The following is a 112,152-nucleotide window of genomic DNA, read 5'->3' on the forward strand; positions in this document are numbered from 1 at the left end:
AGCGCCGGAGAGCGTGAAGGCGTCGGTGTGGCACACGCTGGTCGCGGCGATACGCACCAGCACCTCACCCGCCTTGGGATCCTGTACGTCGATTTCGGTGAGCTCGAGGGGCTTGCCCGCTTCCAGCGCAACGGCGGCACGCGACTTCATACCTTTCTCCTGATGGTTTGGCGATCCAGTGTGTAACGATTCCTATCAGTCTAGGTGCGCTAGGCGCTATGATGATACTGAAACAGCGACACAACATTATTCCTGCTGTGCAATAATCACGGTGCGCTCATGGCTCATTGGGACGGTATCGAAGCCTTCGTGGAAGTGGTCAAGCTGGGCACTTTTGCCGCCGCAGCACGCCAGCTTCATGTCTCGAACTCGCATATCAGCCGCCAGGTGGCCCAGCTCGAACAGGAGCTGGGGCTGCCGCTGCTCTATCGCACCACGCGGCAGATCCACCTCACCGATGCCGGGGAGCGCTATTACGCCCGCTGCCGTGAACTCCTGGACGGCTTCCGTGAAGCCGAAGCCGCCCTGCAGAGCTTGCAGGAAAAGCCTCATGGCATCCTTCAGCTCAGCTGTGCCACCGCGTTCGGCGAGCGCTTCATCGCCCCTCTGGTCAATGACTTCCTCAAGCTGCATCCACAGCTGGAGATGCGCCTGCACCTCACCAACCGTCAGGTGGACGTCATCGACGAAGGTTACGACGTGGTCATTCGCATGGGCACCCTGCAGGACTCCACGCTAGTGGCCCGCCGGCTTTGCGAGCGGCGCGAATATGTCGTCGCCTCGCCCGACTACTTCCAGCGCGTGTCGCAGCCTCATTCGATAGCGGAACTGATACATCATCGCTGTCTGATCGGCACCCGGGACCAGTGGCGCTTCGATGTCGACGGCCTGCATCGTGAGGTGCGCGTGAGCGGCCCCTGGCAGGCCAATTCGGGACCGGCGCTGCTCGATGCTGCCCTCAAGGGACTGGGGTTGGCGCAACTGCCCGATTACTACGTCATGCCCTATCTCGCCAGCGGTGAGCTGGTCGAAGTGCTGTCACGCTTTCAATGCCGCGACGCCGGGGTATGGGCGGTCATGCCGCGCCATCGCCAGCACGCCGCCAAGGTACGCCAGTTCATCGACTTCCTGGTCGAGCACCTGCCTCAACGGCTGGAGCAGGCCTGCGCCACGGAAGCGCAATAAAAAGGCGCCCTTATAGGGCGCCAGGAAGAGGTCCTGCCAACGGCTTTCACTTGAAGTTTTTGCGGTACATCTTCATCGCCTCACCGACGATACCACTGCGGAAGCTGAGCACACAGATCACGAAAATGACGCCGAGAATCGGGCCGACCCAGTTGCCCAGCGGCGACTGTGCCAGCATGTGCTGCAGGCTCACCACTAGCCCCGCGCCCACCACCGGGCCGAACAGGGTGCCGACGCCTCCCAGCAGGGTCATCAGGATCACCTCGCCGGACATGTGCCAATGGGCGTCGGTCAGCGACGCCAACTGGAACACCACGGTCTTGGTGGAGCCGGCCAGGCCGGCCAGACCTGCGGAAAGAATGAAGGCGACCAGCTTGTAGGCATCCACGTTGTAGCCAAGAGACACGGCACGCGGTTCGTTCTCGCGAATCGCCTTGAGCACCTGGCCGAACGGCGAGTGCACCGCACGCTGGATCAGAGCGAAACCGAACAGGAAGATGGCGAAGACGAAGTAGTACATCGCCAGATTGCTGCGCAGGCTGATGACGCCGAACAGGTGACCGCGCGGCACGCCGTGCAGGCCATCCTCACCGCCGGTGAAGGGCGCCTGAATGTAGAAGAAGAACATCAACTGCGCCAGCGCCAGGGTCACCATGGCGAAATAGATGCCCTGGCGGCGGATCGACAGCGCACCGAATGCGGCCCCCAGCACCAGGGCGGCAGCCGTACCGATGAGGATGCCAAGCTCGGGGGTCAGTGCCGGGTAGCTCGCCAGCAGATAGCCGGTGACGTAACCGCCGGTGGCCAGGAAGGCCGCATGCCCGAAGGAGAGCAGCCCGGCATAGCCCAACAGCAGGTTGAAGGCGCAGGCGAACAGCGCGAAGCACAGCACCTTCATCAAGAATACCGGGTAGGCGAAGAAGGGTGCCACCAGGCCGATCGCGATCAGTACCAGGTAGAAGGCATTGCGACGCAGGTTGGCGCGGCGCTCACGCTTCATGGAGGGCGTCATCGTTTGAGTCGTGGCCATGTCGTCATGCCTCCTTGCCGAACAGTCCGGCGGGTCTTAGCAGCAGCACCAGAATCATCACCAGGAAGATCACGGTGTTCGCCGCCTCGGGGTAGTACACCTTGGTCAGACCTTCTATCAGCCCCATGGCAAGCCCGGTGACGATGGCGCCCAGAATGGAGCCCATGCCACCGATGACCACCACGGCGAAGACCACGATCAGCAGGTTCGAACCCATGGTCGGCGACACTGGATAGAGCGGTGCGGCCAGTACCCCGGCGAAGGCCGCCAGCGCCACGCCGAAGCCATAGGTCAGCGTCACCAGCAGTGGCACGTTGACCCCGAAGGCCTGCATCAGTGCCGGGTTCTCGGTGCCCGCGCGCAGGTAGGCACCGAGGCGTGTGCGCTCGATGATGTACCAGGTAGCAAAGCAAACGACGAGAGCCGCCAGCAGTACCCAGGCGCGATACTTGGGCAGGAACATGAAACCGGTCTGATAACCGCCCTGCAGCGCCTCGGGGGTGGGGTAACGCGCCCCGGATACGCCGAAGAAGTTGACCAGCGTACCCTCGAAGATCAGTGCCAGGCCGAAGGTCAGCAGCAAGCCGTAGAGATGGTCCAGGTGGCCGATGCGACGCAGCAGCACGCGCTCGATCAGCATGCCCAGCAGGCCCACGAAAAGCGGTGCCAGCAGCAGCGCCGCCCAGTAATTGATGCCCAGGTAGCGCATGCCCAGCAGGGTGGCGAACGCCCCCAGCATGTACATGGCCCCATGGGCGAAGTTGACGATCTTCAGCAGGCCGAAGATCACCGCCAGCCCGAGGCTCAGCAGGGCGTAAAAGGCGCCGTTGATCAGACCCAACAGAAGCTGGCCCATGAACACCGCCAACGGCACGCCGAATATCATCGTCATGTCAGGTTCTCCTCGCCGTCAGAGGGGCGGCGACCGTGGTCGCCGCCGGTCTTGCTCGCTTCAGTTCTGCACCAGCTTGCACTGGCTTTCGGAGAGCGGGCGGTAGGCCTCTTCGGCGGGAATGGTGGTGAGGATTTCGTAGAGATCCCACTCGTGGGTGGACTCTTCGGGCGACTTCACGCGCGCCAGGTACATGTCGTGAACCATGCGGCCATCCTCGCGCAGCCGGCCATTACGAGCGAAGAAGTCGTGGATCGGCTGACGCATCATGTGCTCGCGCACCGTCTGCGGATCGTCGCTGCCGGTCGCCTCGACTGCCTGCAGGTAGTGATAGGTGCTGGAATAGATGCCGGCCTGAACCATGGTCGGCATACGACCCACGCGCTCGTAGTAACGCTCGGCCCACTCACGTGCCTCGTCGTCCATGTTCCAGTACCAGCCGGTGGTCAACAGCAGCCCCTGGGTGGCGTCGAGCCCCATGGCATGCACGTCGTTGAGGAACACCAGCAGACCGGCCAGCTGCTGCCCGGCCTCCACCACGCCGAACTGGCTGGCGGTGTTGATGGCATTGACGGTATCGGCGCCGGCATTGGCCAGACCGATGATCTTGGCGCCGGAGCCCTGGGCCTGGAGGATGTAGGAGGAGAAGTCGTCGGTGGGGAACGGGTGACGCACGCCGCCGACGATCTGACCGCCGTTCTCTTCCACCACGCGAGTCACGTCGCCCTCCAGGGCGTGGCCGAAGGCGTAGTCGGCGGTGAGCATGAACCAGGTGTCGCCGCCCTGCTGCACCACCGCCTGGGCGGTACCGTTGGCCAGCGGATAGGTGTCGTAGACCCAATGGATGTGATTGGGCGTGCAGTGCTCGTTGGTGATGCTGGAGGCAGCCGAAGCGGAGACGATGCCGAAGCCGTCGTTCTCTTCCAGCACACGGGTGACGGCAATGGTCACCGAGGAGGCCACCAGGCCGGCCACCATATCGACGTTGCGGGTATCGATCCATTCACGCACGGTGTTGGCGCCGACGTCGGCGCTGTTGCGGTCGTCGGCGCTGAACACCTGGATGGGTGCTCCGTTGACGCTGCCACCGAAGTCCTCGACCGCCATGCGCAGGGCTTCGAGGCCGCCGGGTCCGGCCAGGTCACGATAGGTGCCGGACATGTCCGCCAGGTAGCCGATGCGAATCTCGCCGTCGCTGATCTCGGCCTGAGCGGCAGTCGCCATGGCGGCGGTGATGGCAAGAGCAACGCTGCTGGCGAGAGTCTTCTTGATGAAGGTCATTATTGTCTCCATAGCCCGGTTGGGCGGCTTGTTGTTGTGATGCATCGTTGTGACACGTACTGCAGATGAGTCGCGCTTCGTCGTGATAACGAAAGTTGGTTACACCCCCAGCAGGGAGTTGAGGTGATCGCGCTTGGAGGGCAGCTGTGCCGCACTGATCTCCTCGATGATGCGCCCGTGCTCCATGACGTAGTGGCGGTCGGCCAGCGGCGCGGCGAAGCGGAAATTCTGCTCCACCAGCACGATGGTCATGCCACGGTCGCGCAGCTTGACCAGTACCTCGGCCAGCTTCTGCACGATGACCGGCGCCAGCCCCTCGGTGATCTCGTCGAGCAGCAGCATGCGCGCGCCGGTGCGCAGGATGCGCGCCATGGCCAGCATCTGCTGCTCCCCGCCCGAAAGCCGAGTGCCCTGACTGCGGCGGCGCTCGTAAAGGTTGGGAAACATCTCGTAGATTTCGTCGATCGACATGCCACCCGAACGCACGGTGGGCGGCAGCAGCAGATTCTCTTCCACGTCGAGGCTGGCGAAGATACCGCGCTCCTCGGGGCAGTAGCCGATACCCAGACGCGGAATGCGATGCGCCTTCATGCCGACCGTCTCGGTGCCGTTGATCATGATCGAACCGGTACGCCGGCCCACCATGCTCATGATCGCCTTGAGCGTGGTGCTGCGCCCTGCACCGTTGCGGCCCAGCAGGGTCACCAGCTCACCGCGACGCACCTCCATGTCGACCCCATGAAGAATGTGCGACTCGCCATAGAAGGCATGCAGATCGCGGATGCGCAGCATCTCGGCGCCATCGTGATCGTTGTATTCGCTGCGTGAAGGCTGTTCGACGACCTGATTCATGCGCTGGCCTCCTCTGCCGCAGCCTCGCTACCCATGTAGGCCTCGCGCACCCGTGGGTCGGCGGAAACCGTCTGGTAATCCCCTTCCGCCAGCACGGCGCCGCGAGCCAATACGGTGATGCGGTCGCAAAGCCGGCTCACCACACTGAGGTTGTGCTCCACCATCAGCACCGTACGGCCCTGCGCCACGCGGCGGATCAGCGCGACGATACGGTCGACGTCCTCTGCCCCCATGCCCTGGGTCGGCTCGTCGAGCAGCATCAGCGTCGGATTCATGGCCAGGGTCGTGGCCACCTCGAGCGCGCGCTTGCGCCCGTAGGGCATCTCCACCGTCAGCACGTCGGCGTACTCACGCAGACCAACCTCATCGAGCAGCTCGATGGCGCGGTCGTTGAGGTAGTCGAGCGTGCGCTCCGACTTCCAGAAATGGAAGGAGGTGCCGATGGGGCGCTGCAGCGCCACGCGCACGTTCTCCAGCGCCGTCATGTGGGCGAACACCGCCGAGATCTGGAAGGAACGCACCATCCCCATGCGGGCGATCTCGTTGGCCTTCATGCCGGTGATCGGCTTGTCGCGGTAGAGAATCTCGCCACGGGTCGGTGGCAGGAACTTGGTGAGGAGATTGAAGACGGTCGTCTTGCCGGCACCGTTGGGACCGATCAAGGCGTGGATATGCCCCTCCCGGACCTGCAGGTTGACATCGTCCACGGCGGTGAAGCCGCGGAACTGCTTGGTCAACCCGCGAGTTTCCAGTATGAACTCCTGGGTCATGTGACGTCCTCTCTGGATCGCCCACGCGATCCATGCTGATTTGTTGTCGTTGTCGTGAAGGCTGCGGCCGGCGCTTGGCCCAACCTGGGACTTCTAACCTTTACGTTAACGTAAGCTAGAGGAGACACAACCGCGGAGCAACCGTTCATGGGTCAAACTCGACCAATGGCGTATATCAAAGCAGGCTTTGTTAGTTTGCAAACAAAAACGCGATGCCACAGGGGCATCGCGTCATGTTCTTCACCATTACAGCCAAGGGGCTGTTCTGGCGACCTCTTTCAGCACTCGATGGCGTTCACGGCCAGGCCGCCGCGGGACGTTTCCTTGTACTTGTCCTGCATGTCGCGCCCGGTATCGCGCATGGTGCGGATCGCCTTGTCGAGTGAAATGAAATGCTCGCCGTCCCCACGCAGCGACATCTGGGCGGCATTGATCGCCTTGACCGAAGCGATGGCGTTGCGCTCGATGCAGGGTACCTGTACCAGGCCGCCCACCGGGTCGCAGGTCAGCCCGAGGTTGTGCTCCAGGCCAATCTCGGCGGCATTCTCCACCTGTGCCACGCTGCCGCCCATCACCTCGGCCAGCCCGGCGGCAGCCATGGCGCAGGCCGAGCCGACCTCACCCTGACAGCCCACCTCGGCGCCGGAGATGGAAGCGTTCTTCTTGCACAGGATGCCCACCGCCCCGGCGGCCAGCAGGAAATCGACAACGTCGCGCTCACAGGCACCGGGCTGGAACTTCATGTAGTAATGCAGCACGGCCGGAATGATGCCTGCCGCCCCATTGGTGGGAGCCGTGACCATACGCCCGCCCGCAGCGTTCTCTTCGTTCACCGCCAGGGCGAAGACGTTGACCCAGTCCATGGCGCCGAAGGTCGAAGCAATCAAGCTCTGATCGTCGCTCGTCGCCAGCAGACGGCGATGCAGCGCAGCGGCACGGCGCTTGACGTTGAGCCCGCCGGGAAGCACGCCTTCCTGCTGCAAGCCTCTGTCGACACAGGCTTGCATGGCCTGCCAGATCTGCCACAGGCCGTCGCGAATCTCGGCTTCGCTGCGCCAGGCCTTCTCGTTCTCCAGCATCAGCTCGCTGATCCGCATGTCATGCATGCGGCACAGCGCCATCAGCTCGGCGCCGGAATTGAAGTCGTAAGGCAACACGGTGGAATCCTGATCCAGCTCGCCGCGCTCGGCCTGGCCCTCGTCGATGACGAAGCCACCACCCACCGAGTAGTAGGTGTTGCGCCACAGTTCTTCGCTATGACCGTGTGCCACCAGCGTCATCGCATTGGGGTGATAGGGCAGACACTCCTCATGCCACTGCAGATCGCGCGTCCAGAGGAACGGGATCGCCAGTCGCCCGTCCAGCATCAGCGTGTTGGTTTCCAGCAGCTCTTCGATGCAGGGCGTGACGATGGCGGGATCGATCCGATCGGGACGCTCGCCCATCAGCCCCATGATCACTGCGCGATCGGTAGCGTGCCCTTTGCCGGTGGCACTCAGCGAGCCGAACAGTTTCACCTCGATGCGGGCCACGCGCTCGACCAGGTCCCGCTGTCGCAGCTCCTCGACGAAGTCATAGGCAGCCCGCATGGGCCCCACGGTATGGGAGCTGGACGGACCGATACCGATCTTGAACAGGTCGAACACACTGATGGCCATGATTCACCTCGCAAGTCGTCAGTCATGCCACGTACCATGTCGCCCATGGATCAGCCTGACTAAAACATGTTTGCTTGTAAGCAAGTATGGCATAAGGTTGACGTCGAAGCGCTCGCCGAGCAACCGAGAATAACTCCTTCCTGCTATAGCAAAACTAAAGCATGAGCCGACTGCTGCACGCCCAAACCCACGCCTGGCTGAAAGTCTTCGCCATCAGCGCACGCCACCTCTCATTCACCCGGGCGGCCGAGGAGCTGCACGTCACCACCGGCGCGGTGAGTCAGCAGATCAAGCAGTTGGAAGAGCGACTCGGTTTCAAGCTCTTTCGTCGACTGCCGCGACGCCTGGAGCTCACCGAGGAAGGCAAGCGGCTGGCCGCCGTGGTGGACGAGGCCTACCAGTCGGTCGGCCTCGAGGTGAAGCGTCTGCGCAGCGGTGTGATGAGCGGCGTAATACGTCTGCGCAGCGTGCCGGCGTTTCTCAGCAAATGGCTGATGCCGCGACTGCCGCGACTCCAGGCCCGTTTTCCCGATATCGAACTGCAGGTCATCGCCGAGGACAGCAGCCTGTCACTGCGCGAAGGCGAGTTCGACCTGGCGATCGATCTCAACGACGGCCACTATCCGGGCCTGGCCATCACCCCGCTGATGGAGGAGGTGATCTTCCCGGTCTGCACCCCCGGCTTGATGCGCCGCCGCCCGCCGCTTTCCAGCCCCGGCGACCTGGCCTGGTACCCGCTGCTGCACGATATCACCGCTTGGCGCGGTGGGAGCCCCTACGCCGAGTGGGAACACTACCTGCAGGCCATCGAAGCCCCGCCGCTCAACGTACGCCGCGGCTACACCTTCAATCGGCACCGGCTGGCCCTGGAGGCGGCCGTCGCCGGCATGGGAGTCGCCATTGCACGCCAGGCGCTGCTGACCGACGAACTCAAGACGGGGGCGCTGATCGCCCCGTTCCCCGCCCGCATCCCCACCGGCAAGCGCTACGGCATCGTGCATACCAGCGGCGCGCTGGACGACCGGCGCGTCGCGGCCGTTCACGACTGGATCGTGGAAGAGGCCCAGCGCCACGTGACCACCTACTCCTGACGCTCCTTCCCCACCGCCTCCCTGTTCGAATCGGCACACCTCGCGTGACCAGACTTGCCCATGGCGAGGCAGGTTTGCAGACAGATCATTATCAGCGTAATGTCTCGCGCCATGCCAACAAGGCAACAATTTCAACTAATCAAAGCGCACTAAAAGAGTATTTTCTAATGTCAACATTACCTCGCCGCGAGCGCCTGAAACGGGGCGCCTTCCATCGTTTCCTCGACAGCGTGGAGTGGCTGGGCAATCTGCTGCCACACCCGGTCACTCTGTTCGCACTGCTCTGCGTCATCGTGGTGGTGGCCAGCGGCATCGCCGGTGCCCTGGGCGTTTCGGTCGCCGACCCGCGCCCTGCCAATGAAGGTGAGCTCATTGCGGTCAATTCGTTGCTCAACGCAGAAGGATTGCGTCGCCTGATCACCGAGATGGTGACCAACTTCACCGGCTTCGCGCCGCTGGGCACGGTACTGGTCGCCATGCTCGGCGTGGGCGTCGCCGAGCATTCGGGACTGCTCTCGGCCAGCATGCGCGCCCTGGTGCTGGACCGCTCACCACGCATCGTCACCTATGCCGTGGTGTTCGCCGGCATCATGTCCAACATGGCCGCCGAACTCGGTTACGTGGTGCTGATTCCGCTGGCAGCGATGATCTTCCATTCGCTGGGGCGTCATCCGCTGGCCGGGCTCGCCGCCGCCTTCTGTGGCGTTTCCGGCGGCTACAGCGCCAACCTGCTGATCGGCACCGTCGACCCGCTGCTCTCCGGCATCACCCAGGAAGCCGCGCGCCTGCTCGACCCGAGCTACAGCGTAGGCGCCGAGGCCAACTGGTTCTTCATGATCGTCAGCACCTTCGTCGTCACGCTGATCGGCGGGCTGGTGACCGAGCGCATCGTCGAGCCCAAGCTCGGCAAGTTCGATGCCGCCTACGCCGCGGATGACATCGACGGGCAGCGCATGGCGAGCCTCTCGGCCACGGAGAAGCGCGCACTCAAGGGGACCGGACTCGCCACCCTGGCCATCGTGGCGCTGCTGGCACTCATGGTGGTGCCTGCCAACGGCATCCTGCGCCACCCGGAAACCGGCGCCATCAGCGGCTCGCCCTTTCTCAGCGGCATCGTGGTGATCGTGGCGATTTCCTTCTCTCTGCTCGGTTTCGTCTACGGCAGGCTTGCCGGCACCATGCGCGGCGACCGCGACGTCGTCGATGCCATGGCCCGCAGCATGAGCAGCCTCGGCCTTTACATCGTACTGGTCTTCTTTGCCGCCCAGTTCGTGGCGCTGTTCAACTGGAGCAATTTCGGCACCGTGATCGCCGTGGCTGGCGCCGACATGCTGCAGACACTGGGCCTGAGCGGCCCGCTGCTGTTCGCCCTGTTCATCCTGATGTGCGCCTTCGTCAACCTGTCGCTGGGCAGCGCGTCGGCACAGTGGGCGGTCACGGCGCCCATCTTCGTGCCGATGCTGATGCTTATGGGCTATGCCCCGGAAGTGATCCAGGCCGCCTACCGCATCGGCGACTCGGTGACCAACTTGATCACGCCGATGATGAGCTACTTCGGCCTGATCATGGCGGTGGCCGCGCGTTACCGTAAGGACCTGGGTATCGGCACGCTGGTGGCGCTGATGCTGCCCTACACCCTGTTCATGCTGATCGGCTGGAGCCTGCTGTTCTTTGCCTGGGTGTTCCTGTTCGGCCTGCCGGTAGGGCCGGGCTCGGCCACCCACTACGTGCTCTGAACACGCCCTGCGCCACACCGTCCACGGTGCGGTCGAAAAAAAACCGCGGCCATCGGGCCGCGGTTTTTTTCACATCGGGTGATCGCGCTTACTCGTCGAGGAACGAACGCAGCGGTTCGGAGCGGCTCGGGTGGCGCAGCTTGCGCAGCGCCTTGGCTTCGATCTGACGAATCCGCTCACGGGTCACGTCGAACTGCTTGCCGACCTCCTCGAGGGTGTGGTCGGTGTTCATGTCGATACCGAAACGCATGCGCAGCACCTTGGCCTCACGAGCGGTCAACCCGCCGAGCACGTTGCGGGTGGCCTCGATCAGACCCTCGCCGGTAGCAAGGTCGACCGGCAGCTGCATGGTGCTGTCCTCGATGAAATCGCCCAGGTGCGAGTCGTCGTCGTCACCGATGGGCGTCTCCATGGAGATCGGCTCCTTGGCGATCTTGAGCACCTTGCGTACCTTGTCCTCGGGCATCTCGAGACGCTCGCCCAGCTCCTCTGGCGTCGGCTCGCGGCCCATCTCCTGCAGCATCTGGCGCGACACGCGGTTGAGCTTGTTGATGGTCTCGATCATGTGCACCGGAATACGGATGGTACGCGCCTGATCGGCGATCGAGCGGGTGATCGCCTGACGAATCCACCAGGTGGCGTAGGTCGAGAACTTGTAGCCGCGACGGTACTCGAACTTGTCCACCGCCTTCATCAGGCCGATGTTGCCCTCCTGGATCAGATCCAGGAACTGCAGGCCACGGTTGGTGTACTTCTTGGCGATGGAGATCACCAGACGCAGGTTGGCCTCGACCATCTCCTTCTTGGCCCGGCGCGCCTTGGCCTCGCCGATGGAGAGACGACGATTGATCTCCTTCAGCTCCGGCACGGGCAGCTGAACCATCTCCTCCTCGAAGGCGATGCGGCGCTGGGCGCGCTGGATATCGGCCCGCAGCGGCTCGAGGCGCTCGGCGAACTTGGCATTCTCGGCAATGAACTCGTCGAGCCACTCCTGACGCGATTCGTTGCCGGGAAACGCCTTGATGAAGCTCTTGCGCGGTACCTTGGCCAGCTTGACGAAAAGCTGCATCACCGCCTTTTCCTGGGTGCGAATCTGCTCGACGCTGATGCGCACCTGACCGACCAGGCGCTCGAAGTGCTTGGGCACCAGCTTGATCGGCGAGAACAGTTCTGCCAGGCGATCCATCTCGACCCGCGCCTGCTCGCTGCCACGACCATGCTTGGCCAGGGCTTCCCGCACCAGCTCGTTCTGCTCGCGGATCTGCTCGAAACGCGCCCTCGCCTCTTCCGGGTCGGGGCCGCCGGTGCTCTCCTCCGCCTCGCTGGTGTCAGCGTCGTCTTCGTCATCGTCAGCATCGGCATCATCCGCGTCGTCGGCGGCGCCGTCGTCGACCAGCTCTTCGGGCACTTCCGCCTCGGCCACGCCGGGGATGCCTTCGTCAGGATCGATGAAGCCGGAGAAGAGGTCGGACAGTCGTCCCGGCGCCTCTTCGTCCTGGGTGGCATCGTAGGCTTCGAGAATCGAGTCCACCGCGCCCGGCAGCCAGGCCAGCGCCGACATCACTTCGCGGGTGCCTTCCTCGATGCGCTTGGCAATCTCGATCTCACCCTCGCGGGTCAGCAGCTCCACGGTGCCCATTTCACGCATGTACATGCGCACCGGATCGGTGGTCCGGCCTACGTCGCTCTCTACCGCCGCCAGGGCAGCCACGGCCTCCTCGGCGGCCGACTCGTCGGCGGAGTGATCGGACATCATCAGGGTATCTTCATCGGGTGCTTCCTCGACGACGCTGATACCCATGTCATTGATCATGCCGATGATGTCTTCCACCTGATCGGGATCGGCAATATCCTCGGGAAGATGGTCGTTGACCTCGGCATAGGTCAGGTAGCCCTGTTCCTTGCCACGCGCGATCAACTCCTTCAGACGTGACTGCTGCTGCGCATTTCCAGCCATAGAAACCCTATCTCGACGAAGAAGAATGAAGCACCTGAAGCGCTGGGGTGGAGAAAACTCATGAAGCCCAATAGTATAGCGGGAAACAGTACGAACCCGCCAGTACGGCCCATTTGCTCGATCACTCAGGTGTGTTAGTTTAATCGGTTATGCTGACAGCGTCCGGCCATGCTCCCTAACATGGGGGTGCACAACGGAAAATCAATCCGCCGGTCTCAATCCAGCGGTCAGCGTTTCAGCTCCAACAGCAGCTCCTGCAGCCGCTGCCTCGCCTCGAGCGGCAGGCGTTCACCGCCCCGCTCTTTGGCCAGCAGCGCCTCGAACTCCTCCTGCGGCGACTGGCGCTGCCGTTGACGCCTCAGGTACTCGACCAATCCCTCGAGCTCCTGGCCTCGCGCCTCCCGCGGAATCAGCATCTCTCGCTGTACCAGTGCCGCTAGCCGCTCGCCCTGAGCACTGCCCTGGAAGTGGGCCAGCAACACATGCGGGCTACGGTAACGTCCCGCCCGCAGCAAACGCACCAGCTCGCGGCACAGCAAGGCATCCGTCCCGTCCTCCGGACACCACTCCTCCACCGCGGGCAAGCGCTCGACCAGCGTCGGCTCATGCACCAGCAGCTGCAGCACCCGCGCCATCAGCCCCAGCGCCGCTCCCTCTTTGCGCGGCTTCTCTTCCGCCACACTCGGTGCGGAAGCCGCCGCGACAGGCGCCTGGGAAGGCTCGGCGGCCGGTGAGGCAGCCTCCTGCTCGCTGGCCAGGAGCGCGTCGAAGCGAGACTGATCGACCCCGGTACGCCGCGCGAGTTCCCCCAGCAGCACGGTCTTCAACATGCCCTGAGGCAATCGTGCCACTGCCTTCAACACCTGGCTGGCGAAGCGCTCGCGCTCCTCGACACGTGCCAGGTCACGCCCCCGCGCCGCCTGATCGAACAGGAACTCCGACAACGGGCTGGCGCAGGTGATGCGGTTCTCGAAGGCCTCAGGCCCCTCGCGACGCACCAGCGTATCCGGGTCCTCGCCCTCCGGCAGGAACAGGAAGCGCGCCGTCCGCCCATCGATCATCTGCGGCAGCACCGTTTCCAGCGCGCGGCTGGCGGCCTGCCGCCCGGCCCGGTCGCCGTCGAAGCAGAACACCACCTCGTCGACCATGCGGAACAGCCGCCCCAGATGCTCCTCGCTGGTGGAAGTCCCCAGGGTCGCCACGGCATTGCGAATGCCGAACTGGGCCAGCGCCACCACGTCCATGTAGCCCTCGACGATCACCAGCCGCTCGAGCCGTGGATTGGCCTGCCTGGCCTCGAACAGCCCGTACAGCTCCCTGCCCTTGTGGAAGACCGGCGTCTCGGGCGAGTTCAAGTACTTGGGCTTGGCATCGCCGAGCACTCGACCACCGAAGGCAATGGTACGTCCGCGCACGCCACGAATCGGGAACATCACCCGATCGCGGAAGCGGTCGTAGGTGCGGCCGCTCTCCTCGCGCTGCACCAGCAGGCCGTATTCGACCTGTACCGCTTCGGCAACGCCCCTAGCGCTCAGGTGGCGCTTGAGTGCCTCCCAGTCGTCCGGGGCATAGCCGATGCCGAAGTCTCGCTGCACCTCTTCGGAGAGGCCGCGCCGGGAGAGGTACTCCCGCGCCTGCTGCCCCTCAGACATCTTCAGCCGCTCGCGAAAGAAGCTGGCCGAGAGCTCGAGCAGATTGACGCCCTCCTGGCGCTTGCGCTCGCGTGCCTGAGCGCGAGGGTCGTCGTCGCCTTCGCGCGGCACCTCGAGCCCCAAGCGGGCCGCCAGTTGCTCTACCGCCTCGGGGAAGCGCAGCTTGTCGTACTCCATCAGGAAACGCAGAGCAGTGCCGTGAGCACCACAGCCGAAGCAGTGGTAGAACTGCTTATCGGCACTGACGGTGAAGGACGGCGTCTTTTCCTGATGAAAGGGGCACAGGCCGGAATAGTTGCGTCCAGCCTTCTTCAGCTGCACTCGCTCGCCAACCACCTCGACCACGTCGACGCGTGCCAGCAGGTCATCGATGAAGCGCTGCGGAATCTGGCCGGCCATGTGGGTCTTGCCACCTCCCGGCGGGGCAGATGAAAAATTGCAGTGAAACGGACTTGAAAGACAAGCGGCCACCTGACGGCAGCCGCTTGGTCATCCTTCCAGAAGCCGCAATGCACGAAGCATCGAGGCTCCCCGAGTACGGATCAATAGAGCCGTTCGAAACGCTTGCGCTCACGCTGGAGCTTCTTGGCGTGACGCTTCACCGCGGCGGCAGCCTTGCGCTTGCGCTCTGCTGTCGGCTTCTCGTAGTGCTCGCGACGACGCACTTCGGAGAGGATGCCGGCTTTTTCACAGGAACGCTTGAAACGGCGCAGCGCGACGTCGAACGGCTCGTTATCACGTACTTTGACAGAAGGCATTAAGCACTCACCTACCTTGAATTCTTGAGTTCGGTTCGAACGCACACCCGGATGTGGGTGCACGACCCAATTGTACAGCGCACGGTAGTTTAGTCGGCGATGCCAAGCTTTGCAAATTCCCGCCACACGAAGGCGGGATGGCCAGGCCCCGATTTGCTAGAATACGGCCTTCCTCTCATCATGAGCTCTGCACCATGCGCGTCCTTGGCATCGAGACCTCCTGCGACGAAACCGGCGTCGCGATCTACGACACCGAACGCGGCCTGCTGGCCGACGCTCTCTACAGCCAGGTCGCCATGCATGCCGAATATGGCGGCGTGGTACCGGAGCTGGCCTCCCGTGACCATACCCGGCGCCTGCTACCCCTGATACAGCGGGTGCTCGACGAGGCCGGCATGCAGCGCAGCGAGCTCGACGCCATCGCCTATACCGCCGGCCCGGGGCTGGTCGGCGCGCTGATGGTGGGCGCCAGCACCGCGCACGGCATGGCTCGTGCGCTGGGCATCCCCGTGCTGGGGGTTCACCACATGGAGGGGCACCTGCTGGCGCCCATGCTCGAGGAGTCGCCGCCGGCCTTCCCCTTCGTCGCCCTGCTGGTCTCCGGCGGGCATACTCAACTGGTCGAGGTACAAGGGCTGGGGCTGTATCGCCTGCTCGGCGAGTCGGTGGACGACGCCGCCGGCGAAGCCTTCGACAAGACCGCCAAGATGCTGGGACTGAGCTATCCCGGCGGCCCTCAGGTCGCCCGACTGGCCGAGACGGGCAATCCCGGGCGCTTTCGCTTCCCCCGGCCGATGACCGACCGGCCGGGCCTCGACTTCAGCTTTTCCGGGCTCAAGACCCATACCCTCACCACCCTGCGCCAGTTGGAACAGGCCGGCGAGCTCGACGACCAGGCCCGTGCCGACGTTGCCCGGGCCTTCGAGGAGGCAGTGGTCGATACCCTGACGATCAAGTGCCGCCGGGCGTTGGACGACACCGGCCTCAAACGTCTGGTGATGGCCGGTGGGGTGAGTGCCAACCAGCGCCTGCGCGAGAGATTGGCCACAGAGGTGGCGAAGCGCAACGCACAGGTATTCTATCCTCGCGGCCGTTTCTGCACCGACAACGGCGCCATGATCGCCCTGGCCGGCGCCTTGCGCCTGCAGACCGGCGAACGCGACGAGATGGGGCACATGAAGGCGGTGCCGCGCTGGCCGATGGATACCCTGACGTCACCGGCCAGCGTCTGAACGTCCACTGCTTTGATGCAGCCAGCCGTAACAGCGACGATGCTTCAGAGCGCATGCTCGTCGCCCTTGCCCAGCCGACGTATGTTGAGCAGGTGGCGCACCAGCACCAGCAGGGTGAAGACTAGAATCACCAGCACATAGTCCGGCGCCAGCCACAGGCTGGCCAGCGGCGCGATACCGGCGCTGGCCAGCGAGGCCACCGCCGCGGTGCGTACCCGCCAGGCCAACAGCACCCACAGCGCGGCACAGCACAGCGCCACCCAGGGGGTCAGCACCAGCAGGACGCCGAAAGCGCTGGCCACCGCCTTGCCGCCACGGAAGCGATGCCAGGGCGGAAAGCTGTGCCCCAGCAACACGGCCAGCCCGACCATGCCCTGGGCCCATGGCGGCATGCCCAGCACCATGGCGAGCCACAGCACCGGCATCCCCTTGGCCGCATCGAGCGCCAGCGTCGCCCCGGCAAGCCGCGGGCCGTAAAGGCGCAACACGTTCGAGAAGCCCGGGTTGCCGGAGCCTTCCCCGCGCGGATCAGCGACGCCTGCCAGCCGGCAGACCCACAGCGCGCCCAGCCAGGAACCGCTGAGATAGCCCAGCGGCACCAGACCCCATAGCGGCCACAGCTCTTCGCCCAAATCCGCCCCCATGCTCGTTCGTCATCACCATCGACGATTCTGCCAGCCCCCGCACGCCAGGGACAGCACCGCAAGCCTGTCAATCCGTCCCGACGCTCACGTACAATCGTGCCTCCTTCTTCGGCCTGTTTGGGAGCTGCACATGGATTGCGTGTTGATCGAGTCGCTGGAACTCGAGACGGTCATCGGCGTATACGACTGGGAACGCACCATTCGCCAGCGGCTGGTGCTCGACTTGGAGCTCGCCACCGACATTCGCCTGGCAGCTGCCGACGATGATCTCACCAAGACTCTCGACTACGCGGCCATCAGCCAGCGCATCCAGCGCTTCGCCGACGAGCACGACTTTGCACTGGTGGAAACCTTCGCCGAGCGTCTCGCGCAGTTGTTGATGACGGAATTTTTCGTGCCGTGGCTACGCTTGACGCTACGCAAGCCGGGCGCGGTACCGGCCGCTGCTGCGGTAGGCGTGCGCATCGAACGCGGCACACCGCCGGAGGGCGCCTGATGGCCAAGGTAAGCGTCAGCATCGGTAGCAACATCGAGCGTGAGCGTCACATCACGGCCTGCCTGGAGGCGCTTGCCGCCACCTTCGACAACCTGGCCGTGTCCCGCGTCTTCGAGAGCGTGCCCGTCGGCTTCATCGACGGACGCAACTTCTACAATCTGGTGGCAGTGTTCGACAGCGACTGGTCGGTGGGCGAGCTGCAGGCTTGGTGCAAGCGTATCGAGAGCGAGCACGGACGACGCCCGGGCACGCCCAAGTTCAGCCCGCGAACGCTGGACATCGACCTGCTGACGGTAGGCGACCTCTGCGGCGAGCACGACGGGGTCACGCTGCCACGCGACGAGATCCTGCACCACGCCTTCGTGCTGCTGCCGCTCGCCGAACTACTGCCCGACACGCTCCACCCCGAGGTCGGGCGTACCTACGCCGAACTGTGGACCGAGTTCGAGGCTGGCGATCAGCGTCTGTGGCCCGTCGAGTTCGTCTGGCGCTCCTGAGCGATGTGCCAGCAAGCCGACAGCAAAGCACATTCTCTCAGTGCCGCTCCATTTCCCGCTGCAGCACGGCCCGGCGCCGTCGGGCCAGTTCTTCGCCCAGCGCGCCGCCGCGAAAGCCCTCGACCAGCAGCTCCCTTGCCTCGAGCCGCGACACCTCCCGCCAGGCCCGCTCCAGTCGTATGGCCAGCGCCGGCGTCTCGAGCGCCAGCAGCGCGATGAGCGGGGCCACCCGCTCGGCTCGGCGCCAGGCGTCGACACCGTCCAGCCAGGCTTTCACCGTATCGGCAACAGGCGTGTCGCTCTCGGCCAGTTGCCGGGTCAATGCGGCCTGCCACCCCAGCTCACGATAGCTGCGCGGCAGGCGCAGGCGTTCGCTCAAGGTTCGTTGGTCGGCCTCATCCAGATGCTCCACCAGGCGGGCCCAGCGCCAGCGCAACCGCTCCGCCTCGGGCAGTACATCTGGCAGGCGCGTCATGCGCTGCAACGCCTCATCGAGCTCCGCGCCGCTCCCGATGAGCTCGGGCATCAGCACCGTCAGGGCGCCACAGGCATGCAGCGTACGGAAGTAGACCGCCGGTTCTGGCTCGCCCAGCGCCTTCTCGGTCTCGGTCCAGACGCGCTCGGCCACCAGGTGAGAAAGCTCGCCGCTCTCGGTCAGCTCGCGCATCAGCGCCCAGGTCTCGTCGGCGATGATGAAGCCAAGCCCGGCATAGCGGGCCAGGAAACGTGCCGTGCGCAGCACCCGCAGCGGGTCTTCGACGAAGGCCGGCGAAACGTGTCGCAAGACGCGCTCTGCGAGATCCTGCAAGCCGCCGTATGGATCGATCAGCTCGCCTTCCGGGGTCTCTGCCATGGCGTTGATGGTGAGGTCGCGACGGGCCAGATCCTCTTCCAGAGTCACATCGGGGCTGGCATGCACCTCGAAACCGGTATAGCCGTGCCCCGACTTGCGCTCGGTGCGCGCCAGCGCATACTCCTCGTGGTTGAGCGGGTGCAGAAACACCGGGAAGTCACGCCCCACCGGACGAAAGCCGCGGCGGCGCATCTCCTCGGGCGTCGCTCCCACCACCACCCAATCGGTATCCACGGTAGGCCAGCCCAGGCGACCATCGCGCACTGCCCCCCCCACGCGATAGACCTCGAGGCCTGCGATCGCCGGGTCCCGCGCTGCGCTCATGAGCCGGCACGCTCCACGCGTTCAGGCAGGCGGTACTCCCATTCGGTGAAGCCGCCGTCGAGACTGTAGACCTCGGCGAAGCCCTGCCCCGCCAGCCAAGCCGCGGCTTGCTGGCTCGAATGGCCGTGGTAGCACACCACCACCATGGGCTGCTCGCGCGGCGCCGCCTCCAGCAGTGCCGGCACGCTGTCATTGTCGAGATGGCGGCTGCCGGGAATGCGGCCGGCAGCAAAGCTGGCCGGATCGCGGATATCGACCAGGGTGAGCGGAGCCTCGTCGTCGAGCCAGGCGGTCAGGGTATCGATGTTCAGGTGTCGAAACATGGGGCGCTCCCTTCAAGTCTCGCCGGATCGCAATCCGGGTTCAGCGGCGATGACGATGGCTGGGCACCGCAATGCGCTCGCCGGTGGAAAGGTTCAGCGCGGTGAGACTGCCGCCCCACACGCAGCCGGTATCCAGTGCCTCGACCCGCACACGGGCGCCCTCGGCATAGCCTTCCAGCGCGGCCCAGTGGCCGAACAGCAGCCGCACATCGTCGCCTCTGGGGTAACGGAACCAGGGGGCGAAACCCGCCGGGGCACTGTCGAGCCCCTCCTTGGCACTGAAGTCGAGGCAGCCGTCGGCGTCGATGAAGCGCATGCGGGTCAGCACGTTGACGATGGCACGCAGGCGGTCGATGCCATCGAGCGCGGCATGCCAGCAGGCCGGCTCGTTGCCGTACATGCGCTCCAGGAAGGCACCGCTGCGCTCGCTGCCGAGGCGCTCCTCGACCTCGCCGGCCAGCTCTGCCGCCTCGTTCACCGACCATTGAGGCAATAGCCCGGCGTGAACCATCACGATCTCGCCCTGCCCCGCGAAGTCTTCACGCACCAGCAGCGACCGCGACTGCAGCCAGTCGAGCAGGGCCTCGCGGTCGGGGGCGGCAAGAATGTCGTCCAGGGTGTCCTTGCGGTTGAGCCGGGCACCGCCGCGGGCCACCGCCAGCAGGTGCAGGTCGTGGTTGCCGAGCACGGTGAGGGCGGCATCGCCCAGCGCCTGGACCTCGCGCAGGCAAGCGAGCGACCCCGGGCCGCGATTGATCAGGTCGCCGGCCAGCCACAGGCGGTCGTGGCCGGGGTCGAAGTCGATCTTCTCGAGCAGCTCGACGAACTCGGCGTGGCAGCCCTGCAAATCTCCGACGGCATAGGCGGTCATGACACCTTCCCTTGTGCGCTTCGCGGGTTGTCCATCCGGCGCGAGGCTCATCCCGCACCGCAGGCTTCAGTGTATCTGATTGGGGCCGGCCAGCCGGAAAGGGGCGATGGTCACTTCGAAAGGACGCTGGCTGGCGGTATCGACACAGGTGTAGGAGCCTTCCATCACTCCCACCGGCCCGTCAAGGATGGCACGACTGGTGTAGCGAAAGGTCTGCCCGGGGCCGATCATGGGCTGCTGACCCACCACCCCCTTGCCGCGCACCTCCTGCACCTTGCCGCTGCCCTGAGTGATACGCCAATGACGCGCCAGCAGTTGGACGCTACGCGCCGAATGATTGTGGATCGTCACCGTATAGCTGAAGACATAGCGCGACTCCTCACGCGAGGACTCGTCGTCGCGATAGATCGGCTCCACGTCGACCAGCACCTCCCGCTCCAGCGGCACGTCGGAAGTCGGGTTCATGGTGTGACCTCCGTGGCAGCGAGGTGGTTGGCAATGCGAACGAACTCTTCTACGTTCAGCGTCTGAGGCCGGCGCGCGGGGTCGATGCCCAGCGCTGTCAGCGTGTCGCCGTCCACCACCCCCTTGAGATTGTTGCGCAGGGTCTTGCGGCGCTGTGAGAAGGCCTGACGCACGACATCGAACAGCAGCGCCTCGTTCGTCGCCGGCCAGGGCAGCTCGGCGTATGGCGTCAACCGCACGATGGCCGAGTCGACCTTGGGCCGCGGCACGAATGCCTCCGGCGGCACCGTGAACAGGTCATCGACGCGGCAGCGATACTGCGCCATCACCGAGAGACGTCCCCAGTCGGCACCGCCTGGCTCAGCAGCCAGGCGCTCGACCACCTCCTTCTGCAGCATGAAGTGCATGTCGGCGATCACATCGCCGGCTTCCAGCAGGTGGGCGATCAGCGGCGTCGAGATGTTGTAGGGCAGATTGCCCACCACCCGCAGCGGCTCGCCGTCGCCGCGCAGCGCACGGAAGTCGAACTTCAGCGCATCGCCCTCGTGCACCACGAAGCCCGGATAGTTGAAGAACTGCACGCGCAGCCCGGGGATCAGGTCGCGATCCAGCTCGATCACTTCGAGCTGCCCGCCGGCTGATTCGATCAGCGGCTCGGTCAGTGCCCCCTGGCCGGGGCCGATTTCCACCAACCGGTCGCCGGGGCGGGGCGCGATGGCCCGCACGATGCGGGAAATAATGCCGGGGTCACGCAGGAAGTTCTGGCCGAAGCGCTTGCGAGCGCGATGGACCGGCGGGCGCGATGCCATGCAAAGAATCCTTGTCTGTTCGTTCGTCAGGGAGTGGCCGAACCGCGGCCGGCCATGTCGGCGGCCAGTGCCACGGCGACTCGCAGACTGCCCGCATCGGCCAGACCGCGACCGGCCAGATCCAGCGCCGTGCCATGATCCACCGAGGTACGCACGATAGGCAGCCCCAGGGTGATGTTGGCGGCCTGGCCGAAGCCGGCATACTTGAGCACCGGCAGGCCCTGATCATGATACATCGCCAGCACCGCATCGACCCCGGTCAGATGGCGCGGCGTGAACAGGGTATCGGCCGGCAGCGGCCCGTCAAGCTCGAAACCCTCGTTGCGCAGGCGCGCAAGACAGGGCTCGATCACCTCGAGCTCTTCGCGCCCCAGATGCCCGCTCTCCCCCGCGTGGGGATTGAGGCCGCACACGGCAATGCGCGGCCTGGCAATGCCGAACCAGCGTGTCAGGTCCGCCTGCAGAATACGCAGGATGCGCTCCAGCCCCGCCTCGCTGATGGCGTCGGCCACCTCACGCAGGGGCAGGTGGGTGGTGGCCAGCGCCACTCTCAGCGCGGTGCTACCCTGCCAGTCGGAGCCCGCAGCATGCAGAGCGCTGTCGGTGGCCAGCATCATCACCACCTCGTCGACGCCGCAGGCATCGCGCAGGTACTCGGTGTGGCCGCGAAAGCCGGCATGGCCGGCATCGAGAATCACCCCTTTGTGCAGCGGTGCGGTGACCATGGCGCCGGCACGGCCGTCGCGACAGGCCGCAATCGCCACGTCGAGGGTTTCCAGCACATAGCCGGCATTGGCCACGGCCAGCTCACCGGGGCGGCTCGGCTCACGCAGCACCACCGGCCACACCGGCAGCACGCCGCGCCTTGCTGGCGGCACCGGCGCCCCTGGACTTAGTTCGACCAAGTCGACCTCCAGGCGTAGCAGCGCCGCACGCTGAGCCAGCAGGATCGGGTCGCCCACTACCACGACGCCCCCGGGCGGCGGCTCCCCCAAGGCCAGCTGCAGGCACAGCTCGGGGCCGATGCCGGCAGGCTCCCCGCTGGTCACCGCCAGCACGGGCGCGGACGGTTTCATCTATCAGCTGCCGCTGGCCAGCCGATTGTCGACGAAGGCATCGGCGCGAATCTCCTGCAGCCAGGCGTCGAGGGCTTCGTTGGCCTTGCGCTGGAACACCATCTGGCGCGCCTGCTCATGGCTCACGTTGCCGCCCTGCTGCTCGATGAAGCGCTCCACCTCACGTGTGCTGACGTTGACCCGGCCGCCGATCTGACGCTGATGCAGTTCACGCAGCAGCATCTCGCGACGGATCTCCTCGCGCACGGATGCCATGGTCAGACCATCCGCCTCCAGGGCGTCGGCGAACTGATCGAGGGTCATGTTGTTGCTCTCGGCGATCTCGCGCATCTGCCGGTTGAGCGCGGTGTCGTCGATGCTGAGGCCGGCATTGGCCGCCATCTGCAGCTGAATCTCTTCCAGGATGATCTGCTCGAGCACGTATTCGCGCAGCATCGTCTCGGGGGGCAGGGACTGCCCCTGTGCCGACAGCTGACTGCGCGCCTGCATCATGCGCTCCTCGAGCTGGCTGTGCATGATGGCCTGCTGGTTCACCACGGCCACGATACGGTCCAGGGACTGCCGCTGTACCGGCTGGAAATCCTGGGCCACGGCCGACAGCGGCAAGGCACCGAGGCACAGGACCAATCCCAGGGCGCCCAGGGTGGCGAATGGCGAAATCCGCATCTCTCTCTTTCCTCTCATATGGCTCACTTGTAGGGCATACGCACGATCAGAAGGCAGTGGCTCGGTAGCCCGGTATGGCCCGCTCGAAATAGTCGCCGGCGTCGCCACCGACACCGCCCAAGCCCTTGAATACGAAGCGCAGGAACAACCCACGCTCCGTCGTATCGTTCTCGATGCTGGCAGTGCCTTGGTCATCGACCCATTCGCGCCAGACGACTTGCAAGCCGTAGCAGCAGTCGTTCCACTGCACGCCTGCCAACTGGTCGAGCAGGCGCTCGTTGGTGTAGTCATACACGGCACGCCCGATCAGATCCACCCGGGGCGAGAGCTTCCAGGCAAACGAGAGATCGTACTCTTCGCGGTTGTAGTCGCGGAACTCGTCGTCGTCCGGCTCCACCGACGGGTCGAACCCTTGGAGTTCCCAACGGTAGCCAAGGTTCAATACGTGCCCTGCCTGGCTGCGGTAGCTCAGGTCCAGCGAGGTCCGCTCGGTACGCTGCTGGTAGTCGTCGTAGATCCACTGCAAGCGGCTGCGCCAGGCATCGTTGATCTGCCAATCGAGCCGGGTCACCAGCGATGAGCGGTCGCGGGTGGCGTTGTACCAGGATTCGAAATCCCCGCCCTGCTCAGGCGGCACCGGCAGTGTATCGGGATTACCGTCCATGTCGATATGACGATCATCGAAATAGAACGCCTGACCGATGCCGATGGCCAGCCGCTCGCGGCCGCGGTCGTCTTCCAGCAGGCGTGAGTCGACACCTACCGACAAGCGGTTGAGATCCCCCACCCGATCGGCCCCGGAGAAGCGATACGGCGACCACAGCTGATTCCACGAGAGTGCCCGCTCGCTGGTATCGAAATCGGGAAACTCACGCTGATCGCGGGCCGGCACATAGGCATAGTTGACCCGTGGCTCCAACGTCTGACGATAAGGCCGCCCGCCGAGCTCCAGCTCGCGCTCGAACACCAGCCCGCCGTCGATGGAAGTCACCGGCACCGCCCGCTGTAGCGTGGTGTCACGCTCGGTCTGGCGCTCGCCGTAGTCGAGATCATACGCGGTATAGAGCCACTCCACTCGCGGCTCCAGGTGGCCCCAGCTCTGATCGAAGCGCCAACCGGTAGCTGGCGCCAGGTGCAGACGGGTACCCACTGCAGCCTCACGCTCCCGAGACAGCGCCACTTCATTCACGTCGCGCCAGAAGTAGGTGACATTGGAGCGCCACTCCTGGTACAGCCCGCCTGGCTGCATCCAGCGAGCGTCGGCGGTGAGGCTGGGCAGACGGTAGAACGGTTTGTCGCGATCGCGCAGCGGATCGTCGAGCCGCTGGTAGCCCTGGGCACGGGCATCCAGGCGCCAGACATCGCCGCGGTAGTCTATCTGGGCCAGGCGCGGCATGTTGCTGGGGTCGTCGCCGAAGATGCTGCCGTAGTCGTCGAAATAGCGCCCGTCGCTGGCCGCCCCATAGCGCAGGTTATAGCTCGTGCGCGTATCGAAACGCCCAGTATGTCGGTAATCGACGTACCAGCGGTCCTCGCCCTCGTAGCGCCGCGAAGCGGCACCCGGCTCGTCGGAGCCACCGCCGTCGCTGGACAGGTAGGCCCCCTCGATCTGACCGGCATCGGTGGGGAACAGATAGCGGTACTCCCCGCCCAAAAGCAGGCCGCGGTCGCTGATCCAGCGCGGTGTGAGGGTGGCGTCATGATTGGGCGCGATGTTCCAGTAGAACGGCTGGGCATAGTCCAGGGCGCCGCCGGAGAGGCCGATTTCGGGCCACAGGAAACCGGTGTGGCGCCGGTCGTCGATGGGGAAACGCACCCAGGGCCAGTAGAACACCGGCACATTGCCCATCTCCAGGCGCGCGTGACGCGCGGTACCGAAGCCACTCTCGCGGTCGAGCACCAGATCGCCGGTGACCAGTTGCCACAGATTGTCGCCCGGGTCGCAGGTGGTGAAGCTGGCCGAGGTGAGCCGGAAGCGGCCATCCTCCAGCCGCTCCATCTGCATGGCATCGCCGCGCAGGTGCTGATCGTGGACCACGAAGTGCGCCGCGTCGATGCTGGCGGCATCGGTAACCAGCGAGACCTCGCCGGCCTCTCCGCGCACCAGCAGGTTGAGATCGCGCAGCGCCAACGGCCCTTCGGCAAACGCCCGCTCACGCTCGGGCGGCACGCTCACCCGCGGCGACTCGAGCTGCGTGTCGGCACGCCGCAGGATCACTTCACCGCCGAGAATGGTTTCGCCATCATCGCCGTAATAGGCGGTGTCGGACTCGCTGCGCACCTGGCCCGGCTCGTCACCGGCGGGCAAGCGATAGGCAGGCATGATGTAGACCCCGCGGCACAGCGCCTCGGCCGGACGCCCCTCGCCCCAAGGCTGCCAGTCCAGTTGCCATGCCGCCAACGGCTCGAGCGCCAGCGCCTGCGGCGCGCCCAGCGTCAGGCCGGATGTGATCAGGCTGGCCAACGCCGTTCCTGCATGTCGCTTGCCCATGGTCCCTCGATGTCCTTGGCGAAGAGAATCGGTATTATACAGACCACACCCAGCCTGTCGTATGCGCCTGATCGGTCAGCATGCGGCGGTGCCCAACGGGCGTCAACCGGCACCGTCCGAGACTGCAAGGAGCCAGCATGACCCAGGCCGACACCACGACGCGATTCGAGGCCCTGCGCCAGTGGGCCGCGGCGCAGCACGAGCTTTCCCCGGCAGCCCTCGACCTGTGCCTGGCCGCAGGAGACGCCAGCTTTCGCCGCTACTTCCGTCTGCAGCTGCCCGACGGCAGCACGCGCATGCTGATGGATGCGCCCCCACCCCTGGAGGACAGTCGTCCATTCGTCGACATCGCCCGCCGCTGGCGGGCCGGTGGCCTGCCGGTACCGGCTCTGCACGCGGTGGATCTCGACGCCGGCTTCGTCGAGCTCGACGACCTGGGCGACACGCCGCTGCAGCTGCGCTTCGCCGACGACGAGCATGCCGACACCCTGGCCTGGCATGAACGCGCCCTGGCCCTGATTCATGAGCTGCAGAATCGCGCCGGTCCCGATATGCTGCCGGTCTACGACGAGGCGCTGCTGGGCCGCGAGCTGGACCTCTTCCCCGAGTGGTGCCTGACGCAATGGCTGGGCGATAGCGCCCTACCGCCCGGCTGGGCCGAGCTGCGTGAGGCGCTGATCGCCTCCGCCCTGGCGCAGCCGGTGGTCACGGTGCATCGCGATTTCGATGCCATGAACCTGATGGTGCACGACGAGACGCTCTACCTGATCGATTTCCAGGACGCCGTGGCCGGCCCCATCACCTACGACCTGATCTCGCTGCTGCGCGGGCGCTACTGCCGCTTCCCGCCCGCGCGCTTCGCGCGTTGGGTCGAGGCCTTTCGCCAGCGGGCAGTTCACGACGGCCGCCTGCCCGGCTCCACCGACAGCGATACCTTCCAGCGCCAGGCCCAGGCCATGGCCGCCCAGCGCGCGCTCAAGGTGCTCGGTATCTTCTGTCGTCTGACCCTGCGCGATGGCCGTAGCGGCTATCTCGAACGTCTGCCGCACTTCCTCGGCCATCTCGAAGCCAGCCTCGTCGACCTGCCCGAGCATGCTACCTTCCAGCGCTGGTTGGCGGAGCACTTGCGCCCCACCCTGACCCAGCGGCTGGCCGCCGGCACCGGCCCGGAGGCGACATGAAGGCCATGATCCTGGCCGCCGGGCTCGGCAAACGCATGCGCCCGCTGACCGACCACTGCCCCAAACCACTGCTGCCGGTGGCCGGCAAGCCGCTGATCGTGCATCACCTGGAGCGGCTGGCGGCCGCCGGTATCGACGAGGTGGTGATCAACGTCAGCTATCGCGCCGAGCAGATCATCAGCGCCCTGGGCGACGGCCGCCAGTTCGGCATACGCATCGCCTGGAGTCGCGAAACGCAGCCGCTGGAGACCGGCGGCGGCATTCGTCAGGCACTGCCACTGCTGGGCGACGCCCCCTTCCTGCTGATCAACGGCGACGTCTGGTGCGCATTCGACCCCTCGACGCTACCCGCCCTGGGAAGCGATCTGGCCCATCTGATGCTGGTCGACAACCCCACGCACCACCCCGACGGCGATTTTCACCTGGACGCCGCGGGCCGGGTACATGACGCGGGCGAGCCGCGGCTGACCTTCGCCGGGCTCAGCCTGCTCGACCCGGCGCTGGTGGCCGACAGATCACCGGGAGAGTTTCCCCTCGCCCCCTTGCTGCGTGCAGCGATGCACGCCGGCCGCGTCGGCGGCACCCATCATCGCGGGCGCTGGGTCGATGTGGGTACGCCCGAGCGCCTGGCCGAGCTGGACCGGGAGCTGATCAGGCGGCAGGGCTGAGCCGAGCGCCGCACAGTGGTAAGCTCTCCGACATGAACGTATCGACAAGGAAACCTTGCTCATGAAAGCCAGCGTCAAGTGGACCGATGGCCGCCAGTTCGTCGCCGAATCGGGAAGTGGTCACAGCGTGGTGATCGATGGCCCGCCCGACCATGGCGGACGCAATACCGGCCCGCGCCCGATGGAAATGCTGCTGATGGGCATGGGCGCCTGCACCTCCTTTGACGTGCTGGAGATCCTCGAGAAGTCGCGCGCCCCCGTGAGCGACTGCGTGGCGACCATCGAGGCCGAACGCGCCGATGCCGTGCCAGCCGTCTTCACCAAGATCCACATCCACTTCACCGTCAGCGGCCGCAACCTCAAGGAGAGCCAGGTCAAGCGCGCCGTGGAGCTGTCGGCCGAGAAATACTGCAGCGCTTCGATCATGCTGGCCAAGGGTGGGGTAGACGTTACCCACTCCTACAGCATCATCGACGACTAGCAGCACCGAGACTGAGCCCCCATACAGACGAAGGCCCGCCTGGCGGGCCTTTTCTGGTTCCAAACGGATAGCCAAGCGCTAGCCAGGCGGCGAGTCGACATGCCGCCACAGGTATAGGGCAAGGTAGGAGCGATGGGGGGCAAAACGCATGGCGGTTCGCAGCGTCTTGCGCCGCGGGCTGGTAAGACGCTCGAGGGTCTTGCGCGCCGTCACGTCGCCTTCCGGCCAGACGTCAGGCTCGCCGAAGTAGAAGATCGACAGCATGTCGGCGGTCCATTGCCCCACACCCCATAGTGCGGTCAGGTGCCGCGAGCGTTCGACATGGTCCAGACCTCGCAGCGCGTCGGCTTCGAGCCGACCGGCGCGGGCCTCTTCGGCAATCAGGCACAGCGCTCTGGCCTTGGCCCCCGACAGGCCGCAGCCACGCAGCACCTCCTGGTTCGGCTCGAGGAAAAATTCCATCAGCGGCGTCTCGCCCGCCGCATCGACGACCCGCGCCCAGATCGAGCGCGCCGCCTTTACCGAAAGCTGCTGCCCAGCGATCGAACGGCACAGGCGCTCCGCCAGCGGCTGGCCGTCGTCGGCGCGCAGTACCAGCGGCCCACCGCGCTCGATGGCCTCGGCGAGCAGTGGACTCAACTGGCTGGCGACTTCGATACAGCGCCGATGGATCTCGTCCGACATCGCGACGTGCTCAGATTCGATAGACGCTCTTGGTCATCACCTTCGACATCAACGACATGCCGAATTTGATCGGCGCCGGGAAGCGTGCCCCGCCGGCTTCCAGCGCCAGTTGGGCGTGATGCGCCTCGTCGATGGCCATCTGACGCAGCACGGCACGCGAGCGGCGGTCGCCCGCTGGCAGTTTGACCAGGTGATCCTCCAGATGCTTGCCCACCTGCTCCTCGGTGGCGGCGACGAAGCCCAGGCTGATGCGGTCGCCGATGGCGCCCGCCACCGCCCCCAGGCCGAAGGAAGCCGCATAGAACAGCGGATTCAGCACGCTGGGGTGACTGTCGAGCTCTTGCAGCCGCTCGTCGCACCAGGCCAGATGATCAATCTCTTCCTGGGCGGAGTGCTCCATCTGACTGCGCACTTCCGGCAGCTTGGCGGTGCAACCCTGGCCCTGATAGAGCGCCTGGGCGCATACCTCACCGGTATGATTGACCCGCATCAGCCCGGCGGCATGGCGCCGCTCCTCGGCGCTCATGTCGTCGTCCTGGATGTCCGCGGTGGCCGGCGAGGGGCGCGAGGGGTGAGCTGCATGGGGGATCAATGTGCGCAGCACGGTATCGAACTGGTGGACCAGATTGTCGGCCGGAGAGTAGTTACGGTTCATGTCTCTTTTCCCTTTGCGCCGCCTTCCTGAGCTCGTCAGGGTGCGGTGTGCTCGTTTCGCGCCCGGAAACCTGTCGGCTATTACGACAGCGCCACCCATGGGGTGGCGCTGATGAAATTGGATGCACCTGATGCGTCGCACGCCTCGACGCGCGCGGATGGACCGCAGAGCGCCGGCTAGCCAGCCGGCCAAGTAAAGCGACGACCGCCCATCAGGTGCATATGAATATGATAGACCGTCTGCCCGCCCTGGTCATTGCAGTTCATCACCACCCGGTAGCCGTCATCGGCAAAGCCCCGCTCCCGGGCCAGATGGGCCGCCACGACCGGCAGCCGGCCGACCAGGGTCTGGTCTGCCTCCTCGAGGTCGTTGAGAGTGGCGATATGGCGCTTGGGAATGATCAGGACATGGGTCGGCGCCTGGGGATTGATGTCGTTGAACGCCAGGACCTGGTCATCTTCGAAGACGATATCGGCAGGGATCTCGCGCTTGACGATCTTGCAGAACAGGCAGTCTTGCATCGGACGTGCTCCCTTGCGTATTACCGAAAACGCCGCTGCGCCAGCAGATGGCGCACCAGCGGCGCCAGGATGAGCTCGATGGCCAGTGACATCCTCGCCCCGGGTACCACCAAAGTGTGCGGACGGCTCATGAAGGAGTCCTGGATCATCGCCAGCAGCCAGGGAAAATCCACCGTCGAGGGGTCACGGAAGCGAATCACCACGAACGATTCGGCGTCGTTGGGGATGTCCTGCACCTCGAACGGATTGGAGGTATCCACCGTGGGTACCCGCTGGAAGTTGATGTGGGTGCGCGAGAACTGCGGCTGAATGTAGCGCACGTAGTCGTTCATGCGACCCAGAATGGTGTCGATCACCGCCTCCTGGGAGTAGCCGCGCAGCTTGATGTCGCGGTCGATCTTCTGAATCCACTCGAGATTCATGGTCGGCGCCACCCCCACCAGCAGATCCACGTGGCGGGCGATATCGTGCCCCGACGTCACCAGCCCGCCGTGCAATCCCTCGTAGAACAGCAGGTCGGTGCCGCAGGGCAGCGGCTGCCATTCGGTGAAGGTGCCCACCTGATGGCCCGCCTCGATCATCTGCTTGTCTTCGGCATGAATGTAGTGCCGGTAGGTCCCGGTGCCATGCTCGCCGTACTCCAGGAACAGCGCTTCGAGACGGTCGAGCAGATTGGCCTCCACGGCAAAGTGGGAGAGCTGATTCTTGCGCTCGGGCTCTTCGCGGAAGATGCGCGCCAGCTCCTCGCGGGTATAGCGATGGAAGGCATCGCCATCGACGAAGGCCGCATGCACGTCCTCACGCGCGAACATGCGCTCGAAGGTGCGTTTCACCGTAGTGGTGCCGGCCCCGGAGGAGCCGGTCACGGCGATGATGGGATATTCCCGCGACATCAGGCGCTCTCCGCTCCGACAAAGGCCTGCCGTACGGCATCGGGCAGCGCGACGCTGCGCCCCTGGGCCGGGTCCAACAGCACCAGGTTGAGGCGCGCCGTGGCTACCGGCCGGCCGCCTTCGGCATGCCGTACCCGATGATAGACCACGATAGCCTGGCTGGCCGGCTCCGGAATGGCTGTCTCCACCACCAGCGCATCCGGCCAGCGGGCCTCGGACTGGTACTGCACGGCGAGGTCGACCACCACGCTGGGAAAGCCGCCCATGTCCCACTCGGTGAGACCAAGGGCGCCGAAGGCCTGTATGCGCGCCTCATGCAGCAGCGATACCAGCGTATCGTGCCCCAGGTGTCGACCATAGTTCATGTCGGTGACGCGTACCGACAGCGGCTGCCTGTGCACGATGGCGGAATCGGGAAATGCCAGCTTGATGCGCTCCATGCTCACTCCCTGACTGTCGTTGCGGTAGATACAGGAGGCCGTGATCAGCCCTCCTGACGCTCCCGGGCAATGGCACGGTAGGCGATATCGCGGCGGAACTGAACGCCGTCCCAGTGAATCGCCGCCACGCCTTCGTAGGCCAGATCGCGAGCCTTGGACACGCCCTGTCCCAGCGCGGTGACGCACAGCACACGCCCGCCGCTGGTCACGATACGCCCCTGGTCGTCCTCGGCGGTACCGGCATGGAAGACCTTGCAACCGGTCGCCTCTGCGGCGTCGAGCCCAACGATGGCGTCACCCTTGCGATAGCTGCCGGGATAACCGCCGGCGGCCAGTACCACGCCCACCGCAGCATGCGGGTCCCACTCGCAGGTGTGGCCGGCGAGCTCGCCCCGCGCCCCGGCCAGGCACAGCTCGGCGAGATCGGAGCGCAGACGCAGCATGATCGGCTGAGTCTCGGGATCGCCGAAGCGGCAGTTATACTCGATCACCTTGGGATTGCCCTCGGCGTCGATCATCAGGCCGGCATAGAGGAAACCGCTATAAGGGTGGCCCTCGGCAGCCATACCGTGAACGGTGGGCATGATGACCTGCTGCATGATGCGCTCGTGCACGCTCTCGGTTACCACCGGCGCTGGCGAATAGGCGCCCATGCCGCCGGTGTTGGGGCCGGCATCGCCATCCAGGGCGCGCTTGTGGTCCTGGCTGGTGGCCATGGGCAGCACGGTAGTGCCATCGACCATGACGATGAAGCTCGCCTCTTCACCTTCGAGGAACTCCTCGATCACCACCCGCGCACCGGCATCGCCGAAGGCATTGGCCTCGAGCATGTCGCGTACCGCCGCCTCGGCCTCGGCCAGGGTCATGGCCACGATCACGCCCTTGCCTGCGGCCAGGCCGTCGGCCTTGATCACGATCGGTGCGCCCTGCTCGGCCAGGTAGACGAGCGCCGGCTCGACCTCGGTGAAGGTGCGATAGGCCGCGGTGGGAATGGCGTGGCGGGCGAGGAAATCCTTGGTGAAGGACTTCGAGCCCTCCAACTGAGCAGCCCCCTGGGTCGGCCCGAAGATGGCCAGCCCGGCTTCGCGGAAGCGATCCACCACGCCTTCGACCAGCGGAGCCTCGGGACCGACGATGGTCAGCTCCACGCCCTCGTCGCGGGCAAAGGCCACCAGGCGCTCCAGCTCGGTCGCCTCGATGGCAACGTTGGTCAGCCCAGGCTCGTGGGCGGTACCGGCATTGCCGGGTGCCACGAATACCCGCTCGACAAGGGGCGACTGGCCGACTTTCCAGGCCAGGGCATGTTCGCGGCCACCGCCGCCGATGATCAAAACCTTCATCCGCTTGCTTTTCCTGTTTCGTACCGATCAGGCCCGACCATGCGGCGAACCTGGCATTCGGCTATAAGACGTCGCGGCATTATGGCAGAAAGCGGCCCCGGACGCCGCCCCGCGCAGCCTGCCTACTTGTCGTCTTCCTTGTCCGAGCTGTCCTTCGGCTCCGGCTTGCCCGGCTGTCCCTGGCCGATCGCCTGCTGCCAGAAGCGCATGTTCTCCTCGGCCATTTCGCGCATCAGCTCCATGGGCGAGTGGCGCATCGCCTGCTGCCACTGATCCTGCATGCGCTTCTGCTGCTCGAGCATCAGTTGGGTGCCCTGCTCCAGATAACGGGCCAGCGGCAGCGGCTGTGCCATGTCATAGACACGGATGAACTGGGCCAGCAGATCGTTGGAAAAGACCTCGGCCTCACCGTCGGCCTGCTCCTGCTCGATGATGATCGACAGCAGAATGGTACGGGTCAGGTCCTCACCGGACTTTGCATCCTCGACGCGGAACGGCTCCTCGTCGAGAATCAGGCGCCGCAGATCTTCCAGCGTTACATAGCGGCTCTGTTGGGTATCATAGAGCCTGCGGTTGGCATACTTGCGAATCACGCGCACGACGGCACTCCTTATGGGAAAGGCAGGTTTGCCCTTGGCTGCTATTGTGCACCGCGCTACCGCCCTTGCAAATCGAAGCGACAAACGAGGCCCGATGAACCTGATTCTGCTGGCTCCGGAAGATATCCGGCACGACCGCCTGGCGTGCTTGCGCGACCCGCGCCGCCTGCGTCACCTGAAGGAAGTGCATCGCGCCCGGGTCGGCGACGTCCTGACCCTGGGCATACAGGGCGGCGGCATCGGTCGCGGTGAGCTCACGCTGCTCTCCGACGATGAAGCCCGCTTTACGCTCGAGGCGCTCGACACGCCCCCGCCGCCGGCGCTGCCGGTGCACCTGGTGCTGGCCCTGCCGCGCCCGCGCATGCTGGCCAGAAGCCTCGAGCATGTCACCGCCATGGGGGTGAAACGGATCACCCTGCTGCATACCCGTCGGGTGGAGAAGAGCTACTGGCAGTCGCCGGAGCTCGGGCCGGCGAAGATTTACGAGCACCTGGTGCTGGGCCTCGAGCAGGCGCGGGACACGGTACTGCCCGACGTCAGCGTGGCCAAGGGCTTTCGCCCCTTCGTCGAGGAGCGGCTACCGCTGCTGCTCGACGGCCGCCGCGGGCTCGTCGCCCACCCGGGCATGCCCAATCCCTGCCCCACCGGCCTGAGCAAGCCCTGCGTGCTGCTCATCGGGCCCGAGGGCGGTTTCATCCCGTATGAGGTGGAGCGGCTGCTCGAGGCGGGCTGCGAGGGCATCCATCTTGGCCCCCGCATCCTGCGGGTGGAAACCGCCGTGGTCGCCCTGCTCGCCCGGCTGTTCTGATGCCTGGCAGGCAGAATCAGGCCTCGTCGTCCTCGACATCGTCGTCCTCGATGTCGCCCTCGTCCTCGCCCTCGTAGCGCATCACCTCAGCATCGTCGCCGCAGTCGGGCGAATTGAGGAAGGTGCGAGTGACGTCGAGCAGGCCCAGATGGCCGATGGTGCGCCTACCCAGCAGCAGCGGGTAGTGCATCTCTTCCCGGTCACGCAGGCTAAACTGCTCCTCGTGGATGGTATCGCCCATGCAGATCTTCATCAGCACCACCGGACGCTCGTCGCGACCGCCGGCCCCGCGCACGCGAATGTCGCGGTAGAGCGGCAGCTCCAGGCTCTCCTCGAACGGCTCGCCGCTGGCCTCATCGGTCAATTCCAGGCGAAAGCGCACCCACTCCTCGCCGTTCTTGTCGAAGGTCTCGATATCGCGGGCATCCAGAGAAGAGGTCAGGGCGCCGCTGTCCAGCTTGGCCTTGACTTCGACCCCCCAGGGTTCGAGCGTACTCTTCTCGACCCAGCCGTACACGACCGGCTCCTCTGCCATGGCCGGCCCCGCCAGCAACAGCGCGCCCACCGTTGCCAATAGCCGGTTACGCAACTTTCGAGCCGAATCTTTCCGGTACACTCTCTTCATGACGATAGCTCCTTTGTCGTCGATGCTCAGTCTGCCGCGGCATGTCACAGCCGCCCGAACATTGTTACATTTACTACACTATTCGTGTCACCAAGGATAAGGAGAGCGAAACGATGACATACCCCCGCATGAAAAGGATGCTCATTTCCGCCTCGGCCGGCCTGTTGCTTACCGGCCTTGCCACTGGCGTACAGGCGCAGTTCGAGCCTCAGGGGCTCTACTCCTCCCGGGCGCTCTTCGATGCCGAGGTGCATTTCGAGGCGGCACCGGACAGCCAGCCGGGCGAGGTGGTCGATATTCTGCTCGGCGATGATCGGCAGGTACATGCCATCGTCGTTCGCCCTGACGCCAACCTGGTAGAGAATGGCGACTACCTGGTGATCACCAACGCCCACTACCGGCTGATCAACTACGAGGATGATGGCGAAACGGTCCATGACATCATCGTCGATGCCGATCCGGAGTCGCTGGAGGCCATGCCGCGCTACGACCAGGAGTGGTGGGACATGGCGCGCGAGCGCACCCGCGAGGCGTGGCATAGCGCCGGAGAAGGCGCCGACAGCGCCTGGCAGCAGACCCGTCGCGGCGCCGATCGCGTCGGCGAAGGAGCCGAACAGGCCTGGGAGCGCACCCAGGAAGGCGCCGAACGGGCCGGACGTACTATCAGCGAGACCCTAGATCGCTGGACCAACAACTAGGCCCGCAGCTTGTTAAGCGCCTCATCTTGCCATAACTGGCGCCCCGCTCTGGCTCACCGGTCAGAGCGAGGTCACCGGTTCAACGCTGCAGCCGCTGCAGCAAGCTCAAGGTCGCGAAGCCGTCCGGCGTGACGCCGATGCTGCGCTGGTAATCGCGCAGGCCGCGCCGGGTATTCGGCCCCATCACACCATCAGGCGCACCGACATCGAAGCCACGGGCATTGAGCGCCTGCTGCATCTCACGTACCTGACTGCGCGAGAGCGGCTGCTCGTCGCGCGGCCAGTCACTGCGGATACCATCTCGTTCCGCGATCCTGTCGGCCAGGGTGCCCACTGCCAAGGCATAGCTGGTGGCGTTGTTGTAGCGCAGGATGGCACGGTAGTTGGGACCCACCAGGAAGGCCGGCCCTTGGGCGCCCGCCGGGGCCAGCACTGAGGCCTGGTCGAAGGCCGGCAGGCTGCCACCGCCGAGACGGCTTACCCCCTGTGCCGCCCACTCCTGGCTCGAACGCCGCGTGGTAAGTTCGGTCTGGGCATAGTCGAAATCACTCGGCAGCCGCACCTCGACGAACCAGGGCTGGCCGGGCTGCCAACCCGCCCGCGCCAGGTAGTTGGCGGTAGAAGCCATCACGTCCGGGATGCTGCCCCAGATATCACGGCGACCGTCGCCGTCACCATCCACCGCGTAAGCCTCGAAGCTGGAAGGAATGAACTGGGTGTGGCCCATGGCGCCGGCCCAGGAGCCGACCATGCGCTCGGGTGCAATGTCGCCGGCCTCGATGATGCGCAGCGCGGCCAGCAATTCACCGCGAGCGAAATCGCTGCGCCGGCCGTCGAAGGCCAGGGTCGCCAGCGCTTCCAGGGTAGAAAAATCGCCAAAATTGCCGCCGTAGTTGCTCTCGATGCCCCAGATCGCCACGATGATTTCGGCCGGCACGCCGTAACGCTGCTCCATGCGCCGAGCCGTGTCGCGATGCTCGGCCAGCTTGGCCCGCCCCTGGCTCACACGCGCCTGGGAAACGGCCGTCTCGAGATACTGCCAGATGGGACGTACGAACTCTGGCTGGGAACGGTCGAGTTCGATGACACGCGGCCGGTAACGCACACCATCCAGCGCCCGCGACAGGGTCGCCTCGCTGATGCCCTCCGCCCGAGCCTGACGACGGAAGTCGCGCAGCCAGGCCTGGAAGTCGGCAGGTGGGGCGGGCTCCGCCTCGCTGCGGGCAGGTGCGGTGGCATTGCTGGATGCCGAAGCGGCACTCGAATCGGCAGCGCTCGGCGGGCGCTCGTCGGCCGCCGCCTCCTGCACGGGCGTGATGGAGCCGGATTGACACCCGGCAAGAGCCAGGGTGAGTAGAGCGACTGGGAACAGAGGACGAATCATGGCGCGGTATTCCTTTACGTCGAAGGCCACCGATAATGGCGCAGAAGCGGTCTTCAGACCAGCCCTGCCGCACGCGGAAAGCGTCGCTTTGTGTAACCGCGTGCCTTACCTCACTTGGGGTCGTTCTCGCGCGGCTGATGCACCGCGTTGCTATCCGTTTCCAGACCGCTCTTGAGTTCGTGAGTGAGCGGGTCGTAGTTGGGTCTGAGCTCGTCCTTCACCGTACCGCTCCACAGCTTGGAGCCGACGAAGTAGCCCGCCCGGCCGATCACGTGAGCCGCCACCGGCGCGGTCATCAACACGAAGACGATGATGGCGAAGGCCCGCGCCACCACCGCCACCTCTCCGAAATGCACGGCCACCGCCAGCATGATCAGGATCACTCCCAGCGCCGCCGCCTTGGTGGTGGCATGCATGCGAGTGAGCAGATCGGGCAGACGCAGAATACCCAGCGCTGCCAGCAGCATGAAGATGGCACCGGTGAGGATCAGAAAGCCCTTGATGGTCTCAATCATCCCGCGGTCCTCCACGCTCCAGGAAACGGGCAAAGCCGATGGCGGCCAGAAAGCCCATCAGCGCGATCACGATGGCGGCATCCAGAAAGCTGGAGACGTCGGTGCGAATGGCATAGACGCCCACCAACCCCACCACGATGCTGGCGAACAGCTCCAGCGCCACCACTCGGTCGGGCAGGCTGGGACCTCTCACGACACGCACGAAGGCCAGGATCAGAGCGATGCCCATCAGCACCTGGCTTATCAGAATCACTGTAGCCATATCACTCCCCACTCGGCCTTGGCGTACTCAACGGAACAGCTCCAGTGCACGGTATTCCATTTCCTTGAGGTTGCGGCGCAGCTCCTCTTCATCGTCGAGGAACATGGCGTGGATGTAGAGCACCTTGCGGTCGTCGGAAACGTCCAGGCTCAAGGTGCCCGGGGTCAGCGAGATCAGGTTGGCGACCATGGTGATCTCCAGCTCGGTGCGCGCCTCGAGGGGCATGGCGATCACCCCCGGCTTCATGTGCCAGGGCGGAGTCAGGATATCGAACCCGACCCGCAGGTTGGCCTGCACCAGCTCCTTGATGAAGAAGCCGAGGAATCTGAGGATCCGCGGCACCCGCGCCGGATAGCCGGTCAGGGCGTCGACCTGCGGTTCGATCAGTACCAGGGTGATGTAGCCGAAGACCAGCCCGACCACCAGGTTGAGCCCCGAGAAGTCGCCGGAAAGGATGACCCAGGCCATCGCCAGCAGCAGGTTCCAGATAGCTCCCGTCATGGCGACACCTCCTCATCCGGCGCTTCGATCAGAGCGTCCTCGACCCCGACCTCGGCACCCAGCACCGCTTCGATATACCCCTGCGGGTTCATCAGCTGATCGCCGATCTGATTCATCATCGCCATCAGCGGCTCGGCGAGCACGCCGATCAGCAGCGCAAACAGGGCCAGCACCGCCACCGGCAGATACATCAGCCACAGACTCGGCGGCACCATGCGGCTGTCGTCACCCACCACCACCTCTTCGGGGGGTACCAGGTTGTCCTCTGGCAGGGACTTCCAGAATACCTCGTTCCAGATCTTGACCATGGAATAGAGGGTCATCAGCCCCACCAGCAGCGCCACCGCGGTCACCACATAGGCTTCCGCCTCGATGCCCGCGCGCACGATGACGAACTTGGCGAAGAAGCCCGACAGCGGCGGCACCCCGGCCAGCGAGAAGGCGGAGAGGAAGAAGGCCACCGCCAGCCAGGGACGCTCGCGATAGAGTCCGCCCATCTTCTTCAGCTCGTAGGTACCCTGCAAGCGCCGGGTAATGCCGCTGATGAGGAACAGGTTGGTCTTGACCACCATATTGTGCATCACGGCGAAGATGCCCCCGGCGATGGCCAGCGGGGTATACAGTGCCAGACCGAGAATCATGTAGCCGATCTGGCTGACGATGTGGAACGACAGGATGCGGCGGAATTCGAACTGCGCCGCAGCCCCCAGCACACCGGTGACCATGGTCAGGGCGGCGCCCCAGATCAGCAGCTCCTGGGTGTAGCCGAGGGTCTGGTCGAACAGCAGGGTGAAGAAGCGGAACAGGGCGTAGACGCCGACCTTGGTCAGCAGCCCGGCGAACAGCGCCGACACCGCCACGGGCGGCGTGTGGTAGGAAGCCGGCAGCCAGAAGAACAACGGGAACGCCGCCGCCTTGATGCCGAAGGCGACCATGAACATCACCGCCAGTACCTCGACCATGCCCTGGTGTTCGGCCACGGCCAGGCGCTGGGCGGCATCCGCCATGTTGAGCGTACCGACCATGCCGTAGAGTAGCCCCACCGCGGAGAGAAAGATCACCGAGGCCAGCAGATTGAGGGTGACGTACTTGATCGCCCCCTCCATCTGCGCCTTCTCGCCGCCGAGAATCAGCAGCGCGAAGGAGGCCACCAGCATCACTTCGAACCAGACATAGAGGTTGAACACGTCGCCGGTGAGAAAGGCGCCGGCGACGCCGGCCAGCAGCAGGTGCATCAGCGGGTAGTAGCCGAAGCGCTCGTGGCCGGGGCCGGTCGAAGCCAGCGAATAGATCGACAGTACCAGTCCCATGATACCGGTGAGCACGATCATCACCGCGCTGAGCATGTCAGCTACCAGGGTGATGCCGAAGGGAGCCTGCCAACCCCCCATCTGGATCACCACGTAACCCTCCTGGGTTACGGACACCAGCAGCCACAGCGACACGCCGAGCAGTGCGAGGTTACCGGCCACGGCAGTGAAACGCTGCATGGGACGAGAGCGCCAGAACAGCAGCGAAATGGCCCCCGACAGCAGCGGCAGAAGAACGGGAAGGGCGACTTCGGGCCTCACGTATCGGTTTCCTTCATCTTGTCCAGGTCATCGGCCTTGACGATTTCGTAGGCCCGGCGAATCAGCACCACGGCGAACGCCAACACGCCGAAGGCGATCACGATGGCGGTCAATACCACGGCCTGGGGCAAGGGGTCGGCCACCGGGCCCAACGGCGCCGCGAGCCCCTCGGGGATCAGCGGCGGCGCGCCGCGGGTCATGCCGGCAGTGGTGAAGATCAGCAGATTGGCGGCGTTGGAGAGCAGCATCAGCCCGATCACCAGCTTGACGATCGAACGCCGCAACATGAGAAAGATGGCGGCCGCATAGAGCAGGCCAACGGCCACGGCCATTACCGGTTCCATCGCGTTCCTCCCTCCGAAGTCGTGGATGAGGCACCCGCAGCGCCCACGTGCTCAAGGTTCATCCTTGTCCACCTCCATCAGCGTCATGACCATGGCCAGTACCGAGCCCAGCACGGCGAGATAGACCCCGATGTCGAAGATCAGCGGGGTCGAGGCGTAGAAATCGACGCCCGGGATCGTCCACCACTGGGCGGTGAGGAAGGGCTGATCGACGAACCAGGCGGGGAACACCGAGATCATGCCGAGCAGCAACCCCATGCCGATCAGATCGCGGGGGTCGACCATGCGCAGCACCTCGCGGGTGGCGCTGACGCCGAAGGCGAACAGGTAGAGCGTGAAGGCCCCCGCCGCCACCAGCCCGGCGATGAAACCGCCGCCGGGCTCGTCGTGGCCACGCAGCAGCAGGAACACGGAGAACAGCAGCTGCAGCGGCATCAGGATACGCGCCGCCGTGTGCAGTATCAGCGTACCGGACTTAACCATGGCTCGACTCCTTCTCCTGCGCCGTCGGCTTGGCCGGCTTCACCGGCGCCCTCAGCTTGAGCATGGCGATGACCCCGATGGCGGCCAGGGCCAGCACGAAGATCTCGCCCAAGGTATCCAGCGAGCGGTAATCGACCAGGATCACGTTGACGATGTTGCGCCCGTGGGCCAGCGGCACGCTGTTCTCGATCATGTACTCGGAGATCGGCACGAACTGGTCGATGCCCCAGGCGGTAAGGATCAACAGCGTGACCAGCACGCCCACGCTGCCCGCCACCAGCACGTCACGCACCCGCTCCAGCGGCGTCGACAGGCTGGCGAAGCGCGGCAGGCGGAACAGCACCAGCACCAGCAGGATGACCGTCAGGGTTTCCACCAGCAGCTGAGTGATACCCAGGTCCGGAGCGCTGAACAGGATGAAGGTGAGCGCGATGGAGAAGCCCATGATGCCCACCGACACCACCGCGCTGAGCCGCGAGCGGGCGACGGCGGCGAACAATGCGCCGAGCACCATCATGGCGACCACCACCACTTCGTGGAAGCGCACGTCGAGTTCGAAGGCGATCTCCAGCGGATGCCTGAGCAGCAGCGAGTTGCCCAGCAGCGCGATCAGCACCAGCACCATCACCAGGATGTAATTGCGCATGTAGCCGTTCTGCAGAATACGGGTCTGCCACTCGGACACCACCGTGATCCAGTGCATGAACGCCTCGTAGCCCGCTTCCGGGCCGCGCGCCATGACCGGATCGAGCCGTGCCAGATGAGCGCGCACGCGGTCCCAGCGCTTGAACAGCAGGTAGCCCAGCGCCAGGGTCACGATCGACATGACCAGCGGCAGATTGATGCCGTGCCACAAGGAGAGGTAGACGGTCACCGGCTCGCCCATGACCGCTGAGGCGGCTGCCGTGAGCACCCCCATGCCGGCGATCACCGGCACCACGCCGAGCAGCAGCGACAGCGCCGCCAGACAGGCCGGGCCCAGCAGCATCGACAGCGGCGCCTCGTGCGCCACCCGCGGCGTCGCCCGACGCTCGCCGAAGAACGGCCGCAGCGCGATGATCGCAGCCACGGCGATGGTCAAAAACGCCGAGACGAAGGCCAGCAGCAGCACCAGCCAGCCGAAGGTCTGCGCATCGAGGGCCGCCTCGAACATCATCTCCTTGGCGATGAAGCCGAACAGCGGTGGCGCCCCGGCCAGCGACAGCGCGGCGATGACGGCAACCACCGCCGTCACCGGCATCAGCGGTCGCAAGCCGCCCATGGCGGTGATGTCCTTGGTGCCGGTCTCGTGATCGAGGATACCGGCCACCATGAACAGCGCGCCCTTGTACAGCGAGTGGGCGAGCAGGAAGGTGACGAAGGTGATCAACGCCCCCTCGGTGCCGATACCGAGCAGCATCGTCAGGGTGCCGAGCGCCATCACCGTGGAGTAGGCCAGCATCTTCTTGATGTTGGTGTGCCGGATGGCCAGGAAGGCACCGGTGAACATGGTCAGGGCACCGACCACCGACAGAATGCCGACCCAGGCCTCGGTGCCGCCGAGGCTCGGATGCAGGCGGGCCAGCAGGTAGATGCCCGCCTTGACCATGGTGGCCGAGTGCAGATAGGCCGACACCGGCGTGGGGGCGGCCATGGCATTGGGCAACCAGAAGTGGAACGGGAACTGCGCCGACTTGGTGAAGGCCGCCAGCAGCAGGCACAGCAGCATCGGCAGGTAGAGATCGTGCTCGCGCAGGTCGATGCCGCCGGCGCTGATCTCGGCCAGCGACCAGCTGCCACTGGCGTTGCCCAACAGCACCAGCCCCGCCATCAGCGCCAGCCCGCCGGCGAAGGTGACGAACAGCCCCTGACGCGCCGACTTGCGCGCCTCGATGTCGGCATGGCTGAAGCCGATCAGCAGGTAAGAGGTGATGCTGGTCAGTTCCCAGAACACGAACAGGGTCAGCAGGCCATCGGCCAGCACCAGGCCCAGCATCGACACCATGAAGGCCAGGATGACGATGTGGAAGCGCACCAGATCGCGATGCCCCTTGAGATAGCCGCCCGCATAGATCAGCACGAAGGTGCCGATCACGGTGATCAGCAGCGCGAACAACAGCGCCAGGCCATCGATGACGAAGCTCAGGCTCATGCCCAGCGACGGCACCCAGTCGAGTTCGAGAAAGAGTACTTCGCCGCGCATCACCGTCGGCACCTGGCCCAGGAACCAGAGTGCCAGCGCGGCCGGAAACGCGGCCAGCACGAAGCTGGCACGCCCACCGAACCAGCGGTGCAGCAACGGCGCAAAGGCGGCCAGCACGAATCCCGATAGCACGGCTAGTTGCATCATGCAGTTCCCTTCTGTTCAGTTCATCGTCCGGACATGGCGCCTCGCCACCTCGCAGCGCCGACATCGACGGCAGAGCCTGCCGGGACGTCCGGGTATCCCCCGCACAGCGTGACGTCGCGATTAAAGAAATCCGTGCTGCGGCCGAAAAAATACGCCCAAAGGATGAGCGTCGGTAGCCGGGCCAAACCTGTATATTGCAGCGCAAAAGGATTAGACTTTGCGCCGCGGCTGGCTACGGTGAGCGTTGATTTCACGACGAAACGGCTTGCTAGTATAGCGATTTCAAAACGTTTCTTCATTACACCGTTCCCAACGACCCGGCCCTGCGCTCCTCGATCGATACCATTAGCCTGTGTGCGCGGTGCTCGGGCAGATTACGCCACGACGGATCTCTCTGTGCTGTGGTGCGACGCATCGACCGCCGCCAGAATGGACGAACCGCCATGTCGTTGCTGTGGATCCCCCTGCTTACCATCGCCGGTATCTTCGTACCGGTGATGACCTCGCGCCACGGCCGCAAAGCCTGCGTCACCGCCACGCTGATCGCCCCGCTGCTCGCTCTCGGCCTGGTTCTGCTGCATGCGCCGGCCGTGCTCGGCGGCGACGTGGTCAGCCTACGCATACCCTGGATGCCCCTGCTGGGCCTGGATCTCGCGCTGCGGATCGACGGCCTGACGCTGCTCTTCTCCCTGCTCATCCTGGGTATCGGTAGTCTGATCCTGTTGTACGCCGGCTTCTATCTCTCGGCCGAGGAGGACGACGGCCGCTTCCTCGCCTACATGATGCTGTTCATGACCGCCATGCTCGGCATCGCCATGGCCGACAACCTGATCCTGCTGTGGCTGTTCTGGGAGCTCACCAGCATTTCCTCGTTCCTGCTGATCGGCTTCTGGGGCCACCGCAGCGATGCCCGGCGTGGCGCACGCATGGCGTTGACCGTCACCGGTGCCGGCGGTCTCGCCCTGCTGGCCGGCATCCTGCTGATCGGTCAGGCGGTGGGCAGCTTCGCCATGGGCGACGTGCTGGCGGCCGGCGACCTGATCCGCGCCTCGGCGCACTATCCGCTGATCGTGGCCCTGGTACTGCTGGGCGCCTTCACCAAATCGGCGCAGTTCCCGTTCCACTTCTGGCTGCCCCATGCCATGGCCGCCCCCACCCCGGTCTCAGCGTTCCTGCACTCGGCCACCATGGTCAAGGCAGGCGTGCTGCTGATGGCACGCCTCAATCCGGCACTGGGCGACACCGCGCTGTGGGCGGTCAGCCTGTCGCTGGTGGGTCTGGCCACTATGCTCTACGCCGCCTGGTTCGCCCTGCTCGAGCGCGACCTCAAGGGCATTCTGGCCTTCTCCACCGTCAGCCACCTGGGCCTGATCACGCTGCTGCTGGGGCTCGGCAGTCCGCTGGCCATCGTTGCCGCCGTGTTTCACATCCTCAATCATGCCACCTTCAAGGCGGCGCTGTTCATGATGGTCGGCATCATCGACCATGAAACCGGCACCCGCGACATCGACCGGCTCGGCGCGCTGTGGTCGATGATGCCGCTGACCGGCACCATGACCATTCTGGCCGGCTCCGCCATGGCCGGTTTCCCTCCGTTCAACGGCTTCCTGTCGAAGGAGATGCTGTTCGAAGAGAGCCTGCTCAACAACCTGCTCGGCGCACTGAGCATCGTCATCCCGCTGCTGGTGGTGGTGGCTGCCATGCTCTCGGTGGCCTACTCGCTGCGGTTGATCTGGAGCCTGTTCTTCGCCGAGCCCAAACTGACCCGCGAGCAGAAAGCGCTGCCACCGATGAAGGTGCACGACCCGTCGCGGGGCATGCTGGCCCCCGGGCTGTTCCTGGCCGCCATGAGCCTGCTGGTGGGACTGTTCCCGATGACCCTGGCGGCCCCGCTGCTGCACGCGGCGAGCCTCGCCGTGCAGGGCGAGACCACCCCGGTGGTCAGCCTGGTCCTGTGGCACGGCCTCAACCTGCCGCTACTGATGAGCGTGGCTGCAGTGGCCGGCGGCGTGCTGGTGCTGCGCCAGCATCGGCGTCTGGCCGGCATCGCCGCCCTGTTCCATGAGCGCAACGCCGGGCTGATCTTCGAGGCAGCGGTGCAGCGGCTGATCAAGGCGACCCTGTGGCTGACCCTGCGCCTGGAGAACGGCTCCCTGCAGCGTTACCAGGCGCTGCTGATCCTGAGCGCCCTGGCCATGGCCGCCATCGGCCTGACCCAACTGGAGTCGCTGACCGGCGAGCGCGGCCAGCAGCCGCTCGACGGCATGCTGTTCCTCGGCGCCGGCCTGATGGTGTTCGGCGCCATCGGTAGCGCCCTGAGTCATCGCTGGCGGCTGGTGTCGCTGCTGATGCTCTCGGTGGTGGGACTGTCGGTCTCGCTGACCTTCGTGCGCTTCTCCGCTCCCGACCTGGCCCTGACCCAACTGTCGGTGGAGGTCGCCTCGATGATCCTGATGATCCTGGCGCTGTTCTTCCTGCCTCAGCGCCCACCGCTGCTGGTCTCGAGCCGACGCATTCTACGTGACCTGATACTCGCCACCTCGCTGGGTCTGGTGGTGGCCATGCTCAACTACGCCATGCTGACGCGGGAAACCCTGACCATCGCCGACTACTTCCTGCGCGAGAGCGTGCCCGGCGGCGGCGGCACCAACGTGGTCAACGTCATCCTGGTCGACTTCCGCGGCTTCGATACCCTGGGCGAGATCACCGTGCTCACCCTGGCCGGCCTCGCCACCTTCAAGCTGCTCAACCGTCTGCGCCTGTTCATGCCCTCGGGCAACATCGAGGGTATCCGCTGGTCGCGGCATCGCTATCCGCTGATCCTGTCGGTGGTGGCCCAGATCCTGCTGCCGCTGGCGTTGCTGGTGTCGGTGTACATCTTCCTGCGTGGCCACAACCAGCCGGGCGGCGGCTTCATCGCCGGGTTGATCACCGCCACCGCGCTGATCCTGCAGTACATGGCCCGCGGCCACGACTGGACCCGCGAGCGACTGCCGATCTCCTATCCGATCGTTGCCGTATCGGGGCTGGCCGTGGCGCTGGCCACGGGCCTGGGCAGTTGGCTGTTCGGCTTCCCCTTCCTGACCTCGGCCTTCGGCCATTTCCACCTGCCCGTGGTAGGAGAGTTCGAGCTGGCCACGGCGATGCTGTTCGACGTCGGCGTCTATCTCGCCGTGGTGGGTGCCGTGCTGATGATCCTGATCAACCTGGGCCGCGTCACCACGGTCAATCGCCCAACGCTGGAGGAACGCTGATGGAAGCCCTGTTCTCCCTCGTCGTCGGCGTGCTCACGGCGAGTGGCATCTATCTGCTGCTGCGCGGGCGCACCTTCCCTGTCATCGTCGGCCTGGCACTGCTCGGCTACGCGGTGAACCTGTTCCTGTTCTCCACCGGCGGGCTCAATACTCACGCAGCGGCGGTGATCGGCGACTCGATCACCCCCACCGACCCGCTACCCCAGGCCCTGGTGCTCACCGCCATCGTGATCGGCTTCGCCATGACCGCTTTCGTCGTGATCCTGGCGATCCGCGCCCGCGGCGACCTCGGCTCCGACCATGTCGACGGCCAGCAAGGCGAGGATGGAGACGCCCCACGATGAACCAGCATCTGATTTCTCTGCCCATCCTGCTGCCGATGTTCAGCGCCCTGGTGCTGCTGCTGTCGGGCAAGGCCAGCGACCGGACTCACCGTCGCCTGAGCATCGCCTTCACCACCCTGCTGGTCATCGTCACCCTGCTGCTGTTGCAGCAGGCGGCCAGCGGCGAACTGACCTTCTACGCACTGGGCAACTGGCAGGCCCCCTTCGGCATCGTGCTGATGCTCGACCGCCTCTCGGCGCTCATGCTGGGCCTGACCGCCGTGCTGGCGCTGGGCTGCGTGATCTTCGCCAGCGCCGGTGACGACGTCCGCGGCAGCAACTTCCACGGCCTCTTCCAACTGCAGCTGATGGGGTTGAACGGCGCCTTTCTCACCGGCGACATCTTCAACCTGTTCGTCTTCTTCGAGATCACGCTGCTCGCCTCCTATGCCCTGCTGATGCACGGCGGCGGCAAGGAGCGGGTCGGCGCCGGGCTGCACTACGTGATCCTCAACGTGGCCGGCTCGGCGCTGTTCCTGATCGCACTGGGCGTGCTGTATGGAGCGACCGGTACCCTCAACATGGCGGACATGGGACGTCGGGTCGCCACCATGTCCGGCGACCAGGCCGCCCTGGTCACTGCCGGCGCCCTGCTGCTGATCGTGGTGTTCAGCCTCAAGGCCGCCCTGCTGCCGCTCTACTTCTGGCTGCCGCGCACCTACTCCTCGGCACCCGCACCGGTGGCGGCGCTGTTCGCCATCATGACAAAGCTCGGCCTCTACGCCATTCTCCGCGTGCACAGCCTGATCTTTGCCGACAGCGACGCCGAATCCGCCATACAGGGCTGGCTGTGGTGGTCGGGGCTGGCCACCATCCTGCTGGCCGCCATCGGTGTACTGGCGGCCCGCGACCTGCGCCCCCTGGTGGCCTACCTGGTGCTGATCTCGGTAGGCACCCTGCTGGCGGCCGCCAGCCTGGGTACCACCGCTGCCACAACCGCCCTGCTCTACTACCTGCCCCACACCACCCTGATCTGCGGCGTGCTGTTCTTGATCGCCGAGCTGATCGGTCAGCAGCGCGGCAAGGCCGGTACGCGTCTGGTGCGCGCCCGCCGGTTGCACCAGCGCTACCTGCTCGGCGGTCTGTTCCTGGCCGCAGCGGTCGGCGTGGTCGGTCTGCCCCCGCTGGCCGGCTCCCTGGCCAAGCTGCTGCTGATGCAGGCCGCAGAGGGCAGCGCCCGGCTATGGCTGTGGCCGCTGCTGCTGCTGGCCGGCCTGAGCGCCCTGATCGCCATGTCGCGGGCGGGGTCGGTATTCTTCTGGGCCAGCTACAAAGGCGAGGTGGCCTCCGGCAAGGTCACCCGCCCCCAGCTCGTCGGCGTGATCTGGCTGCTGGCCAGCGCTCCCCTGCTGGTCGTCTTCGCCGGGCCCATCAGCCACTACGCCCAAGCCACCGCGGAGCAGCTGGCCATGCCCCAGGTCGTGATTCAGCAGTTGCTGAGCGACGAACCGACCCGGGATCTGGTGCAGTCTCGCCAGCCGCTCCATGACGAGACGCAGGGAGACACGCTATGAAGGCCATGGGACGTTTCCTGCCCACCCCCACCCTGTCGCTGGTGCTGCTGGTGGTATGGCTGTTGATGGTGCGCAGCATCGCACCCGGCCAGCTGCTGCTCGGCACGGTGCTGGCCGTGGGCATTCCGCTGTTGACGCAGGGTTTCTGGGAGCCGCTGCCGCGGGTCAAGCATCCGCTCAAACTGGTCTGGTTCGTGCTCGTGGTGATGTGGGACATCGTCAAGGCCAACGTGCATGTCAGCCTGCTGATCCTGCTGCCGCGGCGCGAACCGCACCCGGGCTTCGTCGAGTACCCGCTGGAGGTGAAGGACCGCCTGGCCATCACCCTGCTGGCCAACACCATCACCATGACGCCGGGCACGGTATCGACCAACATCCGTCTCGACGGCTCTTCGCTGCTGATCCATGTCCTCGACCTCGACGACGAACAGGCCCTGATCCGCGAGATCCGCGATCGCTACGAGCGCCCGCTCAAGGAGATCTTCGAATGCTAGACACAGCCTTGCTGATCAGCCTGACGCTCATCGTGCTGGCCATGGCCATGAACGTCTATCGCCTGGCCATCGGCCCGGACGTACCCGACCGTCTGCTGGCCCTCGATACGCTCTACGTCAACTCGATCGCCCTGATCGTGCTGCTGGGGCTGTGGCTCAACACCAAGACCTACTTCGAGGCGGCGATCCTGATCGCCATGCTTGGGTTCATCGGCACCATGGCCGTTTGCCGCTATCTGCTGCGCGGCGACATCATCGAATAGGGGACACCACATGACCTTCTACGTCATTGCCGAAGGTGTGATCGCCTTCCTGCTGATAGCCGGCGGGGTGTTCGCTTTCACCGGCTCGCTGGGGATGCTGCAGTTCAAGGACTTTTTCATGCGCCTGCACGGCCCCACCAAGGGCACCACGCTGGGCATCGGCTGTGTGCTGATCGCCTCGATGATCTACTTCACCATCACCCAGCGCGAGCTGCACGTGCAGGAGCTGCTGATCACCCTGTTCCTGTTCATCACCGCCCCGGTGACGGGGCACATGCTGGCCAAGACCGGGCTGCACATGCACCTGCGCTTCACCACCGGCACCCGCGGCTCGGTGCCGGAGTTCCGCGACGAGGACGTGGGCCAGAGCCGGGTGGCGCGTCCGGCCCGCGCCAAACATCCCTGGAAGTATCGCAAGCAGAAGCGTTCGCGCCTGTTCCGCTGAAACGAGAGCCGATCAGGTGGCCTGATCGGCTCTCTCCCGCTTCACGCCCAGCCGCCCAGCTCGTTGTCGATGATCGCCAGCAACGCCTGGATATGATCGTCGCGGTCGTTGAGACAGGGAATGTAGGTGAAACGCTCTCCCCCCGCGGCGAGGAAGCTGTCGCGAATCTCCTCGTTGATCTCCTCCAGGGTCTCGACACAGTCGGCGGAGAAGGCCGGGGAAATCACCGCAATGTGTTTCCTGCCCTGGCGCGCCAGCTCGGCCACGTGGTCGACGGTCTGCGGGCCGACCCACTCCTCGGGGCCGAACTGCGACTGAAAGGCGGTCTGAATCTCGCCCTCCGCCCAGCCAAGCCGTTCGCGCAGCAGTCGCGTGGTCTTCTGGCACTGGCAGTGGTAGGGGTCGCCCTCGAGCAGAAAGCGCTTGGGCACGCCGTGGTACGAGGCCACCAGCACTTCCGGTGCCGACTCGGCCGCGGCGTAGGCCTCACGCACCGAGTTGCTCAGCGCCTCGAGATAGGCCGGGTGCTCGAAGTAGGCCGGCACGGTACGAATCGCCGGCTGCCACTTGAGCTTCATCAGGGTGCGGAAGGCGTGGTCGTTGGCCGTGGCCGTGGTCGGCGAGGCGTATTGCGGATAGAGCGGAAAGAACAGGATGCGCTCGCAGCCCTCGGCCTGCAGGCGCCGCAGCACGCTGTCCGTGGAAGGGTTACCGTAGCGCATGCAGAAGTCCACCAGCACCTGCTCGCCATGGCGCGCCTTCAGCCCCTCGGCCACCTTGCGCGTCTGGTCACGGGTGATGGTCAGCAGCGGACTCTCGTTCTTCTCGGTGTTCCAGATGCCGCGATAGGCCTCGCCCGACTTGAATGGCCGGCGCGAAAGAATGATCAGCTGCAGCAGCGGCTGCCACTTCCAACTGGGATAGTCGACTACTCGTTTGTCGGAGAGAAACTCACTCAGATAGCGCCGCATCGACCAGTAATCGGTGGCATCCGGCGTGCCCAGGTTGACCAGCACCACACCTACCCTGGGCCGGGCCACCGCGGGATGATCCGCCGGAGCATGAGTCGGACGTTGACGCTCCGGCGAGCCCGATACCTCTTGCGATGCGACCATGCGCTGCGCTCCTCGTGACGTAAGTTCAAGGAGCGCCATTGTATCAGGCAAGGTTCGTCAGGGGCATCGAGTTATACTATGAAGTCGATTTGTATAACTTGGATCAAGGTTATTGCTCGACCAGACTTACTCAGGCCAGGCCTAGAAGACCAGCGGCATGCGCGACGTCAGCGGGTCGTGATAGTGCGCCTCGCGACCGATGACTTCGTCTTGCGGCACATGCTGGACCAGGAAGGCCCGGTGGATGCCGGCACGCTGCAGCTCAAGGTAAACGTCCTCGAGAGAACGGAATACCATGGGCTTGCCACGCCGTGTCAGCATGTGGCGTACGCCCTCCACGTCCTCGAGTTCCACCTGGTAGCAGTGGCTGCCGGAATGGGTGATGACGCGCACTTCGAAATTGTCATGGCGCGCGACGAATTGCTTCAGTTGTTCGAATTCCATGGCTCCCTCCATGTCCTGTTTCGTTCCGTTGGGGTCGCTGGATAGACATCGGGCACAGCATGACTGTGCCCGATATCAATCGCATGACGCTAACGTATCGAAATTATGACAGTGAAGCCGTGGCCAGGTTCCACAGGCGCTCACCTGCGCGAGGCGGCTACTGGTACTCCGAAGGATCGATGGCCTTGGCCAGGGAGTTGCGGTCGACCCATTTGCCCGCCTTGGTCTCCTTGTAGCGAAACACCACGCGGTCACCTACCGCGACGGTGAGTTCGGCATCCTCGGTCTGGTAGCTGTAGGCCTCACCGTCGACGACCAGATGAAAGCGATAGAGATCCGGCATGCCGAGCCACTCCTTGAACGGCCCCTCGCGCTCCAGCGACTCGATGATACCGCGGGCTTCCAGCTTGGGGGGGCGCTGACGCTTGCCGCGTCGAAATCCGCCTGCCATGGGTCACTCCTCGAAAACGACTATCGGGGGCTCGGCATTATACGGGGCCGCGCCGCTGGCTCAAGCGCTGCTGCGCTTCACTCGCCGAAAGCGTCGCCGTAGCTATCCGGCGCCAGATCCTCGAAGCGGGTGTACCTGCCGATGAAGGCCATGTGCACCGTGCCGATGGGACCGTTACGCTGCTTGCCGATGATCAGCTCAGCCAGGCCCTGGTTGTCGGGGTTATCCGGATTGTAGACTTCGTCACGATAGACGAAGGCGATCACGTCGGCATCCTGCTCGATGGCGCCGGACTCGCGCAGGTCCGACATCACCGGACGCTTGTTGGGACGCTGCTCCAGCGAGCGGTTGAGCTGGGAGAGCGCCACCACCGGGCAGCCGAACTCCTTGGCCATGCCCTTGAGCGAGCGAGAGATCTCTGAGATCTCGCCAGTGCGGTTCTCGGAGAAGCCGGGGATCTGCATCAGCTGCAGGTAGTCGATCATGACCAGGGCCAGGTTGCCGTGCTCGCGCACCACCCGGCGGATGCGCGAGCGCATCTCGTTGGGCGACAGCGCCGCGGTATCGTCGATGAACAGCTGCTTGTCCTTGAGCAGGTTGACCGCCGAGGTCAGCCGCGGCCAGTCCTCGTCCTCGAGCTGACCGGTACGCACCCGGGTCTGGTCGATGCGTCCCAGCGACGACAGCATACGCAGCATCAGCGATTCGGCGGGCATCTCCATGGAGAACACCATCACCGGGCGGTCGCTGGCGATCACGGCGTGTTCGACCAGGTTCATGGCGAAGGTGGTCTTACCCATGGAGGGGCGGCCCGCGATGATCACCAGGTCGGAGGGCTGCAGGCCCGAGGTCATCTCGTCGAGATCGCGGAAACCGGTGGAGAGACCGGTCATCTCGCCCTTCATGTTGAACAGCTCGTCGATGCGATCCACCGCCTTGGCCAACAGCTCGCTCATGCCGATGGGGCCGCCCGACTTGGGGCGCTCCTCGCTGATCTGGAACACCAGCCGCTCGGCCTCGTCGAGCAGCTCGTCGGCGGGACGCCCCTGGGGGCTAAAGGCGCCGTCGGCGATCTGGCTGGCGGCACGAATCAGCTTGCGCAGCGTGGCCCGCTCGCGAACGATGTCGGCATAGGCGCGGATGTTGCTCGCCGAGGGGGTGTTGCGCGCCAGCTCGGCGAGATAGGCGAGCCCGCCCACGGTATCGAGCTGGTCGCGCCCCTCCAGCGCCTCGGAGAGCGTGACCACGTCCAACGGCTTGGATGCCTCGGCAAGCCCGGTCATGGCATTGAAGATCAGGCGGTGCTCATAGCGGTAGAAGTCGTCGGCCACCAGACGGTCGGCGACGTTGTCCCAGGCCTGGTTGTCGAGCATCAGGCCGCCCAGCACCGACTGCTCCGCTTCGAGCGAGTGCGGCGGCACCTTGAGCGCAGCGGTTTCCTGATCGAGCTCGAGCGTGTCGTTCATGGTGCGGCAACCTTGAGGGGAACGGGCCGTGCCATTCTACCCGATGCCCGTTGCCCACCCCACCTTTCGAAATGACAAAAACCGCGACCGATAACGGTCGCGGCAAGGGTTCGAAACAGCGTGCGAGCAACGGGATTGCGGGAGCCGGCCTAGAACCACACCTCGGTCTGAACGCCGAAGCTCCACTGGCCGCCGGTGAAGCCTTCGTTGCCGAAGGAGCCAGTACCGTAGTTGTTGAGATCGCTCGACCAGTCGGTGTAGGAGGCGAAGGCGCGAATCTCCGGCCGCTGCCAGAAGCCACCCACCTGGGGCTTGAAGGTCGGCGCGATGGTGAACTTGCCAAAGTCGCCGCTCACCGCGTTGCGGCCATCGAAGCCGTTGGGGTCGAGGTCCATGTACTGGTAGCTGGCCTCGTACTGCATCTCGAAGTTCTGGGTGAGCTCGTTGACCAGGCGTGCGTTGAGAGTCAGCCACTTGTAGTCGTCGCCATCGACGTAGCGGTCCTTGCTCACCTCGCCGAGCAGCACCGGAGCCAGACGCCAATTCGGCGCTACGTAGGTGGTGCCGTAGATGCCGAGACGAGTGGCCTGGGCATCGTCGGTCAGGTTGCCATCGCTGCCGAGCCCCTTGACCTCGGCGCCCAGGCCCTGGCCGTGCATCAGCGCCACCTTGAAGTTGCCCTCGCTCAGGCCGAAGAAGCTGTCGCCGTGGTAGGCCACCATGGTGTGGAAGCCACTGTCGGCAGCAGACTGGCCCTCCCCGATGTCGCGCTCATCGTTGTCGGCCGCGGACAGTCCACTCACCATCCACTGCCAGTTACCGAAGTAGTTGTTGGCGGTGAGGATCAAGCTATCGGTACTGCCCTCGTCCCCCGGACGCTCGGGGCGCACCGGATAGTCGCTGAAACTGCGCCCGTAGAGCGAGAAGTTGGAGCGCCAGTTGTCGGCCAGCTGCACGTCGTAGATACCGGCGCCGGTACCGGCGAGGAAGATGAAATCACTGTCGAGCCAGTGGATGTCGAAGTTGTCGCGGTCGAAGCGCTTGCCGGCCCAGATCGAGGCGTTCTCGAAGGCGCCGGTGAAGCTTGGCAGGTCGCTGAACTCGGCATAGACCTGACGCACGTTGAGGTTGGAGTCGCCATCCCAGTCGTTGCTGGTCTCAGTGCTGCTGGCCAGCATGGTGCGGTAATGCGCCTTGGCGCCGTTGTCGAACTGCATGCGGTAGTTGAGAATCGCCTCGGCGTAGGTATCCGGCTCGTTGCCCAGACGCCCCACGGCACCGCCCAGCCCACCGGCCGGCGTCACGTAGGGGCCACCGTCGATGCTCTTGCGGTCTTCACCCAGCAGCAGCCCGGAGCGGGCGTAGACGTTGAACGAGAAGCCCTCTTCGCCGCTGGCCTGGCGCTCGACACGGGCCAGGCGCTCTTCCACGTCAGCGGGGGCCGGGCTTCCTGCAGCCTGGGCCTCGGCGAGTTCGGCGCGCTGCTCGGCGGCGCTGGCGCGCTGTTCGGCGGCGGCGATGCGGCTCTCCAGTTCGAGCAGACGCTGCTCCAGGGCGCTGGTATCGGCGGCGGCGTGCCCGATCATGCCGAAACTGGCCAGGGCCACGGCGGCAACCAGCGGAGTTCTTGGCAAGGCAGTCTTCATCGCAGTTGTTCCTTTGTGTTTATTGGATTGTTTACGCAAGGAGAACGGTGGGAAGCATGGCGCTGTATCGTTTAAGAGTGGTATCGCGGGATACTCTTGTCTCTTATGTCTCGTCCTGCCGCCCTGGCCTGAAACGCTGCGGAGCCAGGCAGAAAAAACTTAATCGTTTAAGAGTTACAATGCAAAGACAAACCGTAATATTACTACCAATGTCTAAGACACCCACACGCCTGCCCAATACAGCAAACGAAAAGGGCGCAGGATCTCTCCTGCGCCCCTTGGGTCGGTCGAGTGCGGTAAGGCTTACTCGGCGACGACGACCACGCGAACGGTGGCATCGACTTCGGCATGCAGGTGCAGGTCGATGTCGTATTCACCGGTCTGGCGGATCGGACCTTCGGGCATGCGAACTTCGCTCTTGGCGACTTCGATGCCGGCCTGACCCAGCGCCTCGGCCAGGTCACGCGGGCCGATGGAGCCGAACAGCTTGCCTTCGTCGCCGGCCTTGGCCACCAGCGACAGCTCGATCTCGGCCAGCTGAGCGGCACGAGATTCGGCAATCGCCTTGCGCTCGGCGGCCTGGGCCTCGAGCTCGGCACGCTGCGCCTCGAAGGCTTCCACGTTGTCCTTGGTGGCCGGCACGGCGAGGCCGTAGGGCACCAGGTAGTTACGGCCGTAGCCGGGCTTCACGGTGACCTTGTCGCCCAGGCCGCCCAGCTTGCCAATGTTGTCGAGCAGAATGACTTCCATCTCGTTAACCTCTTATCAGTCGCTGCGAGAGGCCAGACGGCCGCGGAAATCCGCGAACACATCGATGAGGGCCACCAGCAGCACTATCAGAATCATGGGCCAGGTGGTGATCAGCAATACGTAGAAAGCGATCAGCCACAGCCCGTTCATGCCTTTCAATCCGACGTAGCCGTGCACCAGAGCGATACCAGCCACCAGCAGTGGGACCCATACCAGCATGGAGAGCGACGGCAATCCCAGCACCATGCCCACCACGCCGAGCACCACCAGCAAGCCGAGTTCACGCGGCACCAGGCGCAGCGCATGGAACTCCTCGCGAAAGCCGCCGGGGTTGTAGAGCCCCGCCTGCCAGGCCCGCGCCAGCGCCAGACAGCCCACCGCAGCGATCAGCACCATCAGACCGGTGATGCCGCCGATCAGCAGCGTCGCCAGCTCCTCGGTGTTGAAGCCCTGACCTGCCAGCTCGTTCAGCATGCGGTCGATCTCGGCCGAGCCCTGGCGCAGCTGCTCCAGCAGCGGCCCGGCACCACCCGGCGGCACGAAGACGCCGAGCTGGATCATGGCCGCCGCGGCCAGCGTGCCGACGATCAGCGCCTCGCCCCAGCGCATGCGGGAGCGCAGCACCACCGCCATCAGCGTGACCAGCAGTACGCTGGCCAGCGGCAGGGCATCGCCCTGAGCCCACCACCAGCCGGCAGGAATGGCGGCCGCTACCAGCACCGGCAGCGCCGGCGACAGACCGCGACGCAGCGTGACCAGGGCCACGATGGCGCCGCTGAGCCAGAACAGCCAGGGTATCACCGCGGCCAGCGCCGCCCCGCCTACGGCGTAGGGCGTGCCGCGCATCAACCATCGGGCGATCGGCAACATCGAACCGGCGGCTTACTGGTGGCTGTCGGTGTAGGGCAGCAGAGCCAGGTAGCGCGCGCGCTTGATGGCGGTTGCCAGCTGACGCTGATAACGGGCCTTGGTACCGGTGATGCGGCTGGGTACGATCTTGCCGGTTTCGGTAATGTAGGCCTTCAGCGTGTCCAGATCCTTGTAATCGATCTGCTTCACGCCTTCAGCGGTGAAACGGCAGAACTTACGGCGGCGGAAAAAGCGTGCCATGTAGAGACTCCTCGGTACGTGCGATCAGTGGGCTTCGGCAGTTTCTTCTTCGGCGCGCGGCTTCTCTTCGCGACGCGCACGCTTGTCGTCTGCCGGCTTCATCATCGGCGAAGCTTCGGTGATGGCTTCCTTGCAGCGCACCACCAGGCTGCGAATGATGGCGTCGTTGAAGCGGAAGATGTTCTCGATTTCCTCGAGGGTCTCGCCGCTGCACTCGACGTTCATCAGCACGTAGTGAGCCTTGTGGATCTTGTTGATCGGGTAGGCCAGGTGACGGCGGCCCCAGTCCTCCAGACGGTGCACGGTGCCACCGCTCTCGGTGACAATGCTGGAGTAACGCTCGACCATGGACGGTACTTGCTCGCTCTGGTCCGGGTGGACCATGAACACGATTTCGTAATGACGCATGGGATCTCCTTTCGGGTTGGCAGCTTCCGCGTGAGACCTGCGCCATGGTGGGCCGGCTCTCAGGAGAAGCAAGGAGGTGATAGTCGAAATGACAACGCCCGCTCACGCAGGAACGGGCGCCTGTATTCTAGTGATCTGCACCGCCGGTTGCAAGCTGGCGCTGCGCTGGCGGCTCATGCACCGCAGCGCTGGCGCACCGCCTCGAATAGACAGATGCCGGTGGCTACCGAGACGTTGAGGCTGGTGACGCTGCCGGCCATGGGCAGCTTGACCAGACCATCGCAGGCCTCGCGGGTCAGCCGCCGCATGCCCTTGCCCTCGGCACCCATCACCAGCGCCGTGGGGCCGGTGAACTCGGCCTCGAAGAGCATCGCCTCGGCCTCGCCGGCGGTGCCGGTGATCCAGATGCCGAGCTCCTTGAGCCGGGCCAGCGCGCGGGCCAGATTGGTCACCTGATAGACCGGCACGCTCTCGGCGGCACCGCAGGCCACCTTGCGCACCGTGGCATTGAGCGGCGCCGACTTGTCCTTGGGCACGATCACGCCGTGCACGCCGGCAGCATCAGCGCTGCGCAGGCAGGCGCCGAAGTTGTGCACGTCGGTAACGCCGTCGAGTACCAGCAGCAGCGGCGGCGTAGCGTGGGGCCAGGCCTCCAGCTTGAACCACAGCGACGCCTCGCTCTCGAAGGCCAGCGGCGCGGCAAAGGCGACGATGCCCTGATGCGAGGCCTCCCTGGCCAGACGGTCGAGTTCGTCACGAGGATGCTGCTCGACTCGCGCGCCGCCACGGCGGGCCTGCTCGATCAGCTCGGCCAGGCGCTGCTGGGCATCGCCCTCCTGTACCCACAGCACCCTGGGCGTTTCGCCGCGCGCCAGCAGGGCGCGTACCGCGTGCACGCCGAATACGGCATCGAGCCCGCCCGGCGTAGCCGCAGGAGCCGATGGAGCACCCGCTCTCGATCTACGGCCGGCATCGCGCTTGGGCCCTTTTCTGCCTTGTGCCATCAGCCGCGCGACCTCGACCGGCGCGGGCCGCGGCGGCGCTTGCCGCCCTTGCCTCGCTCACCCTTGTCTTCCGCCTTACCGGCGTCCGGCTTTGGCGTGAAAGTCGCCTCTGCCTCACCGCGCCGTTTGCGCGGCTGACGTTTGGGGCGCGGCTTCTCATCCTCGAGGGCGAAGTCGATCTTGCGATCGTTCAGATCCACGCGGGCCACCTGCACGGTGACGCCATCGCCCAGGCGGTAGCTCATACCGGTACGCTCGCCCTTGAGGCGATGTTTCTCGGGCTCGTAGTGGTAGTAGTCCGAGGGCAGCGAAGTAACGTGCACCAGCCCCTCGACATAGACCTCGTCGAGGCGTACGAAGATACCGAACTGGGTCACCGAGGCGATGGTTCCTTCATACACCTCACCGAGCTTGTCCGACATGAACTCGCACTTGAGCCAATCCTCGACGTCACGAGTAGCATCGTCGGCACGGCGCTCGGTCATCGAGCAGTGCTCGCCGAGTTCGAGCATCTGCTCGAAGGTGTAGGGGCACCACTTGCTCGGCGGATCCACCTTGGCCCCTTCGGCACGCAGCACGGTATTGGTCTGGCGCGGCCCACGCACCACCGAACGAATGGCGCGGTGCACCAGCAGGTCGGGGTAGCGACGAATCGGTGAGGTGAAGTGGGCGTAGGCCGGGTAGGCCAGGCCAAAATGCCCCTCGTTCTGAGGCGAGTAGACCGCCTGACTCATGGAGCGCAGCATCACGGTCTGGATCACGTCGGCATCGGGGCGGCCGCGAATTGCCTCGGCCAGGGCCTGGTAGTCCTGGGGCGTGGGTTCGTCGCCACCGCCTACCGAGAGTCCCAACTCGTTGAGGAACAGGCGCAGCTTGTCGAGGCGCTCCGGCGAGGGCCGCTCGTGGATGCGGTAGAGCGCCGGCAGATCGTGTTTGTCGAGGAAGCGGGCCGTGGCCACGTTGGCTGCCAGCATGCACTCTTCGATGATCTTGTGGGCATCGTTGCGGGTGCGCGGCACGATCTTCTCGATCTTGCGCTCCTCGTTGAAGAGGATCGCCGTCTCGGTGGTCTCGAAGTCGATGGCGCCGCGCTCCTCGCGGGCCTGACGCAGCACCTTGTAGAGTTCGTGCAGCCCCTTGAGCGGCTTGACCAGGGCGCGATACTCCTCGCGCAGCGCGTCGCCCTCGGGGTCGTCCTCGTCGAGGATCGCCGCCACCTTGTTGTAGGTCAGTCGCGCATGGGAACGGAACACCGCCTCGTAGAAGCGATAGCGGCTGATCACCCCCTGCTTCGAGATATTCATCTCGCAGACCATGGCCAGGCGATCGACGTCCGGGTTGAGCGAGCACAAACCGTTGGAGAGCAGCTCGGGCAGCATCGGTACCACCTGCCCGGGGAAGTAGACCGAGTTGCCGCGCCGAATCGCCTCCTCGTCGAGCGGCGTGCCGGGACGCACGTAATGCGAGACGTCGGCGATGGCGACGATCAGCTTCCAGCTGCCGGACTTCGTCTTCCAGGCGCACACGGCGTCATCGAAATCCTTAGCGTCCTCGCCGTCGATGGTCACCAGCGGGATGTCGCGCAGATCGATACGATGCTGCTTGTCCTGCTCGGCCACCTCGGCGGACATCCCGGCGATCTGATCGTGCACCTCGGGCGGAAACTCGGCAGGAATCTCGTAGCTGCGGATGGCGATGTCGATCTCCATGCCCGGATCCATACGCTCACCGAGCACCTCGACCACCTCGCCCACCGGCTGCACCCGGGTATCGGGCTGCTGCACGATCCGGGCCGATACCACCTGGCCGTCGCGGGCACCGCCACAGGCGCTATGAGGAATGATCACCTCCTGGGTGATGCGCGGGTTCTCGGGGATCAGCACGCCGAATTCGGAGGTATTCTCGCGATAGACGCCGACGATGGTCTGGGTGTTGCGCGACAGCACTTCGGCAATGGTGGCTTCGTCACGGCCGCGACGGTCGCGCCCGCTGACGCGCACCAGCACGTAGTCGCCATGGAAGACCCGGCGCATCTGCCGCGGCGGCAGCACCAGGTCGGGCTTCTTGCCGTCGTCGCGCAGCACGAAGCCGAAGCCGTCGCGGTGACCCAGCACCTTGCCCTTGATCAGGTCGAGCTTGTCGATCAACGCGTAGGCGCCGGCACGGTTGCGCAGCACCTGGCCGTCGCGCTCCATGGCGGCAAGCCGGCGGCGCACCGCCTCCTGCAGCTCATCGTCCTCGAGACCCAGCATGCGGCTCATGGATTCATGGGTGATCGGCTTGCCGTACTCCTCCAGGCGCGCCAGCAGGTACTCGCGGCTGGGTGCCGGCTTGTCGTACTTGTGGGCCTCACGGCTGGCATGGGGGTCGTTGCTGAGCGTCCAATGAGTCATGCGAGGGGCATCCTTGGCAACAGGAGCAGCATTCGGGGAAGAGAGTCGGCGAGTCGCCGCGTACGTGGGGTATTGCTAATAGAGTCATTTGTCATGCCCGCATTATAGCGCCGGTAGTGGCGGTTCCCAACCATGACGGCTAAACCAGGCGTAGATTGAGCCTGGCATTCGACTCTTTTACCGCCTAGGCTCTTGCATTGGCCCACAAATTGGGTAAGATACGCGTCGCCTGCCCAGATGGCGGAATTGGTAGACGCGCTAGCTTCAGGTGCTAGTGTCCTTACGGACGTGGAGGTTCAAGTCCTCTTCTGGGCACCATCGCTCTTTATTCAGCTCGAATCGCTCGTGTTCGCCCAGGTGGCGGAATTGGTAGACGCGCTAGCTTCAGGTGCTAGTATCCTTACGGATGTGGAGGTTCAAGTCCTCTCCTGGGCACCATCCCAGAGGCGCGAACACGACAGCGGCATAGAATAGCAGTTGCGATAAGACAGTAGCGAAAGCACGACAGGCATGATGCGCCCAGGTGGCGGAATTGGTAGACGCGCTAGCTTCAGGTGCTAGTATCCTTACGGATGTGGAGGTTCAAGTCCTCTCCTGGGCACCACTGCTCTACGAGCAGACCGCGTCATGCAGGTTGTAACATCGCCAGAGCGAATAAAGAGAACCGCGACTGATCGCGGTTTTTTTTGTGCCCGAATGCCTCCCTGACTCAGTATCTGGCCCACCTCAATATCTGGAGGGAAGCCGCGCCACCTCTTCGAGCGCCCACCCCGACGCCACCACCTCTCCCTCCAACACCTCGGCGACCTCCTCGGGCAGCCGCGGGAAGAAGTTGAGCCCGGTACGCGCCTCCACCTCATCGATGGTCACCAGGTAGTCGTCCAGCGGTTCGTCGCCGCGCACCTCCTGGGGCATGATGAAGGCTAGCGCCATGGGCTCCTCGGCCGGCACCACGACGATCTTGTAGAACGCCTCGGGAATCTCGACCAGCCCTACCCGGTTGGCCACGTTGTCGAGGAAGCGCTCGGGAAAGACCGGACCGGTGATCACCTGGACCACGCCGAAGCGCGGCACGAAGTGGTCGATCACCACCTCTTCCAGGCGCTGCCACAGACGGCGGTTGAGGTCGGGACGCTGGGGCGAGATATTGCTCATCAGGAACGACTGCTCCTGGGCCTGACGCCCGTGCACCACGGCAATGGCGTAGTTGGGCGCCAGGTGGCCGCGGTCGTAGCCGCTGCCGAAGTAGCTGTCGGCGGCAATCGGCCACAGGGTACGCCAGTCGCGGCGAAAATCGGGCCTGGGCGCCGCTCGGCGCTCCTCCACGTCGTGCAGCAGATAGCTCACCCATAGCGGATTGACCCGCACGTCCGACCAGCCCACCAGGAAGCCGTCGTTGCGCAGCACGCGATGCACGGTCAGCGGGGTCAGGGTGTCCCAGGTGGGCACGCCCATCCAGCTCAGCTGGTCGCGGTATTCTTGCTCCTGGGTGTACCACAGGCCGCTGCCGACCAGCACGAAAACGAGAGTGATACCGAATTGACGAACGCGGGAGCGCCAGCGCGGCAGTACGGCGCGACGCCGCCGGCCACGGGTACGTGTCAAAGCCATGAATTCATCCGCAGGGGAGCTACTGCCGGTACATCCGGTACCGGCTCGATACGGTCATGAGTGGGTGGAAGTCGCTAGCGAATTCCTACCAGCCGAGCGAGAACATGGTCTCGAGATCGTGCTTGGAGTGCACCTGCATGGCGTTCAGGGTCTCGGTATCGCGAATCCCTTCCACAGCGTTAAGGCGCTCGGTGACCAGCTCGGCCAGGCTTTCGAAGTCCCGCGTGCGGGCAATCGCCACCAGATCGTAGCGACCGCAGGTGGAGTACACCTCGCTGATGCCTTCGACGTCGGCGAGCCGCTCGGCCACCGCCTTGACCTGCCCCTTCTCGGTGTTGATCAGAATCACGGCATTCTGCATCGGGCACCCTCCCCGTTGGTAAAGTCCTGCGGCCAGGCATCGCCGCGCTGGCGCGAGTATAGCAGGCCGGCCACGGCGGCTGAATCGCCGCGCTCTTCTCGCGCCGCTCACCTACACCAAGAATGCCGCCCTTACAGACAAGGCGGCAGGAACACGATGGGGTAGCCGACGAACAGGGTGCTGCCCGCGGAGAACAGGAACATCCCGGCCGAGATATAGGCGAAGTAGCACTCGCGGCGCACCTCCGCCCTGCGGCCCGCCGCAGCGCTGGCCCAAGTCAGCCACAACAGCAACGCGGTAGTGATCAGGGTGGCCACGCCGACACCCAGGTTGATGCCGGTGAGCATGTCGCTCTCGGGCTCGGGGGGTGCCATCGAGCAGGCCACCGAGAGCCCGGCATAGATCGCCACGAACCAGATGCCCCAGATCGTCAGGCCGCTGACCAGATGAATCGGATGGGTGAGTTTCAGCAGACGCCTCATGCACCACCTCCCAGCACGGTTGGCAGGACCCAGATAGCCACGAACAGGCTCCAGTAGACCACCAGGTGGTAATACCACAGGCGCAGCACCACCACCGGCTCCAGCGGCGTCTCGACGCTGACGTAGCCATAGCCGACGCGCAGCCCCTGGAGGAGGCACAGTATCGCCCCCAACGCCGCCAGAATGAGCACGTAGCATAGTGCCACGAACAGCGTGGCATCATGCGCCGTCTCGGTAGGCGCCAGCCCCGCGAGCCACATCACCGCAACGATCAGCAGCGTCTGCAGGCTTCCCAGGCCGCCCGCGAGATACATCATCAGGCCGAGCCCGCCCCCTTCGCGGCGGCGCAGGCGACGCACCACCTTGGCCAGCAGCAGCGTGCCCAGGGTCAACGCCACGCCTGCCGCCACCAGCAGCAGCGGCGAAAGCGGAGAGCTCTCCGGCATCTGCCACTCAGGCGCCACCACCCACAAATAGAACCAACCGAACAACAGCGACAGATAGAGCGAGCCGTTGGCCAGGTGGGAGACCGACATGCACCAGACGCCGGGGCCGTTCATGGTGTGGTAGTGCAGCGGCGGATCGGTAGGCGCCATCGACGCCTCGGGCGCCTTGCCGGGATGCGCGCAGTTCTCCCACGACCAGCGCAGCAGCAGTACCACACCGACCAGCACCGCAACGGCGGCCAGCCAGTAGACTCGCACCAGCAGGCTGATGCATACCACGGCCAGCGCCAGCGAGGAGAACAGCGGCCACCAGGAGTTGCTGGGCAGATGAATGGTTTCGCGCAGCTTGCCGGTCAGCGCATCGCTGCCCCAGGTCTCACGCCGGCCATGGTCGATGGTGGCGAGACCGTGCTGCCCTTCGTAGATGGTGCGCGAAAGCTCTGGCTTCTCCCACAGCGGGTGACGCGTCTCCACCGCCGGCAGGCTGACGAAATTGTAGGCCGTGGGGGGCTTGGGCATGGCCCACTCCAGGGTATCGGCACCCCACGGATTCTGCGGTGCCTTCTTGCCGAAGCGGAAATGCAGCACGATGTCGAGAATCAGCAGCGCCACGCCGGCGGACATCATGAAGCCGCCCACCGAGGAGATCAGGTTGTAGATGTCCCAGCCCATGGCGGTATCGTAAGTGAACACCCGCCGGCGCATACCCAGCAGCCCGGTCCAGTGCATGACCAGGAAGGTGACGTTGAAGCCGAGGAAGATCAGCCAGAAGCTCCACTTGCCCAGACGCTCGGATGGCATGCGCCCCGATACCTGAGGCAACCAGTAGTAGAGCCCGGCCATCAGCGGGAACAGCATGCCCCCCACCAGCACGTAGTGCATGTGGGCGACCACGAAATGGGTGTCGTGCACCTGCCAGTTGAACGGCACCAGGGCCAGCATCACCCCGGTCAGCCCCCCGAGTACAAAAATGATCAGGAAACCGACGATCCACAGCATCGGCAGCGTCATCCTGGGCCGGCCCAGCCACAGCGTGGAGAGCCAGACGAATATCTGGATGGCGGTGGGAATCGCCACCAGCATGCTCGCCGCCGAGAAGAAGGCCAGCGCCAGCTGCGGTATGCCCAGGGTGAACATGTGGTGCACCCAGAGCCCGAAGCTGACGAAGCCCATGATGATGATCGCCGCCACCACCCAGCCGTAGCCGACGATGGGGCGCCCGGCGAAGACCGGAATCAGAGTCGAGACGATACCCGCCCCCGGCAGGAAGATGATGTAGACCTCGGGGTGACCGAACAACCAGAACAGGTGCGCCCACAGCACCGGGTCACCGCCGCCGGCCACTTCGAAGAAAGGCATTCCGGCGGCTCGCTCCAGCTCGAGCAGAATGCTGCCGAGGATCAGCGGCGGAAAGCCGACCACGATCATCAGCGCCATGGCCAGGATGTACCAGGCGAACAGCGGCATCTTGTGCAGCGCCATGCCCTGGGTACGAGTGCGCAGGATCGACACCACCAGCTCGACGCCAGCGGAGAGCGCCGATATCTCGACGAAGGTGATGCCCAGCAGCCAGAAATCGGAGCCCGGCCCGGGCGAGTACTCGCCACTGCTGAGCGGGGTGTACATGAACCAGCCGCTGGCCGGAGCGATCTCCAGGATCATACTGGAAAACAGAATGATGCCGCCGAACAGGTAACAGAAGTAGCCAAAGGCGGTCAGCCGAGGACACACCAGGTCGCGAGCCCCGATCATCTTGGGCATCATGTAGATCGCCAACCCCTCGAGAATGGGGATGGCGAACAGGAACATCATCACCGTGCCATGCATGGTGAAGACCTGGTTGTAGATCTCGTGGGACATGAAGTCGTTGTCGGGGAAGGCCAGCTGAGTGCGGATCAGCATCGCCAGCAGGCCACCGATCAGAAAGAAGATCGCCCCGGTGACCATGAAGCGCAGACCGACGGTGGTATGGTTCACCACGGTCAAGGCCCGCCAGCCGGTGGGATTGCCCCACACCTCGTCCAATCCCTTGTGCAGTCGCCGAACCTCGGGCGTCAGCGTCGCGTCCTTGATCTCGCTCATGGTTCCATCGTCTCCAGCCAGGCTCCGATATCCTGCAGCGTCTCGGTGTCGATATGGTTATGCGGCGGCATCCTGTTGCCGGGCTTGAGCAACTGGTGGTGCTCGAGCCAGTAGGCGATGGCGCCCTCTTCCATGGGCAGCACTCCGGCCCCGAGAGTGGGGCGGGAGCCGATGTCGGTCAGGTTGGGGCCGACCATGTCGTAAGTGACATCGTCGGCGATGAGCTCCTGCGGAAAGCCGTCGACGGTGTGGCAGGCCGCGCAGTGCTCGCCGAAGGCCTGCCGCGCCTCGTCGAAGCCTGCGCGCGGCTCGGGAGGAGCACGGCGCTCGGCCAGCCAGGCATCGTACTCCGCCCGCGGCATCGCCTCGACGTGCAGCAGCATGTTGGTGTGCTGGGCACCGCAGTACTCGGCGCACTGGGCACCGAAGACGCCGGGCACGTCGGCTTCGAGACGAATGATCGAATGCCGTCCCGGCACCATGTCGCGCTTGCCACCGAGACGCGGGATCCAGAAGGCGTGGATCACGTCCGCACTGACCAGGCGGAAGTCGACCGGCTCCCCGGCCGGCATCACCAGCCGGTTGGCGGTGATCACGTCGGGTTCGCCGTTCTCGCCGGGATAGCGGATCTCCCACCACCACTGGTGCCCCACCACTTCGATGAGCTCGGCCTCACCCTCCGGCAATGGCAGGGGAAGCATGCTGCGACCGGTCGGGGCGGCGAAGACCAGCAGCGCAATGATGCTGACAAGCGGCAACGCGATCCCGCCGCCAAGCACCCAGCGCAGCATGATGCGCTGCTCCTCCCGCGGCGTTCGCTGGGGCCGCTCGCCGCGGCGAAAGGTATACAGCCAGAGCGTGAAGAGAACCAGCGCCACGACCGCACTGAACCCAAGCATGGCCCACCACACCCAGAACTGATGGCGAGCAGCGGGACCGGACGGATCGAGGATCGACATTTCCCCGGCGCAGCCGGCCAGCAGTGCCGTCAGCGGTAGCGCTGCCCATGCCACCAAGCGCCTCCTGCGGTTGACCCACTGCCGGACAGGGCGTTGAATGCCAGAGAGACCTCTGAACCGATCGCAAAGGACGCGAACATGGCTGAACAACCGAGACGCTCGATCAAAAGCCGTGCTGCCATTGGCGGGCACCCCCTTCACCCCACCATGGTGCACTTTCCCATTGCCTGCCTGATGCTGGTGGTGGGCAGCGACGCCCTCTTCCTGTTCATCGGCGACCCGTTCTGGGCACGCACCAGCCTGTGGCTGGCCGGCATCGGCGCTCTGGGCGGCTGGGTCGCCAGCATCGCCGGCCTCACCGATCTGATCACGGTCAAGCGAATCCGCGACATGATCCTGGGCTGGTGTCACGCCATCCTGGCGGTGATGATGTTGTCGCTGGCATCCCTCAACTGGCTGTGGCGTTACCTCTACCCCACCGACCTGCTGCCTTGGGCCGTTGGCCTGACGCTGATGACGGCAGGGTTGATCGTGCTGGCCGGTATCCTCGGTGGCATGCTCGTCTACGACGAGGCGGTCGGCGTCGAGATCGACGACAAGTAACGTTGACCGAGCATGGCGGGTCGAGTGGCGCATGTGACTCTCCTTGTCATGCCTCAATCGAATGGCTTACTGAGTACCAGCACGAGAACGGCAAGCATGAGCGTGGCGGCGATGGCTGCCACCAGCGCGCTTGCCGGCACCAGGAAGCGGCGTCGGTCACGCTCCAGGCTCACGATCAGCGCGCCGCACAACACATGGCATAGCACCATGCCGCTCACGGCCGCCAGCTTCAGCACCAGCCAGCCGCCGACGAGCTGCGCCACGACGAACAGCAGGGTGCCGCTCATGATCGCCAGCAGGGCGAAGGGAGTGGCGATGTGAGTGAAAACGAAACGCAACAGTGCCGGGGCGGACACCTCGAAAGAGCTGCCCGTCCGGGCCCGGGCACTGACCATCAGCATGGCCGGCAGATACAGCAGCGAAGCACACCAGCACAACAGCGTGGCGATGTGCAGAACCTTTAACCACGGCATAACAGCATCCTTGCAGCAGCAGTGTTCACACACCCTATCGAATCTACCTTAGCGGTGCCAGCGCCATCGGCTCCGTTGGCCGGCGCTTCACGCCTCATTCATTCGCATTCCCTTACGTCGCCTCGCCCGCCGAAACCGCATGACACCGAACTGAAACGCAAGGCAAAATTCAGCAATTGCGCCTCGGCTCGAAAGAGTGTTTCCTCCGCTTAACACTCGAGAACTTCACACCCCCTTGCCGAGTCTGATAATCGAGCCGGTACGTCGCCTGTGCTCTCGGCAGCTGCCCGGCGCAATGGGGTTCGTTCCATAACGACTTGACCGTGTCGAAGCAGGAGATATCTCAATGGCCAAGAAGCATCCCATGGCCAAGAAGCATCGCTCCTCGGCCCATCAGAGCCGACGTGACTTCTTACGCAACAGCCTGCTGGGCATCGCCGCTCTACCCCTGGGAGCCGGCATTGTCTCGCGCCATGCATTCGCCCAGACCCTGCCAAGGCTCAACCCCAACGACGAGCAGGCCCAGGCACTGAACTACGTGGAAGTGGCCGAGCGAGCCAGCGATCACCCCGCGTACGAGCGAGGCGAAACCTGCAGCAACTGCATGTTCTTCGAACGTCGCAGCGAAGGCTGCCAGCTCTTTCCACAGAATAGCGTCGAACCAGGCGGCTGGTGCCAGTCCTGGGTCACCGCCGACTGAGCCAACTATGGGCCAAACCAGCGAAGCGCGCGGCTGCCGGCCCGGCCCATGCTACCCGACGGCGCCTCGGACGCTACTCCTTGCCTTCTTCGTCCGGCAGCGGCCATTGATAGCGCCTGCCGACGCTGCCATCCGCCGCAATCGACTCCAGCCGCACCGGAAAACCCCACAGCTGGTGCAGATGACGAATCACCGGGTAGACGCTACGGCCCAGCGGTCGCCGGCTATCCTGCACGTGATGCAGGGTCAATGAGCGGTTGCCGCGGATATCGGCTTCGTACACCTGTATATTGGGCTCCCGCAGCGACAGGGCGTACTGCGCGGCCAGCGCCTCCCGGATACGACGATAGCCACGCTCGTCGTGAATGGCCGCCACCTCCAGCATCTCCTCCTGATCGTCGTCGACGATGCTGAACAGCTTGAGGTCGCGCATGACCTTGGGCGAGAGGAACTGCTGGATGAAGGATTCATCCTTGAAGTTGCGCATGGCGAAATGCACCGCCTCCAGCCAGTCGCCACCCGCCGTGTCGGGGAACCACTCACGGTCCTCGGCGGTGGGGTTTTCGCACATGCGCTTGATGTCGCTGAACATGGCGAACCCCAGCGCGTAGGGGTTGATGCCACTGTAGTATGGGCTGTCGAAACCGGGCTGACTGACCACGGCGGTATGCGACTGCAGGAACTCCAGCATCAGCCCCTCGTCCACCAGCCCCTCGTCATAGAGCCGATTCATCAGGGTATAGTGCCAGAACGACGCCCAGCCTTCGTTCATCACCTGAGTCTGGCGCTGGGGGTAGAAGTACTGCGCCAGCTTGCGCACGATGCGCACGATCTCGCGCTGCCACGGCGCCAACAGCGGCGCGTTCTTTTCGATGAAATAGAGCAGGTTCTCCTGGGGCTCGGGTGGATAGCGTCCGCCCCCGTGCAGGCCCAGCGGATCCTCGTCGCTGGCCAGGCTGCCGGGTAGCGCATCCGCCGCCTGACGCCCCGGAATGGTGCGCCAGAGGGTGTTGACCTGGGTCTGCAGGTAGGCCTCGCGCTCTGCCTGGCGGCGGACCTCCTCCTCGGCGGAGATGGGTGACGGCCGCTTGTAGCGATCGACACCGTAGTTCTGCAGCGCGTGGCAGGCATCGAGGAGCTGCTCTACGGCCGTCACCCCGTGGCGCTGCTCGCATTCCGCCACGTACTTGCGCGCGAATACCAGGTAGTCGACGATCGAACTGGCATCCGTCCAGGTACGAAACAGGTAATTGCCCTTGAAGAAGGAGTTGTGGCCATAGCAGGCGTGGGCCATGACCAGCACCTGCATCATCAGGGTGTTCTCCTCCATCAGGTAGGCGATGCAGGGGTCGGAGTTGATCACCAGCTCGTAGGCCAGTCCCATCTGGCCACGCCGGTAGGCCTGCTCCACGGCCAGGAACTGCTTGCCGAACGACCAGTGATGGTAGCCCACCGGCATCCCCACGCTGGCATAGGCGTCCATCATCTGCTCGGTGGTGATGATCTCGATCTGGTTGGGGTAAGTGTCCAGCCGATACTCATCGGCCAGCCTGGCCAACTCCTGCTCATACTCCTTGAGGGTCTCGAAGTTCCAGTCGGAACCGGTGGCGATCGGCTTGCGTCGGGTCATGAGGCCTCCTCATCCACGTCAATGGGCGGCGCGGCGCTTGAACAGCTCACGGAACACCGGGTAGATATCGCCCGCCTCGACGATCTGGCGCATGGCGAAACGGTCGGGATGCCCGGCGGCCACCGTTTCGTACTCCTCCCACAGCGCCTGGTGGGCATGGGGAGTGATCTCCACGTAGGTGTAGTACTGCAGACGCGGCATCAGCTTCTTCATCAACAGCTCACGGCAGTTCACCGAGTCGTCGTCCCAGTTGTCACCGTCCGAGGCCTGGGCCACGTAGAGATTCCACTGCGCTGGCGAGTAGCGCCGGGTGATGATCTCGTCGACCAGGGTCAGGGCGCTGGAGACGATGGTGCCGCCGGTCTCCCGCGAGTAGAAGAACTCCTCCTCATCGACCTCCTTGGCCGCGGTGTGGTGACGCACGAAGACCAGTTCGACTTTCTCGTAGTTGCGCTCGAGAAACAGATAGAGCAGCAGGAAGAAGCGCTTGGCGATGTCCTTGTGGGCCTGGGTCATGGAGCCGGACACGTCCATCACGCAGAACATCACCGCCTTGCTCGACGGTTGGGGCTGATTGACCAGATTGTTGTAGCGCAGGTCGTAGGTGTCGATGTAGGGCACCGCCTCGAGGCGCTTCTCGAGACGCTCGATCTCCGCCTTGAGTTCGGCGATCCGCGACGGGTTGCGCAGCACCGGGTCCTTGCCCTCCTCCTCCTCCAGGGCCTCCTGCGCCTCGCGCAGGGCACGCCGGATCGGCGCCCGCATGGCGATGCGCCGGGCATACGCCTCGCGCATGGAGCGCACGATATTGATCCGCGCCGGCACCCCGTCGCGGGTGACCCCGGCGCGCACCGGCTTCACCTCATCGAGATCCTTGAGCGCCTTGCGCTCCAGATGCGGCAGTTCCAGACCGTCGAAGACGAAGTCGAGAAACTCCTCGCGGGTCAGGCTGAAGGCGAACTCGTCCATGCCCTCGCCCTGGTTGGAGGCGTTGCCCTCGCCGGCGCCACCCCCACCGCCGCCCCCACCGGGACGACGCAGCTTGTCACCTTCGACGAACTCCTTGTTGCCGGGGCTGACGATGGTGCGCTTGCCACCCGGCCCGTGCTGGAACACCGGTTCCGAGATATCGCGGGTGGGAATCGAGACCTTCTCGCCCCGCTCCATGTCGGTGATGGAGCGTCGGTTGACGGCCTCCTCCACCGAACGCTTGATATGCGTCCGGTAGCGGTCGAGAAAGCGCTGACGGTTTACGGCGCTCTTGTTCTTGGCGTTGGCGCGTCGGTCGATGAAATAGGTCATGCTGACCTCCTGGCTCGCGCCGCTTATTGCGATTTACGCACCCGCAGGTACCACTCCGAGAGCAGCCGTACCTGCTTCTCGGTATAGCCACGCTCCTTCATGCGCGCCACGAAGTCTTCGTGCTTCTTCTGATCCGCGGTGGATGCCTTGGCGTTGAAGGAGATCACCGGCAGCAGCTCCTCGGTGTTGGCGAACATCTTGTGCTCGATCACGCCGCGCAGCTTCTCGTAGGACTGCCAGCTGGGGTTCATGCCGTTGTTCTGCGCACGCGCCCGCAGCACGAAGTTGACCACCTCGTGACGGAAGTCCTTGGGATTGGAGATGCCGGCCGGCTTCTCGATCTTCTCCAGCTCCTCGTTGAGCGACTGACGGTTGAACAGCTCGCCGGTCTCGGGATCGCGGTACTCCTGGTCCTGAATCCAGAAGTCGGCGTAGGTGACGTAGCGGTCGAAGATGTTCTGGCCGTACTCGGAGTAGGACTCGAGATAGGCGGTCTGGATCTCCTTGCCGATGAAGTCGACATAGCGCGGTGCCAGGAACTCCTTGATGTAGCGCAGGTAGCGCTCGAAGGTCTCCTTGGGCAGGTGCTCCTGTTCGAGGCGCTGCTCTAGCACGTAGAGCAGGTGCACCGGGTTGGCGGCGATCTCGTGGTTGTCGAAGTTGAACACCTTCGACAGGATCTTGAAGGCGAAGCGGGTGGAGAGCCCATCCATACCCTCGTCGACCCCTGCGGCGTCGCGATACTCCTGGATCGACTTGGCCTTGGGATCGGTGTCCTTGAGGTTCTCGCCGTCGTAGACCCGCATCTTGGAGTAGATACTGGAGTTCTCCGGCTCCTTGAGCCGCGAGAGCACCGAGAACTGCGCCAGCATGCGCAGGGTATCGGGGGCGCAGGGGGCCTGATCGAGCGAGGAGTGCTCGAGCAGCTTCTTGTAGATGTTGATCTCTTCGGTCACCCGCAGGCAGTACGGCACCTTGACGATGTAGACACGGTCGAGGAAGGCCTCGTTGTTGCGGTTGTTGCGAAACGCCTGCCACTCGCTCTCGTTGGAGTGAGCCAGAACGATGCCTTCGAAGGGGATGGCCCCCATGCCCTCGGTGGGGTTGTAGTTGCCCTCCTGAGTCGCCGTCAGCAGCGGATGCAGCACCTTGATCGGCGCCTTGAACATCTCGATGAACTCCATCAGGCCCTGGTTGGCCTTGCACAGGCCACCGGAGAAACTGTAAGCGTCCGGGTCGTCCTGGGAGTAGAGTTCGAGCTGGCGGATGTCGACCTTACCCACCAGCGAGGAGATGTCCTGGTTGTTCTCGTCGCCCGGCTCGGTCTTGGAGATGGCGATCTGATTGAGCCGCGAGGGGTACAGACGCACCACCTTGAATTGGGAAATATCGCCGCCGTACTCCTTGAGGCGCTTGGCCGCCCAGGGCGACATCACACTCTTCACGTAGCGCCGCGGGATACCGTACTCCTTCTCCAGCAGTTCGCCGTCCTCCTCGGGCGAGAACAGCCCTAGCGGCGATTCGTAGACCGGCGAGCCCTTGATGGCATAGAACGGAATATGCTCCATCAGCAGCTTGAGCCGCTCCGCCAGCGACGACTTGCCGCCACCCACCGGACCGAGCAGATAGAGGATCTGCTTGCGCTCCTCGAGCCCCTGGGCGGCGTGGCGGAAGTAAGCCACGATCTGCTCGATCGCCTCTTCCATGCCGTAGAACTCGGAAAAGGCCGGGTAGCGGCGGATCACCTTGTTGGAAAAGATTCGGGAGAGCCGCGCATCCTTGGCGGTGTCGATCACCTCGGGTTCGCCAATGGCCTTCAGCATCCGCTCGGCGGCGCTGGCGTAGGCCATGGGGTCCTCACGACACAGCTCCAAATATTCCTGCAGGGTCATTTCCTCCTGCTGGACACGAGAGAAGCGGTTCTGCACATGGTCGAAGATGCTCATCGAAGCCTCCTGTTTGCCTTACCCCCCCTGGCCATCGAACCGGATGGCCGCCGCGGGTTACTCATCAGCCTAGTCACTTCGGGGCGCAGTGGGCGGCAAATAATCAACGCAAGGGTAGGATAACCATGAGAACGCAGGGCATGCCAAGGGTTCGATGATGGATCGAAAGATGCGTAAACGCTATTAGGACGCAGCTGACGAACGCCCGTACCGCCATCCGCGAAGGCATGGAAAAGTCATGCCGACCGTAGGGCAAAGAGGACACCATGCGCGGGCCGCCCATGACACAGGGGCACCACGAGCAGGCCGAAGGAAGGAGGTTGAAGCACGAAGACAGGCGATACTAGCGAAGCAGGCTGCCAGTCGGTGCAACAGGGAGCACGACTGGCAGCTAATGGAGATGTGGGTCTATTAGTGTAGACGTATAGACTCGTCAGGCAATAAACGCAGGCCCTGCGCCGGATGACGTCACCATCACCCGCTGCCGCGATTCAGCGAGTAGCTTGCTCGCGTACCTCGGCCAAGTCCCAGTCCCGGAGAAGCTCAACAGCCAGATCGGGAGAGTCGAGGCCCTGTCCCTCCACCTGCAGCAGGATGCGCCCATCGAGCAGCATGGTAGCCTCGACCCGCCCACGCTCGGCTTCCCACTTGACGATAGCCGACTCACGCCCCATGCGTACCCGCTCCATGTTGGGCTGCGAGGCTATCATGGCTGGATTGTTGAAGAGCGCGGCCATGCCTTGGACCATGGGGTTGTCGACCATCATCGACGCCTCCAGACGGCCATCGCCGCCCTCTTCTCGGTAGTTTCTTTGCAGCATGGCGCCGCCGCCCATCAGGGCCGCCGCCCCACCGCCTCCGGACTCCACCTCCTCGGCACTCCAGCCGGCAGGCGCCTCGGGAAAAGTATTGGCAAGGCGCCCCGACATCAGCTTGCGAATGTCATTGATGGCGAACTCAAGCTCGGTCAGCGCCGCACCATATTCTCCTTCCTGATAGAGTTCGAGACCCAGCTCGATCTGCTCGACGACCTCATCGGCCTGGGCGGAAGCGGTAACAGGGAGCGCCAGGGCCAGACCCAGCAACGCCGTTCCAACAGGTTTCCTCATGGCTCGCATCGATTCTCTCCGGTTGTTGTTTTTCTCGCGCTTCAAAGAACCAGGCGGGTGACACAGTTCGAAGATGCACCTCGACCAGTGTAACCCGCTTTTACAATGCTATCGTCACGGCGCCACGCCGGAGTAGTCGTGGCGCTCCGGCCCACTTGCTACAGCCCCGCCGCCACACGGGTGCCCTGATCGATGGCACGCTTGGCGTCGAGCTCGGCAGCCTCGTCGGCGCCACCGATCAGATGCACCGCCACGCCAGCCTCCTTGAGCGGCTCGAGGAGCTCGCGCACCGGATCCTGACCGGCGCAGATCACCACGCTGTCGACCTCGAGCAGGCGCGGCTCCCCGCCCAGGCGGATATGCAGGCCGTCGTCGTCGATGCCCATGTATTCGCAGCCCGCCAGCGTCTCCACGTTGCGGTGGCGCAGCGACATGCGGTGCACCCAGCCGGTGGACTTGCCCAGTCCCTTGCCAGGTTTGGAGGCCTTGCGCTGCAGCAGAAAGACCTGACGCGGCGTGTCAGGGCGCTCGGGCGGGCGCAGGCCGCCGCGTTGGGCGACACCGAGGTCGACGCCCCACTCGGCGCACCAGGCGTCACGATCCAGCGAGGGATGCCCTACGTGGGTCAGTAGCTCGGCCACGTCGAAGCCGATGCCGCCGGCACCGATGATCGCCACCCGCCGCCCGACCCGTTCCGGGTGCTGGATCGCCATGGGATAGCTCATCACCTTGGGATGGTCGATGCCCGGCAGCTCGAGCCGCCGCGGGCGCACCCCGCTGGCCAGAATCACCGCGTCGAAATCGCGCAGCGTCTGCACGTCGGCTTCGACGCCGAGCTTCACCGTGACGCCCAGCTTGTCGAGCATGACCTTGAAGTAGCGCAGCGTCTCGTCGAACTCCTCTTTGCCGGGAATCCTGCGCGCCAGGTTGAACTGACCGCCCAGCTCCCCGGTGCGCTCGAACAGCACCACGCTGTGGCCGCGGCGGGCCGCAGTGAGTGCCGCCGCCAGCCCCGCCGGACCGCCGCCGACCACGGCAACGTCGCGCGGTGTCTCAGCCGTCTCGATGACGAGCTCGGTCTCGTGGCAGGCCTGCGGATTGACCAGGCAGGTGGTGAGCTTGCCCTGGAAGGTATGATCCAGGCACGCCTGGTTGCAGGCGATACAGGTATTGATCTCGTCGTCGCGCCCTTCGGCCGCCTTGGCGACCCAGGCCGGGTCGGCGAGGAAGGGGCGTGCCATGGAGACCATGTCGGCATGACCATCGGCCAGCACGCGCTCGGCCACCTCGGGCATGTTGATGCGGTTGGTGGTGATCAGCGGTATGGAGAGCTCGGCCTTCATGCGCCGGGTGACCTCGGTGAAGGCCGCCCGCGGCACGCTGGTGACGATGGTGGGCACGCGCGCCTCGTGCCAGCCGATGCCGGTATTGATCAGGCTGGCGCCGGCAGTCTCGATGGCACGCCCCAGGGTCACCACCTCTTCCCAGGTGCTGCCCTCTTCCACCAGGTCGATCATCGACAGGCGGAAGATGATCAGGAAGTCGTCGCCCACCGCCTGGCGAATGCGCGACACGATCTCGACGGCGAAACGCATGCGGTTGTCGAATGCCCCGCCCCAGCGGTCGTCACGTTGGTTGGTGCGCAGGCACAAAAACTGGTTGATCAGATAGCCCTCGGAGCCCATCACCTCGACACCGTCATAACCGGCCTCCCGTGCCAGCGAGGCGCAACGCACGTAGGCCTCGATCTGACGCTCTACCTCAGCGTCGCTGAGCTCATGCGGCACGAAGGGGTTGATCGGCGCCTGGAGCGGCGAAGGCGCGACCAGCTCGGGAGAGTAGGCGTAGCGTCCGGCATGCAGAATCTGCATGCAGATGCGCCCGCCCTCGGCGTGCACGGCCTCGACCACGCCGCGATGATCGGCCACCTGCTCGGCGCGCTCCAGCGTGGCTGCCCCCTGGAATACCGCCCCTTCGGGGTTGGGCGCGATGCCGCCGGTGACGATCAAGCCGACGCCGGCACGGGCACGTTCGGCATAGAACGCTGCCAGGCGGGCGAAGCCGTTCGGCGCCTCTTCCAGGTTGGTATGCATGGAGCCCATCAGCACGCGGTTGGGCAGTGTCAGATGGCCCACCTCGAGCGGACGAAAAAGATGAGGATAGCGCACGCCGAACTCCTCCTTGGGTCGAGTCACGGTCAATTTCAAACAACTGTATGATAGCTGAACGACAGGCGCAAAAGAAAAAGCGGTACATATGCCGAAGGGCGAAGCGAGCCTGACACGCTGCAGGCGAAATCCGCAGCGCACGAAGGCCTGCGCGGGCCGGCGGAGGGAGTATAGTCGATACGAAAAGGCCCCGAGCCGTGGGCTCGGGGCCTGAAATCGAATGGCGGACCGGACGGGACTCGAACCCGCGACCTCCGGCGTGACAGGCCGGCATTCTAACCGACTGAACTACCGGTCCGCGTGGTGGGTGATACCGGACTCGAACCAGTGACCCCCAGCATGTGAGGCTGGTGCTCTAACCAACTGAGCTAATCACCCACGCATATCGCAACTAGCGAAAACTGCAGAACAGACATCGTGGCGGACCGGACGGGACTCGAACCCGCGACCTCCGGCGTGACAGGCCGGCATTCTAACCGACTGAACTACCGGTCCACAGCTGATGAACTGCTTGGAAACGATGGCGGACCGGACGGGACTCGAACCCGCGACCTCCGGCGTGACAGGCCGGCATTCTAACCGACTGAACTACCGGTCCGCTGCTTGCTTCCTACGTGCCCAGGTTCTTGCCATCGCCTCTGTTCGGACGCGATGGTGGGTGGTACAGGGTTCGAACCTGTGACCCCCAGCTTGTAAGGCTGGTGCTCTCCCAGCTGAGCTAACCACCCCTGGTCACGTGGCGCTGAATTCTACAGAGTTCCTTTTCCTTGTCAACGCCTTTGCGACTTCAGCGACGAGTTCGAGAGTGGCCACGAACACGCATTCCACGGCGAAACCGGCCACAGGCCGCACCAGCCTTGAACTTGATCACCGCGTCTATCGATGGGAGCCCATGAAAGCGGCGATCACGGCCGCCCCCTCTTCGATCAACTCCGCCTGATCGCGGCCCGATGAGCGTCGTGGCTTCCAGTCATGGTCGCCATCGGCGAGCCAATGCACTCGCACATGCTCCGGCAGTTCGTAGCCCGCGACTTCCTCCCGAGTGCCAAACGGATCGCGACTGCCCTGCACCACCAGGGTGGGACACTCGATCGACGGCCAGTGCGACAGCCGTAAACGCTCAGGCTTGCCGGGTGGATGAAAGGGATAGCCGCACAGAACCAGACCGGTCACCGCCTCGTTCGCTGCCAGCAGACTGGCCGCGCGCCCACCCATCGACTTGCCCCCGAGCCACAGGTTACCCCCTTGGGGCCGTGTCAGAATGTCGCACCACTGTGACAACTCTTCTACCAAGCGGTCGATACGAGGAGGCGGCCTTCGCCTGCCTTCTCGCTGCATGTGCTGCATGTAGGCGAACTCGACGGCCAGGGTCTGAACCCCCTCGCGGGCCAGCGCATCACGCAAATGACTCATATAGGCCGACTGCTGGCCAGCCCCCGCACCATGGGCGATCAGCAGGCAACCGCTGCTGCCGTCGCCCTTCACTTCGAGTGGCCCCAGCCCTTCCACGAACCAGTTTCCGGGCCGCTCTTTCGGCTCCCATTCGCCCAGTCGGGCGGGATCGATGCTCAGCGCAGCTTTCGACGAAAAGTCCGACACGCGTCAAATTCCTATACCAGTTTCACCTGTATCCTTGTTTCAGTCTGTCAGGCGGCTGCGCTAGAATCCGCTCTGCTTTCTGACCTGCATCACCCAACCGGGAGCGCCGAGTGGCAGCCGCCACCACGAGTTCTCGACACGCGTTCGATGGGAACCTGACATGAGCACAGCATTAGAGCACCCGACCTACAACTACAAGGTAGTTCGGCAGTTCGCGATCATGACAGTGGTGTGGGGCATCGTGGGCATGCTCCTCGGTGTCATCCTCGCCGCACAGCTGGTATGGCCGCAACTCAACCTCGATCTGCCTTGGACCAGCTTCGGCCGTCTGCGCCCGCTGCACACCAACGCCGTCATCTTCGCCTTCGGTGGCTCCGCCCTGATGGCAACCTCGTATTACGTGGTGCAGCGTACCTGCCAGACGCGGCTGTTTTCCGACAAGCTGGCGGCCTTCACCTTCTGGGGCTGGCAGGCGGTGATTCTGTCGGCGGTGGTCACGCTGCCGCTGGGCTACACCACCACCAAGGAGTACGCCGAGCTCGAGTGGCCGATCAACATCCTGATCGCCGTGGTCTGGGTCAGCTACGCCATCGTCTTCCTGATGACCGTCAAGCAGCGACGCACCTCCCACATCTACGTGGCCAACTGGTTCTTCGCCGCCTTCATCCTGACCGTGGCGGTGCTGCACATCGTCAACAACGCGGCGATCCCGGTCACCATGATGTACTCCATCTCGCTCTACTCCGGCGCCATCGACGCCATGGTGCAGTGGTGGTACGGCCACAACGCGGTGGGCTTCTTCCTGACCGCCGGCTTCCTCGGCATGATGTACTACTTCGTGCCCAAGCAGGCCGAGCGCCCCATCTACTCCTATCGCCTGTCGATCGTGCACTTCTGGGCCCTGATCATGATCTACATGTGGGCCGGCCCGCACCACCTGCACTACACCGCGCTGCCCGACTGGGCTCAGTCGCTGGGCATGGTGATGTCGATCATCCTGCTGGCGCCCTCCTGGGGCGGCATGATCAACGGCATGATGACCCTCTCCGGCGCCTGGCATAAGCTGCGCACCGATCCGACCCTGCGCTTCCTGGTCGTTGCCCTGGCCTTCTACGGCATGTCCACCTTCGAAGGGCCGATGATGGCCATCAAGACGGTCAACGCCCTGTCCCACTACACCGACTGGACCATCGGACACGTGCACGCCGGCGCCCTGGGCTGGGTGGCGATGATCACCATCGGCTCCATGTATCACCTGATTCCGCGCCTGTTCGGCCGCACTGAGATGTACTCGGTCGGTCTGATCGCCGTGCACTTCTGGCTCTCCACCATCGGCACCGTACTCTACATCGCCGCCATGTGGGTCAATGGCATCCTGCAGGGCCTGATGTGGCGCGCCATCAACCCCGACGGCACCTTGATGTACACCTTCATGGAGTCGGTCGAGGCCAGCGGTCCCGGCTACGTCGTACGCCTGATCGGCGGCCTGTTCTGGGTCGTGGGCATGTTGATCATGGCTTACAACGTCTTCATGACCGTCAAGCGCAGCGAAGCCGCCCAGCAGCCGCTTCCGCAGTCCGCCTGAGCAACCGGGGATACCGACACCAATGAAACACGAGATTGTCGAAAAGAACGTAGGCCTGCTCGCCGTGTTGATCCTGGTGGTGATCAGCTTCGGCGGCCTGGCCGAGATCGTGCCGCTGTTCTTTCAGAAGCAGACTACGGAGCCAGTGGACGGGCTGCGCCCGCTGTCTGCCCTGGAGCTGGAGGGTCGCGACATCTACCGGCGTGAGGGCTGCGTCGGCTGTCACTCGCAGATGATCCGCCCGTTCCGCGCCGAGACCGAGCGCTACGGCCACTACAGCGTGGCTGGCGAGTTCATCTACGAGCACAACTTCCTGTGGGGCTCCAAGCGTACCGGCCCGGATCTGGCTCGCGTCGGCGGCCGCTACAGCGACGACTGGCACCGTGCCCACATGTACAACCCGCGCGACGTGGTACCCGGTTCGATCATGCCGGCCTATCCGTGGCTGTTCGAACGCACCCTCGACGGCCGTGACACGCCGCGCAAGATGGAGGCGCTGCGCCGCCTGGGCGTGCCCTACACCGATGAAGATATCGCCAACGCCACGCGTGAAGTCCGTGGCCAGCAGGAGATCACCGCGCTGGTGGCCTATCTGCAACAGCTGGGGACCGTGCTCGAGGGCACGCGCTGATCATGGATACCGGTACCTTTCGCGGCATCATCACCGGCCTGCTGATCATCGCCTTCCTGGGCATTACCTGGTGGGCATACTCCCGGCGACGCAAGCCGGATTTCGACGAGGCGGCCAACCTGCCCTTCGCCGAGGACGACGAACAAAGCAACCGTGACAGCAGCGCCTCGCAGCAGCGCTCCAAGCGCGAGCAGGCAAGCGAAGCCGATTCCCGCCACGACAGGGGAGACAAAGACACATGAGCAACTTCTGGGGTGACTCCCTCTCCGAGTTCTGGAGTGCCTGGATCATCATCATCACGCTGGGCTCCATCGCCTTCGCTTTCTGGATCCTGTACGCCAACCGCAAGACCGACAAGGTGCCGGATGCCGACGGCAACGTGGAAACCACCGGTCATGCCGCCGACGAGATCGAGGAGTACGACAATCCGCTGCCGCGCTGGTGGTTCCAGCTCTACGTGGCCACGGTGATCTTCGCCCTGGGCTATCTGCTGCTCTACCCCGGCCTTGGCAACTTCACCGGCCTGCTGGGCTGGACCCAGGAAGGCCAGTGGGAGCAGGAAGTGGCCCGCGCCGAGGAGCGCTTCACGCCGATCTTCGCCCAGTACCAGGAGATTCCGATCCCCGAGCTGGCGCAGGACGCCGAAGCGATGCAGGTCGCCGAGCGCATCTACCAGAACAACTGCGCGGTGTGTCACGGCGCCAACGCCCGCGGCGGCTACGGTTTCCCCAACCTGACCAACGACGATTGGCTCTACGGTGGCGAACCCGAGCAGATCATGACCACCCTGATTCGCGGTCGTAACGGTCTGATGCCCTCGTTCCAGAGCCTGGGCGAGCGCAACATCGAGCGAGTCGCTCAGCACGTGCTGTCGCTCTCGGGCCTCGAGCACGATGCCGAGCAGGCCGAGCAGGGTGCTGCGGTCTACGCCTCGGTGTGTGCCGCCTGTCATGGCCAGGAAGGCACCGGCAACACGGCCCTGGGCGCGCCCAACCTGACCAACGACATCTGGCTCTATCAGGCGCCCGGTCAGAGCGTGGCCGACTCGATCCGCCAGACGCTGCGCAATGGCCGCAATGGCCACATGCCGGCTCAGGAAGCCTACATCGGCGAAGAGCGTGTCCATCTGGTGGCGGCTTACGTTTATAGTCTGCGCTTCCGCGACTGACGTCCCCCGCCCGGGCGGGCAGTGCGACCCACCGTCGCACTGCCCCGCCTCGTGACGGGCTCTCGATACAATGAAGCCACTTCATTGCCTTCCCCATACGGGCCGCCGTTGCCCGTCGTGAGTCCGAAATGAGCGATAAGATTCCCACGCGTGACGTGACCCCGGATCCGGTGGGGCATCATACGCCCCATGCCACGGTACAACATGCCGCAGTACAACAGGAGATGTACGCCAAGCGGCGCCATATCTACGTGCGCGAGATCAAGGGGCTGTTCCAGCGCGTGCGCCGTATCGCCAACTGGCTGTTGATGCTGGCTTTCTTCGGCCTGCCCTGGCTCACCTGGGGCGATCGCCCGCTGATCTGGTTCGATCTGCCCGGGCGAGAATTCCACATCTTCGCCGCCACCTTCTACCCGCAGGAGTTCATCCTGCTGTCGTGGCTGCTGATCATCTGCGCCTTCGGCCTGTTCTTCATCACCGTATTCGCCGGCCGCGTATGGTGCGGCTACACTTGCCCGCAGAGCGTGTGGACCTTTCTCTACATCTGGGTGGAGCACCGCCTGGAGGGTTCGCGCAACCGGCGTATCAAGCTCGACAACCAGCCGATGAACCTCGACAAGACGTGGCGCAAGACCGCCAAGCACGTCGTCTGGCTGGCCATCGCCCTGGCCACCGGCGTCACCTTCGTCGGCTATTTCACACCCATTCGCGAGCTGGTGGTGGAACTGCCCATCCTCGAGGCTCACGGCTGGTCCTATTTCTGGGTCGGCTTCTTTCTGGTCTTCACCTACCTCAACGCCGGCTGGCTGCGCGAACAGGTATGCATTTACATGTGCCCCTATGCCCGCTTCCAGTCGGTGATGTTCGACAACGACACGCTGATCGTTTCCTACGACGCATCCCGCGGCGAACCCAGGGGCTCGCGCAAGAAGAGCCTGAGCCATGCCGAGGCGCGCGCGGCCGGCCACGGCGACTGCATCGACTGCGATCTGTGCGTGCAGGTCTGCCCCACCGGCATCGACATCCGCAAGGGGCTGCAATACGAATGCATTACCTGTGCCGCCTGTATCGATGCCTGCGACAGCGTAATGGACCGCATGAACTACCCGCGCGGGCTGATTCGCTATACCACCGAGAACGCTCTGGAAGGCAAGCGCTCCCATATCCTGCGTCCCCGCCTGCTGGGTTACTTCGCCGCCCTGACGGTGATGATCGGGCTGTTCGTGTGGGCACTGGGCGACCGCATGCCGCTCAATGTCGAGGTGGAGCGCGAGCGTGGCCAGCTCTACCAGATGACCCGTGACGGGCGCATCAGCAATGTCTATACCTTGACGGTACGCAACCTCGACGACCGCGACCACACCTACCAGCTGGAGGTGAGCGGTCTACCCGGACTGGAGCTCGACACCGAGACGCTACGGGTAGCGGCCGGCACCACGCGGCTGTTTGCGGTACAGATCACCGCCGCCCCGGAGGTGCTGACACTGCCCAGCCACCCCATTCAGCTCAACCTTCGATCCCTTGACGACGAGCGCATTACGCTCGAACGCGATACCCGCTTCATCGGTGAAGCACGGAGATGACCATGACGACCCCTTCCCCCTGGTACAAGCAGTTCTGGCCGTGGTTCCTGCTCGGTCTGCTGTTCACCTCGATCTTCGGCAGCTCGACCCTGGCCGTGATGGCGATTCGCACCGCCGACGGCCTGGTGCAGGAGGATTACTACGAGCACGGCCGCGCCATCAACATGGTGCTGGCCAAGCAGCAGCGTGCCGAGGAGCTCGACCTGGTTGCCAACCTGCGTATCGATCCCATGACCAGCGACATCATCGTTCAGCTCGACGGTGCAGAGCGCCCCGAGCGACTCTACCTGAAGCTGCTCTTCCCCACCGTGGGCGACCGCGACCAGGAAATCGTGCTGGAGCACGTGCGCGATGGCCGCTACCTGGGCCAAGCGCCGGACAACCTGCGCTATCGCTGGTATCTGCAGCTTCACCCCAGCGCGGAACATCCCGAGTGGCGTCTGGTCGGCGAAGGCAGCTTCCCCAGCGACGACGAGTTCGAGCTGACGCCCGGACTGCCGTCGCGTGGTTGATCGCCTTCGCTCGCCTTGCCAAGCGCCGACATGAGCCACCCAGCCAGCGCGGCCGAAGCCGCCATCGATAGCTGCTACCACTGCGGCAGCCTGGTGCCCGCCGGGGCGCCCTGGTCGATCACGCTCGACGAGCGTGAACACCCGCTGTGCTGCCCCGGCTGCGAGGCGGTGGCCCACGCCATCGTCGACGGCGGGCTTGGCAGCTACTACCGCTTTCGCACCGAGCTGCCCGAGCGCCCCGACGAGCGCCAGGCGGTCAAGGCCGAGACCTGGGCGGTATTCGACGACCCCGGCCTGCAGCGTCAGTTCGTCCACGCCGAAGCCGACGGCGAACGCGTGTATGCCACCCTGGCGGTGGACGGCATTACCTGCGCCGCCTGCGCCTGGCTGATCGAGCACCGCCTCAACGATCTGGAGGGCGTCACCTCCAGCGCCGTCAATCTGAGCCACCATCGCGTCCGCGTGGCCTGGGACCCGGCACGCCTCAAGCTGTCGCGCATTCTCGCCGAGATGGCCGCCATCGGTTACAGCGCCCAACCCTACGAGCCGGATGCCGCCCAGCAGCGGCTGCAGTTCGAGGAGCGCATGAACATCCGCCGGCTGATCGTGGCGGCGGTGGGCATGGCTCAGGTGATGATGTTCTCCATCCCCATCTACATGGCCGCACCGGGCGAGATCAGCGCAGACTTCTACGCTCTCTTCCACTGGCTGTCGTTCGCCCTGGCCACACCGGTGGTGTTCTTCTCGGCCATGCCCTTCTTCCGCAACGCCGTGCGCGATCTGCGCACCCGCGTGCTGGGCATGGACGTCCCCGTTTCCATCGCCATCGGTGGAGCCTACCTGGCCAGCGGCTATGCGGTGATCGCCGACACCGGCGAGGTGTACTTCGACTCGGTGGCGATGTTCACTTTCTTCCTGCTATTCGGACGCTATGTGGAAGCCCGCGCGCGGCGCCGCAGCGGCCATACGGGCAACGTCATGGCCGGTGCCCTGCCGCTCTCGGCGGTGCGTCTGGAGGCCAACGGCGAGGAGCGTATCCTGCCGGCCAGCGAGCTCGTCGCCGGCGACCGGGTGATCGTCAAGCCCGGCCACGGGGTCCCCGCCGACGGCCTCATCGAAGAGGGCGAGTCGAGCCTCGATGAGTCGATGCTCACCGGTGAGTACCTGCCAGTGATCCGGCGCGTCGGCGACAGCGTCACCGGCGGCAGTCAGAACATCGAGAGCCCGCTGGTGATTCGCGTGACCCACGCCGGCAAGGACGCGCGGGTGGCCAGCATCGTCGACCTCACCGACCGCGCTTTCGCCAGCCGCCCGCGCCTGGCCCAGCTCGCCGCCCGCATGTCGCACCTGTTCGTGCTGCGTCTGCTGGTGGTGACCGTCTGCGTGACCACCGCCTGGTGGTTCATCGACCCCAGCCGCATGCTGTGGGTGATGCTCTCGGTACTGGTGGTGACCTGCCCCTGCGCTTTGGCGCTGGCCACGCCCACCGCACTCACCGCGGGGCACGGTCAGCTGCGCCGTCGAGGCATACTGATCACCCGTGCCGACGCCATCGAGTCGCTGTCCCAGGTCGACCGGGTGATCTTCGACAAGACCGGCACCCTCACCTGCGGCGAAATGCAGCTCATCGACACCCGCCCCCTCGACGGCATCACAGCCGAGCGGGCACGTACCGTCGCCGCCGCCCTGGAAGCCCATTCGGAGCACCCCATCGCCCGCGCTTTCCGTCCCTGGCGCCAGGCCACGGTGGATGCCAGCGACAGAGCCAGCCGCACCGGTCAGGGGGTCGAGGGCGTGATAGACGGCAAGCGTTGGCGCCTGGGACGCGCCGACTTCGTTGCGCCGGACCGTGTCCTGACGCCACCGGGGGAAGGCCAGTGGCTGCTGCTCGGCGAAGAGGGCGAGCCCCGCGTCTGGTTCGCCCTACGCGACAGGCTGCGCGAAGACGCGGCGGAAACCGTCGCCGAGCTGAAATCCCGCGGCATCCAGGTCGAGCTGCTCTCCGGCGATACCACTGAGGCCGTGCGCGGCATGGCCGAGCAGCTGGGCATCGAGACCTGGCAGGCCGGCGCCAGTCCGGAGGGCAAGCTGGCGCGCATTCGCGAGTGCCAGGCGGCCGGCGAGAAGGTCGCCATGATCGGCGACGGTATCAACGACGTCCCGGTGCTGGCCGGCGCCGACGTGTCGATCGCCATGAACGGCGCTACCGATCTGGCCCGCACCAGCGCCGACGCCGTGTTGCTGAGCCCGCGTCTGTTGCGTATCGTCGAAGCCATCGAGATCGCCCGCGCCACCCGGCGCATCATGCGCCAGAACATGATCTGGTCGGTGTGCTACAACTTCTCGGCGCTGCCGCTGGCCGCCATCGGTATCGTGCCGCCCTGGGTCGCGGCGCTGGGCATGTCGGGCAGCTCGCTGGTGGTGGTGGGCAATGCGCTGCGGCTCAACCGCTTCCGGCTGCGCCCTGCTCCGGTGCCGGCTTCCGAAGCACGACTGGTGAACGCATGACCATTCTGTACCTGCTCATTCCACTCTCGCTGGTTCTGCTCGGCCTGGCCGTGTGGGCCTTCTTCTGGGCGGTGAAAAACGACCAGTTCGAGGATCTGGAAGGCCCCGCCCATCGCATCCTCTTCGACGAGGACAAGAACGACCTACCCGCGGAAGAGCGCGAAAAGCGTCGTCAGGCGGCACGGCGCCAGCCAGCCGAGAAGAGTGACGACGGGCCGGCGAAGCGCTGATGGACCCGACGGGCCTCGGCCTGCCGCCACTGCTGGCGGCCTTCGTCTTCGGCCTGCTCGGTGGCGCGCACTGCATCGGCATGTGCGGCGGCATCATGAGCGCACTGACCTTCGCCGTGCCCCCCAGCATGCGCAGCCCCGCCCGGCTCTCGGGGCTGCTGCTCGGCTACAACCTGGGCCGTATCCTGAGCTACATGGTCGCCGGTGCCCTGGTCGCCTCGCTCGGCACCCTGGTGGCGCTGACGCCGGCAGCCCGCGCGGGCCTGCAGGCATTCGCCGCCATCATGCTGATTCTGATGGCGCTCTACATCGCCAACTGGTGGAAGGGTCTGCTCAGGGTGGAGGCGCTCGGCCGCCATCTCTGGCGCTACCTGGAGCCCTTCGGCAAGCGCCTGATGCCCGTAGTGAAGGTACCACAGGCCATCGCGCTCGGTGCCGTCTGGGGCTGGCTGCCGTGCGGGCTGGTCTATTCCATGCTGGCCTGGAGTCTGGCCACGGCCGATCCGCTGTTCGGCGCCTCGCTGATGGCGGCCTTCGGTCTCGGCACCCTGCCCTCGCTGCTGGTGACCGGCTTCGCCGCGCGTCAGTTGGGCGCCCTGATCCGGCACCCGGCAACCCGCGCCCTGGCCGCGCTGACCATCATCGGCTTTGCCGTGTGGCAGCTCACCATGCTGCTGCCGCTGGGTGCGCCAGGCCACTGAAGCAGCTCCTCCGACACGCTATTCTCACGCCATTTTGACGCAGCTCAACCCGGCAGTGAGAGGGTACGGCTAGCATTGTCCCTACAGTTCGTCTTGGGAGTGCCTTCATGTCCGTCCCTGCGCCATCCATGACTCGAACGATGGCCGATCCCTTCATCTGGGACGCGGCCCTGCTGCGGCGCTACGACACCCACGGGCCTCGCTATACCTCGTATCCCACCGCCCTGTCGTTCGGCTCGGACATCACCGAGCCGGACTATCAGGCAGCGCTGGCGCGCAGCAACGCCGACGGCAGGCCGCTGTCGATCTACGTGCATATCCCGTTCTGTCGCAAGGCCTGCCACTACTGCGGCTGTCACAAGGTCGCGACCAAGACCACCAAGGTGGCGGAGCCCTACATCTCTCGCCTGGACCGCGAGATGGTGCTGATCAAGCCGCATGTGGATACGCGGAGGGAAGTGGCTCAGTTGCACTGGGGCGGCGGGACGCCAACCTTCCTGAGCCTCGATCAGATGAGCGATCTTATCGACCGCCTCGACGCCCGCTTCGGCCTTTCCAGCGCCCGCGACCGCGACTATGCCATCGAGATCGACCCCCGCGAGGCCGACGTCTTCACCCTGCGCCATCTACAGGCCCTGGGCTTCAACCGCCTAAGTCTCGGCGTGCAGGATCTCGATCCCCGGGTGCAACGGGCCATCAATCGGGTCCAGCCACGCATCCTGACCGAGGCGTTGATCGATGAAGCCGACCGCCTCGGTTTTCGTTCGCTCAATCTGGATCTCATCTACGGCCTGCCCTTGCAGACCCGCGACAGCTTTGCCGCCACGCTGGAGCAGGTGATCGCCATGGCCCCGGCACGGCTATCGATCTTCAACTATGCCCACATGCCGGAGCGCTTCGCGGCCCAGCGTCACATCAACGCAGGGGACCTGCCCGCGCCCGAGGAAAAACTGGCCATGCTGCGCATCACCATCGCCATGCTGACCGAAGCAGGCTATGTGCACATCGGCATGGACCACTTCGCCAGAGCCAGCGACAGTCTTGCCATCGCGCAGCGTGAAGGCACCCTGCAGCGCAACTTCCAGGGCTACTCCAGCCATGCGCAGTGCGACCTGATCGGGCTTGGCGTGTCGGCGATCTCCTGCATGGACGACGTCTATTCGCAGAATCACGTCACTCTCGCTGCCTACGAGCAAGCGCTGGACGCCAGTCATCTGCCCACGGCGCGTGGCATTCGTCTCTCCTTCGACGATCGGGTCAGGCGGCACGCCATCGAACGACTAATGTGCGACATGGAACTCGACTTCAATGAGCTGAGCGAGACCTTCGGCATCGACGCGCCACGCTATCTGACGGACGCTCTGGCTCGCCTCGAGATGCCCCAGCGTGACGGACTGGTCGTCTGGGATGGGCCTCGCCTGATTGCCACCCCCTTGGGCCGCTTGCTGATCCGGCACCTTGCCATGGCCTTCGATGCCAGGCTGCCACGGCAGCCCGACTCTCAGCACTCCCGAATCGTTTAAGTCAGAAGATCATTTCTCAAGGTTCCGCAAGGTGTTGCGGCCAAAGGTCGCAAGGGGCATTTTACCTGCACCAATAATGTTCCATAATGCCTTAATGACAATGATCAAGGAGGTGGAGCATGCCGGTAAACGCGGCCAATGCGCTCGGCAAGCGGCGTTCACTGCTGCATGAAACTCGCTGCCAGAACTGCAGCCTGAGTTCACTGTGCCTGCCTCTCGCTCTGGAAATCGAGGACATGGAGCAGTTCGATGCCATCATTCGGCGTCGCTCTCCACTGAAGAAAGGGGAATCCCTGTTCCGCCAGGGCAGCGCCTTCAGCAGCGTCTTCGCCGTTCGCTCCGGCAGTCTCAAGCAGATCACCACCGAGGGCTCCGGTGAGGATCAGGTCACCAACTTCTATCTGCCCAGCGAGCTGGTCGGCCTCGACGGTATCGACGAGCAGACCTATCCCGGTAGCGTGATCGCACTCGAGACCACCACGGTGTGTGAGATTCCCTTCGACCGGCTCGACCATCTCTCCGAACAGCTGCCGGAGTTGCGTGGCCAGCTCTATCGCAGCATGAGCAAGGAGCTGCGCGACGATCGCAAGATGATGCGCCTGCTGTCGCGCAAGACCGCCGACCAGCGTCTGGCCAGTTTCTTCACCAGCCTGTCGGACCGCTTCCGTCGCCGCGGCTACTCGCCCTACAGCTTCCGCCTCTCCATGTCACGGGCCGATATCGGCAACTACCTGGGGCTGGCCGTAGAGACCGTGAGTCGCATTCTCGGCCGCTTCCAGCAGCAGGGGCTGGTCGAGGTGTCGGGTCGCGAAGTGAACATTCTCAATCTCGAGGCGCTGGTGGCCCAGGCCCAGGACGACCACTGAGCCCCACGACATCCGCGAGCAAACGCAAACCGCCCGGCCTAGGCCGGGCGGTTTGCGTTTGGGCGGGCTATCGGCTCAGCCGTCGTTCGACAGATCCAGGGCATCGATGCGCCGCTCCTGCATCCTGGCCTGCTTGGCCTCGAGCCCTTCGAAGTCGAACAGCTCACGGTCGGCCAGCTGCGACGGCGCCACGTTGGTCACCGCCTTGAACATGGTCTCGAGGCGCCCGGGGTTCTTGCGCTCCCACTCGGCCAGCATCTCCTTGACCACCTGGCGCTGCAGGTTGGGCTGGGAGCCGCACAGGTTGCAGGGGATGATGGGGAACTCCATCAGCCTTGCGAACTCGGCGATGTCCGCCTCGCGGCAGTAGGCCAGCGGGCGGATGACGATGTTCTTGCCATCGTCGGAGAGCAGCTTGGGCGGCATGGCCTTGAGGCTGCCGCCATAGAACATGTTGAGGAACAGCGTCTCGAGAATGTCCTCACGATGGTGGCCAAGCGCCACCTTGGTCGCGCCGATCTCCTCGGCAAAGCCGTACAGCGAGCCACGCCGCAGGCGCGAGCAGAGCGCACAGGTGGTCTTGCCTTCCGGCGTCTTCTCCTTGACCACCGAATAGGTATCGCGCTCGAGGATGTAGTATTCGACGCCGATGCGCTCGAGATACTCGGGCAGCACGTGCTCGGGGAAGCCGGGCTGCTTCTGGTCGAGATTCACCGCCACCAGCGAGAAGTTCACCGGCGCATTGCGCTGCAGGTTACGCAGAATCTCGAGCAGCGTATAGCTGTCCTTGCCCCCCGACAGGCAGACCATGACCCGGTCGCCTTCGTGGATCATGCCGTAATCGATGATCGCGTTGCCCACCTGACGCCGCAGACGCTTCTGCAGCTTGTTGAACTCGCGGCGCTGCTTGGCGTCGAGTGCAGCCAGCGGCGAACTCGCCTCGCTCACCTCGTCGCGCTGTTGACGGGTGTCGTCATCGACGGTGGTGGGATCGAAAGTCACGGCGTCTTGCATGGTCACGGGCTGCCAGGGCATGGTGAAGGATGGGTGGCAATCCTACCATCGACACCGTCCGAAGGCGACGCCGCAGCAGCGATTCAGCGGCTCATGCCTCTTGTCGTTCGGGCATTCCGGTCCGCTCCAGGCGTAGGTACATCAGCGCCGTGGTCACGGCATCGCCGAGTGCGGTATTGCGCCCCATCACCGGCACGTCCAGCGCTGCTGCCACCGTCTCGAAACGCTGGGCGCGAGGCTCGGGCTCCATGACACTGCGACGCAGTTGGCGATGATACAGCTGCGCCACGTCGATACAGGTATTGGGCAGGTCGAAGCCGAAGCGGGGGCGAATTTGACGGTTGAGGATGGCCAGGTCGAAGTCGAGCCGCCACCCCAACAGCGGCCGGTTGCCGATGAAGTCGAGCAATTTCACCAGGGCCTCATCGAGGCTCTCGCCATCGTCGAGATCGACTCCGCGCAGGCCATGCACACGAATGGAGTCGCCGGTCAGCGTGGCAGGGCGTTTCAAGCGCAGGTCGAGGGACTCGCTGGTGAGCACCCTGTCACCGCGCACCTTGACCGCCCCGATGGAGACGGGCTCGGCGGTACGCGTATCGACGCCGGTGGTTTCGCAGTCGATGGCCACCAGCTCATCCCCGGTATAGGGATGGAACAGCCAGCCGTACTCGCCGCCGGCATGACGGCGGCGGTCGTTGGCACGGCGCAGGGCGCGAAACATGGCAAACCTCCTTTTGTCCTCGGCTGTGCAACGTCCTCAGGTGTATTCGAGGTGATAGCGTTGCGACAGGCTCTGTTTGAAGTCCTTGACGATATGCAATGCCTCACGCAGCAGGTCACGCTCCAGCGACGACAACTGCTGGACCACGACCCGATCGGGGCTCTTGCCGTTGGGTTCGCCATCGAGACGCTCGAGCTGCTGTTTCAGGCGCAGTTCGGTGAACAGCGATAACGCCTCGGCGAGATCCTCGGCCACCCGCGCCTCCAGCCGTCCGTCCGCGGCCAGGGCCTCGAGCCGCTCGAGCGTCGAGGTCGGCTGGATGCGTCGCTCCAGCGCCATGGTGCGTACGCCGTGAACGATAGGAAAGATGCCGCCCTTCTTGATGTCGATCCCGTGCTGCGGCTTCTTCAGCGAGCCGAACAGGGTCAACGGGGTGGAGAAGCGCAGCGCCGTACGCGCAAAGTAGGAGAGCAGCAGCTCATCACGAGAACACTGCTCGAACAGCGACTGGCGCACGCGGTCGAGCAGCGCCGGGTTGCCGGCCACCGAGTGGGAGTCGAGCATGATGGCCAGCTTCATCAAGCTGTCGCCATCGCGCTTCTCGGCCCAGCGCGCGATGCGTTCGCGCCACTGTGAGACGCTACCCACCCACTCCGGATTGTTGACCATGATGTTGCCGGGGCAAGGCGGGTAGCCGAGCTCGATCAAGGTCTCGGTGAGACGCTGCATCTGTTCGCCCACATCCGGCCACTCGAGCCCGTCGGCGAGAATCAGGCCGTTGTCCTGATCGGTCTTGAGGATCTGCTCGCCGCGACCCTCGCTGCCCATCACCATCAGGCAGCTGTCACGGTGATAGCGCTCGTCGATGAGAAAGCCCCACGCCTTGGACATGATGCGCCCATTGAGCGCCGCCAGCAGTCCCATGGCAAAGCGCAGCTTGACGCCCTGGGCCATCAGCGCCTTGACCAGCTCGGGGGTGCGCCGGCTGGCACGGTAAAGGGCATCGAGACTGTCCGCCTGTTCCACCTGCAGGCTCACCACGTAGCTGCGGCTGGAGAAATAGCTGAGCACGTCGGTGAGCTCGACCACGCCGATGGGACGCTCCTGCTCCATGACCACGACCCGCTCCACCTTGAAGCGGGTCATCATGACCAGCACTTCGAACAGGTACTGGCCGGGACTTACCGTCACCAGCTCGAAGTTGGCAATGGCCTGCAGCGGGCTCTCCTTCTCCAGCCCCTTCAACACCAGTGCATTGAGCAGATCGGTCTTGGTCACCATGCCGGCACCGCCGGGGCCTTCCACCAACAGGCTGTCGGCATGGCTCTCATGCAATCTCGACACCGCCTCTGCGATGGTGGTCTCGGCAGACATGCACAGCGGCGGGCGCATGCACTCGCTGACCCGGGCCAGCATGAAGCCGGCCATGGTCACACCGCCTTCGGCGCGCTGCTCGGTCAGCAGCCGGGCCTTGTGTGCCAGGGTCTGGCGGAAAAATTCGGCAAAGGCCGGGCAGTCGTCGCACAGCTGCAGGAACAGCGCCTTGGGCAGCAGATAGCAGAGACTCTCCTGCTCGGCGCGAAAACGATAGCGGCTCTTGCCGTTGAGAATGCTGATGGCACCGAAAAGATCGCCCGCCGTGTAGTGGCCGATGCGCTCACGCGCGCCGGGCTGGGTGGCATCCAGCTCCGCCACTTCCCCCTTGTGAATGAGGAAGACGTACTCTCCCGGCTGGCCGGTCTCGAGAATGATCTCGTCGCGGTCGAAATAGGCCAGGTCGATGCCATGACGGATGCGCTCCCGCCCCGCCTCATCAAGAAAGGAGAAAGGTGGTTGGGAAAGATCGACATCGACCATCTCGTTACCCCCGTGGTGCGGCCACCATGCCTCGGTTCATCGCGAATACCGGGAGCGCCGGGCAGCGACACCGGCAGCCGAGCGAGCCCGCAGGGAAATCTGGCAGCCCGGTCGTTTTACGAGATACTCCCGGACTTTTTCCTACACGTCCCTGTCGCTTCCAACAACAATAGCAGCGCTGCTTTCCTTCGAAGCCTTGGCAGAAGCACTGCTTGCATCCTCGAGGCAGGATAACAGCCCCAAGATTTAGGAGATAACCTAGACCAACGTCCAAAGAACTCTTTTCCAGAACGTCTGCACCACTTGAAGAGGAAGACACCCCCTAAACCAAACAGCTAATAGACAAAAGTTCAATGCTAGACAATCGTCCTATCACTGACTCCTCAGCCACCTGAAAACATGACAACAGACAAACACAAACCACTGAAAATAAAGAAAAATTACAAACACCCTTCTATTACAATTTACTCATGATACCAAAGTCTGGGATTTTATTTTTTGAGTTTATTGACCAGTATTGCTCATGAGTCATACAGGGTGATCGCACCTGGATAACGCGACTCGACTAATGGATAACCGGTCGTAGCGGGAAGCGCGGATGTACGCAGGGAGCAAGGGATCCTCGGGCGCCGACAGGCCTTCGTTCATGCACCCGATTCGACTCGCTCAGTGCAACCCCCTGATGAAATATGGCATCTCTCTGTGCGACTTCCCCAACCTTTAACAACAAGTGGAGAGCATCACTATGGCAGATGACAAGATCAATGCTGCTGAATACTGGAAGGCAAACGTACGCCTCATAACCGGATGCATGATCGTCTGGGCGTTCGTTTCCTACGGCTGCGCCATGCTGTTTCGGCCCCTGCTCTCGGGGATACCGATCGGCGGCACCGACCTCGGGTTCTGGTTCGCTCAGCAGGGCTCCATTCTCACCTTTATCGGCCTGATCTTCTTCTATGCCTGGAAGATGAACAAGCTCGACCAGAAGTTCGGCCTGGGGGAGTAAACCAGCATGAGTCAGTTTGCCATCAACCTGCTCTTCGTGGGCGGCTCGTTCGCTCTCTATATCGGCATCGCCATCTGGGCACGAGCCGGCTCCACTAAGGACTTCTACGTCGCCGGCGGCGGCGTCCATCCGGTCACCAACGGCATGGCCACGGCGGCCGACTGGATGTCAGCGGCGTCCTTCATCTCCATGGCCGGTCTGCTGGCTTCCGGCGGCTACGCCAACTCTACCTTCCTCATGGGCTGGACCGGCGGCTACGTCATCCTGGCCATGCTGCTTGCCCCTTACCTGCGTAAGTTCGGCAAGTTCACCGTGCCCGACTTCATCGGCGACCGCTTCTACAGCAAGACTGCCCGCGTGGTCGCGGTAATCTGCTTGATCGTGGCCTCGGTGACCTACGTTATCGGTCAGATGACCGGCGCCGGCGTGGCCTTCTCACGCTTCCTCGAAGTACCCAGCAGCACCGGTATCTGGATCGCGGCAGGCATCGTCTTCCTGTATGCGGTATTCGGCGGCATGAAGGGTATTACCTACACTCAGGTGGCCCAGTACATCGTACTGATCATCGCCTATACCATCCCTGCCGTGTTCATCGCCATGCAGCTGACCGGCAACCCCATCCCGATGTTCGGCATGTTCAGCACCCACACCGAATCCGGCGTGCCGCTGCTGGCCAAGCTCGACGAGGTGGTAACGGCGCTGGGCTTCCGCGACTACACTGCCGACGTCGACAACAAGCTCAACATGGTGCTGTTCACCCTGTCGCTGATGATCGGTACCGCCGGTCTGCCCCACGTCATCATCCGCTTCTTCACCGTACCGAAGGTGGCCGATGCACGCTGGTCCGCCGGTTGGGCACTGGTGTTCATCGCCCTGCTCTACCTGACCGCACCGGCCGTGGGCTCCATGGCGCGCCTCAACCTGGCCACCACCATCTTCCCGGAAATGGCCGGACAGGTGGAAGACTACCAGGAGGCACTGGCCAACCCGATCCTCTACGAGGAGCGTCCTGACTGGATCCGCACCTGGGAAGACACCGGCCTGATCACCTTCACCGATCACAACAACGACGGCCGCATCCAGATGTACAACGATGCCAACCCGGGCTTCCAGCCCATCGCCAGCGAGCTTGGCTGGGAAGGCAACGAACTGACGGTGAACAACGACATCCTGGTACTGGCCAACCCGGAAATCGCCAACCTGCCGGGCTGGGTCATCGGCCTGATCGCAGCGGGCGGTATCGCGGCGGCACTCTCCACCGCGGCAGGCCTGCTGCTGGCGATCTCTTCCGCCATCAGTCATGACCTGATCAAGAACACCATCAACCCGAGCATCTCCGAGAAAGGCGAAATGCTGGCGGCACGGATCTCCATGGCCGGCGCCATCCTGCTGGCGACCTACCTCGGCCTCAATCCGCCAGGATTCGCGGCCCAGGTGGTAGCACTCGCCTTCGGCATCGCCGCCGCCTCGCTGTTCCCGGTGCTGATGATGGGTATCTTCTCCACCCGGATGAACAGCAAGGGCGCCATCTGCGGCATGCTGGCCGGCCTGCTTTCCACCCTGCTGTACATCTTCACCTACCTGGGCTGGTTCTTCATTCCCGGCACCAACATGCTGGCGAACGTCGAATCCAACTGGCTGTTCGGCATCTCACCGCTCTCCTTCGGTGCAGTGGGTGCGATGATCAACTTCGCCGTGGCCTACGCGGTATCCAGCGCCACCGAGGAGCCGCCGCAGGAGATCCAGGAACTGGTCGAAAGCGTGCGCTATCCGAAAGGCGCTGGCGCAGCCACCGGCCACTAAGCCATAATCACCCCCCGGCCCTGCCCCAGGGCCGGGAACCGAACCAGATCGGGCTTCCCACCGGGAAGCCCGATTGCATTGATAAAGGTGGCGTCATGATATGGCACTTGATCGCGGCGATCTTCGCCGCCTTGGGGGCGGCGGGAATTGGCCTGATACTGCGCGTGGCCAGCGGCAAACGGCTGCCAAAGTGGATCATCCCAGTGTTTGCCGGGCTGGGCATGCTGGGCTACCAGATCCACTACGAATACTCCTGGCTCGACCACAAGCTGGAGCAGCTGCCACCCACGGCCCGGGTGGTCCACACCGAGCAGGACAGCATGCCGTGGCGTCCCTGGACCTACCTGTATCCGCTCACGGTGGCCTTCAGTGTGGTCGACCAGAGCAGCATGGTGCCGCGCGAGGCGAACGACCAGCAGTTGGTCGAATTCATCCTCTATCGCTTCGAGAAGGAGTACGTCGACCGCCTGACTCATCAGCCCTATCTGATGAACTGCACCACGGCCGAAATGGTGCCGCTGAGCGAAGAGAGCCGCCAGCCCCGCACCGAGGGCATGCGCCGGCTCAACGAGGGTTCACGCCTGCTCGAGGCAGTCTGCTCCCCCTGGTAGCGTCGAACCGTCGGCAGGGCGTCTTGCGCTGTCCTGTCGGCCCGAGTGTTCTCGGGTCGATATCGCTTTAGAATGGTGAGCAGTTACCGGGGGGAGATAGAATGTTTGCCGGCTGGCTGCTGATCGCCGTTTCGCTGCTCTATATCGCCGTTCTGTTCGGCATCGCCTGGCTGGGCGACCGTAACGCACGCCAGCGCGGCTCGAGCCGCAAACGTCCGGCTATCTACATACTGGCGCTGGCCATCTACTGCACCTCCTGGAGCTTCTACGGCGCGGTGGGCCAGGCAGCCACCGCCGGCTGGTCGTTCGCCAGCATCTACGTGGGTCCGATCCTCACCTTCCTGCTGTTCTGGCCGATCCTGGCCAAGATGATTCGCGTGGCCAAGCGCCAGAACATCACCTCGATCGCCGACTTCATCGCCTCGCGTTACGGCAAGACGCAGTCGCTGGCCGCCTTCGCCAGTCTGGTGGCACTGATCGGCACGCTGCCCTACATCGCCTTGCAGCTGAAAGCCGTGGCGACCTCCTTCGCCGTACTGACGGATGCGGCCGACATCACCCATACGCCGGTTTTCGCCGATACGGCGTTCTTCGTCGCCCTGGTCATGGCCGCTTTCGCCATTCTGTTCGGTACCCGCCACACCGACGCTACCGAGCACCATGAGGGCCTGATCCACGCCGTCGCCTTCGAGTCGATGGTCAAGCTGCTGGCCTTCCTGATCCTGGGCGCCTACGTCACCTGGGGCATGTTCGGCGGGCTCGGCGAGCTGATGGCGCTGGCCGATACCCAGTTGGAACTGCAGCGCCAATTGGCCGACCAGAACTTCGGCCGCGGCTTCTGGGCCCAGACGCTGTTGGCCATGCTGGCGATCTTCTGTTTGCCGCGCCAGTTCCACGTCGCCGTGGTGGAGAACACGCACCCCAGCGATGCCGCCAAGGCGCGCTGGCTGTTTCCGCTCTATCTGGTGGCGTTTGCCTTCTTCATTTTGCCCATCGCCGCCGCCGGCCTGGCCCTGTTCCCCGACGGCTCGGTGGAACCCGATACCTTCGTGCTGGCGCTGCCCATGGCCGCCGAGCAGCAGTGGCTGACCCTGCTCACCTACATCGGCGGTTTCTCGGCAGCCACCGGCATGGTGATCGTGGCCACGGTGGCGGTGTCGATCATGATCTCCAACGAGATCGTGATACCGCTGCTGTTCCGTATGCGCTGGCTCGATGCCAGACCGCGCGACTACGGTCGGTTGGTACTCAAGGCCCGCCGCATCACCATCTGCGTCATTCTGGCCCTGGCCTATGGCTTCTATCAGCTGATCGGCGAATTCACCTCGCTGGCGTCGATCGGCATGCTCTCCTTCGCCGCCGCGGCCCAATTCGCCCCGGCCCTGATCGGCGGGCTCTACTGGAAGCGCGGCAACCGTCTGGGCGTGATCGTGGGCATGAACGCCGGCTTTGCCATCTGGGCCTACAGCCTCCTGATGCCGGCGATGATCCAGGGCGGCGTGCTGCCTGCCCAGTGGCTGAGTGGCGGCCCCTTCGGCCACCCCTGGCTGACACCCACCGCGCTGTTCGGGCTCAATTTCGGCGACGCCTTCACTCACGGCGTGATGCTCTCGCTCGGCATCAACCTGTTCTGCTACATCTTCGTCTCCCAGATCACCTCGCAGCGTGTGGTCGAGCGTATTCAGGCCTCGCTGTTCGTCGACAGCGTCGAGACCCGCCAGACCTCGGTCAACCGCCCCTGGACCGGCGCCACTACGGTGGGCGATCTCAAGGTGCTGTGCGAGCGCTTCCTTGGTGCCGGTCAGGTGGCCCGTGCTTTCGACGACTACGCCCGGCGCACCGGCAAGCCGCTGGAAGACGGCAACCGTGCCTCCATCGACGTGATCCAGTTCACCGAGCGCTTCCTGGCTTCGGTACTTGGCGCCTCCTCGGCGCGCATCGTGGTCAACTCGGCGCTGCAGGGCCGCGGCATCGGCATCTCCGACGTGATCTCCATCGTCGACGAAGCCTCGCAGGTGCTGGAGTTCAACCGGGCCCTGCTGCAGGCCACCATCGAGAACATCAACCAGGGTATCAGCGTGGTCGATCAGAACATGCGCCTGGTGGTGTGGAACCAGCGCTATCTGGAGCTGTTCCGTTTCCCCGACCATCTGATCCGCGTGGGTGCGCCGATCGACAAGATCTTCCGTTACAACGCCCACAACGGCGAATACGGCCCCGGCGATCCGGAAGAGCACGTGCAGTTGCTGATCGACAATATCCGCGACGGCCAGCCCCATCGCTACGTGCGCTACCGCCAGGACGGCAGTGTCCTCGAGGTGCAGGGCAACCCCATGCCGGGCGGCGGCTTCGTCTATACCTATCAGGACATCACCCAGCAGAAGCGCATCGAGGAAGCGCTGATTCGCTCCGAGAACAACATCCGTATCTACACCGACAACGTGCCGGCGCTGATCGCCTACTTCGACAAGGAGTGCCGCTACCTCTTTACCAACCGTGCCTACGAGCAGGCCTTCGGCATCGACCGCAACGAAGTCATCGGCAAGCACGTCAACGCCGTCATCAGCGACGAGATGGCGCAGGAGCGCGAGCCCTGGATACGCCGGGCCCTGGCCGGCGAGCGGGTCAGCTTCGAAGTGTCGATGCACCTCGGCGACGATCTGCGCTACATGCTGGTGACCTATACCCCGCACTTCGGCGACAGCGGCGCCATCCTCGGCTTTTTCTCGCTCTACCAGGACATCACCGAGCGGCGCCTGGCCGAGATCGCGCTCAAGGAGACCAACGAGACCCTGGAGGAGCGGGTACGCGAGCGTACTCAGGCGCTGTCGGAAGCCAACACAGCGCTGCGCCAGGAGAACCGGGTGCGGGCCGAGGCCGAGCAGGCGCTGCGTCAGGCCAAGCAGGTGGCCGAGGATGCCAACGCTTCCAAGACCCGTTTCCTGGCCGCTGCCAGCCACGACCTGCTGCAGCCACTTAACGCCGCGCGCCTGTTCACCTCGGCCCTCTCCAACGAGATGGACGCGGTGGACATGAAGCGTACCATCGGCCATATCGACAACTCGCTGCAGGCCGCCGAGGAGCTGCTCGGCACCCTGCTCGACATCTCCAAGCTCGATGCCGGCGCTCTGACGCCGCGGCGAAGCCACTTTGCCCTGGCGGACATCTTCCGGCCGCTGCGCGCCGAGTTCGAGGTGATGGCCGAAGAGCGCGGCCTCGACCTGGTGGTGGTGCCGACGCGAATCTGGGTCGACAGCGACCCGCAGATGCTGCGCCGAATCGTTCAGAACTTCCTCTCGAACGCGCTGCGCTATACCCAGGAGGGTCGCGTGCTGCTGGGCTGCCGGCGCCGTGGGTCACGCCTGACCATCGAGGTGTGGGACTCCGGCCCGGGCATTCCCGAATCCAAACAGGCGGAGATCTTCCAGGAGTTCCGCCGCCTGGATCAGGCATCGCGGCACAAGGAGAGCGAAAAGGGGCTGGGGCTTGGCCTCTCCATAGCCGACCGCATGAGCCGGGTACTCGACCATCCGATCAGGGTCTTCTCCCGCGAAGGCATCGGCACCATGTTCTCCGTCAGCGTGCCGGTGGTGGCGCCACGCAGCGATACCGAGCGCGCAGAGGAGGCCGCCTCGTCGCGCCGCGTGGGCAACAAGCTGGTCGGCACCCGCGTGCTGTGCATCGACAACGAGACGCTGATTCTCGAAGGCATGAAGGCGATGCTCTCCGGCTGGGGCTGCGAGGTCTATACCGCGACCACCATCGGCGGCGCCAAGTCGGTGCTGCGCAACCTCGACGGCGAGCCGGACGCCATCCTGGCCGACTACCACCTCGACAACGAAGTGACCGGCCTGATGGCGCTCGAGGCATTGAGCGAGAGACTGGAGAGCGCCGTGCCGGGCATCGTGATCACCGCCGACCGCACCGAAGAGGTGGCCGAGGTGATTCGCCGCAGCGGCTACCACTTGCTGCAGAAGCCGGTGCGCCCCGCCGCTCTGCGCGCCCTGCTGACCCGCACGTTGCAGGCCAGCCGGGCAGCCCGACAGGAAGGTTGATCCTACCCAACCGTAATGCTCAAAACGCAACGCCCCAAACGCAACGACCGCCGGATGCTGTCATCCGGCGGTCGTTGCGCTTGGGGCTGCCTGTCGCTGGTCGGTCAGGACTCGACCTTGGGCGGCTCGACCTCGAGTTTCTGGGCTGCAATCACAGCCTGGGTGCGGGAGTGCACCCCCAACTTGCGCAGGATGGCGGTCACGTGGGCCTTGATGGTGGCCTCGGAGACGTTCAGCTCGTAGGCGATCTGCTTGTTGAGCAGCCCTTCGGTGAGCATGTTGAGCACGCGGAACTGCTGCGGGGTCAGCGATGCGATGGCCTCGGCGAAGCGGGTCTCCTCCTCGTTGGCATCGCCCAGGCTGTCGGCCAGCTCCTTGGGCAGCCACACCTCGCCGTCGAGGATTTCGCCGACCGCCTCGGCGATCAGCTGCAGGGATGAGGACTTGGGGATGAAGCCGGAGGCGCCATAATCGATGGCGCGTCGCACCACGTGGGGCTCGTCGCTGCCGGAGACCACCGCCACCGGAATGTCAGGCGTCTGACCGCGCAGTTGAATCAGGCCGGAAAAACCGTGAGCCCCCGGCATGTGCAGGTCGAGCAGGATCAGATCGGCATCGGGATGACGCGTCACCACCTCGCTGGTCGCCTCCATGGTATCGGCTTCAACGATCTCGGCCTGGGGTGCCAGTTGGCGCAACGCTTGAGTCAGCGCTGCGCGGAACAGCGGATGGTCATCGGCAACGATGAATTTCTGGGCAAAGGCCATGGATTCTCCTCCGGTTCCTCGAGCACGGGGCCTACGGCCGCCACACATGGGGCAATTCGATTGTTCACCGCATGTTACCCCATGCTTGGGCGCTTCCCAAGCGCATGGAAGCCGCTGTCGACCATTCATTCGTCTTGCGCCCTTCCATGCCAATACAACGCTGCGTGAATGGGACAACATCCGTTTCACATGGATACAGCAACGTCCTTGATAGCGGAGAAACCCGGCTCCTATCTTCAAAGACGATGGCAGACGCCAGCAGTGCCGGATCCCCGGTAAATGGAAGTACTCAGTACACGACTACGTGTACGAACGGAACCTCAAGGAGTAGACCATGGCACAGCGTAACCAGAACCCCGGCAATTTTGCCAATGACCCGAAGAAGGCCTCCGCAGCCGGCCAGAAGGGCGGCCAGCGCAGCAGCGGCAACTTCGCCAACGACCCGCAGAAAGCCTCTGCAGCGGGCCAGAAAGGCGGCCAGCGCAGTGGCGGTAACTTCGCCAACGATCCGCAGAAAGCGTCTCAGGCCGGCCAGAAGGGCGGTCAGAACAGCGGGGGCAATTTTGCCAACGACCGTCAGAAAGCCTCCGAAGCCGGCCGCAAAGGCGGCAAGAGCCAAGGCCACTGAGCGCCTTGTCGAGCACAGCCTGTCGGAGTTCCGCTCCGACAGGCTGTGCCTCTCGGCCATCTCCTTCAGCTCACAGGCAAGCCGTACCCGGCTTTGTCTGGGCAGGGACTGCCGTGCTGGAGGTGGTCATAGTGTCGAGCAGCAGGAGGCACCATGTTTCATCACTCGTCGAAGTTGCAATACCCGGTCAAGGTCGACAAGCCGAACCCTGAATTCGCCATGCTGCTGCAACAGGCGATCGGCGGCGTCGAGGGCGAGATCCGGGTTGCCATGCAGTACTTCTTCCAGGCCATGGGGGCTCGCGGCGACGACCGCATTCGCGACATGTTGATCTCGACGGCCACCGAGGAGCTCTCGCATATCGAGATGCTCGGCCATGCCGTCGCCCTCAACCTGGAGGGTGCTCCGGTCTCCTATCAGGAAGCCTCGGCCAAGGACCCGGTGGTACACGCCATTCTGGGTGGCACCAACCCACGCCATCTACTCTCCTCCGGCCTTGCCGCACTGCCGGAAAATGCCAATGGCGTGCCGTTCGACATGAGCCACATTTACGCCACCGGTAACGTCGGTGCGGACATGCTGGCCAACGTCACCGCCGAGGCAGGCGGTCGCGTGCTGGCATCGCGTCTCTACAACTGGACCGACGATCATGGCATGAAGGATTTCCTCGCCTTCCTGATCGCCCGCGATACGGCCCATCAGCAGCAGTGGCTGGCCGTGATAGAGGAGATGGGCGGCCTTGAGGCCCAACTGCCGATTCCCAACGCCACGCCCGAGGCACACGAGGCGACGGAGCACTCTTACTACTACCTCAACACTCTGCTGGACAAGGAAGCGCCCAAGGGTCGCTGGAGCGAAGGCCCGTCGTTCGACGGTCGCGGCGAATTCTCGGTGCGGAACCAGCCGGCACCGGAGGGCCAGGAGCCCAAGCTGGGCCCGGCCAAGCCCCACTCCGGCGCTCAGGAAGAGCAGATCAACCCGCCGCAGTGAATCCGGTGGAATCATCATGGACGACACCTAAGGAGAGAACCAATGGGTACCGAACCGCAAAGCCCCAAACATCTGGAAGATTGGCTGCGCGATGCGCATGCCATGGAGAAGCAGGCGGAAAAGATGCTCGAAGCCCAGGCCAGCCGCCTGGAGCATTATCCGCAGCTCAAGTCGCGCATCGAGCAGCACCTGACCGAGACGCGCGGTCAGACGGAGAAAATCGAGCAGTGTATCGCGCTGCTCGGCACCGACCTATCGGCCGTCAAGGACCTGGGCGGCAAGCTTGCCGCTTTCGGTCAGGGCATGAGCGGCATGATGGCAGGCGACGAAGTGGTCAAGGGCGCCATGGCCAGCTACGCCTTCGAGCACTTCGAGATCTCCAGCTACAAGGTTCTGATCCAGGCGGCCAACAAGGTGGGCAAGCCCGAGATCGCCCGGATCTGCGAAGAGATTCTCAAGGAGGAGGAGGCCATGGCAGAGTGGCTCGGCAATCACCTCGACGAGATCACGCAGCAGTTCCTGGAGCGTTCTGAGGATAGCGACCTGCGCGCCAAGACCTGAGCGCACCGTTTCCCAAGAGCGCCGCTTCTTGATAGACCCAGTGCATTTCCGTAGGCCCCCCGCCTCCCCGGCTCCCCGCCGGGGTTTTTTCCGTCGTGCACTGCCTTGCAGCGTAGCCTCACGGCCCCACCTCTCACCCGCCCGACTCGCACGCGCCATGCCCAGACGTGAGCCATACGAGACAATAGCGCCGTGCCCAGAGGCACGGCGCTATTGCATCCGAGCGAGGTGGATCGATCACATATGGTCGCGCGGTATCACCTTCTCCCAGTTCTTGGAGAAGACGCGGTACTCGTCCTCATAGCCATCGAGCTGGGCGTGGATGTAGAAGTTGCTCTCGTCGCAGCTCAGCACCGTGCGCGTGTAAACCTCGACGTTCCAGTCGTCGCGCTTGAACGCACGCTCGGTATAGGTCTCACCGCGCGCCGAGGTGAAATCGTCGTTGAAGGTGCTATACCACTCGCGGGTGCTGCGCCTCACCTCGGTACCGATGTCCTCGATACGGAAATGACCCTGATCGTTGATCACTTCGAGGGTGGACTCCTTGGTCGCCAGGTCGCGATGCAGCAGCCAGTTGTGCTCGCTGGCCGCATAGGTGTGCACGTTGAGCGGGGGCGCTTCTTCGGGCTCGTTGAACTCCGGCAGGCGCCGATCCTCTTCCCCCGGGGTTCGCTCGGGCAGTATCAGCGCGCTGCCTTCAGGGTAGATGTCGACCTGAGCCGGCTCCGGCGGCAGCCAGGCCAGGGGCCAATAGGAGGTCGAGACCGACAGGCGCAGCTGATGTCCTGCCGGAAAGCGCTGAGCGATACCGTTCATCGGGATACGCACCCGATAGCGGCGATGCGGTACCAGCGGCTCGGGGTCGGCGTCGCTGTCACGATGAGAAAGGTTGAGCAAGCCATAGGTGACTCGGGTCGCCTTGCCGTCGGGCGCCACGTCCGAGAGACGCACGGCGAGCATCGCCTGGGGCTTGTGACTGGAGATCTCGAGTTCGATCTCAGGCATGCCGAAGATATCCACAGGCTCGGCCAGCTCTCGGCTGCTGAAGATCAGCGAGCCGCCATCCTCTTCGCGCTGGTCGCCGGGCAGGTCCGGCGTTGCGGCATAAGAGCACCACTTGCCCGCCGCCAGACCCACACTCAGCGGCGATTGCAATGCCAGGGCGCTCTCCTGAGCGTTGCGCTGGTGAGGCCCGCCGTGGCCTTCACCCATGTGGATGGTATAAGGGCCAAGCTCATAGCGCCGCTCGCTGATGTTGGCCGAAGGCCAGGCAGACTCACCGATCCAGCGCCCGGGCCGCTCTTCATAGGAGGTATCGGGCGGCACGCTGTCCTGCTGCCAGGCACGCAGCATGGGTTCGTCCATGATGCCCGTGTCCCGGCCCTTCAGCCAATGATCCCACCAGCGCAGCGCCTCCTGCAGAAAGCCGATGGCCGGCCCCGGCAGCCCCTGATGCGGATACTTGTGGCCCCAGGGTCCGATCAACCCCTTACGCGGCACCTCGAGGTGTTGCATCAGGCGCAGCACGGTGTTGGTGAAGCCATCCGCCCAGCCGCCGATGGCATATACCGGGCACTGGATCGCCGCATAGTGCTCGTTCACCGAACTGGTCGTCCAGTAGGCACTGCGGCGCTGATGCTCGAGCCAGGGCTCGAGCCACAGGCCGCTGTTCTCCATGCGGTCGAACCACATGTCGCGCCAGCGGTTGCCGACGATCTGCGGATCCGGCGGCAGGCTGTTGAAGGCGAACATGACCGTGGCTTCGGAGAGGTTGTCGCCGAGCAGGCAGCCGCCCATGTAGTGCATGTTGTCGGCGTAGAGATCGTCGCTCGAGCAGATGCTGATGATCGCCTTCAGCTCGGGTGGCCGCCGGGCAGCTACCTGCAGGCTGTTGAAGCCACCCCAGGAGATACCCACCATGCCGATGTTGCCATCGCACCAGGGCTGCTCGGCGAGCCAGGCGATGGCATCGACGGCATCCTCCTGCTCCTGCTGGGTGTACTCATCCGTGACCACGCCGTCGGAGTCGCCGCTGCCACGCATGTCCACCCGCACGCAGACATAGCCATGCCCGGCCATGTAGGCGTGGTTGGCGTTGTCGCGCGCGCGGGTGATGTCACGCTTGCGGTAAGGGATATACTCCAGTATCGCCGGCATGGGCGTTCCCTCGGCTCCCTCCGGCAGCCAGATCCTGGCTGCCAGCTGAGCCCCGTCGCGCATCGGTATGAAGACGTTCTCTATCTCGCGAACCTGGTAGGGAAACGAATCCATGATGCTCATGGTTCCTCCTTGCGGGTTCATTCGATGGGTTCGATCTCGAACTCGAGGGCCTCCAGACAGGCTCTGTAGCGCTCCTCGATCTGATCATGATCCTCGCCTGCCACGTAAAGAGTGCCCAGGCGATAGCAGAAATTGTCCTGATGCATCAGTTCGCCCAGGCGAGTGCCGGGCTCCACGTCGATCCTCACCTTGGTGCCCGGAAAGCGCTGGGTGAGCGCCTCGATCTGCGCTTCGCTCGGCACCCGCTTGACGATGCCATCGCGATGTTCGTAGGGGATGTAGCACTTGGCAGCCACCGCTGCCACGCCCTGCCGATTGGCCAGCGAAGGACGCTCGCCGAAAGCGATGTCGACCGCCACCTCATGGTTGGACATGCCGTCGACCATGATGAATATCTCGCTATGAGACTGTGAGATTCGGGTATTCACCTCGATCAGCCACAGCTTGTCCTGAGCCTCGTCCCACATGAACTCGGCGTTGAAGCAGCCGTTGTCGTAGCCGATGTGCTCGAGGAAGCGACGCGAGACATCGATCATTTCACGATGGATGCGCTCGGGCAGATTGCTCGGGTACTCCAGCCGGTCGTAGGGGATCTCCTTGTTGACCGAGTTGGGCTGGGCAATGATGCCGTGGACGTTGAACTCACCGCGATATACCGTGCCTTCAGGTGCGCCTTGCACCCCGGAAACGATCTGCTCGGCAATGCAGGAATTGCCGTCCATTTCCTGTATGTGCGATGGCAGTTCGGCATGGCGCAGCGCCTCGTTGAACGGGTCGCCGAGCTGACGGATACCCTGGCGAATCTCCTCGATGGCAGCATGAAACTGCTCGTCGTTCTCGATCCTAAAGCCCAGGTGCGAGGAGAACGCCTTGACCGGCTTGATCCAGAAGGGATAGTCGAGTGTTACCTGGGAAAGCGGATTCTCGACGAAGGGGTCGACGGCGCAGAATTCCGGTACGACTTCGGGAATGACCTTCTGCTGCTCGAGCCTGCTCCAGTATTTGTGCTCGCACTTGAGTACGCTTTCCACCGAAGGCGAGGGTATGTCGTACTCCCGGCACAGAATGGGGACCATCACGCTGGTGGGAAAATCCCATTGGGCCACGATGGCATCGACGGAACCGTCGAACGCTGCGAGCTTCTGGCGCGCCTGGTCCAACAGTTCGTCAAAGGAAAATTGGGGTGACTCGACGGCTGTCTTGACCGACAGCAAGCTGTGCACTTCGAACTGGTCGGAGTGGCGCAAGGTTTCCAGCTCCTCGCGCTGAATTTCCTCCAGCGCCACGACGAAAATGTTCCGCTTCATCCATCTGTCTCCATGACGGTACTTTTTTGGAAACCCCAATCCCGGGACTTCCTGCTTCCTTACCCTTCACAAGATAAGGAGCCGGCGCCAAAGGTTCCACGGCCAAGACGATTCTTTACCCATGGGCACTCTGAGGAAACACAACGGAACCCAAGATGACGGATAGCGTTGGTATTTGCGCCAGGAACAAGCGCAGCTAGGCTGAAGGTGTGGCTGTGTACCGCAATCAGCGGCCAAGGATGGAGCCGATGGAGAAACTCGAGGAGTATCGCCGCAAGCGCGATTTCGAGCGCACCCGCGAGCCTGCCGGTGGAACCGACAAGGGATCGGCAACGGGCAACCTTTACGTGATGCACAAGCACGCGGCGAGCCACGACCACTTCGACCTGCGCCTGGAGCAGAACGGCGTGCTCAGAAGCTGGGCGCTGCCCAAGGGGCCGAGCCTCGAACCCGGCGAGAAGCGTCTGGCCGTGGAAGTGGAGAATCACCCGCTGGAGTACGGCGGGTTCGAAGGCGTGATTCCGGAAAAATCCTACGGCGGCGGCACCGTGATGCTGTGGGACCGCGGCACCTGGCAGCTCAAGGGCAAGCCCAAGCCGGACCGAATCGATATCGAGCTCGACGGCGAAAGGCTCAAGGGCAGTTGGACCCTGACCCGCATGAGCGGAAAACGTCAGGACAAGCACGCTCGCAACTGGCTGCTCATCAAGCGCCACGACGACAAGCCGCGCATGGACGCATCGCTGACGGTAGATCTGGACGAAAGCATCGTCAGCGGCCGCAGCATGGGCGAAATCGCCGAGGAGCGTGACGATACCTGGGGCGCCGACACGACCGAACTTCCCGATCCAAGCCGTCTCGACGGTGCACGCAAGGCCAGGCTGCCAAGAGAAGTGAAGCCGCAGTTGGCCACTCTGGCCCGCGAGGTGCCAACCCAGGGCGAGTGGATCCATGAGATCAAGCTCGACGGCTATCGCCTGCTGGCCCGCATCGAAAAGGGCGACGTGCGCCTGATCACCCGCAATGGCAAGGACTGGACCCAGCGCTTTGCCGGGATCGCCCGGGCGCTCGAACCGCTGCCGGTGGACTCGGCGCTGCTCGACGGTGAGGTGGTGGCCATGGGCAAGGATGGCATCAGCCGCTTCGACGAGCTGCAGGAGGCGCTCTCCAGCGGCCGCACATCTGCCCTGGTCTACCAGCTCTTCGACCTGCTCTACCTGGAGGGATACGACCTGGCCAAGGTGCCTCTGCTGGAGCGCAAGCGCACACTCGCGGCACTGCTCGAGGCGGCGGACATGGCCTCGGCAAACGGCACCATCCGCTACTCCGACCATCTCGACGCTCAGGGCGAGGCCTTCCACGAGCGCGCCTGCCAGATGGGGCTAGAGGGCATCATCTGCAAGCGCGCCGACAGCCGCTACCAGCAGAAGCGCAGCCGCGACTGGCTGAAGGTGAAGTGCGTCAGCCACGAGGAGTTCATCGTCGGCGGCTACACCGAGCCCGGCGGCTCACGCAGCGGATTCGGCTCGCTGCTGATGGGCGCCTACGGCAAGCAGGGTTTGATATACGCCGGGCGCGTTGGCACCGGTTTCAGCCATCGTCTGCTCGAACGACTGAGCGCCACCCTGCAGGAGCTCGAAGTGAAACGCTCCCCCTTTCACGGCAGCGTGCCGGACAGCCGCGCCGTGCACTGGGTGCGCCCCGAGCTGGTGATCGAGGTGGAGTTCACCGAACGCACCCGCGACGGCCGCCTGCGTCACCCGGCCTTTCGCGGCCTGCGTGAGGATCGCAATCCGGAGGAAATTCGCATGACCCCGACCAAGGAGATGGCTGCCGAAGGCACTTCGACAAAGGACGCCAAGCCGGACAAGCCGGCCACGCGCAAGCGCAAGGACGAAACCTCGCTGCTTGGCGTGCGCCTGACCAGCCCCGACCGGGTGCTGTTTCCCGAGCAGGGGCTGACCAAGCTCGACTTGGCGCGTTTCTATGAGCAGATCCAGGAGTGGGTGCTGCCCCACCTGGCCAGGCGGCCGCTGTCATTGGTGCGCTGCCCCCAGGGGCGCAACGACGAGTGCTTCTTCCAGAAGCACCCACGCAGCGCCATTCCCGACAGCGTGCCGCGCATCGACGTGCCGGAGAAGAAAGGCAGCGCCGAGTACGTCTATGTCGAGTCCGCCGCCGATCTGATCGGCCTGGTGCAGGCTGGCGCGCTGGAGATCCATCCTTGGGGTAGCCGCATCGACCACCTCGAACAGCCCGACAATCTAGTGTTCGATCTCGACCCGGACGAAGGCATCGCCTGGAAGGAAATCCTGCGGGTCGCCGGCACCCTGCGCGAGCGGCTGGAGTCGCTGGGACTCACCCCCTTCCTGCGCACCACCGGCGGCAAGGGGCTGCACCTGGTGGTGCCGATCGAACCCGGCGCCGAGTGGGACCGGGCCAAGGCCTTCGCCAAGGGGGTTGCCGAGGCTCACGCCAAGGACGATCCGCAGCGGCTCACCACCAACATGTCCAAGGCCAAACGCGAGGGGCGCATCTTCATCGACTACCTGCGCAACGGCCGCGGCGCCACGGCGGTGGCCTCCTACACGGTGCGCGCTCGCCAGAACGCCCCGGTAGCGGTGCCGATCCGCTGGGACGAACTCAACGCCGCACTGCGCGCCGACCGCTACAACGTGCAGAACCTGCGCCGGCGGCTCTCGGCCCTGCGCGAGGATCCCTGGGCCGGCTTCAGCGAGGCGGCACGCCCGCTGGATACCAAGTTGCTCAAGGCCGTGGGCGTGAAATGACACTGGCCTTGTACCGGAGAGAATGCCATGAGCGAAGCACCCTGGTGGCTGGAGAGCGGCCCCGAGACCTGCCAGTTCTGCCTGCGCACCTTCCACTACGAGGCAGGCTACCACTGCATCTACTGCGATCGGCCGATCTGTCCAGCCTGCGTCGCGGCACGCTTCGACACTCGTGACACGCTGTGCCCCGAATGTCACGAAGAAGAGAAGTGTCACGAACAAGACACAGGCCACGAGGAGGAACGCTGATGGCCGCACGAGCGATGTGGAAGGGCGTGATCCGCTTCGCTGAAGTGGAGGTCCCGGTGAAACTCTACTCCGCGGTGCAGGACCGCAGCGTGCACTTTCGCCTGCTGCACGAGAAGGACCGCTCGCCGGTCAAGCAGGCCATGGTCAATCCCGACACCGACGAGATCGTACCCCACGCCGAGACCCGCCGCGCCTATCGCACCGACGAGGGCAGCCTGGTGGTGTTCGATAAACAGGAACTCGAGGCACTGGAGCCGGACTCGGGCCGCGACATCGAGGTGATCCGCTTCATGCCGCCGCAGGTCATCGATCATCGCTGGTACGACCGCCCCTACTACCTGGGCCCGGATGGCAGCGAGTCGCTCTATTTCGCCCTGGCCGAGGCGCTGGCCAACAGCGGCAAGGAGGGGCTGGCACGCTGGGTGATGCGCAAGAAGAGCTACGTCGGCGCCCTGCGCCTGCATCGCGGCGTGCCGATGCTGATGTCGCTGCGCCACGAGGAGCAGGTAGTGCCGGTGGACGCCCTGGAGCCGCCCAAGGGCAAGGCGCTGGACGCCAAGGAGCTCGATATGGCACGCCAGCTGATCGGCATGCTGGAGGCCGAGTTCGACCCCGACGAATACCATGACGAGTACCGCGAGCGGGTGCTGGAGCTGATCGAGGCCAAGCGGCACGGCAAGAGCGTCAAGGTCACGCCGATTCGCCGCCGCGAAGCTTCCGACGACCTCTCCAAGGCGCTCGAGGCCAGCCTGAAGAAGGAGCGCAAACGTGCCTAGTCAAAAATCCAAAGCCAAGCCCAAGACTCCAAAGAAGAAGCGCAAGACGCAAGAGGAGAGCGAATCGGCCCAGGGCGAGGAGAAGAGACGCTTCCACGCCAGCGGCCCGCGCCCGCTGTGGTCGGGCACCATCACCTTCGGCCTGGTCAGCCTGCCGGTCAACCTCTACCCGGCCAACCGGCCCAAGCCGGTGTCGCTGCGCATGGTCGACGCGCAAGGCACACCGTTGGCAAGGCGCTACTTCTGCGAGAAGGAGGAGCGTGTGCTCGACTACGACGAGCTGATCCGCGGCTACGAGGTGGAGAAGAACGAGTTCGTGGTGGTGGAAGATCGCGAGCTCGATTCGCTGGCCCCGGAGAAGTCCCAGGAGATCGACCTCAAGCGCTTCGTCGGCCTCGACGAGATCGACCCGATGTATTTCCAGCGTGCCTATTTCATGACCCCCGATAAAGGCGTGACCAAGGCCTACCGCCTGCTGGCGGAAAGCATGGAGTCCGCCGGGCGTGCCGGCATTGCCACCTTCGTCATGCGCGGCAAGGAGTACCTGGTGGCAATCATCGCCGAGAAGGGGATCCTGCGCGCCGAGACGCTGCGCTTCGCCGAGGAGGTTCGCACCCCCGAAGATATCGCCCTGCCCGAGGCCACCCAGCCCGACAAGCAGCGGGCCAAGGCCATGCAGCAGGCCATCGAGTCCCTGACGGAAAACAACTTCGAACGCGAAGAGCTTCAGGACCTGCAGAGCCAGCGTATCGTCGCCCGCGCCGCGGAGAAGCTCGCGCGCGGCGAGGATGTGATCGCGCTGGACGAGGTGGATACCGCCGATGTCGAGCCGGAGCAGGGAGGCGAAGTGGTCGACCTGATGCAGGTGCTCAAGCAGAGCCTGGCCGAAGGGCGCCCGCCCGGGCAGGAGACGCGCAACGACGCCGGCAAGAACAAGACGGAAAAGCACACCAAGCCGGGAGCCAGCCGTAGCGAGGCGAAGAAACGACCGTCAGGCCAGCGCGGCACAGGCAAGCGCCGCAGCTCCGAGCTGGCCGAGTTGAAGAATCTCTCCCGCGACGAGCTCTACGAGCGCGCCCAGCAGCTCGACCTGCCCGGCCGCAGCCGCATGAGCAAGGCCGAGTTGGCCAAGGCCATCGCCGCCGCCGGCTGAGACGAAAAAGCCGGCCCGAAGGCCGGCTAGGAAGTTGGTAGCGTGCGCTATCACTTGATCGCGCGATTCTCGATCAGATCATCCACCACACTCGGGTCGGCCAGGGTGCTGGTGTCGCCCAGGCCATCGGTCTCGTTGGCGGCGATCTTGCGCAGGATACGGCGCATGATCTTGCCCGAGCGGGTCTTGGGCAGGCCCGGCGCCCACTGGATGACGTCCGGCGAGGCGATCGGCCCGATGTCCTTGCGCACCCACTGGGTCAGCTCCTTCTTGAGCTCGTCGGTCGGCTCGATGCCATCGTTCAGGGTCACGTAGATGTAGATGCCCTGGCCCTTGATGTCATGGGGGAAGCCCACCACGGCAGCCTCGGCCACGGCCTCGTGGGCCACCAGCGAGGATTCGATCTCGGCGGTTCCCATGCGGTGGCCAGAAACGTTGAGCACGTCGTCGACGCGACCGGTGATCCAGTAGTAACCGTCCTCGTCGCGGCGGCAACCGTCACCGGTGAAGTAGTAGCCCTTGTAGGTGGAGAAGTAGGTCTGGATGAAGCGATCGTGGTCGCCCCAGATCGAGCGTGCCTGGCCGGGCCAGGAGTCGCTGATCACCAGGTTGCCGTCCACGGCGCCCTGGAGTTCGTTGCCCTCGCTGTCGAGCAGGGCCGGCTGCACGCCGAAGAACGGCAGCGTGGCGGAACCCGGCTTGAGATCCATAGCGCCCGGCAGCGGCGAGATCAGGATGCCGCCGGTTTCGGTCTGCCACCAGGTATCGACGATCGGGCACTTGGAGTTGCCGATCACGCGGTGATACCACTCCCACGCCTCGGGGTTGATCGGCTCGCCCACCGAACCGAGCAGGCGCAGGCTGTCGCGCTTGCTGGAGTCCATCACGCCGTCGCCGTGGGCCATCAGTGCGCGGATGGCGGTGGGGGCGGTGTAGAGGATGGCTACGTTGTGCTTGTCGACGACCTCACCCATGCGTCCGTGGCTGGGATAGCTCGGTACGCCTTCGAACATCAGCGTGGTAGCACCATTGGCCAGCGGACCGTAGACGATGTAGCTGTGGCCGGTGACCCAGCC

Annotated in this window: 106 protein-coding genes, 8 tRNA genes and 1 pseudogene (1 of these 115 only partly in view); 44 read left to right on the forward strand and 71 right to left on the reverse strand. The window is 64.5% G+C overall.

Translation table 11 applies throughout. The annotated features are described in order from the left end of the window. Positions 1–150, reverse strand: a pseudogene (locus B8115_RS23490) (S-(hydroxymethyl)glutathione dehydrogenase); the annotation flags it as partial. Positions 151–279: 129 nt separating this feature from the next. Here B8115_RS23490 and B8115_RS19820 point away from each other — a divergent pair. Then, positions 280–1,185 (forward strand): LysR family transcriptional regulator, encoded by a 906-nt coding sequence (locus tag B8115_RS19820; protein ID WP_010629600.1) that lies wholly within the window; start codon positions 280–282, stop codon positions 1,183–1,185. Positions 1,186–1,231: 46 nt separating this feature from the next. Here B8115_RS19820 and B8115_RS19825 read toward each other — a convergent pair whose 3' ends face one another. The 6 genes from B8115_RS19825 to B8115_RS19850 form a co-directional block, all read right to left on the reverse strand. Next, a complete protein-coding gene (locus tag B8115_RS19825) occupies positions 1,232–2,215 on the reverse strand; it encodes a branched-chain amino acid ABC transporter permease (protein WP_010629601.1) in 984 nt (327 codons plus the stop codon). A gap of 4 nt (positions 2,216–2,219) precedes the next feature. Beyond that, positions 2,220–3,107 (reverse strand): branched-chain amino acid ABC transporter permease, encoded by an 888-nt coding sequence (locus B8115_RS19830; protein WP_010629602.1) that lies wholly within the window; start codon positions 3,105–3,107, stop codon positions 2,220–2,222. A 60-nt stretch (positions 3,108–3,167) separates the two neighbouring features. Continuing rightward, positions 3,168–4,388 carry an ABC transporter substrate-binding protein gene (locus B8115_RS19835; protein ID WP_010629603.1) on the reverse strand — a complete coding sequence of 407 codons (1,221 nt, stop codon included), beginning with the start codon at positions 4,386–4,388 and terminating at the stop codon, positions 3,168–3,170. 99 nt (positions 4,389–4,487) lie between these two features. Beyond that, a complete protein-coding gene (locus tag B8115_RS19840) occupies positions 4,488–5,240 on the reverse strand; it encodes an ATP-binding cassette domain-containing protein (protein ID WP_010629604.1) in 753 nt (250 codons plus the stop codon). Further along, entirely contained in the window at positions 5,237–6,010 is a 774-nt protein-coding gene (locus B8115_RS19845; protein ID WP_010629605.1) for an ABC transporter ATP-binding protein, read from the reverse strand. Before B8115_RS19845 ends, B8115_RS19840 begins: the two co-directional genes overlap by 4 nt. Positions 6,011–6,288: 278 nt before the next feature. Further along, positions 6,289–7,668 carry an L-serine ammonia-lyase gene (locus B8115_RS19850; protein WP_010629606.1) on the reverse strand — a complete coding sequence of 460 codons (1,380 nt, stop codon included), beginning with the start codon at positions 7,666–7,668 and terminating at the stop codon, positions 6,289–6,291. Between the two features lie 161 nt (positions 7,669–7,829). Between B8115_RS19850 and B8115_RS19855 the strand changes: the two genes are divergently transcribed. Both B8115_RS19855 and B8115_RS19860 read left to right on the forward strand, forming a co-directional pair. Beyond that, complete coding sequence (locus B8115_RS19855) at positions 7,830–8,759, forward strand: LysR substrate-binding domain-containing protein (RefSeq protein ID WP_010629607.1); 930 nt, start codon at positions 7,830–7,832, stop codon at positions 8,757–8,759. A gap of 167 nt (positions 8,760–8,926) precedes the next feature. Further along, a complete protein-coding gene (locus B8115_RS19860; RefSeq protein ID WP_010629608.1) occupies positions 8,927–10,495 on the forward strand; it encodes an AbgT family transporter in 1,569 nt (522 codons plus the stop codon). An 88-nt stretch (positions 10,496–10,583) separates the two neighbouring features. On the opposite strand, the gene rpoD is transcribed toward B8115_RS19860, so the two are convergent. The 3 genes from rpoD to rpsU form a co-directional block, all read right to left on the reverse strand. Further along, positions 10,584–12,452 (reverse strand): RNA polymerase sigma factor RpoD, encoded by a 1,869-nt coding sequence (rpoD, locus tag B8115_RS19865; RefSeq protein WP_010629609.1) that lies wholly within the window; start codon positions 12,450–12,452, stop codon positions 10,584–10,586. 227 nt (positions 12,453–12,679) lie between these two features. Further along, positions 12,680–14,503: a DNA primase gene (gene dnaG, locus B8115_RS19870; protein WP_010629610.1), complete on the reverse strand. Its 1,824-nt coding sequence runs from the start codon at positions 14,501–14,503 to the stop codon at positions 12,680–12,682. A 143-nt stretch (positions 14,504–14,646) separates the two neighbouring features. After that, positions 14,647–14,862 (reverse strand): 30S ribosomal protein S21, encoded by a 216-nt coding sequence (rpsU, locus tag B8115_RS19875; RefSeq protein WP_010629611.1) that lies wholly within the window; start codon positions 14,860–14,862, stop codon positions 14,647–14,649. 194 nt (positions 14,863–15,056) lie between these two features. Between rpsU and tsaD the strand changes: the two genes are divergently transcribed. Next, positions 15,057–16,094 (forward strand): tRNA (adenosine(37)-N6)-threonylcarbamoyltransferase complex transferase subunit TsaD, encoded by a 1,038-nt coding sequence (gene tsaD / locus B8115_RS19880; RefSeq protein ID WP_010629612.1) that lies wholly within the window; start codon positions 15,057–15,059, stop codon positions 16,092–16,094. A 44-nt stretch (positions 16,095–16,138) separates the two neighbouring features. On the opposite strand, the gene plsY is transcribed toward tsaD, so the two are convergent. Beyond that, positions 16,139–16,738 carry a glycerol-3-phosphate 1-O-acyltransferase PlsY gene (plsY, locus tag B8115_RS19885; RefSeq protein ID WP_010629613.1) on the reverse strand — a complete coding sequence of 200 codons (600 nt, stop codon included), beginning with the start codon at positions 16,736–16,738 and terminating at the stop codon, positions 16,139–16,141. A gap of 130 nt (positions 16,739–16,868) precedes the next feature. Here plsY and folB point away from each other — a divergent pair, with 130 nt between their 5' ends. Together folB and folK are read left to right on the forward strand one after the other, a co-directional pair. Further along, on the forward strand, positions 16,869–17,234 hold the full coding sequence (gene folB / locus B8115_RS19890; RefSeq protein ID WP_010629614.1) for a dihydroneopterin aldolase: 366 nt from the start codon (positions 16,869–16,871) through the stop codon (positions 17,232–17,234). Further along, entirely contained in the window at positions 17,234–17,731 is a 498-nt protein-coding gene (gene folK / locus B8115_RS19895) for a 2-amino-4-hydroxy-6-hydroxymethyldihydropteridine diphosphokinase (RefSeq protein WP_010629615.1), read from the forward strand. Before folB ends, folK begins: the two co-directional genes overlap by 1 nt. A gap of 37 nt (positions 17,732–17,768) precedes the next feature. On the opposite strand, the gene B8115_RS19900 is transcribed toward folK, so the two are convergent. The 8 genes from B8115_RS19900 to B8115_RS19930 form a co-directional block, all read right to left on the reverse strand. Then, positions 17,769–18,908, reverse strand: a complete 1,140-nt coding sequence (locus tag B8115_RS19900; RefSeq protein ID WP_010629616.1) for a polynucleotide adenylyltransferase — start codon at positions 18,906–18,908, stop codon at positions 17,769–17,771. Beyond that, on the reverse strand, positions 18,905–19,231 hold the full coding sequence (gene glpE, locus B8115_RS19905) for a thiosulfate sulfurtransferase GlpE (protein WP_010629617.1): 327 nt from the start codon (positions 19,229–19,231) through the stop codon (positions 18,905–18,907). The genes B8115_RS19900 and glpE overlap by 4 nt, the downstream gene beginning before the upstream one ends. Before the next feature lie 40 nt (positions 19,232–19,271). Beyond that, positions 19,272–20,102, reverse strand: coding sequence for a symmetrical bis(5'-nucleosyl)-tetraphosphatase (locus tag B8115_RS19910; protein ID WP_010629618.1), 831 nt, complete (start codon positions 20,100–20,102; stop codon positions 19,272–19,274). A 66-nt stretch (positions 20,103–20,168) separates the two neighbouring features. Continuing rightward, positions 20,169–20,567 (reverse strand): Co2+/Mg2+ efflux protein ApaG, encoded by a 399-nt coding sequence (gene apaG, locus B8115_RS19915; RefSeq protein ID WP_010629619.1) that lies wholly within the window; start codon positions 20,565–20,567, stop codon positions 20,169–20,171. After that, complete coding sequence (rsmA, locus tag B8115_RS19920; protein WP_010629620.1) at positions 20,564–21,376, reverse strand: 16S rRNA (adenine(1518)-N(6)/adenine(1519)-N(6))-dimethyltransferase RsmA; 813 nt, start codon at positions 21,374–21,376, stop codon at positions 20,564–20,566. Before rsmA ends, apaG begins: the two co-directional genes overlap by 4 nt. Before the next feature lie 26 nt (positions 21,377–21,402). Beyond that, positions 21,403–22,452 (reverse strand): 4-hydroxythreonine-4-phosphate dehydrogenase PdxA, encoded by a 1,050-nt coding sequence (pdxA, locus tag B8115_RS23195; protein ID WP_010629621.1) that lies wholly within the window; start codon positions 22,450–22,452, stop codon positions 21,403–21,405. 3 nt (positions 22,453–22,455) lie between these two features. Then, a complete protein-coding gene (locus B8115_RS23200; RefSeq protein WP_010629622.1) occupies positions 22,456–23,118 on the reverse strand; it encodes a SurA N-terminal domain-containing protein in 663 nt (220 codons plus the stop codon). Between the two features lie 46 nt (positions 23,119–23,164). Next, positions 23,165–25,609, reverse strand: coding sequence for an LPS-assembly protein LptD (locus tag B8115_RS19930; RefSeq protein ID WP_010629623.1), 2,445 nt, complete (start codon positions 25,607–25,609; stop codon positions 23,165–23,167). 137 nt (positions 25,610–25,746) lie between these two features. Between B8115_RS19930 and B8115_RS19935 the strand changes: the two genes are divergently transcribed. The 3 genes from B8115_RS19935 to B8115_RS19945 all read left to right on the forward strand — a co-directional run bounded on the left by B8115_RS19935 (position 25,747) and on the right by B8115_RS19945 (position 27,939). Further along, positions 25,747–26,790, forward strand: a complete 1,044-nt coding sequence (locus tag B8115_RS19935; RefSeq protein ID WP_010629624.1) for an aminoglycoside phosphotransferase family protein — start codon at positions 25,747–25,749, stop codon at positions 26,788–26,790. Beyond that, on the forward strand, positions 26,787–27,458 hold the full coding sequence (gene murU, locus B8115_RS19940) for an N-acetylmuramate alpha-1-phosphate uridylyltransferase MurU (protein WP_010629625.1): 672 nt from the start codon (positions 26,787–26,789) through the stop codon (positions 27,456–27,458). The genes B8115_RS19935 and murU overlap by 4 nt, the downstream gene beginning before the upstream one ends. A 61-nt stretch (positions 27,459–27,519) precedes the next feature. After that, the gene (locus B8115_RS19945; RefSeq protein ID WP_010629626.1) at positions 27,520–27,939 is read left to right on the forward strand and encodes an OsmC family protein; all 420 of its coding nucleotides are present in this window, start codon (positions 27,520–27,522) and stop codon (positions 27,937–27,939) included. 78 nt (positions 27,940–28,017) lie between these two features. Here B8115_RS19945 and B8115_RS19950 read toward each other — a convergent pair whose 3' ends face one another. From B8115_RS19950 to phaR, 7 genes are all read right to left on the reverse strand, one after another. Further along, positions 28,018–28,623 carry a DNA-3-methyladenine glycosylase gene (locus tag B8115_RS19950; RefSeq protein WP_010629627.1) on the reverse strand — a complete coding sequence of 202 codons (606 nt, stop codon included), beginning with the start codon at positions 28,621–28,623 and terminating at the stop codon, positions 28,018–28,020. Between the two features lie 10 nt (positions 28,624–28,633). Then, positions 28,634–29,278, reverse strand: coding sequence for a 2-polyprenyl-3-methyl-6-methoxy-1,4-benzoquinone monooxygenase (coq7, locus tag B8115_RS19955; RefSeq protein ID WP_010629628.1), 645 nt, complete (start codon positions 29,276–29,278; stop codon positions 28,634–28,636). Between the two features lie 176 nt (positions 29,279–29,454). Further along, positions 29,455–29,799, reverse strand: coding sequence for a histidine triad nucleotide-binding protein (locus B8115_RS19960; RefSeq protein WP_010629629.1), 345 nt, complete (start codon positions 29,797–29,799; stop codon positions 29,455–29,457). Positions 29,800–29,819: 20 nt separating this feature from the next. Next, the gene (locus tag B8115_RS19965; RefSeq protein WP_010629630.1) at positions 29,820–30,692 is read right to left on the reverse strand and encodes a phosphoribulokinase; all 873 of its coding nucleotides are present in this window, start codon (positions 30,690–30,692) and stop codon (positions 29,820–29,822) included. Next, entirely contained in the window at positions 30,692–31,132 is a 441-nt protein-coding gene (locus tag B8115_RS19970) for a thioesterase family protein (protein WP_010629631.1), read from the reverse strand. Before B8115_RS19970 ends, B8115_RS19965 begins: the two co-directional genes overlap by 1 nt. Before the next feature lie 44 nt (positions 31,133–31,176). Further along, positions 31,177–32,472 (reverse strand): phosphoribosylamine--glycine ligase, encoded by a 1,296-nt coding sequence (gene purD, locus B8115_RS19975; RefSeq protein ID WP_010629632.1) that lies wholly within the window; start codon positions 32,470–32,472, stop codon positions 31,177–31,179. A 122-nt stretch (positions 32,473–32,594) separates the two neighbouring features. Beyond that, positions 32,595–33,071 (reverse strand): polyhydroxyalkanoate synthesis repressor PhaR, encoded by a 477-nt coding sequence (gene phaR / locus B8115_RS19980; RefSeq protein WP_010629633.1) that lies wholly within the window; start codon positions 33,069–33,071, stop codon positions 32,595–32,597. Positions 33,072–33,165: 94 nt separating this feature from the next. Between phaR and B8115_RS19985 the strand changes: the two genes are divergently transcribed. After that, positions 33,166–33,879: a 16S rRNA (uracil(1498)-N(3))-methyltransferase gene (locus B8115_RS19985; RefSeq protein ID WP_010629634.1), complete on the forward strand. Its 714-nt coding sequence runs from the start codon at positions 33,166–33,168 to the stop codon at positions 33,877–33,879. Between the two features lie 16 nt (positions 33,880–33,895). Here the strand turns inward: B8115_RS19985 and B8115_RS19990 are convergent, their stop codons facing one another. Next, a complete protein-coding gene (locus B8115_RS19990) occupies positions 33,896–34,504 on the reverse strand; it encodes an ATP-dependent zinc protease (protein WP_010629635.1) in 609 nt (202 codons plus the stop codon). A 113-nt stretch (positions 34,505–34,617) separates the two neighbouring features. Here B8115_RS19990 and B8115_RS19995 point away from each other — a divergent pair, with 113 nt between their 5' ends. Then, positions 34,618–35,202 carry a PRC-barrel domain containing protein gene (locus tag B8115_RS19995; RefSeq protein ID WP_141638675.1) on the forward strand — a complete coding sequence of 195 codons (585 nt, stop codon included), beginning with the start codon at positions 34,618–34,620 and terminating at the stop codon, positions 35,200–35,202. A gap of 79 nt (positions 35,203–35,281) precedes the next feature. Here B8115_RS19995 and B8115_RS20000 read toward each other — a convergent pair whose 3' ends face one another. The 9 genes from B8115_RS20000 to B8115_RS23495 all read right to left on the reverse strand — a co-directional run bounded on the left by B8115_RS20000 (position 35,282) and on the right by B8115_RS23495 (position 42,890). Then, positions 35,282–36,586, reverse strand: a complete 1,305-nt coding sequence (locus tag B8115_RS20000) for a lytic murein transglycosylase (protein ID WP_010629637.1) — start codon at positions 36,584–36,586, stop codon at positions 35,282–35,284. Between the two features lie 110 nt (positions 36,587–36,696). Continuing rightward, complete coding sequence (mnhG, locus tag B8115_RS20005; RefSeq protein ID WP_010629638.1) at positions 36,697–37,101, reverse strand: monovalent cation/H(+) antiporter subunit G; 405 nt, start codon at positions 37,099–37,101, stop codon at positions 36,697–36,699. Further along, positions 37,094–37,363 (reverse strand): monovalent cation/H+ antiporter complex subunit F, encoded by a 270-nt coding sequence (locus tag B8115_RS20010; RefSeq protein ID WP_010629639.1) that lies wholly within the window; start codon positions 37,361–37,363, stop codon positions 37,094–37,096. Before B8115_RS20010 ends, mnhG begins: the two co-directional genes overlap by 8 nt. Positions 37,364–37,390: 27 nt before the next feature. Beyond that, positions 37,391–37,864 carry a Na+/H+ antiporter subunit E gene (locus tag B8115_RS20015; protein ID WP_010629640.1) on the reverse strand — a complete coding sequence of 158 codons (474 nt, stop codon included), beginning with the start codon at positions 37,862–37,864 and terminating at the stop codon, positions 37,391–37,393. Beyond that, on the reverse strand, positions 37,861–39,435 hold the full coding sequence (locus tag B8115_RS20020; protein ID WP_010629641.1) for a Na+/H+ antiporter subunit D: 1,575 nt from the start codon (positions 39,433–39,435) through the stop codon (positions 37,861–37,863). The genes B8115_RS20015 and B8115_RS20020 overlap by 4 nt, the downstream gene beginning before the upstream one ends. Next, positions 39,432–39,779 carry a Na+/H+ antiporter subunit C gene (locus B8115_RS20025; RefSeq protein WP_010629642.1) on the reverse strand — a complete coding sequence of 116 codons (348 nt, stop codon included), beginning with the start codon at positions 39,777–39,779 and terminating at the stop codon, positions 39,432–39,434. The genes B8115_RS20020 and B8115_RS20025 overlap by 4 nt, the downstream gene beginning before the upstream one ends. A 51-nt stretch (positions 39,780–39,830) precedes the next feature. Further along, positions 39,831–40,262 (reverse strand): Na+/H+ antiporter subunit B, encoded by a 432-nt coding sequence (locus B8115_RS20030; protein ID WP_010629643.1) that lies wholly within the window; start codon positions 40,260–40,262, stop codon positions 39,831–39,833. Beyond that, a complete protein-coding gene (locus tag B8115_RS20035) occupies positions 40,255–42,588 on the reverse strand; it encodes a putative monovalent cation/H+ antiporter subunit A (RefSeq protein ID WP_010629644.1) in 2,334 nt (777 codons plus the stop codon). Before B8115_RS20035 ends, B8115_RS20030 begins: the two co-directional genes overlap by 8 nt. Before the next feature lie 23 nt (positions 42,589–42,611). Then, positions 42,612–42,890 (reverse strand): hypothetical protein, encoded by a 279-nt coding sequence (locus tag B8115_RS23495; protein WP_141638676.1) that lies wholly within the window; start codon positions 42,888–42,890, stop codon positions 42,612–42,614. 144 nt (positions 42,891–43,034) lie between these two features. Here B8115_RS23495 and B8115_RS20040 point away from each other — a divergent pair, with 144 nt between their 5' ends. Genes B8115_RS20040 through B8115_RS20065 form a run of 6 tightly spaced genes read left to right on the forward strand, consistent with a single transcriptional unit; the run spans position 43,035 to position 48,944 of the window. Next, positions 43,035–45,845, forward strand: a complete 2,811-nt coding sequence (locus B8115_RS20040) for a monovalent cation/H+ antiporter subunit A (RefSeq protein ID WP_010629645.1) — start codon at positions 43,035–43,037, stop codon at positions 45,843–45,845. Then, positions 45,845–46,189, forward strand: a complete 345-nt coding sequence (locus B8115_RS20045) for a Na+/H+ antiporter subunit C (protein ID WP_010629646.1) — start codon at positions 45,845–45,847, stop codon at positions 46,187–46,189. The genes B8115_RS20040 and B8115_RS20045 overlap by 1 nt, the downstream gene beginning before the upstream one ends. Beyond that, the gene (locus B8115_RS20050; RefSeq protein WP_010629647.1) at positions 46,186–47,742 is read left to right on the forward strand and encodes a monovalent cation/H+ antiporter subunit D; all 1,557 of its coding nucleotides are present in this window, start codon (positions 46,186–46,188) and stop codon (positions 47,740–47,742) included. Before B8115_RS20045 ends, B8115_RS20050 begins: the two co-directional genes overlap by 4 nt. Further along, positions 47,739–48,236: a Na+/H+ antiporter subunit E gene (locus B8115_RS20055; RefSeq protein WP_010629648.1), complete on the forward strand. Its 498-nt coding sequence runs from the start codon at positions 47,739–47,741 to the stop codon at positions 48,234–48,236. Before B8115_RS20050 ends, B8115_RS20055 begins: the two co-directional genes overlap by 4 nt. Beyond that, entirely contained in the window at positions 48,230–48,499 is a 270-nt protein-coding gene (locus tag B8115_RS20060; RefSeq protein ID WP_010629649.1) for a K+/H+ antiporter subunit F, read from the forward strand. Before B8115_RS20055 ends, B8115_RS20060 begins: the two co-directional genes overlap by 7 nt. A gap of 10 nt (positions 48,500–48,509) precedes the next feature. After that, entirely contained in the window at positions 48,510–48,944 is a 435-nt protein-coding gene (locus tag B8115_RS20065; protein ID WP_010629650.1) for a Na+/H+ antiporter subunit G, read from the forward strand. Between the two features lie 41 nt (positions 48,945–48,985). Here B8115_RS20065 and hemH read toward each other — a convergent pair whose 3' ends face one another. From hemH to rnr, 11 genes are all read right to left on the reverse strand, one after another. Beyond that, a complete protein-coding gene (hemH, locus tag B8115_RS20070; RefSeq protein ID WP_010629651.1) occupies positions 48,986–50,059 on the reverse strand; it encodes a ferrochelatase in 1,074 nt (357 codons plus the stop codon). Between the two features lie 141 nt (positions 50,060–50,200). Beyond that, positions 50,201–50,503, reverse strand: coding sequence for a DUF6482 family protein (locus B8115_RS20075; protein WP_026038265.1), 303 nt, complete (start codon positions 50,501–50,503; stop codon positions 50,201–50,203). A gap of 157 nt (positions 50,504–50,660) precedes the next feature. Continuing rightward, positions 50,661–50,954 carry a hypothetical protein gene (locus B8115_RS20080; RefSeq protein ID WP_010629653.1) on the reverse strand — a complete coding sequence of 98 codons (294 nt, stop codon included), beginning with the start codon at positions 50,952–50,954 and terminating at the stop codon, positions 50,661–50,663. Between the two features lie 77 nt (positions 50,955–51,031). After that, positions 51,032–52,420 (reverse strand): replicative DNA helicase, encoded by a 1,389-nt coding sequence (gene dnaB, locus B8115_RS20085; RefSeq protein ID WP_010629654.1) that lies wholly within the window; start codon positions 52,418–52,420, stop codon positions 51,032–51,034. Between the two features lie 149 nt (positions 52,421–52,569). Next, positions 52,570–54,066 carry a carbohydrate porin gene (locus B8115_RS20090; RefSeq protein ID WP_010629655.1) on the reverse strand — a complete coding sequence of 499 codons (1,497 nt, stop codon included), beginning with the start codon at positions 54,064–54,066 and terminating at the stop codon, positions 52,570–52,572. A 303-nt stretch (positions 54,067–54,369) separates the two neighbouring features. Further along, positions 54,370–54,816 (reverse strand): 50S ribosomal protein L9, encoded by a 447-nt coding sequence (rplI, locus tag B8115_RS20095; RefSeq protein ID WP_010629656.1) that lies wholly within the window; start codon positions 54,814–54,816, stop codon positions 54,370–54,372. 15 nt (positions 54,817–54,831) lie between these two features. Then, positions 54,832–55,686, reverse strand: coding sequence for a hypothetical protein (locus B8115_RS20100; protein WP_010629657.1), 855 nt, complete (start codon positions 55,684–55,686; stop codon positions 54,832–54,834). Positions 55,687–55,698: 12 nt separating this feature from the next. Further along, positions 55,699–55,926, reverse strand: coding sequence for a 30S ribosomal protein S18 (rpsR, locus tag B8115_RS20105; RefSeq protein ID WP_010629658.1), 228 nt, complete (start codon positions 55,924–55,926; stop codon positions 55,699–55,701). 24 nt (positions 55,927–55,950) lie between these two features. Continuing rightward, the gene (rpsF, locus tag B8115_RS20110) at positions 55,951–56,334 is read right to left on the reverse strand and encodes a 30S ribosomal protein S6 (RefSeq protein ID WP_010629659.1); all 384 of its coding nucleotides are present in this window, start codon (positions 56,332–56,334) and stop codon (positions 55,951–55,953) included. 173 nt (positions 56,335–56,507) lie between these two features. Beyond that, the gene (rlmB, locus tag B8115_RS20115; RefSeq protein WP_083861899.1) at positions 56,508–57,338 is read right to left on the reverse strand and encodes a 23S rRNA (guanosine(2251)-2'-O)-methyltransferase RlmB; all 831 of its coding nucleotides are present in this window, start codon (positions 57,336–57,338) and stop codon (positions 56,508–56,510) included. Beyond that, positions 57,338–59,731 carry a ribonuclease R gene (gene rnr / locus B8115_RS20120; protein ID WP_010629661.1) on the reverse strand — a complete coding sequence of 798 codons (2,394 nt, stop codon included), beginning with the start codon at positions 59,729–59,731 and terminating at the stop codon, positions 57,338–57,340. The genes rlmB and rnr overlap by 1 nt, the downstream gene beginning before the upstream one ends. Before the next feature lie 231 nt (positions 59,732–59,962). On the opposite strand from rnr, the gene B8115_RS20125 reads away from it, so the two are divergent. From B8115_RS20125 to B8115_RS20135, 3 genes are all read left to right on the forward strand, one after another. Further along, a tRNA-Leu gene (locus tag B8115_RS20125) sits at positions 59,963–60,049 on the forward strand. Between the two features lie 33 nt (positions 60,050–60,082). Further along, positions 60,083–60,169: transfer RNA gene (locus tag B8115_RS20130), tRNA-Leu, on the forward strand. 79 nt (positions 60,170–60,248) lie between these two features. After that, positions 60,249–60,335: transfer RNA gene (locus B8115_RS20135), tRNA-Leu, on the forward strand. 122 nt (positions 60,336–60,457) lie between these two features. Here the strand turns inward: B8115_RS20135 and B8115_RS20140 are convergent. The 5 genes from B8115_RS20140 to coxB all read right to left on the reverse strand — a co-directional run bounded on the left by B8115_RS20140 (position 60,458) and on the right by coxB (position 65,726). Beyond that, positions 60,458–61,342, reverse strand: coding sequence for a DNA/RNA non-specific endonuclease (locus B8115_RS20140; RefSeq protein WP_010629662.1), 885 nt, complete (start codon positions 61,340–61,342; stop codon positions 60,458–60,460). Positions 61,343–61,427: 85 nt separating this feature from the next. Continuing rightward, positions 61,428–61,703, reverse strand: a complete 276-nt coding sequence (locus B8115_RS20145) for an Lrp/AsnC family transcriptional regulator (protein WP_010629663.1) — start codon at positions 61,701–61,703, stop codon at positions 61,428–61,430. A gap of 131 nt (positions 61,704–61,834) precedes the next feature. Next, positions 61,835–62,185: a hypothetical protein gene (locus tag B8115_RS20150; RefSeq protein ID WP_010629664.1), complete on the reverse strand. Its 351-nt coding sequence runs from the start codon at positions 62,183–62,185 to the stop codon at positions 61,835–61,837. Further along, positions 62,182–64,713, reverse strand: coding sequence for a cytochrome c oxidase subunit I (ctaD, locus tag B8115_RS20155; RefSeq protein ID WP_010629665.1), 2,532 nt, complete (start codon positions 64,711–64,713; stop codon positions 62,182–62,184). Before ctaD ends, B8115_RS20150 begins: the two co-directional genes overlap by 4 nt. Next, positions 64,710–65,726: a cytochrome c oxidase subunit II gene (gene coxB / locus B8115_RS20160; RefSeq protein WP_010629666.1), complete on the reverse strand. Its 1,017-nt coding sequence runs from the start codon at positions 65,724–65,726 to the stop codon at positions 64,710–64,712. The genes ctaD and coxB overlap by 4 nt, the downstream gene beginning before the upstream one ends. Positions 65,727–65,810: 84 nt before the next feature. Here coxB and B8115_RS23835 point away from each other — a divergent pair, with 84 nt between their 5' ends. After that, entirely contained in the window at positions 65,811–66,275 is a 465-nt protein-coding gene (locus tag B8115_RS23835) for a DUF2231 domain-containing protein (RefSeq protein ID WP_010629667.1), read from the forward strand. 53 nt (positions 66,276–66,328) lie between these two features. Here B8115_RS23835 and B8115_RS20165 read toward each other — a convergent pair whose 3' ends face one another. Further along, entirely contained in the window at positions 66,329–66,748 is a 420-nt protein-coding gene (locus B8115_RS20165; protein ID WP_010629668.1) for a CopD family protein, read from the reverse strand. 346 nt (positions 66,749–67,094) lie between these two features. Between B8115_RS20165 and B8115_RS20170 the strand changes: the two genes are divergently transcribed. Continuing rightward, positions 67,095–67,448: a high-potential iron-sulfur protein gene (locus tag B8115_RS20170; RefSeq protein ID WP_010629669.1), complete on the forward strand. Its 354-nt coding sequence runs from the start codon at positions 67,095–67,097 to the stop codon at positions 67,446–67,448. Positions 67,449–67,521: 73 nt separating this feature from the next. Here B8115_RS20170 and B8115_RS20175 read toward each other — a convergent pair whose 3' ends face one another. The 11 genes from B8115_RS20175 to B8115_RS20225 form a co-directional block, all read right to left on the reverse strand. After that, complete coding sequence (locus B8115_RS20175; RefSeq protein WP_010629670.1) at positions 67,522–69,078, reverse strand: SpoVR family protein; 1,557 nt, start codon at positions 69,076–69,078, stop codon at positions 67,522–67,524. Between the two features lie 18 nt (positions 69,079–69,096). Further along, positions 69,097–70,380: a YeaH/YhbH family protein gene (locus B8115_RS20180; protein WP_010629671.1), complete on the reverse strand. Its 1,284-nt coding sequence runs from the start codon at positions 70,378–70,380 to the stop codon at positions 69,097–69,099. A 23-nt stretch (positions 70,381–70,403) separates the two neighbouring features. Next, positions 70,404–72,326, reverse strand: a complete 1,923-nt coding sequence (locus B8115_RS20185) for a PrkA family serine protein kinase (RefSeq protein WP_010629672.1) — start codon at positions 72,324–72,326, stop codon at positions 70,404–70,406. Between the two features lie 491 nt (positions 72,327–72,817). After that, positions 72,818–73,435 (reverse strand): hypothetical protein, encoded by a 618-nt coding sequence (locus B8115_RS20190; protein WP_202949112.1) that lies wholly within the window; start codon positions 73,433–73,435, stop codon positions 72,818–72,820. A gap of 158 nt (positions 73,436–73,593) precedes the next feature. After that, the gene (locus B8115_RS20195; RefSeq protein ID WP_274517428.1) at positions 73,594–75,630 is read right to left on the reverse strand and encodes an NADPH-dependent 2,4-dienoyl-CoA reductase; all 2,037 of its coding nucleotides are present in this window, start codon (positions 75,628–75,630) and stop codon (positions 73,594–73,596) included. Between the two features lie 194 nt (positions 75,631–75,824). Continuing rightward, positions 75,825–75,901 (reverse strand) — tRNA-Asp (locus B8115_RS20200). A 3-nt stretch (positions 75,902–75,904) separates the two neighbouring features. Further along, positions 75,905–75,981 (reverse strand) — tRNA-Val (locus B8115_RS20205). Positions 75,982–76,021: 40 nt separating this feature from the next. Continuing rightward, positions 76,022–76,098: transfer RNA gene (locus tag B8115_RS20210), tRNA-Asp, on the reverse strand. Between the two features lie 26 nt (positions 76,099–76,124). Beyond that, positions 76,125–76,201 (reverse strand) — tRNA-Asp (locus tag B8115_RS20215). A gap of 54 nt (positions 76,202–76,255) precedes the next feature. Next, positions 76,256–76,331, reverse strand: a tRNA-Val gene (locus B8115_RS20220). A gap of 148 nt (positions 76,332–76,479) precedes the next feature. Next, entirely contained in the window at positions 76,480–77,202 is a 723-nt protein-coding gene (locus B8115_RS20225; RefSeq protein ID WP_010629675.1) for an alpha/beta family hydrolase, read from the reverse strand. A 160-nt stretch (positions 77,203–77,362) separates the two neighbouring features. Between B8115_RS20225 and ccoN the strand changes: the two genes are divergently transcribed. From ccoN to fnr, 11 genes are all read left to right on the forward strand, one after another. Next, on the forward strand, positions 77,363–78,787 hold the full coding sequence (ccoN, locus tag B8115_RS20230) for a cytochrome-c oxidase, cbb3-type subunit I (protein ID WP_010629676.1): 1,425 nt from the start codon (positions 77,363–77,365) through the stop codon (positions 78,785–78,787). Positions 78,788–78,809: 22 nt separating this feature from the next. Continuing rightward, the gene (ccoO, locus tag B8115_RS20235) at positions 78,810–79,418 is read left to right on the forward strand and encodes a cytochrome-c oxidase, cbb3-type subunit II (protein WP_010629677.1); all 609 of its coding nucleotides are present in this window, start codon (positions 78,810–78,812) and stop codon (positions 79,416–79,418) included. Between the two features lie 2 nt (positions 79,419–79,420). Further along, the gene (locus B8115_RS20240; RefSeq protein WP_010629678.1) at positions 79,421–79,660 is read left to right on the forward strand and encodes a CcoQ/FixQ family Cbb3-type cytochrome c oxidase assembly chaperone; all 240 of its coding nucleotides are present in this window, start codon (positions 79,421–79,423) and stop codon (positions 79,658–79,660) included. Continuing rightward, complete coding sequence (gene ccoP / locus B8115_RS20245) at positions 79,657–80,586, forward strand: cytochrome-c oxidase, cbb3-type subunit III (protein WP_010629679.1); 930 nt, start codon at positions 79,657–79,659, stop codon at positions 80,584–80,586. Before B8115_RS20240 ends, ccoP begins: the two co-directional genes overlap by 4 nt. A 128-nt stretch (positions 80,587–80,714) precedes the next feature. Further along, the gene (gene ccoG / locus B8115_RS20250; protein ID WP_010629680.1) at positions 80,715–82,169 is read left to right on the forward strand and encodes a cytochrome c oxidase accessory protein CcoG; all 1,455 of its coding nucleotides are present in this window, start codon (positions 80,715–80,717) and stop codon (positions 82,167–82,169) included. Further along, entirely contained in the window at positions 82,166–82,681 is a 516-nt protein-coding gene (locus tag B8115_RS20255) for a FixH family protein (RefSeq protein ID WP_010629681.1), read from the forward strand. Before ccoG ends, B8115_RS20255 begins: the two co-directional genes overlap by 4 nt. A gap of 30 nt (positions 82,682–82,711) precedes the next feature. Further along, positions 82,712–85,189: a heavy metal translocating P-type ATPase gene (locus B8115_RS20260; protein WP_010629682.1), complete on the forward strand. Its 2,478-nt coding sequence runs from the start codon at positions 82,712–82,714 to the stop codon at positions 85,187–85,189. Next, a complete protein-coding gene (ccoS, locus tag B8115_RS20265; RefSeq protein WP_010629683.1) occupies positions 85,186–85,419 on the forward strand; it encodes a cbb3-type cytochrome oxidase assembly protein CcoS in 234 nt (77 codons plus the stop codon). Before B8115_RS20260 ends, ccoS begins: the two co-directional genes overlap by 4 nt. Then, a complete protein-coding gene (locus B8115_RS20270; RefSeq protein ID WP_010629684.1) occupies positions 85,419–86,120 on the forward strand; it encodes a sulfite exporter TauE/SafE family protein in 702 nt (233 codons plus the stop codon). Before ccoS ends, B8115_RS20270 begins: the two co-directional genes overlap by 1 nt. A 140-nt stretch (positions 86,121–86,260) precedes the next feature. Beyond that, positions 86,261–87,643: an oxygen-independent coproporphyrinogen III oxidase gene (hemN, locus tag B8115_RS20275; protein WP_010629685.1), complete on the forward strand. Its 1,383-nt coding sequence runs from the start codon at positions 86,261–86,263 to the stop codon at positions 87,641–87,643. 119 nt (positions 87,644–87,762) lie between these two features. Next, the gene (gene fnr / locus B8115_RS20280) at positions 87,763–88,509 is read left to right on the forward strand and encodes a fumarate/nitrate reduction transcriptional regulator Fnr (protein ID WP_010629686.1); all 747 of its coding nucleotides are present in this window, start codon (positions 87,763–87,765) and stop codon (positions 88,507–88,509) included. A 75-nt stretch (positions 88,510–88,584) separates the two neighbouring features. Here fnr and ttcA read toward each other — a convergent pair whose 3' ends face one another. From ttcA to B8115_RS20295, 3 genes are all read right to left on the reverse strand, one after another. Further along, on the reverse strand, positions 88,585–89,523 hold the full coding sequence (gene ttcA, locus B8115_RS20285) for a tRNA 2-thiocytidine(32) synthetase TtcA (protein WP_035591770.1): 939 nt from the start codon (positions 89,521–89,523) through the stop codon (positions 88,585–88,587). 91 nt (positions 89,524–89,614) lie between these two features. After that, entirely contained in the window at positions 89,615–90,244 is a 630-nt protein-coding gene (locus tag B8115_RS20290) for a 3'-5' exonuclease (RefSeq protein ID WP_010629688.1), read from the reverse strand. Positions 90,245–90,280: 36 nt separating this feature from the next. Continuing rightward, positions 90,281–92,101: a DUF294 nucleotidyltransferase-like domain-containing protein gene (locus B8115_RS20295; protein WP_010629689.1), complete on the reverse strand. Its 1,821-nt coding sequence runs from the start codon at positions 92,099–92,101 to the stop codon at positions 90,281–90,283. Positions 92,102–92,846: 745 nt separating this feature from the next. On the opposite strand from B8115_RS20295, the gene B8115_RS20300 reads away from it, so the two are divergent. The 4 genes from B8115_RS20300 to B8115_RS20315 all read left to right on the forward strand — a co-directional run bounded on the left by B8115_RS20300 (position 92,847) and on the right by B8115_RS20315 (position 99,576). Continuing rightward, positions 92,847–93,107, forward strand: a complete 261-nt coding sequence (locus B8115_RS20300) for a DUF4212 domain-containing protein (protein WP_010629690.1) — start codon at positions 92,847–92,849, stop codon at positions 93,105–93,107. A 6-nt stretch (positions 93,108–93,113) separates the two neighbouring features. Next, complete coding sequence (locus tag B8115_RS20305) at positions 93,114–94,910, forward strand: sodium:solute symporter family protein (RefSeq protein ID WP_010629691.1); 1,797 nt, start codon at positions 93,114–93,116, stop codon at positions 94,908–94,910. A gap of 95 nt (positions 94,911–95,005) precedes the next feature. After that, positions 95,006–95,521 (forward strand): hypothetical protein, encoded by a 516-nt coding sequence (locus B8115_RS20310; protein ID WP_010629692.1) that lies wholly within the window; start codon positions 95,006–95,008, stop codon positions 95,519–95,521. 101 nt (positions 95,522–95,622) lie between these two features. Continuing rightward, positions 95,623–99,576, forward strand: a complete 3,954-nt coding sequence (locus B8115_RS20315) for a NahK/ErcS family hybrid sensor histidine kinase/response regulator (RefSeq protein WP_010629693.1) — start codon at positions 95,623–95,625, stop codon at positions 99,574–99,576. Between the two features lie 104 nt (positions 99,577–99,680). On the opposite strand, the gene B8115_RS20320 is transcribed toward B8115_RS20315, so the two are convergent. Beyond that, positions 99,681–100,343 carry a response regulator transcription factor gene (locus tag B8115_RS20320; protein WP_010629694.1) on the reverse strand — a complete coding sequence of 221 codons (663 nt, stop codon included), beginning with the start codon at positions 100,341–100,343 and terminating at the stop codon, positions 99,681–99,683. A 334-nt stretch (positions 100,344–100,677) separates the two neighbouring features. Here B8115_RS20320 and B8115_RS24115 point away from each other — a divergent pair, with 334 nt between their 5' ends. From B8115_RS24115 to B8115_RS20335, 3 genes are all read left to right on the forward strand, one after another. Then, complete coding sequence (locus B8115_RS24115) at positions 100,678–100,971, forward strand: general stress protein (protein ID WP_010629695.1); 294 nt, start codon at positions 100,678–100,680, stop codon at positions 100,969–100,971. Positions 100,972–101,124: 153 nt separating this feature from the next. Beyond that, positions 101,125–101,961 (forward strand): manganese catalase family protein, encoded by an 837-nt coding sequence (locus tag B8115_RS20330; protein ID WP_010629696.1) that lies wholly within the window; start codon positions 101,125–101,127, stop codon positions 101,959–101,961. A gap of 42 nt (positions 101,962–102,003) precedes the next feature. Continuing rightward, positions 102,004–102,522 (forward strand): ferritin-like domain-containing protein, encoded by a 519-nt coding sequence (locus B8115_RS20335; protein ID WP_010629697.1) that lies wholly within the window; start codon positions 102,004–102,006, stop codon positions 102,520–102,522. 237 nt (positions 102,523–102,759) lie between these two features. Here B8115_RS20335 and B8115_RS20340 read toward each other — a convergent pair whose 3' ends face one another. Both B8115_RS20340 and B8115_RS20345 read right to left on the reverse strand, forming a co-directional pair. Further along, positions 102,760–104,802, reverse strand: a complete 2,043-nt coding sequence (locus B8115_RS20340) for a CocE/NonD family hydrolase (protein WP_010629698.1) — start codon at positions 104,800–104,802, stop codon at positions 102,760–102,762. A 17-nt stretch (positions 104,803–104,819) separates the two neighbouring features. Further along, a complete protein-coding gene (locus B8115_RS20345) occupies positions 104,820–106,109 on the reverse strand; it encodes an ATP-grasp domain-containing protein (RefSeq protein ID WP_010629699.1) in 1,290 nt (429 codons plus the stop codon). 248 nt (positions 106,110–106,357) lie between these two features. Between B8115_RS20345 and ligD the strand changes: the two genes are divergently transcribed. Genes ligD through B8115_RS20365 form a run of 4 tightly spaced genes read left to right on the forward strand, consistent with a single transcriptional unit; the run spans position 106,358 to position 111,076 of the window. Further along, positions 106,358–108,898, forward strand: coding sequence for a DNA ligase D (gene ligD / locus B8115_RS20350; RefSeq protein ID WP_010629700.1), 2,541 nt, complete (start codon positions 106,358–106,360; stop codon positions 108,896–108,898). 27 nt (positions 108,899–108,925) lie between these two features. Continuing rightward, entirely contained in the window at positions 108,926–109,147 is a 222-nt protein-coding gene (locus B8115_RS20355; protein ID WP_010629701.1) for a hypothetical protein, read from the forward strand. Next, positions 109,147–109,923 (forward strand): Ku protein, encoded by a 777-nt coding sequence (locus B8115_RS20360; RefSeq protein ID WP_010629702.1) that lies wholly within the window; start codon positions 109,147–109,149, stop codon positions 109,921–109,923. Before B8115_RS20355 ends, B8115_RS20360 begins: the two co-directional genes overlap by 1 nt. Further along, positions 109,916–111,076 (forward strand): Ku protein, encoded by a 1,161-nt coding sequence (locus B8115_RS20365; protein ID WP_010629703.1) that lies wholly within the window; start codon positions 109,916–109,918, stop codon positions 111,074–111,076. Before B8115_RS20360 ends, B8115_RS20365 begins: the two co-directional genes overlap by 8 nt. 50 nt (positions 111,077–111,126) lie before the next feature. On the opposite strand, the gene acs is transcribed toward B8115_RS20365, so the two are convergent. Next, a protein-coding gene (acs, locus tag B8115_RS20370) for an acetate--CoA ligase (RefSeq protein ID WP_010629704.1) crosses the window boundary here: on the reverse strand, positions 111,127–112,152 show its 3' portion. 924 nt of this gene lie beyond the right edge of the window; 1,026 of the gene's 1,950 nt are visible here — the last part of the coding sequence; its start codon lies beyond the right edge, outside the window; the stop codon is at positions 111,127–111,129.

It is taken from the genome of Halomonas sp. KM-1 (assembly GCF_000246875.1).
Lineage (GTDB): Bacteria > Pseudomonadota > Gammaproteobacteria > Pseudomonadales > Halomonadaceae > Halomonas > Halomonas aerodenitrificans.

Excerpts from the sequence above, each read along its gene's own strand:
- B8115_RS19820 (WP_010629600.1), top strand. The coding sequence starts at position 280 with ATGGCTCATTGGGACGGTATCGAAGCCTTCGTGGAAGTGGTCAAGCTG.
- B8115_RS19825 (WP_010629601.1), bottom strand. The coding sequence starts at position 2,215 with ATGGCCACGACTCAAACGATGACGCCCTCCATGAAGCGTGAGCGCCGC.
- B8115_RS19830 (WP_010629602.1), bottom strand. The coding sequence starts at position 3,107 with ATGACGATGATATTCGGCGTGCCGTTGGCGGTGTTCATGGGCCAGCTT.
- B8115_RS19835 (WP_010629603.1), bottom strand. The coding sequence starts at position 4,388 with ATGACCTTCATCAAGAAGACTCTCGCCAGCAGCGTTGCTCTTGCCATC.
- B8115_RS19840 (WP_010629604.1), bottom strand. The coding sequence starts at position 5,240 with ATGAATCAGGTCGTCGAACAGCCTTCACGCAGCGAATACAACGATCAC.
- B8115_RS19845 (WP_010629605.1), bottom strand. The coding sequence starts at position 6,010 with ATGACCCAGGAGTTCATACTGGAAACTCGCGGGTTGACCAAGCAGTTC.
- B8115_RS19850 (WP_010629606.1), bottom strand. The coding sequence starts at position 7,668 with ATGGCCATCAGTGTGTTCGACCTGTTCAAGATCGGTATCGGTCCGTCC.
- B8115_RS19855 (WP_010629607.1), top strand. The coding sequence starts at position 7,830 with ATGAGCCGACTGCTGCACGCCCAAACCCACGCCTGGCTGAAAGTCTTC.
- B8115_RS19860 (WP_010629608.1), top strand. The coding sequence starts at position 8,927 with ATGTCAACATTACCTCGCCGCGAGCGCCTGAAACGGGGCGCCTTCCAT.
- rpoD (WP_010629609.1), bottom strand. The coding sequence starts at position 12,452 with ATGGCTGGAAATGCGCAGCAGCAGTCACGTCTGAAGGAGTTGATCGCG.
- dnaG (WP_010629610.1), bottom strand. The coding sequence starts at position 14,503 with ATGGCCGGCCAGATTCCGCAGCGCTTCATCGATGACCTGCTGGCACGC.
- rpsU (WP_010629611.1), bottom strand. The coding sequence starts at position 14,862 with ATGCCTTCTGTCAAAGTACGTGATAACGAGCCGTTCGACGTCGCGCTG.
- tsaD (WP_010629612.1), top strand. The coding sequence starts at position 15,057 with ATGCGCGTCCTTGGCATCGAGACCTCCTGCGACGAAACCGGCGTCGCG.
- plsY (WP_010629613.1), bottom strand. The coding sequence starts at position 16,738 with ATGGGGGCGGATTTGGGCGAAGAGCTGTGGCCGCTATGGGGTCTGGTG.
- folB (WP_010629614.1), top strand. The coding sequence starts at position 16,869 with ATGGATTGCGTGTTGATCGAGTCGCTGGAACTCGAGACGGTCATCGGC.
- folK (WP_010629615.1), top strand. The coding sequence starts at position 17,234 with ATGGCCAAGGTAAGCGTCAGCATCGGTAGCAACATCGAGCGTGAGCGT.
- B8115_RS19900 (WP_010629616.1), bottom strand. The coding sequence starts at position 18,908 with ATGAGCGCAGCGCGGGACCCGGCGATCGCAGGCCTCGAGGTCTATCGC.
- glpE (WP_010629617.1), bottom strand. The coding sequence starts at position 19,231 with ATGTTTCGACACCTGAACATCGATACCCTGACCGCCTGGCTCGACGAC.
- B8115_RS19910 (WP_010629618.1), bottom strand. The coding sequence starts at position 20,102 with ATGACCGCCTATGCCGTCGGAGATTTGCAGGGCTGCCACGCCGAGTTC.
- apaG (WP_010629619.1), bottom strand. The coding sequence starts at position 20,567 with ATGAACCCGACTTCCGACGTGCCGCTGGAGCGGGAGGTGCTGGTCGAC.
- rsmA (WP_010629620.1), bottom strand. The coding sequence starts at position 21,376 with ATGGCATCGCGCCCGCCGGTCCATCGCGCTCGCAAGCGCTTCGGCCAG.
- pdxA (WP_010629621.1), bottom strand. The coding sequence starts at position 22,452 with ATGAAACCGTCCGCGCCCGTGCTGGCGGTGACCAGCGGGGAGCCTGCC.
- B8115_RS23200 (WP_010629622.1), bottom strand. The coding sequence starts at position 23,118 with ATGCGGATTTCGCCATTCGCCACCCTGGGCGCCCTGGGATTGGTCCTG.
- B8115_RS19930 (WP_010629623.1), bottom strand. The coding sequence starts at position 25,609 with ATGGGCAAGCGACATGCAGGAACGGCGTTGGCCAGCCTGATCACATCC.
- B8115_RS19935 (WP_010629624.1), top strand. The coding sequence starts at position 25,747 with ATGACCCAGGCCGACACCACGACGCGATTCGAGGCCCTGCGCCAGTGG.
- murU (WP_010629625.1), top strand. The coding sequence starts at position 26,787 with ATGAAGGCCATGATCCTGGCCGCCGGGCTCGGCAAACGCATGCGCCCG.
- B8115_RS19945 (WP_010629626.1), top strand. The coding sequence starts at position 27,520 with ATGAAAGCCAGCGTCAAGTGGACCGATGGCCGCCAGTTCGTCGCCGAA.
- B8115_RS19950 (WP_010629627.1), bottom strand. The coding sequence starts at position 28,623 with ATGTCGGACGAGATCCATCGGCGCTGTATCGAAGTCGCCAGCCAGTTG.
- coq7 (WP_010629628.1), bottom strand. The coding sequence starts at position 29,278 with ATGAACCGTAACTACTCTCCGGCCGACAATCTGGTCCACCAGTTCGAT.
- B8115_RS19960 (WP_010629629.1), bottom strand. The coding sequence starts at position 29,799 with ATGCAAGACTGCCTGTTCTGCAAGATCGTCAAGCGCGAGATCCCTGCC.
- B8115_RS19965 (WP_010629630.1), bottom strand. The coding sequence starts at position 30,692 with ATGTCGCGGGAATATCCCATCATCGCCGTGACCGGCTCCTCCGGGGCC.
- B8115_RS19970 (WP_010629631.1), bottom strand. The coding sequence starts at position 31,132 with ATGGAGCGCATCAAGCTGGCATTTCCCGATTCCGCCATCGTGCACAGG.
- purD (WP_010629632.1), bottom strand. The coding sequence starts at position 32,472 with ATGAAGGTTTTGATCATCGGCGGCGGTGGCCGCGAACATGCCCTGGCC.
- B8115_RS19985 (WP_010629634.1), top strand. The coding sequence starts at position 33,166 with ATGAACCTGATTCTGCTGGCTCCGGAAGATATCCGGCACGACCGCCTG.
- B8115_RS19990 (WP_010629635.1), bottom strand. The coding sequence starts at position 34,504 with ATGAAGAGAGTGTACCGGAAAGATTCGGCTCGAAAGTTGCGTAACCGG.
- B8115_RS19995 (WP_141638675.1), top strand. The coding sequence starts at position 34,618 with ATGACATACCCCCGCATGAAAAGGATGCTCATTTCCGCCTCGGCCGGC.
- B8115_RS20000 (WP_010629637.1), bottom strand. The coding sequence starts at position 36,586 with ATGATTCGTCCTCTGTTCCCAGTCGCTCTACTCACCCTGGCTCTTGCC.
- mnhG (WP_010629638.1), bottom strand. The coding sequence starts at position 37,101 with ATGATTGAGACCATCAAGGGCTTTCTGATCCTCACCGGTGCCATCTTC.
- B8115_RS20010 (WP_010629639.1), bottom strand. The coding sequence starts at position 37,363 with ATGGCTACAGTGATTCTGATAAGCCAGGTGCTGATGGGCATCGCTCTG.
- B8115_RS20015 (WP_010629640.1), bottom strand. The coding sequence starts at position 37,864 with ATGACGGGAGCTATCTGGAACCTGCTGCTGGCGATGGCCTGGGTCATC.
- B8115_RS20025 (WP_010629642.1), bottom strand. The coding sequence starts at position 39,779 with ATGGAACCGGTAATGGCCGTGGCCGTTGGCCTGCTCTATGCGGCCGCC.
- B8115_RS20030 (WP_010629643.1), bottom strand. The coding sequence starts at position 40,262 with ATGGTTAAGTCCGGTACGCTGATACTGCACACGGCGGCGCGTATCCTG.
- B8115_RS20035 (WP_010629644.1), bottom strand. The coding sequence starts at position 42,588 with ATGCAACTAGCCGTGCTATCGGGATTCGTGCTGGCCGCCTTTGCGCCG.
- B8115_RS23495 (WP_141638676.1), bottom strand. The coding sequence starts at position 42,890 with ATGAAGAAACGTTTTGAAATCGCTATACTAGCAAGCCGTTTCGTCGTG.
- B8115_RS20040 (WP_010629645.1), top strand. The coding sequence starts at position 43,035 with ATGTCGTTGCTGTGGATCCCCCTGCTTACCATCGCCGGTATCTTCGTA.
- B8115_RS20045 (WP_010629646.1), top strand. The coding sequence starts at position 45,845 with ATGGAAGCCCTGTTCTCCCTCGTCGTCGGCGTGCTCACGGCGAGTGGC.
- B8115_RS20050 (WP_010629647.1), top strand. The coding sequence starts at position 46,186 with ATGAACCAGCATCTGATTTCTCTGCCCATCCTGCTGCCGATGTTCAGC.
- B8115_RS20055 (WP_010629648.1), top strand. The coding sequence starts at position 47,739 with ATGAAGGCCATGGGACGTTTCCTGCCCACCCCCACCCTGTCGCTGGTG.
- B8115_RS20060 (WP_010629649.1), top strand. The coding sequence starts at position 48,230 with ATGCTAGACACAGCCTTGCTGATCAGCCTGACGCTCATCGTGCTGGCC.
- B8115_RS20065 (WP_010629650.1), top strand. The coding sequence starts at position 48,510 with ATGACCTTCTACGTCATTGCCGAAGGTGTGATCGCCTTCCTGCTGATA.
- hemH (WP_010629651.1), bottom strand. The coding sequence starts at position 50,059 with ATGGTCGCATCGCAAGAGGTATCGGGCTCGCCGGAGCGTCAACGTCCG.
- B8115_RS20075 (WP_026038265.1), bottom strand. The coding sequence starts at position 50,503 with ATGGAATTCGAACAACTGAAGCAATTCGTCGCGCGCCATGACAATTTC.
- B8115_RS20080 (WP_010629653.1), bottom strand. The coding sequence starts at position 50,954 with ATGGCAGGCGGATTTCGACGCGGCAAGCGTCAGCGCCCCCCCAAGCTG.
- dnaB (WP_010629654.1), bottom strand. The coding sequence starts at position 52,420 with ATGAACGACACGCTCGAGCTCGATCAGGAAACCGCTGCGCTCAAGGTG.
- B8115_RS20090 (WP_010629655.1), bottom strand. The coding sequence starts at position 54,066 with ATGAAGACTGCCTTGCCAAGAACTCCGCTGGTTGCCGCCGTGGCCCTG.
- rplI (WP_010629656.1), bottom strand. The coding sequence starts at position 54,816 with ATGGAAGTCATTCTGCTCGACAACATTGGCAAGCTGGGCGGCCTGGGC.
- B8115_RS20100 (WP_010629657.1), bottom strand. The coding sequence starts at position 55,686 with ATGTTGCCGATCGCCCGATGGTTGATGCGCGGCACGCCCTACGCCGTA.
- rpsR (WP_010629658.1), bottom strand. The coding sequence starts at position 55,926 with ATGGCACGCTTTTTCCGCCGCCGTAAGTTCTGCCGTTTCACCGCTGAA.
- rpsF (WP_010629659.1), bottom strand. The coding sequence starts at position 56,334 with ATGCGTCATTACGAAATCGTGTTCATGGTCCACCCGGACCAGAGCGAG.
- rlmB (WP_083861899.1), bottom strand. The coding sequence starts at position 57,338 with ATGGCACAAGGCAGAAAAGGGCCCAAGCGCGATGCCGGCCGTAGATCG.
- rnr (WP_010629661.1), bottom strand. The coding sequence starts at position 59,731 with ATGACTCATTGGACGCTCAGCAACGACCCCCATGCCAGCCGTGAGGCC.
- B8115_RS20140 (WP_010629662.1), bottom strand. The coding sequence starts at position 61,342 with ATGGCTTTGACACGTACCCGTGGCCGGCGGCGTCGCGCCGTACTGCCG.
- B8115_RS20145 (WP_010629663.1), bottom strand. The coding sequence starts at position 61,703 with ATGCAGAATGCCGTGATTCTGATCAACACCGAGAAGGGGCAGGTCAAG.
- B8115_RS20150 (WP_010629664.1), bottom strand. The coding sequence starts at position 62,185 with ATGAGGCGTCTGCTGAAACTCACCCATCCGATTCATCTGGTCAGCGGC.
- ctaD (WP_010629665.1), bottom strand. The coding sequence starts at position 64,713 with ATGAGCGAGATCAAGGACGCGACGCTGACGCCCGAGGTTCGGCGACTG.
- B8115_RS23835 (WP_010629667.1), top strand. The coding sequence starts at position 65,811 with ATGGCTGAACAACCGAGACGCTCGATCAAAAGCCGTGCTGCCATTGGC.
- B8115_RS20165 (WP_010629668.1), bottom strand. The coding sequence starts at position 66,748 with ATGCCGTGGTTAAAGGTTCTGCACATCGCCACGCTGTTGTGCTGGTGT.
- B8115_RS20170 (WP_010629669.1), top strand. The coding sequence starts at position 67,095 with ATGGCCAAGAAGCATCCCATGGCCAAGAAGCATCGCTCCTCGGCCCAT.
- B8115_RS20175 (WP_010629670.1), bottom strand. The coding sequence starts at position 69,078 with ATGACCCGACGCAAGCCGATCGCCACCGGTTCCGACTGGAACTTCGAG.
- B8115_RS20180 (WP_010629671.1), bottom strand. The coding sequence starts at position 70,380 with ATGACCTATTTCATCGACCGACGCGCCAACGCCAAGAACAAGAGCGCC.
- B8115_RS20185 (WP_010629672.1), bottom strand. The coding sequence starts at position 72,326 with ATGAGCATCTTCGACCATGTGCAGAACCGCTTCTCTCGTGTCCAGCAG.
- B8115_RS20190 (WP_202949112.1), bottom strand. The coding sequence starts at position 73,435 with ATGAGGAAACCTGTTGGAACGGCGTTGCTGGGTCTGGCCCTGGCGCTC.
- ccoN (WP_010629676.1), top strand. The coding sequence starts at position 77,363 with ATGAGCACAGCATTAGAGCACCCGACCTACAACTACAAGGTAGTTCGG.
- ccoO (WP_010629677.1), top strand. The coding sequence starts at position 78,810 with ATGAAACACGAGATTGTCGAAAAGAACGTAGGCCTGCTCGCCGTGTTG.
- B8115_RS20240 (WP_010629678.1), top strand. The coding sequence starts at position 79,421 with ATGGATACCGGTACCTTTCGCGGCATCATCACCGGCCTGCTGATCATC.
- ccoP (WP_010629679.1), top strand. The coding sequence starts at position 79,657 with ATGAGCAACTTCTGGGGTGACTCCCTCTCCGAGTTCTGGAGTGCCTGG.
- ccoG (WP_010629680.1), top strand. The coding sequence starts at position 80,715 with ATGAGCGATAAGATTCCCACGCGTGACGTGACCCCGGATCCGGTGGGG.
- B8115_RS20255 (WP_010629681.1), top strand. The coding sequence starts at position 82,166 with ATGACCATGACGACCCCTTCCCCCTGGTACAAGCAGTTCTGGCCGTGG.
- B8115_RS20260 (WP_010629682.1), top strand. The coding sequence starts at position 82,712 with ATGAGCCACCCAGCCAGCGCGGCCGAAGCCGCCATCGATAGCTGCTAC.
- ccoS (WP_010629683.1), top strand. The coding sequence starts at position 85,186 with ATGACCATTCTGTACCTGCTCATTCCACTCTCGCTGGTTCTGCTCGGC.
- B8115_RS20270 (WP_010629684.1), top strand. The coding sequence starts at position 85,419 with ATGGACCCGACGGGCCTCGGCCTGCCGCCACTGCTGGCGGCCTTCGTC.
- hemN (WP_010629685.1), top strand. The coding sequence starts at position 86,261 with ATGGCCGATCCCTTCATCTGGGACGCGGCCCTGCTGCGGCGCTACGAC.
- fnr (WP_010629686.1), top strand. The coding sequence starts at position 87,763 with ATGCCGGTAAACGCGGCCAATGCGCTCGGCAAGCGGCGTTCACTGCTG.
- ttcA (WP_035591770.1), bottom strand. The coding sequence starts at position 89,523 with ATGCAAGACGCCGTGACTTTCGATCCCACCACCGTCGATGACGACACC.
- B8115_RS20290 (WP_010629688.1), bottom strand. The coding sequence starts at position 90,244 with ATGTTTCGCGCCCTGCGCCGTGCCAACGACCGCCGCCGTCATGCCGGC.
- B8115_RS20295 (WP_010629689.1), bottom strand. The coding sequence starts at position 92,101 with ATGGTCGATGTCGATCTTTCCCAACCACCTTTCTCCTTTCTTGATGAG.
- B8115_RS20300 (WP_010629690.1), top strand. The coding sequence starts at position 92,847 with ATGGCAGATGACAAGATCAATGCTGCTGAATACTGGAAGGCAAACGTA.
- B8115_RS20305 (WP_010629691.1), top strand. The coding sequence starts at position 93,114 with ATGAGTCAGTTTGCCATCAACCTGCTCTTCGTGGGCGGCTCGTTCGCT.
- B8115_RS20310 (WP_010629692.1), top strand. The coding sequence starts at position 95,006 with ATGATATGGCACTTGATCGCGGCGATCTTCGCCGCCTTGGGGGCGGCG.
- B8115_RS20315 (WP_010629693.1), top strand. The coding sequence starts at position 95,623 with ATGTTTGCCGGCTGGCTGCTGATCGCCGTTTCGCTGCTCTATATCGCC.
- B8115_RS20320 (WP_010629694.1), bottom strand. The coding sequence starts at position 100,343 with ATGGCCTTTGCCCAGAAATTCATCGTTGCCGATGACCATCCGCTGTTC.
- B8115_RS24115 (WP_010629695.1), top strand. The coding sequence starts at position 100,678 with ATGGCACAGCGTAACCAGAACCCCGGCAATTTTGCCAATGACCCGAAG.
- B8115_RS20330 (WP_010629696.1), top strand. The coding sequence starts at position 101,125 with ATGTTTCATCACTCGTCGAAGTTGCAATACCCGGTCAAGGTCGACAAG.
- B8115_RS20335 (WP_010629697.1), top strand. The coding sequence starts at position 102,004 with ATGGGTACCGAACCGCAAAGCCCCAAACATCTGGAAGATTGGCTGCGC.
- B8115_RS20340 (WP_010629698.1), bottom strand. The coding sequence starts at position 104,802 with ATGAGCATCATGGATTCGTTTCCCTACCAGGTTCGCGAGATAGAGAAC.
- B8115_RS20345 (WP_010629699.1), bottom strand. The coding sequence starts at position 106,109 with ATGAAGCGGAACATTTTCGTCGTGGCGCTGGAGGAAATTCAGCGCGAG.
- ligD (WP_010629700.1), top strand. The coding sequence starts at position 106,358 with ATGGAGAAACTCGAGGAGTATCGCCGCAAGCGCGATTTCGAGCGCACC.
- B8115_RS20355 (WP_010629701.1), top strand. The coding sequence starts at position 108,926 with ATGAGCGAAGCACCCTGGTGGCTGGAGAGCGGCCCCGAGACCTGCCAG.
- B8115_RS20360 (WP_010629702.1), top strand. The coding sequence starts at position 109,147 with ATGGCCGCACGAGCGATGTGGAAGGGCGTGATCCGCTTCGCTGAAGTG.